This window comes from Thalassobacillus hwangdonensis (assembly GCF_042675915.1).
GTDB lineage: Bacteria > Bacillota > Bacilli > Bacillales > Halobacillaceae > Thalassobacillus_A > Thalassobacillus_A hwangdonensis.
Genome location: NZ_JBHTKL010000001.1, coordinates 1032044 through 1147386 on the forward strand (window position 1 = coordinate 1032044; position 115343 = coordinate 1147386).

124 protein-coding genes, 7 tRNA genes, 2 pseudogenes and 1 riboswitch (2 of these 134 running past the window's edge) are annotated in these 115343 nt (G+C 43.1%); of the genes and pseudogenes, 29 read left to right on the plus strand and 104 right to left on the minus strand.

The window, feature by feature from the left end; all coding sequences use genetic code 11:
• The 4 genes from buk to ACFQ2J_RS05520 form a co-directional block, all read right to left on the minus strand.
• Positions 1-1001, minus strand: partial view of a butyrate kinase gene (buk, locus tag ACFQ2J_RS05505; RefSeq protein ID WP_386057319.1) — the 5' portion only. It extends 88 nt beyond the left edge of the window; the window shows 1001 of its 1089 coding nt (coding positions 1-1001); it begins with the start codon at positions 999-1001; the stop codon falls past the left edge of the window.
• A gap of 28 nt (positions 1002-1029) precedes the next feature.
• Positions 1030-2124, minus strand: coding sequence for a branched-chain amino acid dehydrogenase (bcd, locus tag ACFQ2J_RS05510; RefSeq protein WP_386057321.1), 1095 nt, complete (start codon positions 2122-2124; stop codon positions 1030-1032).
• 16 nt (positions 2125-2140) lie between these two features.
• Complete coding sequence (yqiS, locus tag ACFQ2J_RS05515) at positions 2141-3043, minus strand: phosphate butyryltransferase (RefSeq protein ID WP_386057322.1); 903 nt, start codon at positions 3041-3043, stop codon at positions 2141-2143.
• Between the two features lie 76 nt (positions 3044-3119).
• Positions 3120-5201, minus strand: a complete 2082-nt coding sequence (locus ACFQ2J_RS05520) for a sigma 54-interacting transcriptional regulator (RefSeq protein WP_386057324.1) — start codon at positions 5199-5201, stop codon at positions 3120-3122.
• 134 nt (positions 5202-5335) lie between these two features.
• On the opposite strand from ACFQ2J_RS05520, the gene ACFQ2J_RS05525 reads away from it, so the two are divergent.
• The 3 genes from ACFQ2J_RS05525 (at position 5336) to ACFQ2J_RS05535 (ending at position 8389) form a co-directional block, all read left to right on the plus strand.
• Positions 5336-5554, plus strand: coding sequence for a DUF2627 family protein (locus tag ACFQ2J_RS05525; RefSeq protein WP_386057326.1), 219 nt, complete (start codon positions 5336-5338; stop codon positions 5552-5554).
• Positions 5555-5708: 154 nt separating this feature from the next.
• A complete protein-coding gene (locus ACFQ2J_RS05530; RefSeq protein ID WP_386057328.1) occupies positions 5709-7619 on the plus strand; it encodes a DUF294 nucleotidyltransferase-like domain-containing protein in 1911 nt (636 codons plus the stop codon).
• The gene (locus tag ACFQ2J_RS05535) at positions 7619-8389 is read left to right on the plus strand and encodes a 3'-5' exonuclease (RefSeq protein WP_386057330.1); all 771 of its coding nucleotides are present in this window, start codon (positions 7619-7621) and stop codon (positions 8387-8389) included. Before ACFQ2J_RS05530 ends, ACFQ2J_RS05535 begins: the two co-directional genes overlap by 1 nt.
• Positions 8390-8552: 163 nt before the next feature.
• Here ACFQ2J_RS05535 and ACFQ2J_RS05540 read toward each other — a convergent pair whose 3' ends face one another.
• The 4 genes from ACFQ2J_RS05540 to ACFQ2J_RS05555 all read right to left on the minus strand — a co-directional run bounded on the left by ACFQ2J_RS05540 (position 8553) and on the right by ACFQ2J_RS05555 (position 12389).
• Positions 8553-9902 (minus strand): aspartate kinase, encoded by a 1350-nt coding sequence (locus tag ACFQ2J_RS05540; protein WP_386057332.1) that lies wholly within the window; start codon positions 9900-9902, stop codon positions 8553-8555.
• A 141-nt stretch (positions 9903-10043) separates the two neighbouring features.
• The gene (locus ACFQ2J_RS05545; RefSeq protein ID WP_386057334.1) at positions 10044-10319 is read right to left on the minus strand and encodes a hypothetical protein; all 276 of its coding nucleotides are present in this window, start codon (positions 10317-10319) and stop codon (positions 10044-10046) included.
• Positions 10320-10663: 344 nt separating this feature from the next.
• Positions 10664-11284 carry a replication-relaxation family protein gene (locus tag ACFQ2J_RS05550; RefSeq protein WP_386057336.1) on the minus strand — a complete coding sequence of 207 codons (621 nt, stop codon included), beginning with the start codon at positions 11282-11284 and terminating at the stop codon, positions 10664-10666.
• Positions 11214-12389 carry an FtsK/SpoIIIE domain-containing protein gene (locus tag ACFQ2J_RS05555; RefSeq protein WP_386057338.1) on the minus strand — a complete coding sequence of 392 codons (1176 nt, stop codon included), beginning with the start codon at positions 12387-12389 and terminating at the stop codon, positions 11214-11216. The genes ACFQ2J_RS05550 and ACFQ2J_RS05555 overlap by 71 nt, the downstream gene beginning before the upstream one ends.
• 254 nt (positions 12390-12643) lie before the next feature.
• Here ACFQ2J_RS05555 and ACFQ2J_RS05560 point away from each other — a divergent pair, with 254 nt between their 5' ends.
• The gene (locus tag ACFQ2J_RS05560; RefSeq protein ID WP_386057340.1) at positions 12644-12832 is read left to right on the plus strand and encodes a helix-turn-helix domain-containing protein; all 189 of its coding nucleotides are present in this window, start codon (positions 12644-12646) and stop codon (positions 12830-12832) included.
• Between the two features lie 8 nt (positions 12833-12840).
• Here ACFQ2J_RS05560 and ACFQ2J_RS05565 read toward each other — a convergent pair whose 3' ends face one another.
• The 14 genes from ACFQ2J_RS05565 to ACFQ2J_RS05630 form a co-directional block, all read right to left on the minus strand.
• A complete protein-coding gene (locus ACFQ2J_RS05565) occupies positions 12841-13137 on the minus strand; it encodes a hypothetical protein (RefSeq protein ID WP_386057342.1) in 297 nt (98 codons plus the stop codon).
• Positions 13138-13255: 118 nt separating this feature from the next.
• Positions 13256-13720 (minus strand): hypothetical protein, encoded by a 465-nt coding sequence (locus ACFQ2J_RS05570; protein ID WP_386057344.1) that lies wholly within the window; start codon positions 13718-13720, stop codon positions 13256-13258.
• Positions 13721-13944: 224 nt separating this feature from the next.
• Positions 13945-15090, minus strand: a complete 1146-nt coding sequence (locus ACFQ2J_RS05575) for a hypothetical protein (protein WP_386057346.1) — start codon at positions 15088-15090, stop codon at positions 13945-13947.
• Positions 15091-15110: 20 nt separating this feature from the next.
• A complete protein-coding gene (locus ACFQ2J_RS05580) occupies positions 15111-17108 on the minus strand; it encodes a phage tail protein (protein WP_386057348.1) in 1998 nt (665 codons plus the stop codon).
• A 247-nt stretch (positions 17109-17355) separates the two neighbouring features.
• Positions 17356-17688, minus strand: a complete 333-nt coding sequence (locus tag ACFQ2J_RS05585) for a hypothetical protein (protein ID WP_386057350.1) — start codon at positions 17686-17688, stop codon at positions 17356-17358.
• Between the two features lie 102 nt (positions 17689-17790).
• Positions 17791-18156, minus strand: coding sequence for a hypothetical protein (locus ACFQ2J_RS05590; protein WP_386057352.1), 366 nt, complete (start codon positions 18154-18156; stop codon positions 17791-17793).
• 11 nt (positions 18157-18167) lie between these two features.
• The gene (locus tag ACFQ2J_RS05595) at positions 18168-18848 is read right to left on the minus strand and encodes a hypothetical protein (RefSeq protein WP_386057354.1); all 681 of its coding nucleotides are present in this window, start codon (positions 18846-18848) and stop codon (positions 18168-18170) included.
• Between the two features lie 137 nt (positions 18849-18985).
• Entirely contained in the window at positions 18986-19207 is a 222-nt protein-coding gene (locus ACFQ2J_RS05600; protein ID WP_386057356.1) for a hypothetical protein, read from the minus strand.
• Positions 19200-19625: an HNH endonuclease gene (locus ACFQ2J_RS05605; protein ID WP_386057358.1), complete on the minus strand. Its 426-nt coding sequence runs from the start codon at positions 19623-19625 to the stop codon at positions 19200-19202. The genes ACFQ2J_RS05600 and ACFQ2J_RS05605 overlap by 8 nt, the downstream gene beginning before the upstream one ends.
• Before the next feature lie 401 nt (positions 19626-20026).
• Positions 20027-20191, minus strand: coding sequence for a helix-turn-helix domain-containing protein (locus ACFQ2J_RS05610; RefSeq protein WP_386057360.1), 165 nt, complete (start codon positions 20189-20191; stop codon positions 20027-20029).
• 132 nt (positions 20192-20323) lie between these two features.
• Entirely contained in the window at positions 20324-20995 is a 672-nt protein-coding gene (locus ACFQ2J_RS05615; RefSeq protein WP_386057362.1) for a hypothetical protein, read from the minus strand.
• Between the two features lie 112 nt (positions 20996-21107).
• Positions 21108-22532: a TOTE conflict system archaeo-eukaryotic primase domain-containing protein gene (locus ACFQ2J_RS05620; RefSeq protein ID WP_386057364.1), complete on the minus strand. Its 1425-nt coding sequence runs from the start codon at positions 22530-22532 to the stop codon at positions 21108-21110.
• A 658-nt stretch (positions 22533-23190) separates the two neighbouring features.
• Complete coding sequence (locus ACFQ2J_RS05625) at positions 23191-23604, minus strand: hypothetical protein (protein WP_386057366.1); 414 nt, start codon at positions 23602-23604, stop codon at positions 23191-23193.
• A gap of 168 nt (positions 23605-23772) precedes the next feature.
• Positions 23773-24090, minus strand: coding sequence for a hypothetical protein (locus tag ACFQ2J_RS05630; protein WP_386057368.1), 318 nt, complete (start codon positions 24088-24090; stop codon positions 23773-23775).
• A 403-nt stretch (positions 24091-24493) separates the two neighbouring features.
• On the opposite strand from ACFQ2J_RS05630, the gene ACFQ2J_RS05635 reads away from it, so the two are divergent.
• Positions 24494-24712: a helix-turn-helix domain-containing protein gene (locus tag ACFQ2J_RS05635; protein WP_386057369.1), complete on the plus strand. Its 219-nt coding sequence runs from the start codon at positions 24494-24496 to the stop codon at positions 24710-24712.
• Positions 24713-24752: 40 nt separating this feature from the next.
• Here ACFQ2J_RS05635 and ACFQ2J_RS05640 read toward each other — a convergent pair whose 3' ends face one another.
• The 6 genes from ACFQ2J_RS05640 to ACFQ2J_RS05665 form a co-directional block, all read right to left on the minus strand.
• Positions 24753-26021 (minus strand): hypothetical protein, encoded by a 1269-nt coding sequence (locus ACFQ2J_RS05640; RefSeq protein ID WP_386057371.1) that lies wholly within the window; start codon positions 26019-26021, stop codon positions 24753-24755.
• 250 nt (positions 26022-26271) lie between these two features.
• Positions 26272-26847, minus strand: coding sequence for a tyrosine-type recombinase/integrase (locus ACFQ2J_RS05645; protein WP_386057373.1), 576 nt, complete (start codon positions 26845-26847; stop codon positions 26272-26274).
• 512 nt (positions 26848-27359) lie between these two features.
• Positions 27360-27668, minus strand: coding sequence for a helix-turn-helix domain-containing protein (locus tag ACFQ2J_RS05650; RefSeq protein WP_386057375.1), 309 nt, complete (start codon positions 27666-27668; stop codon positions 27360-27362).
• Positions 27669-27704: 36 nt separating this feature from the next.
• Entirely contained in the window at positions 27705-28709 is a 1005-nt protein-coding gene (locus tag ACFQ2J_RS05655; protein ID WP_386057376.1) for a tyrosine-type recombinase/integrase, read from the minus strand.
• The gene (locus ACFQ2J_RS05660) at positions 28709-29779 is read right to left on the minus strand and encodes a tyrosine-type recombinase/integrase (RefSeq protein ID WP_386057378.1); all 1071 of its coding nucleotides are present in this window, start codon (positions 29777-29779) and stop codon (positions 28709-28711) included. The genes ACFQ2J_RS05655 and ACFQ2J_RS05660 overlap by 1 nt, the downstream gene beginning before the upstream one ends.
• Positions 29780-29881: 102 nt before the next feature.
• Complete coding sequence (locus tag ACFQ2J_RS05665) at positions 29882-30292, minus strand: endonuclease domain-containing protein (RefSeq protein ID WP_386057380.1); 411 nt, start codon at positions 30290-30292, stop codon at positions 29882-29884.
• 299 nt (positions 30293-30591) lie between these two features.
• Here ACFQ2J_RS05665 and ACFQ2J_RS05670 point away from each other — a divergent pair, with 299 nt between their 5' ends.
• Positions 30592-31431: a hypothetical protein gene (locus ACFQ2J_RS05670; protein ID WP_386057381.1), complete on the plus strand. Its 840-nt coding sequence runs from the start codon at positions 30592-30594 to the stop codon at positions 31429-31431.
• A gap of 46 nt (positions 31432-31477) precedes the next feature.
• Here the strand turns inward: ACFQ2J_RS05670 and ACFQ2J_RS05675 are convergent, their stop codons facing one another.
• The 28 genes from ACFQ2J_RS05675 to ACFQ2J_RS05810 form a co-directional block, all read right to left on the minus strand.
• Complete coding sequence (locus tag ACFQ2J_RS05675; protein ID WP_386058357.1) at positions 31478-32416, minus strand: tyrosine-type recombinase/integrase; 939 nt, start codon at positions 32414-32416, stop codon at positions 31478-31480.
• Positions 32417-32578: 162 nt separating this feature from the next.
• A complete protein-coding gene (gene spo0A / locus ACFQ2J_RS05680; RefSeq protein WP_386057383.1) occupies positions 32579-33358 on the minus strand; it encodes a sporulation transcription factor Spo0A in 780 nt (259 codons plus the stop codon).
• Positions 33359-33649: 291 nt separating this feature from the next.
• Positions 33650-34936: a SpoIVB peptidase gene (spoIVB, locus tag ACFQ2J_RS05685; RefSeq protein WP_449343030.1), complete on the minus strand. Its 1287-nt coding sequence runs from the start codon at positions 34934-34936 to the stop codon at positions 33650-33652.
• A gap of 142 nt (positions 34937-35078) precedes the next feature.
• Positions 35079-36824, minus strand: a complete 1746-nt coding sequence (gene recN / locus ACFQ2J_RS05690) for a DNA repair protein RecN (protein ID WP_386057387.1) — start codon at positions 36822-36824, stop codon at positions 35079-35081.
• Between the two features lie 19 nt (positions 36825-36843).
• Positions 36844-37293, minus strand: coding sequence for a transcriptional regulator AhrC/ArgR (ahrC, locus tag ACFQ2J_RS05695; protein ID WP_386057389.1), 450 nt, complete (start codon positions 37291-37293; stop codon positions 36844-36846).
• A 68-nt stretch (positions 37294-37361) separates the two neighbouring features.
• Entirely contained in the window at positions 37362-38186 is an 825-nt protein-coding gene (locus tag ACFQ2J_RS05700) for a TlyA family RNA methyltransferase (protein ID WP_386057391.1), read from the minus strand.
• An 8-nt stretch (positions 38187-38194) separates the two neighbouring features.
• A complete protein-coding gene (dxs, locus tag ACFQ2J_RS05705) occupies positions 38195-40087 on the minus strand; it encodes a 1-deoxy-D-xylulose-5-phosphate synthase (protein WP_386057393.1) in 1893 nt (630 codons plus the stop codon).
• Between the two features lie 19 nt (positions 40088-40106).
• Positions 40107-40706, minus strand: coding sequence for a hypothetical protein (locus tag ACFQ2J_RS05710; protein ID WP_386057395.1), 600 nt, complete (start codon positions 40704-40706; stop codon positions 40107-40109).
• Positions 40707-41406: 700 nt separating this feature from the next.
• Positions 41407-42291, minus strand: a complete 885-nt coding sequence (locus ACFQ2J_RS05715) for a polyprenyl synthetase family protein (protein ID WP_386057396.1) — start codon at positions 42289-42291, stop codon at positions 41407-41409.
• Positions 42291-42533: an exodeoxyribonuclease VII small subunit gene (locus ACFQ2J_RS05720; RefSeq protein ID WP_386057398.1), complete on the minus strand. Its 243-nt coding sequence runs from the start codon at positions 42531-42533 to the stop codon at positions 42291-42293. The genes ACFQ2J_RS05715 and ACFQ2J_RS05720 overlap by 1 nt, the downstream gene beginning before the upstream one ends.
• On the minus strand, positions 42514-43869 hold the full coding sequence (gene xseA, locus ACFQ2J_RS05725; protein WP_386057400.1) for an exodeoxyribonuclease VII large subunit: 1356 nt from the start codon (positions 43867-43869) through the stop codon (positions 42514-42516). Before xseA ends, ACFQ2J_RS05720 begins: the two co-directional genes overlap by 20 nt.
• Positions 43870-43888: 19 nt before the next feature.
• A complete protein-coding gene (gene folD / locus ACFQ2J_RS05730; protein ID WP_386057401.1) occupies positions 43889-44740 on the minus strand; it encodes a bifunctional methylenetetrahydrofolate dehydrogenase/methenyltetrahydrofolate cyclohydrolase FolD in 852 nt (283 codons plus the stop codon).
• A gap of 18 nt (positions 44741-44758) precedes the next feature.
• Positions 44759-45139 (minus strand): transcription antitermination factor NusB, encoded by a 381-nt coding sequence (gene nusB, locus ACFQ2J_RS05735; RefSeq protein ID WP_386057403.1) that lies wholly within the window; start codon positions 45137-45139, stop codon positions 44759-44761.
• A gap of 253 nt (positions 45140-45392) precedes the next feature.
• Positions 45393-45803, minus strand: a complete 411-nt coding sequence (locus ACFQ2J_RS05740; protein WP_386057405.1) for an Asp23/Gls24 family envelope stress response protein — start codon at positions 45801-45803, stop codon at positions 45393-45395.
• A gap of 17 nt (positions 45804-45820) precedes the next feature.
• A complete protein-coding gene (accC, locus tag ACFQ2J_RS05745; protein WP_386057407.1) occupies positions 45821-47179 on the minus strand; it encodes an acetyl-CoA carboxylase biotin carboxylase subunit in 1359 nt (452 codons plus the stop codon).
• Between the two features lie 13 nt (positions 47180-47192).
• Positions 47193-47708, minus strand: coding sequence for an acetyl-CoA carboxylase biotin carboxyl carrier protein (gene accB, locus ACFQ2J_RS05750; RefSeq protein ID WP_386057409.1), 516 nt, complete (start codon positions 47706-47708; stop codon positions 47193-47195).
• A gap of 477 nt (positions 47709-48185) precedes the next feature.
• Complete coding sequence (locus ACFQ2J_RS05755) at positions 48186-48734, minus strand: SpoIIIAH-like family protein (protein ID WP_386057411.1); 549 nt, start codon at positions 48732-48734, stop codon at positions 48186-48188.
• Positions 48735-48748: 14 nt separating this feature from the next.
• Positions 48749-49372 carry a stage III sporulation protein AG gene (spoIIIAG, locus tag ACFQ2J_RS05760; RefSeq protein ID WP_386057413.1) on the minus strand — a complete coding sequence of 208 codons (624 nt, stop codon included), beginning with the start codon at positions 49370-49372 and terminating at the stop codon, positions 48749-48751.
• Positions 49365-49973 carry a stage III sporulation protein AF gene (gene spoIIIAF / locus ACFQ2J_RS05765; protein WP_386057415.1) on the minus strand — a complete coding sequence of 203 codons (609 nt, stop codon included), beginning with the start codon at positions 49971-49973 and terminating at the stop codon, positions 49365-49367. Before spoIIIAF ends, spoIIIAG begins: the two co-directional genes overlap by 8 nt.
• Positions 49974-49984: 11 nt before the next feature.
• Positions 49985-51154: a stage III sporulation protein AE gene (spoIIIAE, locus tag ACFQ2J_RS05770; protein WP_386057416.1), complete on the minus strand. Its 1170-nt coding sequence runs from the start codon at positions 51152-51154 to the stop codon at positions 49985-49987.
• A 23-nt stretch (positions 51155-51177) separates the two neighbouring features.
• Positions 51178-51570 carry a stage III sporulation protein AD gene (gene spoIIIAD, locus ACFQ2J_RS05775; protein ID WP_386057417.1) on the minus strand — a complete coding sequence of 131 codons (393 nt, stop codon included), beginning with the start codon at positions 51568-51570 and terminating at the stop codon, positions 51178-51180.
• Between the two features lie 6 nt (positions 51571-51576).
• Entirely contained in the window at positions 51577-51783 is a 207-nt protein-coding gene (gene spoIIIAC, locus ACFQ2J_RS05780) for a stage III sporulation protein AC (protein WP_386057419.1), read from the minus strand.
• A gap of 17 nt (positions 51784-51800) precedes the next feature.
• Positions 51801-52313 (minus strand): stage III sporulation protein SpoIIIAB, encoded by a 513-nt coding sequence (gene spoIIIAB / locus ACFQ2J_RS05785; RefSeq protein ID WP_386057421.1) that lies wholly within the window; start codon positions 52311-52313, stop codon positions 51801-51803.
• Complete coding sequence (spoIIIAA, locus tag ACFQ2J_RS05790; protein WP_386057422.1) at positions 52258-53232, minus strand: stage III sporulation protein AA; 975 nt, start codon at positions 53230-53232, stop codon at positions 52258-52260. The genes spoIIIAB and spoIIIAA overlap by 56 nt, the downstream gene beginning before the upstream one ends.
• A gap of 172 nt (positions 53233-53404) precedes the next feature.
• Positions 53405-53965 carry an elongation factor P gene (gene efp, locus ACFQ2J_RS05795; protein WP_386057424.1) on the minus strand — a complete coding sequence of 187 codons (561 nt, stop codon included), beginning with the start codon at positions 53963-53965 and terminating at the stop codon, positions 53405-53407.
• Between the two features lie 20 nt (positions 53966-53985).
• Positions 53986-55047 (minus strand): M24 family metallopeptidase, encoded by a 1062-nt coding sequence (locus ACFQ2J_RS05800; protein ID WP_386057426.1) that lies wholly within the window; start codon positions 55045-55047, stop codon positions 53986-53988.
• A complete protein-coding gene (aroQ, locus tag ACFQ2J_RS05805) occupies positions 55040-55498 on the minus strand; it encodes a type II 3-dehydroquinate dehydratase (protein WP_386057428.1) in 459 nt (152 codons plus the stop codon). Before aroQ ends, ACFQ2J_RS05800 begins: the two co-directional genes overlap by 8 nt.
• A gap of 64 nt (positions 55499-55562) precedes the next feature.
• On the minus strand, positions 55563-56072 hold the full coding sequence (locus ACFQ2J_RS05810) for a YqhR family membrane protein (protein WP_386057430.1): 510 nt from the start codon (positions 56070-56072) through the stop codon (positions 55563-55565).
• 140 nt (positions 56073-56212) lie between these two features.
• On the opposite strand from ACFQ2J_RS05810, the gene ACFQ2J_RS05815 reads away from it, so the two are divergent.
• Positions 56213-57166 carry a DUF1385 domain-containing protein gene (locus tag ACFQ2J_RS05815; RefSeq protein ID WP_386057431.1) on the plus strand — a complete coding sequence of 318 codons (954 nt, stop codon included), beginning with the start codon at positions 56213-56215 and terminating at the stop codon, positions 57164-57166.
• A gap of 33 nt (positions 57167-57199) precedes the next feature.
• Entirely contained in the window at positions 57200-57589 is a 390-nt protein-coding gene (locus tag ACFQ2J_RS05820; RefSeq protein ID WP_386057432.1) for an SA1362 family protein, read from the plus strand.
• Positions 57590-57607: 18 nt separating this feature from the next.
• Here ACFQ2J_RS05820 and ACFQ2J_RS05825 read toward each other — a convergent pair whose 3' ends face one another.
• The 5 genes and pseudogenes from ACFQ2J_RS05825 to ACFQ2J_RS05845 form a co-directional block, all read right to left on the minus strand.
• On the minus strand, positions 57608-58498 hold the full coding sequence (locus ACFQ2J_RS05825) for a patatin-like phospholipase family protein (RefSeq protein ID WP_386057433.1): 891 nt from the start codon (positions 58496-58498) through the stop codon (positions 57608-57610).
• A gap of 94 nt (positions 58499-58592) precedes the next feature.
• Positions 58593-59027 carry a transcriptional regulator MntR gene (gene mntR, locus ACFQ2J_RS05830; RefSeq protein WP_386057434.1) on the minus strand — a complete coding sequence of 145 codons (435 nt, stop codon included), beginning with the start codon at positions 59025-59027 and terminating at the stop codon, positions 58593-58595.
• A gap of 82 nt (positions 59028-59109) precedes the next feature.
• A complete protein-coding gene (gene splB, locus ACFQ2J_RS05835) occupies positions 59110-60144 on the minus strand; it encodes a spore photoproduct lyase (protein ID WP_386057436.1) in 1035 nt (344 codons plus the stop codon).
• Positions 60145-60248: 104 nt separating this feature from the next.
• Positions 60249-62021: pseudogene (locus ACFQ2J_RS05840) on the minus strand (vitamin B12-dependent ribonucleotide reductase); the annotation flags it as partial.
• A 346-nt stretch (positions 62022-62367) separates the two neighbouring features.
• A pseudogene (locus ACFQ2J_RS05845) lies at positions 62368-63159 on the minus strand (ribonucleotide reductase N-terminal alpha domain-containing protein); the annotation flags it as partial.
• Positions 63160-63577: 418 nt separating this feature from the next.
• Here ACFQ2J_RS05845 and ACFQ2J_RS05850 point away from each other — a divergent pair.
• Complete coding sequence (locus tag ACFQ2J_RS05850) at positions 63578-63949, plus strand: rhodanese-like domain-containing protein (protein WP_386057438.1); 372 nt, start codon at positions 63578-63580, stop codon at positions 63947-63949.
• A gap of 42 nt (positions 63950-63991) precedes the next feature.
• Here the strand turns inward: ACFQ2J_RS05850 and gcvPB are convergent, their stop codons facing one another.
• Genes gcvPB through gcvT form a run of 3 tightly spaced genes read right to left on the minus strand, consistent with a single transcriptional unit; the run spans position 63992 to position 67908 of the window.
• Complete coding sequence (gene gcvPB, locus ACFQ2J_RS05855) at positions 63992-65449, minus strand: aminomethyl-transferring glycine dehydrogenase subunit GcvPB (RefSeq protein ID WP_386057439.1); 1458 nt, start codon at positions 65447-65449, stop codon at positions 63992-63994.
• Entirely contained in the window at positions 65442-66791 is a 1350-nt protein-coding gene (gcvPA, locus tag ACFQ2J_RS05860) for an aminomethyl-transferring glycine dehydrogenase subunit GcvPA (protein WP_386057441.1), read from the minus strand. The genes gcvPB and gcvPA overlap by 8 nt, the downstream gene beginning before the upstream one ends.
• A gap of 16 nt (positions 66792-66807) precedes the next feature.
• Positions 66808-67908, minus strand: coding sequence for a glycine cleavage system aminomethyltransferase GcvT (gene gcvT / locus ACFQ2J_RS05865; protein ID WP_386057442.1), 1101 nt, complete (start codon positions 67906-67908; stop codon positions 66808-66810).
• Positions 67909-68084: 176 nt separating this feature from the next.
• Positions 68085-68174: riboswitch (glycine riboswitch) on the minus strand.
• 149 nt (positions 68175-68323) lie between these two features.
• On the opposite strand from gcvT, the gene ACFQ2J_RS05870 reads away from it, so the two are divergent.
• A complete protein-coding gene (locus ACFQ2J_RS05870) occupies positions 68324-69964 on the plus strand; it encodes a DEAD/DEAH box helicase (protein WP_386057444.1) in 1641 nt (546 codons plus the stop codon).
• Positions 69961-70773, plus strand: a complete 813-nt coding sequence (locus ACFQ2J_RS05875) for a YqhG family protein (protein WP_386057446.1) — start codon at positions 69961-69963, stop codon at positions 70771-70773. Before ACFQ2J_RS05870 ends, ACFQ2J_RS05875 begins: the two co-directional genes overlap by 4 nt.
• Before the next feature lie 28 nt (positions 70774-70801).
• Here the strand turns inward: ACFQ2J_RS05875 and ACFQ2J_RS05880 are convergent, their stop codons facing one another.
• Entirely contained in the window at positions 70802-70981 is a 180-nt protein-coding gene (locus ACFQ2J_RS05880; protein WP_386057448.1) for a YqzE family protein, read from the minus strand.
• Between the two features lie 51 nt (positions 70982-71032).
• The gene (locus ACFQ2J_RS05885; protein ID WP_386057449.1) at positions 71033-71524 is read right to left on the minus strand and encodes a shikimate kinase; all 492 of its coding nucleotides are present in this window, start codon (positions 71522-71524) and stop codon (positions 71033-71035) included.
• Between the two features lie 99 nt (positions 71525-71623).
• Between ACFQ2J_RS05885 and comGA the strand changes: the two genes are divergently transcribed.
• The 8 genes from comGA to ACFQ2J_RS05925 all read left to right on the plus strand — a co-directional run bounded on the left by comGA (position 71624) and on the right by ACFQ2J_RS05925 (position 75614).
• The gene (gene comGA, locus ACFQ2J_RS05890; RefSeq protein WP_386057451.1) at positions 71624-72628 is read left to right on the plus strand and encodes a competence type IV pilus ATPase ComGA; all 1005 of its coding nucleotides are present in this window, start codon (positions 71624-71626) and stop codon (positions 72626-72628) included.
• Positions 72591-73655, plus strand: a complete 1065-nt coding sequence (gene comGB / locus ACFQ2J_RS05895) for a competence type IV pilus assembly protein ComGB (protein WP_386057453.1) — start codon at positions 72591-72593, stop codon at positions 73653-73655. The genes comGA and comGB overlap by 38 nt, the downstream gene beginning before the upstream one ends.
• Before the next feature lie 14 nt (positions 73656-73669).
• Positions 73670-73978, plus strand: coding sequence for a competence type IV pilus major pilin ComGC (comGC, locus tag ACFQ2J_RS05900; RefSeq protein WP_386057455.1), 309 nt, complete (start codon positions 73670-73672; stop codon positions 73976-73978).
• Positions 73962-74408, plus strand: coding sequence for a competence type IV pilus minor pilin ComGD (gene comGD / locus ACFQ2J_RS05905; protein WP_386057457.1), 447 nt, complete (start codon positions 73962-73964; stop codon positions 74406-74408). The genes comGC and comGD overlap by 17 nt, the downstream gene beginning before the upstream one ends.
• Positions 74398-74727 (plus strand): prepilin-type N-terminal cleavage/methylation domain-containing protein, encoded by a 330-nt coding sequence (locus ACFQ2J_RS05910; RefSeq protein ID WP_386057459.1) that lies wholly within the window; start codon positions 74398-74400, stop codon positions 74725-74727. Before comGD ends, ACFQ2J_RS05910 begins: the two co-directional genes overlap by 11 nt.
• A complete protein-coding gene (gene comGF, locus ACFQ2J_RS05915) occupies positions 74708-75118 on the plus strand; it encodes a competence type IV pilus minor pilin ComGF (RefSeq protein ID WP_386057461.1) in 411 nt (136 codons plus the stop codon). Before ACFQ2J_RS05910 ends, comGF begins: the two co-directional genes overlap by 20 nt.
• Complete coding sequence (locus ACFQ2J_RS05920; protein ID WP_386057462.1) at positions 75093-75473, plus strand: hypothetical protein; 381 nt, start codon at positions 75093-75095, stop codon at positions 75471-75473. The genes comGF and ACFQ2J_RS05920 overlap by 26 nt, the downstream gene beginning before the upstream one ends.
• Positions 75474-75542: 69 nt before the next feature.
• Positions 75543-75614: transfer RNA gene (locus ACFQ2J_RS05925), tRNA-Gln, on the plus strand.
• A 6-nt stretch (positions 75615-75620) separates the two neighbouring features.
• Here ACFQ2J_RS05925 and ACFQ2J_RS05930 read toward each other — a convergent pair.
• The gene (locus ACFQ2J_RS05930; protein WP_386057464.1) at positions 75621-76004 is read right to left on the minus strand and encodes a Spx/MgsR family RNA polymerase-binding regulatory protein; all 384 of its coding nucleotides are present in this window, start codon (positions 76002-76004) and stop codon (positions 75621-75623) included.
• A 198-nt stretch (positions 76005-76202) separates the two neighbouring features.
• Between ACFQ2J_RS05930 and ACFQ2J_RS05935 the strand changes: the two genes are divergently transcribed.
• Entirely contained in the window at positions 76203-76898 is a 696-nt protein-coding gene (locus ACFQ2J_RS05935) for a helix-turn-helix transcriptional regulator (RefSeq protein ID WP_386057466.1), read from the plus strand.
• Positions 76899-76975: 77 nt separating this feature from the next.
• Entirely contained in the window at positions 76976-77218 is a 243-nt protein-coding gene (locus tag ACFQ2J_RS05940; protein WP_386057468.1) for a DUF2626 domain-containing protein, read from the plus strand.
• A gap of 33 nt (positions 77219-77251) precedes the next feature.
• Here ACFQ2J_RS05940 and ACFQ2J_RS05945 read toward each other — a convergent pair whose 3' ends face one another.
• Both ACFQ2J_RS05945 and ACFQ2J_RS05950 read right to left on the minus strand, forming a co-directional pair.
• The gene (locus tag ACFQ2J_RS05945; RefSeq protein WP_386057470.1) at positions 77252-78337 is read right to left on the minus strand and encodes an SAM-dependent methyltransferase; all 1086 of its coding nucleotides are present in this window, start codon (positions 78335-78337) and stop codon (positions 77252-77254) included.
• Between the two features lie 174 nt (positions 78338-78511).
• Positions 78512-79126 (minus strand): MBL fold metallo-hydrolase, encoded by a 615-nt coding sequence (locus ACFQ2J_RS05950; protein WP_386057472.1) that lies wholly within the window; start codon positions 79124-79126, stop codon positions 78512-78514.
• 156 nt (positions 79127-79282) lie between these two features.
• On the opposite strand from ACFQ2J_RS05950, the gene ACFQ2J_RS05955 reads away from it, so the two are divergent.
• Complete coding sequence (locus tag ACFQ2J_RS05955) at positions 79283-79456, plus strand: DUF2759 domain-containing protein (protein WP_386057474.1); 174 nt, start codon at positions 79283-79285, stop codon at positions 79454-79456.
• 37 nt (positions 79457-79493) lie between these two features.
• Here ACFQ2J_RS05955 and ACFQ2J_RS05960 read toward each other — a convergent pair whose 3' ends face one another.
• The 8 genes from ACFQ2J_RS05960 to ACFQ2J_RS05995 all read right to left on the minus strand — a co-directional run bounded on the left by ACFQ2J_RS05960 (position 79494) and on the right by ACFQ2J_RS05995 (position 88205).
• On the minus strand, positions 79494-80285 hold the full coding sequence (locus ACFQ2J_RS05960) for an ABC transporter permease (RefSeq protein ID WP_386057476.1): 792 nt from the start codon (positions 80283-80285) through the stop codon (positions 79494-79496).
• Between the two features lie 12 nt (positions 80286-80297).
• A complete protein-coding gene (locus ACFQ2J_RS05965; RefSeq protein ID WP_386057478.1) occupies positions 80298-80996 on the minus strand; it encodes an ABC transporter ATP-binding protein in 699 nt (232 codons plus the stop codon).
• 109 nt (positions 80997-81105) lie between these two features.
• A complete protein-coding gene (locus ACFQ2J_RS05970) occupies positions 81106-81942 on the minus strand; it encodes a M14 family metallopeptidase (RefSeq protein WP_386057480.1) in 837 nt (278 codons plus the stop codon).
• A gap of 94 nt (positions 81943-82036) precedes the next feature.
• Positions 82037-83938, minus strand: a complete 1902-nt coding sequence (locus ACFQ2J_RS05975) for an LTA synthase family protein (RefSeq protein WP_386057482.1) — start codon at positions 83936-83938, stop codon at positions 82037-82039.
• A gap of 387 nt (positions 83939-84325) precedes the next feature.
• Positions 84326-85288: an ROK family glucokinase gene (locus ACFQ2J_RS05980; RefSeq protein ID WP_386057484.1), complete on the minus strand. Its 963-nt coding sequence runs from the start codon at positions 85286-85288 to the stop codon at positions 84326-84328.
• Complete coding sequence (locus ACFQ2J_RS05985; RefSeq protein ID WP_386057486.1) at positions 85288-85503, minus strand: YqgQ family protein; 216 nt, start codon at positions 85501-85503, stop codon at positions 85288-85290. Before ACFQ2J_RS05985 ends, ACFQ2J_RS05980 begins: the two co-directional genes overlap by 1 nt.
• Before the next feature lie 139 nt (positions 85504-85642).
• Entirely contained in the window at positions 85643-87103 is a 1461-nt protein-coding gene (locus ACFQ2J_RS05990) for a spore germination protein (RefSeq protein ID WP_386057488.1), read from the minus strand.
• A 58-nt stretch (positions 87104-87161) separates the two neighbouring features.
• Positions 87162-88205, minus strand: a complete 1044-nt coding sequence (locus tag ACFQ2J_RS05995; RefSeq protein WP_386057490.1) for a M42 family metallopeptidase — start codon at positions 88203-88205, stop codon at positions 87162-87164.
• A gap of 97 nt (positions 88206-88302) precedes the next feature.
• On the opposite strand from ACFQ2J_RS05995, the gene ACFQ2J_RS06000 reads away from it, so the two are divergent.
• Positions 88303-89163 (plus strand): hypothetical protein, encoded by an 861-nt coding sequence (locus ACFQ2J_RS06000; RefSeq protein ID WP_386057492.1) that lies wholly within the window; start codon positions 88303-88305, stop codon positions 89161-89163.
• Here ACFQ2J_RS06000 and ACFQ2J_RS06005 read toward each other — a convergent pair.
• From ACFQ2J_RS06005 to rpmG, 6 genes are all read right to left on the minus strand, one after another.
• Complete coding sequence (locus ACFQ2J_RS06005; protein WP_386057494.1) at positions 89157-90710, minus strand: rhomboid family intramembrane serine protease; 1554 nt, start codon at positions 90708-90710, stop codon at positions 89157-89159. The genes ACFQ2J_RS06000 and ACFQ2J_RS06005 overlap by 7 nt on opposite strands.
• A 146-nt stretch (positions 90711-90856) precedes the next feature.
• Positions 90857-91033 (minus strand): hypothetical protein, encoded by a 177-nt coding sequence (locus ACFQ2J_RS06010; RefSeq protein ID WP_386057496.1) that lies wholly within the window; start codon positions 91031-91033, stop codon positions 90857-90859.
• 60 nt (positions 91034-91093) lie between these two features.
• A complete protein-coding gene (locus tag ACFQ2J_RS06015) occupies positions 91094-92050 on the minus strand; it encodes an L-lactate dehydrogenase (protein WP_386057498.1) in 957 nt (318 codons plus the stop codon).
• A 103-nt stretch (positions 92051-92153) separates the two neighbouring features.
• Positions 92154-93167, minus strand: coding sequence for a ThiF family adenylyltransferase (locus ACFQ2J_RS06020; RefSeq protein WP_386057500.1), 1014 nt, complete (start codon positions 93165-93167; stop codon positions 92154-92156).
• Positions 93168-93180: 13 nt separating this feature from the next.
• Positions 93181-93738, minus strand: a complete 558-nt coding sequence (locus tag ACFQ2J_RS06025) for a 5-formyltetrahydrofolate cyclo-ligase (RefSeq protein WP_386057502.1) — start codon at positions 93736-93738, stop codon at positions 93181-93183.
• A 142-nt stretch (positions 93739-93880) separates the two neighbouring features.
• Complete coding sequence (rpmG, locus tag ACFQ2J_RS06030) at positions 93881-94030, minus strand: 50S ribosomal protein L33 (RefSeq protein ID WP_386057504.1); 150 nt, start codon at positions 94028-94030, stop codon at positions 93881-93883.
• Between the two features lie 196 nt (positions 94031-94226).
• Between rpmG and ACFQ2J_RS06035 the strand changes: the two genes are divergently transcribed.
• Entirely contained in the window at positions 94227-94583 is a 357-nt protein-coding gene (locus ACFQ2J_RS06035) for a hypothetical protein (RefSeq protein WP_386057506.1), read from the plus strand.
• A gap of 24 nt (positions 94584-94607) precedes the next feature.
• Entirely contained in the window at positions 94608-95123 is a 516-nt protein-coding gene (locus tag ACFQ2J_RS06040) for a hypothetical protein (protein ID WP_386057508.1), read from the plus strand.
• Positions 95124-95183: 60 nt separating this feature from the next.
• Here the strand turns inward: ACFQ2J_RS06040 and phoU are convergent, their stop codons facing one another.
• The 15 genes from phoU to ACFQ2J_RS06115 all read right to left on the minus strand — a co-directional run bounded on the left by phoU (position 95184) and on the right by ACFQ2J_RS06115 (position 107125).
• Positions 95184-95843, minus strand: a complete 660-nt coding sequence (gene phoU / locus ACFQ2J_RS06045) for a phosphate signaling complex protein PhoU (protein ID WP_386057510.1) — start codon at positions 95841-95843, stop codon at positions 95184-95186.
• A gap of 29 nt (positions 95844-95872) precedes the next feature.
• Positions 95873-96706, minus strand: a complete 834-nt coding sequence (gene pstB / locus ACFQ2J_RS06050; protein WP_386057512.1) for a phosphate ABC transporter ATP-binding protein PstB — start codon at positions 96704-96706, stop codon at positions 95873-95875.
• Between the two features lie 23 nt (positions 96707-96729).
• Positions 96730-97608 carry a phosphate ABC transporter permease PstA gene (gene pstA, locus ACFQ2J_RS06055; protein ID WP_386057513.1) on the minus strand — a complete coding sequence of 293 codons (879 nt, stop codon included), beginning with the start codon at positions 97606-97608 and terminating at the stop codon, positions 96730-96732.
• Positions 97608-98552 carry a phosphate ABC transporter permease subunit PstC gene (gene pstC, locus ACFQ2J_RS06060; RefSeq protein WP_386057515.1) on the minus strand — a complete coding sequence of 315 codons (945 nt, stop codon included), beginning with the start codon at positions 98550-98552 and terminating at the stop codon, positions 97608-97610. Before pstC ends, pstA begins: the two co-directional genes overlap by 1 nt.
• A gap of 104 nt (positions 98553-98656) precedes the next feature.
• Positions 98657-99658: a PstS family phosphate ABC transporter substrate-binding protein gene (locus ACFQ2J_RS06065; protein ID WP_386057517.1), complete on the minus strand. Its 1002-nt coding sequence runs from the start codon at positions 99656-99658 to the stop codon at positions 98657-98659.
• A gap of 258 nt (positions 99659-99916) precedes the next feature.
• Positions 99917-102118: a peptidoglycan D,D-transpeptidase FtsI family protein gene (locus ACFQ2J_RS06070; protein WP_386057518.1), complete on the minus strand. Its 2202-nt coding sequence runs from the start codon at positions 102116-102118 to the stop codon at positions 99917-99919.
• Positions 102119-102202: 84 nt separating this feature from the next.
• Positions 102203-103483, minus strand: a complete 1281-nt coding sequence (locus ACFQ2J_RS06075; protein ID WP_386057520.1) for an MFS transporter — start codon at positions 103481-103483, stop codon at positions 102203-102205.
• Positions 103484-103622: 139 nt separating this feature from the next.
• Entirely contained in the window at positions 103623-104234 is a 612-nt protein-coding gene (locus ACFQ2J_RS06080; protein ID WP_386057522.1) for a superoxide dismutase, read from the minus strand.
• 222 nt (positions 104235-104456) lie between these two features.
• Positions 104457-104529 (minus strand) — tRNA-Phe (locus tag ACFQ2J_RS06085).
• Between the two features lie 269 nt (positions 104530-104798).
• Positions 104799-104891: transfer RNA gene (locus tag ACFQ2J_RS06090), tRNA-Ser, on the minus strand.
• A 10-nt stretch (positions 104892-104901) separates the two neighbouring features.
• Positions 104902-104978, minus strand: a tRNA-Ile gene (locus tag ACFQ2J_RS06095).
• Between the two features lie 3 nt (positions 104979-104981).
• Positions 104982-105057 (minus strand) — tRNA-His (locus tag ACFQ2J_RS06100).
• A 39-nt stretch (positions 105058-105096) separates the two neighbouring features.
• A tRNA-Met gene (locus ACFQ2J_RS06105) sits at positions 105097-105173 on the minus strand.
• Between the two features lie 9 nt (positions 105174-105182).
• Positions 105183-105257: transfer RNA gene (locus tag ACFQ2J_RS06110), tRNA-Asn, on the minus strand.
• Positions 105258-105496: 239 nt separating this feature from the next.
• Complete coding sequence (locus tag ACFQ2J_RS06115) at positions 105497-107125, minus strand: Na/Pi cotransporter family protein (protein WP_386057524.1); 1629 nt, start codon at positions 107123-107125, stop codon at positions 105497-105499.
• 229 nt (positions 107126-107354) lie between these two features.
• Here ACFQ2J_RS06115 and ACFQ2J_RS06120 point away from each other — a divergent pair, with 229 nt between their 5' ends.
• Positions 107355-107855 carry a DUF1189 family protein gene (locus ACFQ2J_RS06120; RefSeq protein ID WP_386057526.1) on the plus strand — a complete coding sequence of 167 codons (501 nt, stop codon included), beginning with the start codon at positions 107355-107357 and terminating at the stop codon, positions 107853-107855.
• A 34-nt stretch (positions 107856-107889) separates the two neighbouring features.
• Here ACFQ2J_RS06120 and ACFQ2J_RS06125 read toward each other — a convergent pair whose 3' ends face one another.
• Together ACFQ2J_RS06125 and ACFQ2J_RS06130 are read right to left on the minus strand one after the other, a co-directional pair.
• On the minus strand, positions 107890-109632 hold the full coding sequence (locus ACFQ2J_RS06125; protein ID WP_386057528.1) for a methyl-accepting chemotaxis protein: 1743 nt from the start codon (positions 109630-109632) through the stop codon (positions 107890-107892).
• 93 nt (positions 109633-109725) lie between these two features.
• Positions 109726-110352 (minus strand): NfeD family protein, encoded by a 627-nt coding sequence (locus tag ACFQ2J_RS06130; RefSeq protein ID WP_386058360.1) that lies wholly within the window; start codon positions 110350-110352, stop codon positions 109726-109728.
• A gap of 125 nt (positions 110353-110477) precedes the next feature.
• Here ACFQ2J_RS06130 and ACFQ2J_RS06135 point away from each other — a divergent pair, with 125 nt between their 5' ends.
• Positions 110478-110852 carry a hypothetical protein gene (locus ACFQ2J_RS06135; RefSeq protein WP_386057530.1) on the plus strand — a complete coding sequence of 125 codons (375 nt, stop codon included), beginning with the start codon at positions 110478-110480 and terminating at the stop codon, positions 110850-110852.
• Between the two features lie 104 nt (positions 110853-110956).
• The gene (gene ispG / locus ACFQ2J_RS06140; protein ID WP_386057532.1) at positions 110957-112060 is read left to right on the plus strand and encodes a flavodoxin-dependent (E)-4-hydroxy-3-methylbut-2-enyl-diphosphate synthase; all 1104 of its coding nucleotides are present in this window, start codon (positions 110957-110959) and stop codon (positions 112058-112060) included.
• Between the two features lie 44 nt (positions 112061-112104).
• Here ispG and ACFQ2J_RS06145 read toward each other — a convergent pair whose 3' ends face one another.
• Together ACFQ2J_RS06145 and ACFQ2J_RS06150 are read right to left on the minus strand one after the other, a co-directional pair.
• A complete protein-coding gene (locus ACFQ2J_RS06145; protein WP_386057534.1) occupies positions 112105-112506 on the minus strand; it encodes a hypothetical protein in 402 nt (133 codons plus the stop codon).
• Between the two features lie 128 nt (positions 112507-112634).
• Positions 112635-113363: a lytic transglycosylase domain-containing protein gene (locus tag ACFQ2J_RS06150; protein WP_386057536.1), complete on the minus strand. Its 729-nt coding sequence runs from the start codon at positions 113361-113363 to the stop codon at positions 112635-112637.
• A gap of 116 nt (positions 113364-113479) precedes the next feature.
• Here ACFQ2J_RS06150 and ACFQ2J_RS06155 point away from each other — a divergent pair, with 116 nt between their 5' ends.
• Positions 113480-113764, plus strand: a complete 285-nt coding sequence (locus tag ACFQ2J_RS06155) for a DUF2624 family protein (protein ID WP_386057537.1) — start codon at positions 113480-113482, stop codon at positions 113762-113764.
• A 113-nt stretch (positions 113765-113877) separates the two neighbouring features.
• Here the strand turns inward: ACFQ2J_RS06155 and ACFQ2J_RS06160 are convergent, their stop codons facing one another.
• Together ACFQ2J_RS06160 and ACFQ2J_RS06165 are read right to left on the minus strand one after the other, a co-directional pair.
• Positions 113878-114771, minus strand: coding sequence for a deoxyribonuclease IV (locus tag ACFQ2J_RS06160; RefSeq protein ID WP_386057539.1), 894 nt, complete (start codon positions 114769-114771; stop codon positions 113878-113880).
• A gap of 29 nt (positions 114772-114800) precedes the next feature.
• On the minus strand, positions 114801-115343 hold the final stretch of the coding sequence (locus ACFQ2J_RS06165; RefSeq protein WP_386057541.1) for a DEAD/DEAH box helicase. The gene runs 777 nt beyond the window's last position; the window shows 543 of its 1320 coding nt (coding positions 778-1320); the start codon falls outside the window, past its right edge — the gene reads right to left on this strand; its stop codon occupies positions 114801-114803.

Genomic DNA, 115343 nt, shown 5'->3' on the forward strand with positions numbered 1-115343 from the left:
TCACCAGGATAGACGAGAATATCTGCAATCCATTTGACGCGCTCGGAGATCATTTCTACGAAGCCTTTTCCGTAGGCAAGTCCTCCAGTCAGGACGACTGCATCCACTTCCCCTTGAAGCACCGTACTCATGGAGCCGATTTCTTTTGCTATCTGATAAGCCATCGCATCATATACAAGCTCAGCTTTGCGATCGCCATGTTCAATCATCTGTTCTACTTCCCTGGCATCATTCGTATCAAGGTACGCCATCAGACCACCTTGTCCGACCAGCTTCTTCATGATTTCTTCCCGGTAATATTCACCTGAGTAACACAAGGAAACGAGGTCACCTGCAGGGACAGTACCTGCTCTCTCAGGAGAGAAAGGACCATCACCATGAAGCCCATTATTAACATCGATGACTCGTCCATGCTTATGGGCACCAACAGTGATTCCCCCACCCATATGAGTGATGATCAGTCTGGATTCGCCATAGGCTTTGCCAAGGTCTTTAGCTGCACGCCTGGCAACTGCCTTCTGGTTCAATGCATGAAAAATGCTCTTTCGAGGAATCTCAGGAACACCGGAAACGCGCGACACCTCATCCAATTCATCTACGACAACTGGGTCGACGATGTAAGCGGAGATGTTCAGTCCTTTTGCAATTTCGTTGGCGATGATTCCTCCCAGGTTCGAAGCATGTTCGCCGTTGTAACCGATTTTCAAATCATGCAGCATGGCATCATTGACCTCATAGGTGCCACCTTCTATCGGACGAAGAAGTCCTCCTCGCCCACAGACCGCATCGAGTTTACTAATGTTGATGCCTTCTTTGTCCAATTCATCAAGAATCACTTGTTTCCTGAAATCATATTGGTCGATCACTCGTTTATAGCCGGAAACTTCTTCAACTGAGTGACGGATGCTTTTTTCGAAAATACATTGTTCATCGTCAAAGACGCCAATTTTCGTTGATGTGGATCCAGGGTTGATGACTAATATTCGTTGTGTCTGTAGCACTTCTTTGACCTCCGTTCAGACATTTCATTTATCTTCTGCTAAGCGTATGGTTTCCATTCTGCAGGAATTGACTGCGTGATTTACGCATGATTTCAATGCGTTCTTCAGCCATGCGGTCTGCTGCTAAATAAGTTGGGATATTGTCACGCTTGGAAATATCGAATACTTTAGCAACATTGTCATAAATCGTCTCTACTCGCTTCATTGCACGTTCTTTATTGTACCCGTTCAACTCATCGGCAACGTTGATGACCCCGCCAGCATTGATCACATAATCCGGAGTGTAGACAATTCCTTTCTCATGAAGGATATCTCCGTGTTTTGTCGACTTCAACTGGTTGTTTGCTGCGCCTGCAATCACTTTCGCTTTCAGTTGAGGGATCGTTTCGTCATTGATGGTAGCTCCAAGCGCACATGGTGCGTAAATATCACAATCAACGCTGTAGATTTCTTCTGTATCGACAGCTTTGGCACCGAATTCTTCGACAGCACGGTTTACTGCTTCTTTATTGATATCTGTAACGATCAAGTTCGCACCTTCTTCGTGCAAATGACGGCAAAGATTGTAAGCAACATTCCCTACTCCTTGGACTGCAACCGTTTTCCCTTCTAGAGAATCTGTTCCGAAGCCTTCTTTAGCAGCAGCTTTCATTCCTCGGTACACACCGTAAGCAGTTACTGGAGATGGGTTACCAGATGAACCGAATGCAGGAGAGATTCCTGTTACATAATCCGTTTCAAGGTGGATCGTATCCATATCCTGAACCGTCGTTCCTACATCTTCAGCAGTGATGTAACGACCGTTCAACCCTTGGATATAACGACCGAATGCACGGAACATCGCTTCGTTCTTATCTTTTTTCGGATCACCGATGATGACTGTCTTACCTCCACCTAAGTTCAATCCTGCTGCAGCATTCTTGTAAGTCATACCCTTTGCTAATCGAAGCGCATCCTCGATTGCCGCTTCTTCAGAATCATATGTCCACATACGCGTTCCACCGAGAGCCGGCCCAAGTGTTGTATCATGGATTGCTATGATCGCTTTCAAGCCGGACTGTTCGTCCTGACAGAATACCAACTGTTCGTAATCGTATTTCTCCATATAAGTGAAAATTTGCATATCGAATTCCTCCTAATTATTTTTCAGATGTAAATAATGCTAAAGCTAGTGAATATATTTTACTCTCTGCCGAATCCGACCGAGAGGTTAAAACGATTGGAGAAGCTGCACCACTTATCACTCCTGCTACTTTTGCACCTGCAAAATACATGAATGATTTGTACAGCGCATTGGCAACTTCTATTGCTGGAACGACAAGGATATCCGCTTCACCCGCAACAGGTGAGTCGATTCCTTTATGCTCTGCAGCTTCTTTGCTGACCGCATTGTCGAATGCCAATGGTCCATCGATGATACAGTCACGGATCTGCCCGCGCCGGTTCATCTGGGTCAACAGAGCAGCATCCGTACTTGCGGACATTGCAGGGTTGACTACTTCCACCGCTGCAAGCGGCGCAACTTTCGGAACCTCAATCCCGAGTCCACGTGCAACTTTGACGGCATTTTGGACGATTTGGACTTTTTCTTCGATTCCAGGTGTAATATTCATTGCTGCATCTGTCAGAAATAACAGCTTTTCCTGTGCTGGTATTTCAAATAATGCTACATGCGAAAGTACATTACCTGTACGCAATCCAAACTCTTTGTGCAGTACTGCCTTCAGCAGATCTTTCGTAGCAATGTTCCCTTTCATCACAACATGCGCTACCCCACTCTTTACGGCTTTGACCGCTTCAAGTGCTACTTGTTCTTTTGGCACTGATAAAAGTTCAATCGAAGGATGATCCAGATTCAATTCTGCTTCAAAAGCAACTTCCGTCATTTCCTTTCGATTTCCCACCAATAAAAAATGACAAAGGTTACGCTCAATCGCCTCTTTCACTGCTTTCATCACTTCAAGGTCGGCAGCCTGTGCAATGGCAACCACTTTCGATTCATTCTGTTCCACTTTTGCAACTAATTCTTGTAATGATTTCATTTATTTCACCTCATTTTCCTGATGTTCATATGTGTAAGCCTTTACAAACCAGTTTTGAAAATGCAAGATTCTTCCACTATGAAAAATCTTGCAGGCTGTTCTTATCAAGTCCATACTTCTCCAGCTTGTAATAGAGGTTTCTTACTGAGATCCCCAACGCCTTCGCTGTCTGCGTCTTATTGTAATCATTCGCCTGGAAAGCATCAGCCAGGAGTTTTTTCTCGTAACTGTCCAGTGCAACCTGTAATGGTTCGCCGAGCCACACTTGGGGCGTATGCCCAGTTGCAAGCTGTGAAGGGGTAGTTTCGTTTGAGAGTGGCGGAATGTGTTCCATTAGAATAACACCTTCATTGGTCTCCATATAGATCATCGCTCGACCCATGATGTTTTCGAGCTCCCTGATGTTCCCTGGCCATTCGTATGCAAGAAGCTTTTCCGTCGCTTTCTCATCGATTGTAGTCACATTCCTGCCGTAATCCTCATTCAGCTTCGCAATCAGATGATCGATGAGGACAGGTATATCATCCTTCCGCTCCCGCAGAGAAGGGATGTATATAGGCAATCGGTTCAAGCGGTAATATAAATCTTCACGGAATGCCTTGTTCATGATTGCTTTCTCAAGATTGACATGAGTTGAAGCAATCACTCTTACATCGACTGTAATTGGTTTCGTACCGCCAACGCGCACAATTTCATTTTCCTGCAGCACCCTTAATAATTTCGCTTGCAAGCGCAGACTCAATTCGCTGATTTCATCCAGAAATATACTGCCATTATGCGCTTCTTCGAGAAGACCCTTTCGGCCACCACGCTTCGCACCGGAAAAAGCACCTTCTTCATAACCAAACAAGTCACACTCAAGGGCCTCTTCTGTAGTTGCTGCGCAATTGACTCGGATGAATTTATTGTGCCGCCTTTTACTTTCATTATGGATAGCATGCGCAAAAAGTTCTTTTCCTGTCCCAGACTCTCCTCGTAAAATGACGGTAGCTGGTGTTTTGGCTCCTACCTTCGCCTGTTCGAGCGCGAGCGTCATCTCAGGTGAGTCTCCTATGATATCGTCAAACGTGTATTTAGCTTCCAGGTTTCTGATGATTTGACGAGCTCGCTTCAATTCACTTGTCAGCGATTGAATTTCAGAAACATCATGCAGAACCCCGACACTTCCTTTTAATTTCCCATCAACAATCACAGGTGCTACATTGACAAGTACGTCTTTTTTCGCTGGTCCAACCTTCATCCTTACTCTTCTGACTGGACGGCGTGTCTGAAGCACTTTCATATGCATACTTTCACCTTCATAAATGTCGACAGTTGCAGGCTTTCCTATGACATCCTTTTCAGTGAGTCCGGTAATTCTCGTATAAGCGGGGTTGATCATCAGACCATTTCCCTTTTCATCCACTACGGAAATTGCTTCATCCGAAGACTGGATGATCGCTTCAAGCATTGTTTTTACTTCTTTCAAATCCGTGTTTTCCTCTGCGAGATTGACGACTTCAGTAATATCTTTGAAGACTGCAAATGCGCCCATCAGCTGCCCGCTGGAGTCAATCATGGGAATTCTGGTCGTAATCACCTTTTTCCCATTTTCCAAAACCAGTTCCTGATTCACTTCTTTGCGTCTTGTCTGCAAAGTGTCGGGAAGTTTTGAAGATTTGATGATGTCATTCACATCCTGATCGATCGCACTCGACCATTCTATCCCCAATATGCGTATAGCGCTTTCATTTAAAAAAGTGATTCTTCCTTGTTCATCGATGACGATCATTCCATCATGAATGCTGCTCAGGATCATTTCCTGATTTTCCGCTTGTCCTGTAAGCTCTTTCAAAAGTGCTTCCTTTTCTTCCAACAGCTCAGATGTGATGTTGGCTACTGAACCCGGGATCACTACGGTTGTCCTTTTCCGTTCAGCAATGATCTGCTCCAGTGTCGCTTCATCACCTGTCGCTTCGATGACAATATCGATATCCTGATGTATGTAATCGCGCCAGTGTACACCGACTGGAATTCGGAACGTCTCCGCCCACTTCAAGCCTGGTGCATCTTTGTCAATATCAACAATCGCTACAATTTCCATCCGGTTCGTAGCTTTCAATAATTTAAGTAGTGCTGTGCCGCCTTTTCCGGCACCAACGATCAACACTCGTTTCAAGTGATCACATCCTGCAATAATTTGCGTACTTTTATCATATCCAATCCTGCATGTTTTAGCAACCCTGAATCTATTTCAAGTTATGTTCTGTTTTGCTATACTGTAAAAGACTTCAATTAAAGGAGCTTTAAACAATGCGCTTGATTGCACTACTGATTCTGCTTATCCCTGGTGTGATTGCTGTTTTGGGAATCAAGCTGATCAGGGATACTTTATTCGGCATTTTCCATCCAGTTTTCTTTCATATCGGAATTCAATTTGTAGCTGGAATCCTTTTCATCATTGGAGGATTGGCATTTATTGGTGGATTTATCGTCCATCGTGATCGCAAACGCAACCTTACAAAAAAATGATCCGATCAACGGTCACTTCACTCTTAGAGAAGTGGCTTTTTCTTTTGGAATGATGAAACACACCATTGTTACGACATGAATCACACTGCCTCTGTCTGTTATACTTAGACCACGTATTATGATCGATCGCCGATCCAAAGATTGGAGTCTTTATATGGAAAAATACATGACTATGTTCAAAACACAATACCCTTTCAACTTATTGACTGAAGAAGAACTGGAGGCATTATTCCAAGATGCTGAAGTTCGTCATTATAGCAAGAATGAATTCATCATCCATGAGGATCAGGATGACGATTCGATCGACATCCAGTTCTTGATGAACGGACTTGCAAAGAACATCATGCACCGTTCGAACGGCCAGCAGATTTCGATCCGTTTCTACTATCCAGGAGATCTCGTCGGAGTAATGATGTACTTGACGAGTGGAGAAATGAAATTTTCCGTGCAGGCACTGGAAGCGACAAAAACATTGTGCTTCGATAAAGAAAAATTCTTCAGTATCATGTCAGACAACACGAACTTCTCCAAAGTGGTGGTCGATGGAATCAGCAACCTGATGAAGTCGCTATATAATGAAATAAAATACAAAAGTTCAACGTCAGAAGACGATGACGATAAAGAGCTTTTCAAAAAGCGCGCGGACGCCTATATGGAACCACCTACCTTCATTAATCCGGAGGAGTCGATTGAAAAAGCAGCTCGAATCCTCCAGCAGGAAAAGGTGGAAGCTTTGATAGTAAGTAATGATCAGGAAATCATGCTTGGGATGATCGGTTATTCCGATATTTTGCGTGCGTATTTTGAAAACGATCATAAAAGCCCAGTCAAAGATTATATGGAAGAAGAATCATTCGCTATCGCTGATCAGGATTTCATTTATGATGCATTGAGTTACTTGAAGCACCATCCGACCGAATTGATTCCCGTACTGCACCGCGAGACAATCGCAGGTGTACTGAGACAGTCTTCATTCTTTACGATCAAGAATTCTGTGTACTTCGATTTGACATACAAAATATCGAATGCGACAAGTGTTGAAGAATTGAAGTCCCTTTCACCGATTTACAATAAACGGTTCCAGCAATTCGTCGCTTCGTTAGTTGAAGATAATATGTACGCATTTGACGTGACGGAGCTGATTTCGAATTATAATGACCGTATTCATAAGCAGGTCATTCAAATTGCTGAAGAGGAAATGATCAAGGAGGGACGCGGTGCGCCACCGATTAACTACTGCTTCATTGTAATGGGAAGCCTTGGAAGAAAAGAGCAAGCGTTCAGCACGGATCAGGATAATGGATTGATCCTATCCGATTACGAAGACCTTCCGTCAGCATCGAAAATTGAGGATTATTTCAAACGATTGAGTGAAAAAATCAATACAATGCTTGCTGATTGCGGCTTTCCACTATGCACTGGTGGAATCATGGCTAAAGAAGATAAATGGCGCAAGTCTGCTCAGGCTTGGAGTGAGAGCATCAAGACATGGGTGGCAAAAATGGATGCAGAGGAAATTCGCGACTTTACAATCTTCATTGATTTCAGACCGATTTTCGGAGATTATTCACTCGCCTATGAGCTTCGAGAGTCCGTGGTAAAAAGAATCCAGCGCAGCCTTAACCTTCATCAACTGCTGATGAAAGACACACTGCGTTTCCGGGTCCCGATTCAACCATTCGGACGGATCACAGGAGTAGGGAAAAAGCGTTCATTGAATTTGAAAAAATCCGCCATCATGCAAATCGTCAACGCGATCAGAATCTATTCAATCAAATATGGTGTGGATGATATCAATACGATTAAAAGACTACGTCGCCTTAAAGAACTCGAACGTTTTCACCCAAGAGATGCAGAAAATGCAAAGCTCGCACTACACCGTCTGCTTACTTTCCGTCTGCAGGAAAACCTCAGGCAACTTGATGAAGGCGAACCTTTGTCCAATGATCTGACGTTACCACGCCTTAAAAAAGATGAGAAACGAGTACTTCGCGATGCCTTGATCATCGCCAAGCGACTGCAGCAGGTACTTGAATTAAGTTATAACAGGAATCGGGTGGTTTAATGCTTCCAATCGATTTACAGATATTAAAGTATATCTTTTTTGAGAAACCGATTTACCATTACAAAATCAAACCTTTTCTGAAATGGGACAGTTATCATCAGCTCACTGAGACATTAGAGCAGTATGAGACTAATCCGGACTTGCTGAAAAAGCCCTTGACTGAAACGCCTTTTACGATATTCGATCTGGAAACGACCGGGTTCATCCCAGAAATCGGCCATGAAATCATCTCGATCGGCGCAATCAGAATCAGCGGATTTCAGCATTGCCGTGTCAAACGCTTACATCAGATCATTCGTCCGATTCGTCCAGTCGGCAAAGAGACTTTGAGGCTGACCGGCCTGACAAGATCAGACATTGACAATGCCAGTTCGTTCATTCATGGATTCCAGCAATTTTACGAATTCAGCAAAGATTCCATTCTTGTCGCCCACCCGGCAAAATTTGATATGCGATTCGTAAAAACGATGCTGAAGCGCTGGAAGCTTCCGGTCTATGATCCACCTGTCATCGATTCCCAACTGATGGCCCAGTGGCTGCTGCCCGATAAAAAGCATCAGTTGGATCCCTTGCTAAGGCATTTCAAAATTAAAAAGCTCGAACGTCACCATGCATTGAATGATGCAATCATGACGGCAGAACTGTTTGAAAATCTACTGAGACTTACCCAAGAGACAGGAATCAAGAATTATGAACAATTGAACCGACGACTGAATAGAATTCCAGACCCCGATCCGTCCTTGGATATGACAAATTTATATGGTCAGTGAAGCGCATGAACTGTATGAGCCCCACTAGTAAAAGTAAAAAACCACGCCGCAAAGTAAGTTAATCTGCGGCGTGGTTTATTTAATATGTTAGAAAAACTCGGCTTATCGCCAGGTAATTATGGCGAAAGTCTTAGTATTTTCTAATCCCTTTAATAAAGCTTTCTTAAATTGCAAAAAAGGCCTTGTATAACGATTGGACTGCACGATCCAGCCCACCTGCCTTGATTCCGAACATCATCGATACTTCAGAAGAACCTTGGTTGATCATTTCAATATTGACGTCTACATCATTGAAGGCCTTGGTAGCCTTACCTGATATGCCGATCGTACGGTTCATCCCTTCGCCGACAAGCATGATCATCGCCATATTCCTTTCAATCGACACCATGTCAACTTCCAGCTCATTTTCGATGCGTGCTACCACTTTTCGTTCCTTATGCTCATTCATTTGGCTTTCTCTAATAATGACTGACATATCGTCGATTCCCGATGGCGCATGCTCGAATGATATATGTTCATCTTCTAGTATCTGAAGAAGTCTACGTCCAAATCCAAGCTCTCTGTTCATCAAATATTTACTTACAAACAATGTGAGAAACCCGTCGTCACTTGCAATTCCAACGACTTCTCCCTGCTGGTCAGGTCTTTCCGCAACAATCATCGTTCCAGGAGCATCCGGATTATTGGTGTTTTTTATGCAAACCGGGATGCGTTTTTTAAAGGCAGGTATCAGCGCTTCATCATGGAATACAGAAAATCCGGCATAAGATAATTCACGCATCTCCTTGTAAGTGAGTACATTGATATTTTTCGGTTGATTGACGATTGTCGGATTCACGCAATAAACAGAATCCACATCAGTGAAATTCTCATAAAGCTCTGCTTCTACACCAGCAGCTACAATCGAACCTGTGATGTCCGAACCGCCTCTGGAAAAGGTTACGAGCCTTCCTTCTTCGCTGAATCCAAAGAAGCCGGGGATCACAAGAATTTCATTGCGGTTTCTTAGCTGATACAAACGTTCCATACTCTCCGGAAGTACTTGTGCCTTACCAGGTTCATCACTAACTACAATTCCCGCTTCTTTTGGGTTTACATAGGCAGCTTCTGATCCTGATTGTTTCAAGTATTCGGCAAGAATCAAAGCTGTACCATCTTCTCCACATGCTTTTAATGCATCCATTGTCCATGCATCAATCTGATGGGACTCGATCACATTGATGATATTCTCCTTCAGTTGTTCGAGGACATCATTGTCCATCTCCAGACCTACAACTATATCTTCAAATCGTTGTACTACTCTGCTTAACGCCTGGTTGTAATCGGATCCATCAATTACCTTCTCAGCTAAATCAATCAGCAGATCCGTTGTTTTAATATCATTCGCGTCTCTTTTTCCTGGAGCTGAGACTACGATTACTTTTCTTTCAGCATCCGAATGGATGATGCTCGCTACTTTCTTCATCTGCGATGCACTTGCGACTGAACTGCCTCCGAACTTTACTACTTTCATCTATATACATCTCCCTGTTAGCAGACTAAAGTGTGCAATATTTTTAAATTTTATCACATTTTGTCTACCAACAGAAAGAAATTAATTACTTAGGCTCGGAAAAACTACATAAAAAAATTCCACCTCTCCGGATGGAATTTATCAAAGCGTGTATTGACTTTCACTGGCCTTCTGAGCTTTAAGTACGCCGAGTATCGCCAAAAACTTATCGTACCCATTCTGAGTCAGATCTCGTGCATTTTCCTTCACCTTTTCATAAAGGAAATCATTCTCCCCATATCGATGAAGATAAATGACAGCCTTGGATGTCCAGGTTTCCAGTTCTTCCCCTTTCAGCACTTTACCTACACCCCAATTGTCCATTGCCGCTTGTTCTTTAAGAGCTTCGGCTTCTTCGATTAATGCATCCAGATCCATGAGTTTCCTCCTTTACACCAATGAATAATTTCTTGGTAAAATACAGCCCCAGAGAGTAAAAAAAGGCATCTCTAAAAGGATGCCTTTTTACTCCGTATGAAAGGCATTAGTGGCGTTCTTGTGCTTAGCCTGCCTTATGCTCCAAGCGAAGACGATCCGCTACCATCGCAATGAATTCGGAGTTCGTCGTTGCCCCGGTAAGCCTGTCGGTTGGTTTCCGTAAGTTTAACGTTATGTTTATAGGTTTATACTAGCGTAATTTGTCGGTATGTCCGTAATTATTAGTTGGTATAATTGTATAGCGCTTTGCATAGCAATGCAACCGATTTTATCAAAGTATTTCGTCATATTTTGACGAACACCTCCGACTTAACGCCTTTCCGTTCCAATTCGCGCTCTAACTTCTCTTTCCGAGTAGGACTGACGGTATAAAAAACTACCCGCGGATAATGGCCGTACTGCTGCCAGATAGCCTTCGTCAGTTTCGCATATACTCCGATTTTATCCTTGTTCGTCCGCATTGTCTGCGTGTTATCAATTTCGACGAAGGTGTAGACGCCATTCTGCATATACATCGCGTCAGGCACGAGGTTGTATTGCTTATCGTCATATCCGAAGTTAACCGGCACCTCTGTCCGCCAGTCCGCCGGTTGCCCTAATTCGATATACAAGTCCGTCCTCATTAGCGTATGGTCCATTAGCGTCCGGCTAGGCGTTGCTTTCGTGGACCCTATCCGCTCCTTACCTCGAGTAGATACGTAATACACCTTATACTCTTTCCGGTAACTGAGGAGGAGCCGATCGGATTCCATTTCGGAAAGGATTCGGTGAGCGTTTCTATCTCCGCCCAGGTCTTCGAGTACCTGCAGCTGACGCCTGTTAGCGAATCCTAACTTATCCAATTTCGATATAATCGCCTCTTCTCGGAGTATCCGTTTTTCTTGCTTGGTTAACGTTGTCGCCATTCCGAATTACCTCCCGTTTATTTACCTTATAACGCTTTAGGCGGTTCCACATTTCAGCATCGTCGATTAAAGGCGCCTGCAACTCGACTACTTTATCCGTCCGGTACAACGCTCTTCCTGGCACCGCTAGTTTCTCCGCGCCATTTTGGTCGATCGCCACTTGCGAAGCAGTATCCGTAGGCAACCGAAAAGATATGGCACCGTCGCAGTTCTGCTTAACTTGACGCGGCAAAGTATCAGCGGTCGGATATTGCGTACCAAAGATTAACCGGTACCCTAACGCCCCACCTATCCGAGTTATTTCCGATAGTGCACTATGGCACGACGCAAGCTTCCGTTTTTCTTTCTTATTATGATGAGTTTCCGGAGCCAGTTGCGCCCCCTCGTCTACAAGTACGAACGTCCGCTTCTTAATCGGAGAATTAATTACGTTGTTATAACCTTTTCGTCGGAAGTCGATCATATCTTTCCGGAGTTCAGCCGCTACTTCGTCCAGGCATTCTTTAGCCTCTTCGGTGTTAGACGCCACTCGAACGACTTGCTTTAGCGCTTCATATTCGCCGAACTCCAGACCGCCTTTCATATCGATAATATAAATACGGACGTCCTCCGGATTCTTCTCGATTAGCGACGTCATTATCGTTTTCAGCATGACCGACTTCCCGTACCGCGTCATTCCTGCGATGGACATATGCGGTCGCTTATCGAAGTCGTGATAGACGTAACCCTCGCCGGTAATTCCGATCGGTGCCGCCCAACTTTCCGCAAGCTTCGGAATCGTCGCGTACGGTACCGAAGTCGGAAGGGTACTAGTATAAACGCGCACATGCAGCTTTCCGTCGAAGTAAACATGTACAGGCTTGTCGAGGGTTTTAGTCAGAATCGGCTCGAGCTTTGGATCATCGATTAATCCGTAAGGTACGTTATAGACATACTCCGCGAAAGTCGTTTTCCTAATTGTCCGTAACAGCTTCGGTTGGTAGTCCTTAACTCCGTATCTCACGTTGGCAAAAACCTTCTTTATTTTCCTTTTGTCACTATCCGGATTACCAGCGAACCAAACGGTCGCCATTCCCGCCAACGTCACCGCCCCTATTTCCCACATTTTCGTCGCTCCTTTCTTTATTTATGACGATGAAATAATCAAATAATATACTAGCCTTTTCCTGTGCTATGACTATGTTTGGAATATTCAACTATCAATTCATTAAAAGAAATTTGAAATGCAGGATAAAGCGTAGATAAAATTGAATTATTACTTGATTGGTAAATTCTATGTAGGCTAACAGACTAATTTGCATGTCCTTATGAATTTATTGTGATTTTCTTATAATTAAATTGTGCTTTGGGGTGGACAAAATGGAATGTCACTTAGGTAAGTACATAGACGAAAGTGGATTAAAGAAGAAGATGATCGCGGAGAAGCTAAGCGTAAATAAGAATACTCTTTCGAATTGGATAAAAGGGGAAACATACCCTCCAGTTAATAAGGCGCTGGAGTTAGGAGAGTTGTTAGGCGTTACAGTTGAAGAAATTTGGAAAAAATAAAAGCCCCTTTAAGGGGCGATGTCCTCATCTTCTTCATTAGCCATCATCTCTTCAAACATATGTAATGATTTTATATCGTACATCCCCGAATGAATAAAACGGAGCTGCCGGAACAAAAAAGAACGAAGTGCGTCATCTTCGACTAATGGAATATCGGATTGGAGTACACAATGGATAACTCCGGTTTCTTTATCCTCGACTACACGTCGGTCGAAACCTTCCGGATTGCTTATATCGATTGTAAAACGCCCACTACCAGCAAATTCATTTAATAATTCCCTAATCTCATATGGTTGACTTATCATCTGCCCGCCTTCTTTCTGTAATCCTGCAATTAATTATACTCCTTAAAACATCTGAAGGGATGGTTTCTTAGAATTGTTCATAAAAATGTTAAAAGCACCCACTCAGGGTGCTCTAGCTTTAATTCGACAAATAATGCCGTACAACCTCGTTAATAAATTTTTGAAAATCAGCCTGTAAGCTATCATCATACTCAAAGTCGTAATAAACATCCTCATAGTTCTTAGTGATAGCAGGATCAATTATTACTTCGTCATTATTACTCATTTGTAAAATTATTTTATTGGGTGTGGACTTCTTTAATAAACCACATTCTTCGTGAATTTCTTTAATTGATAAAATGTCGCTGACTTTATAGGTGATTTTTGAAAAGTGCTTCTCCTTATCGGCAGTAAAGACCTTTAAAGCTCTTTCTCCTTCATCCAATAGAAATAAAGTCCCCTCTGCACTTCCTATACTTTCGATAAAGTGGTGTGTAGTGGATGAGAAAATATCTCTATCACCTTCCTCTAGTTGAACATAGGTTCTTAAGTTCCTAACTGAAGTAGCACTCAGCCTATCAAACGTATTTATAGTTGATGTCATTTAACAACCTCCTCACCCTATATTTCTACATCCTTTTCCATTTACCTTCTTTTATTGGGATAATATGTAATAAGCGCCCCTACAAGGGCGCCAGTATTATTTCCAATCAACGCGGATTAAACCGCTCTGATCCATCCTAACGTATTTCGGCCTCTTCCCCTGCTCGTGAAGGTAGCGCAAGAACTGGACATACTCATGCGAATCTACGAATATTAGGGTCTTCATTAGCGCCACCTCCCTGTCGCACGCAGCCACACGCTATATTGATCCGTTGTTTGGTTTGATGACATAGCTCTAACTCCTACCTGCCCTCCGCTTGTACCCCCGGAAATCGCCATCCACCTATTCAGCGAAGAAACATCACCGGTAACGACAATAGGGGCATCATCGGAAAATGTAGACGGATATGACCACGTTTGTGTTTCCGATCGATAGAGGGATCCGGTTGGTACGTCCGTCGCAAGGGAAAACGGTTGTCCCCAACACTCCAAGACGCCATTAGAGTATTTGACGAAGTGGCCGTTAGCGTTACTGCCACTTTCCACTTCAAGTACAGTTTCTTGCCATTTACCCCAAGACCCTTGAGCGGATATTGCATTAGTCGCCCTGCGAAATGTGCCATAAATCTCATAATTGCTCGAGTAATCCCAAGCGAAAAGCGTAAACTCCTGGATCGCTGTATTGGTTTTTTGACCGATTGTCAGAACATATGCTCTTAAATCACCAATGTCCCGTCCGTAATCTGAAGGTGTTACCCCTATTGAATTAAGCCAACCTAGCATAATCGAAGGGTAATCTTCTCCATTAAGGTAAAACTGTGATAAGCCTTCAGCAAATTCCACAGGCATTGCGTCAGCTAGCCTAACATCAACGGAGTCTACCTGTTGAGTGCGGCGAGAAGGGTTATCTACTCGACCGCAAAGAAACGGGTCGCCACGTTCATCCGTGATTTGCTGCTCCTCAACGAATGATTTCCCCGCCGTTATCAATATGTTAGCCAAACTGATCTCATAAATAGAATCATTTCTAATTAATTCCGGCGGTTCAGGACTATCTGATGGTGTGCCTGTTCTTATGAAGACTTGCAGAGGATTCTCTGCATCAGGTGTACTGTCTTTTCTAACTACAACCCTATCGGTGCGATCGTATGTTGCATTTGCTGTGTCCAATATTTTATTCAAATCAGTAGTATTTCTGTATTCGTGACCTTCAAGAAAAGCACTTCCCGGTTGAATAATTACATTCATGGTATCTGTTGCAATTACCTCTAAGCCTGTGAAAAATCCAGTAGATAAGAAGTTCTGAAAGAACTCCGAGAAATCCTGCGAATCATATTCAGGACCATTGAAAAACCTTCCTAACTCTGCCATATTATCACTCTCCCATTAATTTATACGTGCCATTCCATAGCGAGATGTCTAGCTGCCTGGCGGTACTTACGCGCAGTTTCAGCCGGCGACAATGGCTGCGTACTGTTAATCGTAATCTGTTGCGTAATGCCATTCGGTTTAGATTCGTCTCTATTCCGTTCGCTTCGGCTACCTCCGTATCGATACGAATAGTCCGGGCGTACTTTGGACGTTTTATAGCCCGACCTAATACCGGAAGCCTGTGGAACTGCCGGTACTGCAGCAAATGCAAGCGTATTAGAAGCGCGTTTAATCGAACGCAAGCTATTCGTCATACCTTCAGCGAGTCCAGCACCGACCATCTTACCGAGATAAGTCGTCTCACGGGATGGCGAATGGATCCGTAGCGCGCCTTTGATCGTATCTTTAATGGAGCTCGCGATACTTGCCGCCTTGTCCATCAACTTACCGGCCATTCCAGTAATACCGTTTAGTAGACCTTCCATGATATTACGACCGGTGTCTGCAAGGTCGATACCACCGAAGAAGTCCATTACGTCGCCCCAGATATCGGTGATTTTGCTCTGGACACTCTCCATCTTGTCCGTTACCCTGTTCTTTAAATCAAGGAACTTGCCGACTACTTTACCGACCAGTTCACCGGCTTTTTGCGTAGCATAGTCTCGAATGGCATTGAAGGTATTTACTACGTTGCTTTTCAGCTCCAAGAACTTCAGAACTACCTTCGCTACTAATTCGCCCGCTTTATTACGGATATACGACCATGCCGCCCGCATTGTTCCGCTGATATTCTCCCAGGTACGTTTCGTGAACGCTGCAATCTCGTCCCAATTTTTGACGATCAGGATAACCAACGCGACTACGCCCTGGACGAGCAAGCCGACCGGCCCTCCAAGGAATCTAAGCAAAGCACCGCCACCGACTCGCATCGCCGCGATAATCTGCGTCTTAAATGGCGCCATCCAGGAGATAATTTTGCCGACCGCCCCTGCGACTCCACCGCCGAGCCCCTTAAATGCTGCTCGAGTGAGCGCAATACCGGGAATCAACGTCATTAGGACACCGAATAATGACATAGCAACTCCGATAATCGTACCTACCACCGGATAAGTTTCCATCATTTTATTAGTCCATTCTAGAAAAGCGTTGGTAATGTCGAGGATTTTCGTGCCGACTGGCGCTAATCCAATTCCTAAATTAATTATGAACATCGTTAGGTTTCCTATAAGATCAAGCACTTTGGGACCGTTCTCTCGCACGAAGTTAAGGAAGTCCTCGAACTTCTTCGATTCTGAAAGACTAGCCGCCCAATCCCTAAAGCCTTCCGACATTCCCAAAAGACCGTTCTGCATATCGACTGCTAACGGATTGAACGCAGCAAGCATCGAAAGTGTTCCCGTGAGAAAGTTTCCGATTGCCTTGCCGATTGTTTCAAGCGCTGGTCCTGCCGAGGTATTGAGCCAGTAAAAGATCGCTTTAACGTCATCAGCCTTTAAATTTCGTTCGAAGGCGTCGATAAGGTCGTCTACCGCCCGGACAGCTCCGTCGATTACCGGCCAAGTCGTTTCCATCAACTGCTGGAGTATGCCTAGCGACCGGTTGAACTGATCGAGTATAGGAGCTTCAAACCGTTTAGCGAACTTGCTGAAGAATGACCCAAATTTCTTCATCGCCTCGAGCGAAGCTAACTGCGACTTTGTGAGCCCGTCCTGCACCTTCTTCAACTGCGCTAGTGCCTCCGCTTTCTCTTCCGGTCCCTCCGCACTTGCCACCGCCTCTTGAGCAGCCGTCAATTTTTCCTGTGCTTTGAACACGCCAGTAAGCGCAGGTACAGCAACCAAACCGTAGCCACCCGCCGCCGCCCCTGCTGCAGTCAACGAGGAAGCAAGCGCCATGATACCGCCTGCAGTCGATCCGATAATCGGAGAAAGCGCAGGTAAGACGGAGATTAATGATCCGAGGAGGTTAATCTTGATTACTTGGCCGGTGTCTCGGCTTGCGTCGGCAATCCGGTCCATCTGCCGCCGATATTCCTGGTAATTCGTTTTAAGCCTTGTCCTAATCGTACGAGGTACCGCATCTGCCGCCTCTTTTGCCGCCTTCATCTTCGTTTGATAGACGGCAGTGTTAGCGTCCAGGTCAGGCGTGATGTTCATCCGGTCAACTCGCTCGGCCGTTCTGCGGAAGGACTCTAGTTGCGTCTGCATTTTGCGTAATTTTTTTGTGAAGCGGTCAGTAATGCTAACAGTATAGTAAATTGATTTTTTAGCTGCCATTTTCAGTCCGCCTTAAAGCGTCAGAGGCGGCTTTGAGGTGTTCCTGCGTAAGTTGACCGTGAAACTCGCTACCAGAACGGTCGAACTCTTGGATCGATTTAATCGCCTTCTCTAAATGCTGCTTAGATTCGCGTAAGGGTTCGGACAACTTTTTCTCTTTAAGTTCGCCTAACTTCCGCTCAATCTGCTCGTATTTCTTGTTGTGTTCCGCCTTTGCCTTTTCCATTTCTTCCGGAGTGTCAGCGTCGTAACCTCCGATTACGTTTTTTAGCTGTTTATACAGCTTCAGATATTTCCTGGTGTCTGTGTTTGGTTTTTTCATCTTTATCCCTCCTCAAAAAGTAGCTCCTCCGCCGGCAGGGTGCATCATCGGAGCATACAAAAAGCCATCCAAAAGGATGGCTATAGTTATCAGTTATTTGGTTTACTTAACAAAAACTTTGCCTGCGGTGCGGTCGACTCTAACTACTTCGAAATCTTTATTAGACTCAATCCAAGGACCAATTTCTTCATTGCTGTGAAAGACAAAACATGGTTCATATTCGTTGATCGTTACGCTTATCTCACCTCTAGGATTAACGCTTTGAGTAGAAACTGTGATGTTAGGATGAGTAGCGCAGTAGCTTGCCAATGCTTCTTCATCAACAAACACTTTACTGAAACAGCTGATGTGCTCCCTCTTAAATTTAGGTTTAGGTTGTTCTTGTCGAGATACTGTTACTTTTGGTTGAATGCTGCTTTTTTCATCTAATTGAGTGCTTGCAAATGGCGTTTCAGATTTGTTATACATAGTAATTCCTCCTAATTTGGTTTGGTATTGATCAGTTCCTTATTTACTCTTAATGTTGATTCAACTAGTTTTTCTGCCTCAGATAGCTTGGCACTAGATTTCGCTTTTCTATATCGGACCACCCCCTTATACCGAGTCAGATAACCGGTCTTTAATTCAACGCCTTTGATCTCCAATATTCCGTAGTCTTTTGCCTCTAATAGGTCGTACACATAATCCGCCAGATGCTTGAACGCGTTCTGATTCGTAATTGTTTCCGGAATATAAATGGTATGTTTATCTACCGTTTCACCCTGGTTATACTCGACTATGCCGAACGCTGTTTCGTTTTCCGTGATTGTGACTGACGCGACAAACTTTCGTCTATTGGTACGGCCGTCAGCAGCTCCGCCGTAAAGATCATCGTACTGATCGAATAACATCCGTTCCTTTCCGTCATCTACGATAAGTGGTTTAAACGTGAGTGATACGCTACGCACCGCTTCAAATACGTCGGTTTCCAAACCTCTCGCAATGATTTCTTCTGTTTCATTTACGGTAATTAAAAAACCGCTTTCCCCGACGGTTAGGGTTGCGCCAGATTCGGGAACCAGCGGAGAAGTTTCACCGTTTTTATTAGTTCTGATAAGTTCAACTCCAGTTATAGAGTTTTTATAATGGTCAAAAACTTTTGAAATGCAGGTGATTTCCATGCATCAGCCCCCTAACGCGAAATAGTGAGTGCATACAACAGATTTCAAAGGAAATAAGCGTTATTTTTGCACACTAAAAAAGCCGTTGGTGTATTTACACTCAACCGCCCGCAATCGCCTGTATGACGCTATTTTTGTCAAATATCTGCTACGTTAGTATCGAACATTCTTTCCGCCACTCGGCGTTGTACAGCCGGAATCTTGAACTGTACCGCAGTTAATCGCCCTCTGTAGAAGTAGTCGGCCATGATAATCCAGCCTTTCTTTAATTTATAGCGCTTAATGCGTCGGATCAGTTCGCGGTCTTCGGTGTACCCCGCAAGCCATCCAGTTTCTAGTCGCCAGACTTCATTATCCATCTTTCGTCACCTTCCCCCGGTCTTCAATGTCTCGTAGTGCTTTTCCGTCTTCTGAGCTTATAAACTCGCCGGTACTGAGGAAATTAGTAATTGCTTCTTCGTGGTATGGGCTTCTTATAATCATGTCAAAAATTATTTCGTCCATCTTTTCTTTACTGGCAAACTTTGAAGCTGGCTTATTGTGCTTACGGTAATTGCATTTTTCATGGCAAACCACGATATTCCAAAAAGAATTATGCGCTCCCTTTGACATAGGGATTACATGGTCCACGCTGAAGTCATCTCCAATCTTCTCTCCGCAGTACACACACCCTCGTTTTTGAGCGAATCGATAAGCTACCCGTAGCTCGTCCATCGTCAAATCATCCAGAACCTCACAATTTTTCGCCCTAGCCTTCGCCACATGAAAAGCTCGCATTAACCTACCTCCAGAAGTTTTACGATATTCCGAGTTATACTGGCGCTGGCATGGTCGGCAAATCCTCCGATATCCGTCTTTGTTTGCAGTCTGTGCGTTGAATTGGTCGAGGGGCTTTTCTATTTCGCAGCTACGACATATTTTAGTAGTGCTCATCTGCGACACCTCCGACCGGTTGATCGTGCTCGTCAAGACGACCCTCAATACAATCGTTTCTTTCATTGGTTAAGCCTAGGATTTCGACTAAGTGCTGATAAATTTTTGTTTCCTTCATTTCCCTTTCATCTCCTTACTTTCATTGCAGCCCTCTAGAAGTCGGTACCGCTAGAATGATCTCTTGACTAAAATCGCCTGTTGACATATAATTATTATGGATATTTTTGTGATTTTTATTGTTTGGACTAAAAAAATTCCCTTTTAATTCTGTAAAGAATCTTCTCACTAATTCTCCGAGCACCAGTTTCTAGCTGTGATAGGTAAGCGTCGGTAATCAGAAGCTGTTTAGCCATTTCTTTCTGTGTTAGTTCGTGCTTGAACCTCAATTCTCTGAGTTTCTTTCCATCCATAAAACTATCACCCCTTTTAATATTTTTTTGATAAATTAGCTATTCGCTTAAAAAATATACCTAAACATAATCAATATTGCCAAAAGGCGCTCTACGCCTCATAACGATTCCCCTTATACCTTTGTACTGCGGCTAACTCCTTCTATGCTCTATCGCTTTCCTCCGAGCTGATTGCAGATGCTTTTCTCCGTATTTACTTACAAGATAAGAAGTTATTTCATCTGGATCCATGCGATATGTCTTAACCTCACTCGGATTCCGGTCTGACTTCGCAAATTTCACTCGGACCCTATGAGCCTTTTCGCCTCGCTTATCCATTGGTGTGCAGTATTTCGGTTTCCTACGCCCACCTATTCGTTCGGTGCGCTGCTTGGCTGCAGCGATTTGTTCGACCTTACTTAAACCATAAGATGGCTCGTGCTTCCACGTATGCTTTAGCATTTCATACTCATTAATCCAGAACGGATATTCCAACCAATCAAGGTAATACTCTTGTTTCTTTGTTTTCTTCGGGTTGAGAAGTGCTTTATCAGCCTGCTTCATCTTCCGATTTAATGTATCTCTAGCAATCTTGCATTCTTTGGAGCAAGTCTTACTATTATTCGGTCGCGTTTGATCATTGTAATGGTAGCCGCAATAGTCACACCGCTTAATGCGTTTGTTTCCGACGTCATGCAGTTCACCTTTCATCAACGAAGTGATGGTCGGCAGTGATTCTAACATGCTTTTCCCTTCAACGAATTCCCTCGCATACTCCACGGCTCCAGTTCCAGGATTTCGGTAGTTACCTTGCTTAATTTTCATATCTATTTCCCCTTTAGTAGTTTATTTGGATGTTATAGGGTTGTACATTTTTGAACCTAATAACTTATTTATATATGGGAGTTACCTAAAAGCAGGTGGCCGGAGGTTAGGGTTATCCCGTGTGCGCTTGCCATCTCCCTTCAAACTCTCGTCGCTTTACGAATTCACGGATTTCTTTTATATCACAAAGCATCAATGCAACTTCGACCATCCCCTTTTCTGCGGAAACCTCGACCGACTTTTCTTCGTCCTGATTACATTCAAATGCGAGTTTGTATTTATTCGGTTTATATCGGACTTGTCCAGTTTCCAAGCTTCTTGCTCTATCAACCTCTGCTTTCCTGTGGTATTCAATAAAACCACATTCAATCAGCTTCTTTATTGCAGTAACCACGGTTGGCCGAGATTTAGTTCCAATCATTTTCATAGCGGTGTTAATCGTCAGATAAAAGATATTTCCGTATCGTTTACTTGTAATTAACATCGCGTAGGCGAGCTGTTTTTGCCTAAAAGTCCCGCAACCTAAAACCGCCAGAATTTCCGATTTATATATCGTGAGTGATTGGTCTGACTCTTTAACCGTAATATCGTTTTTAAATACATAACCGACTAACCTCTCCGCTTCTTTACGCCAGTATTCCGGCGTACTTCCTTCACTAAAGTAATTCCGTGGAGTCGCGAGCAAGATATCCATTATCACGCCTACCGCTTCTTCTTCCTCCCAACCTTGCGAGTTACCGAAACAAGCAAGTGTAAAAGTCGTTTTATGCCTCGTTCCACTTTGCATTAGTCGTCCTGTTTCGATTATTTTTCGAGCTCTTTGTAAAGCGCCTGATAGATCTACGGCATTTACAGTAATATCCGTGCTAGACGCGACTTTCTCGAACTCTTTTATCTGTTCATCCGTCAAGCCGAAGTCGGTATCGGTAATGAGCGTAGCAGACATCGGTTTAATTCCGAGTATATATTCGTAGCTTTCGATTGGTTCCAACGTGTAGTTATCGACATACCAGCAGCGATTACCGGTTTGTTGGTGAACACCTAACGGTAACTTGACTCCTTGCGTCCAGGACGGTCGGAACTCGATCTCGCCTTCAGGTATGTCCCCGACTTCAATAAGTACCGATTTAAAAAATTCACGTAAATCTTCCACTCTGACTTGTTCATTGAAGAATAAATCTACGTGATAACCCTTATTACCTGAATAACTTACATGGATATCTTTGCGATTGATAGCGTACTCAGTTTCGAGAGTATAGACCAATTTTAGCGTGATCCATTTCGATAAACTTTCTTTCGCACAGTCAACATCGAAAGTAATAAACTTACTGAACGGCCCTCCAGAGAAAATGCCGTATGTCAGATCACCTTTTAGATGCGTGGGCACCATGCTGTCGTTAAACTTAGCCACCCTGTTATCAGGAGCATAGGATAGGGTGACGTACTTCCCTTCCGGAAATTGAACCAGATATTTACTTCTCGTTTGAATGTACAACTCATTAAACTTATTTGTGAGCTGCTTTATTGGCTGTTCCATCAGTTAACCCCTTTTCGATGTGTATTTAGATAACTCCACCTCTAACTCTTCGCTGTTCTGAAAAACAAAAACTAACTTACCAGGTCTCTTGTGCGAAGGTTCTATATGAACTAGCCGATAATCTTTAGCGACCAAATCATTCGCTACCCTCAAACTTAAAACACACTTGTACTTTTCCATTTTCAACTCTCCCCTTTTTTGAAATGGGCCGGCTGCCCGAAAATATCCCCCTACTATACCTAACGCGTGCCAACTCTCTCTCGCACAAAATTATATACACGAGGTTGTCCAATCGTGCCGATTTCCACCGAAACTCTTCCCTCCGCAAAAGATAATACTGTTCCCGACGGATAATCTTGCGCCTCGTGCATATTTCCTTTCACAAAATAATATTCATTCCCACACTTTCGAGTTAATTCCCTCTAAAATAAAATACGCGCCCCAACTAAAAATCGTGCGCTCCCTATAATATGTAATATGCATTAGTTCGCATATAGCGCAATTTTGTGTAAAATTACACCGAAATTTGCGCAAAATAAAAGACCGCACATTGCCGTGTGCCGTCTTCCGTACCTTCCGGGAAATATTTCCCGACTATTTAAGATAGCCAACGTTAGGATTTAGCGAGTATTTGCCGACCGTTGCCGCGGTCCTCAGCTTATACGTTTACTAGCGATAATTCCGTAGACCTCGACTCTTCCTCGATTCTTTGAAACACCTCCTCGATACGCATTGTGCTATTTAAGCTCGAGCGGACCTGATCCCCCTTCTCCGACCGCCTGAGGTACTCGTCGTTAACCCTGCGGAAATTGCGACGTAGCAGGTCGTACATGGGCTGGATGCGTACTAACTGGTCCTTCACCGCCCGACGTTGCTGCAGCACTTCTTTAAGGCGGAGAGTCGTCTGCAACCCGTCAGTCAGGTCGAAGTCAGAACGCTCGATGTCGTGATATATTTCGGAAATCTCCTTATCGAAACGGCTCTGTAGCGCATTTAAACGCTCGTAAGTAACCGTGATTTCCTCATTTAAGTATCGTAATTGGTCGAAATAGTCTTGTGCGGATGTAGTCATCGTAAATTCCTCCCGTATTATTATTTTTATTTACCGCCAGATATTACCGGATCCTTCGCCATCACTTACACCTCCTTAATTTTTATAATGAGGTTCGCAAAGCTACGTACAAGAACGCCAGACTAGTCGTGAACAGGACGCCCATCACCGTGTTAGCTTGCCGATCGGTCATTGCGCGTTGACTCCGGCACGAATCCAATCGACCAGCCCTACGTTATCTCCGATAAGTGCGTTCAGCATATCGCGGGTTTGTTCGCCACCGGAAAGGTAGCCGACGGAGAATAGCGCCGAGTTATCTTGGTAAACGTGGACGATATCGCCTTCCCTCCGATCATATTGATACACGTCGAAACCGTCGTTATCTGACGCTAGGACGAGCCCTGGTGCGATGATGCGACCCTTTCCGTCCGTGTAAATGACCGGTGTGTCGTCTACTTCCGTGCTGTGAAAATGAATATTAACGTTTACTTCTTCCGTTGTTCTCATTATTGAGACACCTCCATTTTATTTACGCTGAATGCTTGCGCTAACTTGCGAGTGTGTTCGTCGCCTTCTCGATCTGCGTGGTAGTTAAGTGCCGCCCAGATAATGGCTGCGTCCTTGTACTCCATAGTAGCGACTACTTTCGACTGGCTGACGTCGTGAACTACGTGACAAGTGGAGTGCAAGGTTTCTACCTGCGGTTGCATCGGTTGAGTGGTTCCGTCTGAGCTGATCCAGAAACAAGTACTCATATTCCAACCTCCAATTACATATTTCTGTAATGAGTAATACTTAATTACACTTTACTGTAATAAGAAATTATTGTCAACAAGTAAATTACACATTTGCGAAATTTTCTGCTAAAATAGAAATAACAAATTACACGGGGAATACGAGGGGATTTATTATGGAAAGAAAGATTGTATTAAAACTGAAGCAACACATTGACAATTTCCCAGGCACCCAAAAGGATTTTGCGCAAAAGGTCGGATTACGAGAAGCTACGGTAAGTCAATTAGTGAACAATAAATATGACCGTATTCAGTTGACGCACATACTTACTTTAATGGACGCGATAGGCACAAAAGACTTTAACGATATTTTTGAAATAAAAAGTGTAGATTAATTGCATCAAAAAACGCAGCAGGGAGTTAGGCCTGCTGCGTTTATCTTTGATTTATTGATAATTCGAATAACCTGTCTAGATCTTCATTAACCCGATTTATATCTGAGTCCAACTTTTCAGTTAAATCTTGAATTTGTGTTTTGAAATACTCATTTTGGTTTGTTAGTGTATTATTTTCATTTTCTAAATTCTTAATTTTTTCATCTAAATTGGAAACCTCATTTTCGCTTTCATCACTATTAAAGAAGTCGGAAAGCAAAAACACACAAAGTCCAAGGACTAAAAAATTCACCGCAAAAATCCATCCCCATTTTTTTCTTCCGTGTTCTCTCTTAAAGTTAAAAACCAATTCATTAAGTATAAAAGCTAAAACACTCAGCGACAGTATGATTGACGCGTTGATTGCAATAAGTCCAACAATCATATTTTCCTCAATTAAGCTTATGGAAGAAATATTAATTCCGATAACCGAAAAAGCTGCTACCATAATCGAGAGTACAGTAACTTGGTCTTTTTGAGAATTTTTTATTTTTCTTTCATAATCAATTAAAGTATTCCCTAGTTCCATTTGTTCTTCTTCAAGTGAAATCTGCTTCTCATTTATATCTTGTTGTGATTTGTCAATCTCCTTTTGATATAAGGCGACCTTTTCACTCTTATGAAAATTATCCTCATGTATTCTCTGCATTCCACGGTTTGTAATGCAAGTCGTTGAATTATGTGAAGCAATCTCCTCCAAAATTGAACCTGACCTTTGAAATTGATTTAATATCCATAATGAATCATCTTTAAGGTTCATACTGTCAATCTCGAAGTCACTGAACTCTAGATTTTTTAAAGTGAAGAGGTGCGGAAAGTGTTCATGAATCCAATTAAGATTGTATTCAACCAAAAAGGGAGCGTACATACTTTTAATATCGTCACTAAAATTGGTTTTTTCAACTTTAATACCACTTAATCCACCTGAGGTGTAAATAATATAACCATTAAGGTAAAGTACCTTAATTAGAGAAAAAAAATCTTCCTCTTCATAATCATCCTGGTGTTTACCATATACAGATGATGTAGGTATTGAGTAAAAAGGTGCATTAGGATTAGTGCTAAACTGTTTAAAATTGCTATCAGCTAAAAAATATGATTTAAGTACACGAATAACTTTCTCAGATGAATATCTTGTTATATTCCACTGCATACCTTTATTGTTCATAAAACAATCTTTTTCAAACATCAATAAATCCTTTATCTCTTCTTCATTCATTCTCGATAAGTCGACAGTACTATACTCTACTAATTTATTCTGACTATTCAAATTATCCCCCCTGTTAATTTTCTCTGAATAACACTATAGTCTTAAATATTTTATCACTAAATTTTAGCATGTACGAGTTGGTCAACTTTTTAAAAAAGGGTTAATTACTTTAAAAAACTTAGCAAAGTTAATTCATACTGCTCTTAACTAGACCTTGTCTGGCGGGGCAAATTGATTTATACCGCCCGCGGGGGGTTGTTATTTCCTTCGCATATAAAAAAGACTGGCACACATGGCGCCAACCCTTCGATCAGAGGCGGAAGTCTTTGAGCGTTGCTTCGATTTCCTGCTCGCGGATCCCAATATATCGTTTTGTCGTAGCCTGGTCGGAATGGTTGAATATCTCCATCAAAGTAGCGACGTCCTTAGTACGTTGGTAATAGTGATAGCCGAAGGTTTTCCGTCCAGTGTGCGTACCTATATCCTTACGGCCAAGTAGGTCGGCAGCCTTCGAATAGATGCGATAAGCCTGCGTAGGTGTGATATGACCGTCACCTTTCCGGCTTGGAAAGAGCCAGCCATTGTTAGGCTTATCGACCAGGTAATCGGCTATGTCCGCCATTATTGCGGTTAGATACACACGTCGAGGCTTCTTCGTCTTACCTTCGTTTATAACCACGTTTGACCGCCCTTTAACGTCCTCAATACGTAACTTCACGATATCTCCGATCCGTAAGCCGGTATTAATCCCGATGTTGAATAAGAGCAGGTTCCGATCGGCTTGCGTCGACATTGCCAACGCTTCCCGAAACTCGTCTATCTCCGCTTTCGTTCGGAGAGGTTGAACGTCAACTACATCGCCTTTACTTCCACCTTGATAAGCCAATAAAATCGCCCCTTTTAAACGTATGGTTTTATCGATAAATTAATAATACCATACATTCATAGCGAAGACAATTAATAAATGCATTAATTACGGCATTTCAAGCGTATGGAAATAGATAATAGCATACATTCATTAAGAGCAAATCATTGCCTTCGGCCACCTGCTTTTAGGTAACTCCCATATATAAATAAGTTATTAGGTTCAAAAATGTACACTCTAGTAGCTGAAAGTTTCGGAAGCGTGTCCGTCGTGAACGCTCTGGCTGGTAAACCGTGCGAAATTCCGCTATATGTCCGCCTACGTCCAGCGTTGCAAAGCGTTATAGAGGCGCGCAGAAGAGGCGTGTGGCTGGTAAATCATGCGTCAAACCGCTTAATTTCGTGCATTCCAAAGTTGTCCAAAGTGTCGCATAAAGGGAGAAAATGTAACTACCCTTCAAAACGCTGTATCCGTTGATACCACTGGGTCCATGCGACTTTTTTGGGTACTGCGAAAAATGGTAGTATTATCGCTTAAGTCAGGTCACACGCTTCCATAATAAATTTGAGCGATTGGACGTCGCCAGCTATAGCCGCATTACATAAATAACTATCTTTCTTACCGTAGTGCTTTCGGACATAGGCTTTTACGTATTTGTCATATTCTTTATCGAAGTCCTTGCGCTGTTCCCATCGCCATACCTGCATTCGGCTTACTTCTAGAGTATCCGCGATCTCCTGACGTGTGTATCCATGGAATATCATCCTGATAGCTAAATGATGACGTTCATCTAGGGGCGGAACCTGTGACGGTTGCTTACTCCTTTTAGATTTTCTAGGCATATCTTCACTCCTTTCAGTAATTGAGCAACGTTATTCTTATCCGTTTTGCTCATTATTAAATATTTTATTGTAGTTGTCTTGCACCATCTGATCCGAGTATTTCAGATAAACTTCGGTGGATTCTAATTCAGAGTGGCCGAGGATTTTCTGCAGCGACTTTAAGTCCCCACCGCTACTCAGAAACTTGATTGCGAAAGTATGCCTCAGACTATGAGGACTTGCACGACATTCTTTTTCTATACCCGCTTGTTTAGCGTACTTCCCTAGCCGTTTTCTAAAGCGATCATACCTGAGCTCTTCTCCAAACTGATTTACAAACATCAGAGTCACATCTTCACCAAAGTTTTCACGAGTCTCTGTTATCCATTGTTCAAACTCGGAAAGCAAATAATCCGGCAATGGGACTATCCTAGACCTTCTATTCTTATTTTTACTTCCATCCAGGACAATTCTTTTCTTACTGAAGTCTATATCTTTAATTTCCAATGCAGTTAACTCATTGGACCGCATTCCAGTAAGAAGAGCTGTATGGAACATTACGTAATCCCTATACCCAGAAAAGGTGGTTAAATCCATCTCATTAATAAGTTTGTTTATCTGCAGATCACTAAGCGCATACATTTTAAATTCATCAACTTTTAATTTTCTTATAGCTTTAAAAGGAGTATCGATCAGTATGTCTTCCATAACAAACCGATTGAAGATACTTCTCAAACTGGCAAGCCTTATATTTACTGTTACAGGTGATAGTCCTCGTTTTTCCAAAAGGGTGTTAATATATTTACGGATATCCTCTTTAGTAATGTCCGCCACTTTGTACTTTCCGACATATTCTATGAACTCTTCATAATAATCACAGTACCCTTTCAAAGTCCTTTCTCGATAACCTTCCGCCCTGTAGGTTTCCATCACTGTTTCTAATGCTTCAGCAGTTGTAATATTCTTGTCCAACTTACCTTCTTTAGGTTCAATTCTGTACTGTCCGACCTCTCGACGTTTGTATATACCAGGGCGAACATGCCTCCGATTTTTTCTTGGCATTACAGATCCTCCCCATCCCAATATTTTCTTTTATTCTTTCTCTTTCTCTTCAATTTAGGTATAACATCATTAATCGCAGAATGCTTTGAATGCTGATTTCTAATCGATTTATCACCTAAATGGGTGTACCTTAAAATCATGCGAAAGTCGGCATGACCAAGTAACAACTGTAAGTGCCTTTGGTCTCCTCCGTTTTCCAAGAATAAAGTAGCGCCTGTATGCCTTAGCAAGTGAGAATGGAGCCTCTTACTAATGCCTGCTTTTTCCGCATACATTTTCAACCTTTTATTAAAAGCATCTTTTTTATAGACATTTCCGTAACCTGTCAAAAACAAATATTCAGAATTAAAATCTTGATTCTCTTTTATTAGTTCCTTAAGTAAATCAACTGTGTTCTTATGCAATGGCAATTTTCGAGCCCTTCCACTTTTAGAAATATTGGCTGGAATATAAACACTTAAGTCATCAAAGTTAAAGTCATCAACTGTAAGGCGTGTCACTTCACCGATCCTAGCCATAGTATCTATAAGCAAATTGAGCAAAACATGGTCTCTAAACTGCGCATACTGAAGTTTATCTTGGGATTTTAACAACCTGTATAATTCATCTTTTGTTAACACTTTGATGTCGGAATCGATTTCCTTATATTGCTTTAAACCTCTAATTGGACTTTTATCTATATACCCTTCAAATTCCATACAATTGAAGAACACTCTCAGAGTTTTTATTCTTGTCCTAATTGTAGCAGCAGCTAAACCTTTGTTTCCGTTCAGGTTATACTTGTGGTTCTGAAACTTGACTACCTCATTTCTCATATAGAATTGGTATTCTCTAAAGAAGTCAAGATCAAGCATCTCTAGTCTGAACATCATAATTTTTTCATCCAAAAAGGCTTCAAACGACTTAAAGTTCTCTTTATATTGTCTGAGCGTTCTGCTAGCTATCCCTTCCGAGTCTTTGATGTTGTAGAACTTTCTAAACATATGCATCAATATCTCCCTGTCAGATAATCCGTTTGTCCTTTTCCTAATCTTTTCACTTAGCTCCACGGAATCCACCTCCCTATTCAACCTTCTACACCCTCCTCGAAATCCCTTCATGACGCGGTTTAAAAGAAATTTTAACGTCAAAAAAGATTTAAATACGAAGGTCAAACGGAAGTAAACGGAGGGTTACGTATTCAATTCTTTCGATATCTCCGTAACTATCCGAGGTAAGCTTCGGTGTATTTGGGATCCGGTGAAACGCATGACTTTCCACCCGTTCTTTTTTAAGTAACGGTTCTTCTTTCGATCATGCGCCTTTTGCTCCGGTGTGGAATGGTAAGCCTTACCATCCGCCTCGATTGCGATTTTCTGGCCGACAAACGCGATATCGATCCGGTACTTGCCAACAGGGTATTGCGTCCGCGGATAGAGGCCGACAGAAACTAAGCCGTTATACAAACGACGTTCGATTGGCGATTCACATTTCGCGAGCTCCGAGTCAAACGGTGCTTCCTGTTGAGGCGGCTTATATATCAGCGCCAAAATTACTACGCCAATCAACAACGAGAAGAATACAACAGCTTCGATAATTAGCACATAGCATCACCGCTAGTATTATCGCCAGTATCCTTAACCGTAATACTCGGCAGATTCCCGCCAGTAGACACTTTCGTTAACGATTTCCCATTTACGATACATAAACGGTAGTGCTCAGGAATCCCTCTAAAAACTCATGTAATACTCACTTTAAAATTTTAGATATGGTAAAATTATCTATATATTGAATAGAGGTGAGTATAATTTACTATGCAAATATAATACCAATTCTAGAATTTCATAGCACATTAAATAAAGTATTTACAAATAGAGAGTTAGCATTAGGGTTTTGGTTACTTGTGCTTTTTACCTTCATATTACTTAGAGTTGATAAAGCTATAATCAAGAAAATCGTTTCTGCATTTTTAAAAATTAAAAGGTTAGTCATTACTTTAGTCATGTACTTTTTACTCTTAATTTACATATTAAATCAAATCGGTTTTTGGGAATCCCGACTTTGGAAGTCCGCCTTAATATGGTTTATATTTGCAGGCTTTGCAGTTACCTTTAGGGCAATACTTAATGCAAAAGATACAAGTTACTTTAAAAAAATGCTGAAAGATAATATAAAAATTATTATTTTGTTTCAATTCATAGTAAACCTATATAGTTTTGGATTTATTTGGGAAGTTATTCTTGTTTTTATAGCTACATTTCTCACAGTACTTAAAGTTTTGTTAGAAAATCATCCAGATTTTAAAAAACGAGATGACGCAGGATATCTTATAATTAACAAACTCGTGAATACTTTATTAAGTGTTATCGGGTTTACAATCCTTTTCTACTCCGCAATAAATTTCCTTAATGATAATTCAGTTGATTATATAGATAAAACTCAAGATTTATTTTTACCAATAATTTTGTCCTTCTTGCTTATGCCTTTCATCTACATTTTTGTTCTCTATGTTAATTACGAACTTCTTTTCGTAAGGTTAAGCTTCAATAAAACGATTGATGAAAAAATCAGAAAATATTTATATATACAAATCCTCATAGCGTGTAATATTAACATCAATAAAATCGCTACCTTCACAACAAAAAGCGGAATTTCAAGAACTAGAATGAACACAAAAGATGATGTCAAAGGTTTTATTTATGATTACAAAAGAGAATGGGACGAAGAAGAAAGAGTTAATTAAGTTCCCCCCCCTTGCTTGTCGTGACTACTTATAGCCACGACTTTTTTTATATCTTTAGTTTACTTAAAGGTGAATGCTGCTGGTACTTACGACTGATTTCATCTTCTGTAAAATCTAAGTAAGCCTGCTGAGTTACTTCGATGCTTGAATGACCGAGTATTTTTGATAACGTCACCATATCTCCTCCGCCTAGCAAGTAATACTTTGCGAAATTGTTTCTTATCTGGTGCGGGTGAACCTTTACTCCGATCATTTCGCCGTGTTTTCTAAATGCAGCCTCCACATTTCGAACGTCCATTTTATTTCCCCTGATCGATGGAAAGACGTAAGGACTATCTGTGTAACGGTCCCTATACTCTAGCCACGATTTCAAATTCCTTCCGAGTTTCGGTGAAAAATAGACAAACCGATCCTTTTTGCTCTTTGTGTGTCGAAGTAAGATTGCGCCTGCGCGTATGTTTATATCTGCAGGAACAACCTCTAAGAGCTCGCCAATTCTTGCTCCTGTATCCAATATCACCCGAGCAATTATCCAATTTCTGTATTCATGAAACTTCGAAACATCGAACGACCTAAAAAATAAATGCAACTCGTTTTCGGTTAGGAGTTCTTTTATCTTCCTTTGCGGACGAATCTTATCTACATCTTTGCAAGGGTTATTTTTAACGACCTTTTCACGATAAAGGTAAGCAAAGAAAGCGTTTATGTTCCGCTGATAATTAGCCAGCGTCGTGTTACTAACCGTCTTACCGTAGTCCTTGCGATTCTGTGGTCGATTAATTTCGACGGATTGGTCGGAAGAAAATGCGCTATACTTCCCTCGATCCCGAATAAATGCGAAGTATGAACGTATGTGTGAGCTCTTTACCTTCGATGGCTCGGTAATTTCGTGTTGCTCCGATAAGTAACGTTGGAAAAGGCGTAGTGATTGTTCGTAACTCCTCAACGTTTTAACCGATAATCCTCGGCTGTTGCAGTCAATCATGTATCGATCAATTTCAATAGTAAATGAATCCACGCAAAAAGCGCCCCCTTCTATCGGACGTACCGATAAATGAGAACGCTTATAAGCCTACGATATAACGTTTATTGGTTTACGGAACAAGTTTATCGCTATGTTTGCGTGAAATAGCGAGTCAAAACCGCATTAGCCTGCCTTATGCTCCAAGCGAAGACGATCCGCTACCATCGCAATGAATTCGGAGTTCGTCGGTTTTGCTTTTGTATTAGAAATAGTATAACCGAATAAAGACGAGATGGAGTCCACATTTCCACGATTCCAGGCAACTTCGATCGCGTGACGGATTGCACGCTCGACACGTGAAGCGGTTGTCTGATATTTCTTTGCGATATCAGGATAAAGGACTTTAGTAATTGAACCGAGTAATTCAATATCATTATACACCATGGAAATCGCTTCACGAAGATACATGTATCCTTTAATATGAGCTGGGACACCGATTTCATGGATGATCTGCGTGATGCTCGTATTCAAATCAGGCTTGCGACCTGATCTTGATCCGGTGCCGATTGCTTTGCTTATCGGATCTTTTGCACCGTGCACCTGCCTGATCTGTTCTGTCAGACTTTCAAGATCGAATGGTTTCAGCATGAAATAAGCCGCACCTAAATCAACCGCCTTCTTCGTCACTTCCTCTTGACCGAACGCTGTCAGCATGATGACGCTAGGCTTCTTCTTCAATTCCAATTCACGAAGCTGTGTGAGTACAGCAATCCCGTCCATATGAGGCATGATGATATCGAGAACCAACACGTCCGCTTCCACTTCCTCAAGCATTTCCAGACAGTCTTTACCGTTATAAGCTGTACCGACAACTTCTATCCCGCTCGCGTCGCCTAAGTATTCTTCCAATAATTTGATCAATTCACGGTTATCATCCGCAAGACAAACTTTAATTTTTTCCATGTTAGTAATTCCTCCTCCAGATATTCCTCCTGAGTTCCACATGAAGTTATTCGACAAGCGACACGATAATCCTTTTAATTCTAGACGAAAAAATTAATTTATTTTAAAAATGCTCGATAATGCTCTCGATTTCTTTTATATTCGATGGTATTCTACAAATACACACACTAAAACCTGCTGTTTTGTCGAATTTTCTTTACATGCCAAATTATAGCATGCAACCGCTCTATTTGTCTAAGTTTTCAGAATTCATCAAAGGAAGTAAAAAAACCGTACAGAAGAACTGTACGGTCAGCTTGCAATTTGATCTTTATAAATGTCGATACCAGCTTCTTGCAGCATCCATTCGATGTGGACGCCATACCCGGAAGTCGGATCATTGACGAACACATGAGTGACTGCTCCAATCAACTTTCCATTCTGAATGATTGGACTACCACTCATCCCTTGCACGATGCCACCAGTAGCTTTCAGTAGCTCAGGATCGGTTATTTTCACAATCATACCTTTTGTAGCTGGATGTTTTTGCGGTACTGTACTGACAACTTCTACATCATACTCCTGTACTTCATCTCCATCGACAACCGTCAGGATTTTTGCAGGACCTTCCTTCACTTGATGTGATAAGGCTATCGGAATCGGCCGATCGTATAACCCATTGGAAACGTCACCCTTCAACTTTCCAAAGATTCCAAATGGGCTGTTCTTAGTAATATCGCCAATCCGATCTCTTGTAGCAGAAAAGTCTGCCCTTTTTTCTCCAGGGACACCCTGACTTCCTTTTTGAATCGACGTAACATGAGAGCGGACAATCGTCCCTTCATTGATTTCAATCGGTTTACGAGTATCCATGTCACTGATGATATGCCCTAGTGCTCCATATTTGTGCGACGAAGGATCATAAAAGGTCATCGTACCGATTCCTGCAGCAGAATCTCTGATATACAGTCCAATACGGTACTTCTGGTCCTTTACATCGTAAGTCGGTTCTAAAATCGTTTCGAAGGTTTCTTTCCCTCGTTTGACGATCAACGTAAGGTCCTGGTTCTTTTCACCGGACTCCTTCACTATCGGAGCCATATCCGCCATCTTTTTCAATTCTTTGCCATTTACTTCGAGAATGATATCTCCAACACGGATGTTGGCTTTTTCACCCGGAGAAACCATGGCATTTTCTGTTTTGACCTGATGATGTCCGACTACAAGCACACCTTTTGTGCTGAGCTTGACTCCGATGGATTGTCCACCAGGCATGACTTTGAAGTCATCAAGGTAATCGGCATTGGTTTTTTTGATGGGAAGACCGGCTAATTGGTAAAAGATATCTTCAGAGCCCAATTTTTCAGATTGGGACTGAAATGCAGGGGAGGTCTTTTCTGATTTATCCTTCATCCCTTTTAAAGCTGGTATTGCAGCTTGGGATTCATAAGTGGTCCATTCGGTTGGAATGGTTATATGATCTTGTACAGGGTTTAGAAACGGTATAGCAATCATCATTAGCAGCAGGATCGAACCAATCGTGTATTTCCATCGCTGTTTAGCTTTCAATAGTTCCCACTCCTCGCTTCTAACCCACACCTTCACTATCGAATGGTTTACTTTTAATGTGTTCTTAAAGGGGCATTTTAAACCCGAACATGGTCAGAAAATAGAGGGAACTTTACCTGTCGAAATCGTGAATAAAAAAAAGAGGGATTATTATAATAAAAGAGGGAAAAGATCACACAGAAGATTCCATGCGATCCTTCTTCTTGAACTTTTCAGCAAGTTCCAGCAGTTCTTTTGCGTGTTCTTTTGTCGTTTCAGTCATTTCCGTACCAGTAATCATCCTGCTGATTTCTTCCGCTTTTTCATCAAAGGTAAGTGGAGTCACTTTTGTGCTTGTCCGCTCATCTTTCACATCTTTTTCAATTCGGAGATGTGTATCAGCCATGGATGCGACCTGAGGCAGGTGGGAAATACATAACACTTGTGATCCTGATGAAATTCCATAAATCTTTTCAGCGATCGCCTGCGCGACTCTTCCGCTTACACCCGTGTCCACTTCGTCAAAAATCACACTTGTGACACCTTGATGATTAGAAAAGATCTTCTTCAGAGCAAGCATGATCCGGGAGAGTTCCCCACCTGATGCCACTTTACTGATTTCCTTCAACGGTTCACCTGGGTTTGTCGTTATTAAGAATTTTACTGCATCAAAACCATTCACCATCAGTTTCAATGGCTTCCCTTCGAATTCGGGGTCTTCATCTTTTCCTTCTCTCAATGCGATATCAACAGCGAAAGAAGCTTTGTCCAAGTATAGATCCTTAAGCTCTTCGTGGATCGAATCTTCAAGGTGATGGGATGCCTGCTTCCGGATATCGTGGATATGCTTGGCTTCAAGGATGGCATCCTCAGCCTTCTCTGCAATTTCCTGCTGCATTTTTTCCAAGTGGGAATCCTTGTGTTCAATCTGGTCAATTTCTTCTTCAATCTTAGCAGAATATTCGATGATGGCATCCACGGACTCTCCATATTTTTTCTTAAGACGGTTGATTTCATTCAATCGCCCCTCGATCAAATTCAGACGATCCGGATCAAATTCCAATTGTTCCATTTGAGAAGATAATTGGAAGGTCATTTCTTCGATCATGTAATAATGATTGGAAAGCTCTTCTGACATCTTGGAAATCGTATCATCATAATCCTGTGCACTTTCAAGTGAGGTTAGTGAATGGGATAACCAGTCCAATCCCTTCTGTTCTCCATATAAGGCATTATAAGCATCATTCAAACCTTGATAGATCTTTTCAAAATTGACGAGGCGGTTTCTTTCTTCCGACAACGATTCATCCTCTTTCGGTTCAAGCTGGGCTTCCTGGAGTTCATTCCACTGGAATTTCAACAAATCAAGTCTTTGAGCCATTTCCTGTTCGTTCTCGCTCAGGTCCTTGAACCGTTTGTTCAACTTCCGGTATTCGTTAAACAGCTTTTGATATTCCATCATCGGTTTTTCCAATTGATCTGAAGCAAACAAATCGAGCAGCTCAATATGTCTGTCCATATCCATTAGCGATTGTGTCTCATGCTGGCTATGGATATCAATCAATGTCTTACCGAATTCCCTAAGAATACCGAGGGTAACCAGTTTCCCATTGACACGACAGATGCTCTTCCCCTGGGAAGTTATTGTACGAGTCAACACGACCATTCCGTCCTCGCCAATTTCAATGCCGAATTCTCTTCCCTTTTTATAAACTGGATGATCATCCTCAAGCAGGAATAATCCTTCGATATTCGCTTTTTCCGTACCATGGCGGACGAATTCGACAGATCCTCTCCCACCGGCCAAAAGCTGGATGGCATCGATGATGATCGATTTACCCGCTCCAGTTTCACCGGTCAATACCGTCAGCCCGTCTTTAAAAGAAATGGAGATCTCATCAATGATTGCGAAATCACGTATTGACAGTTCCGTCAACATATAGTTGCCACCTCAATTCTTATAGCATTTCCAACAGTTGTTCCGATACTTTTTCAGTCTGTTGTTCACTTCTGCATATGATCAAACACGTATCATCACCACAGATCGTTCCCATGATTTCATCCCAATCCAGATTATCAATCAGTGCTCCGACTGCATTCGCATTACCTGGCAGCGTTTTCAAGACGATGAAATGACCGGACCGATCAATCGAAACGAATGCATCCATCATTAAACGATGCAGCTTTTCCAATGGATTGAAGCGCTGGTCAGCAGGAAGACTGTATTTGTACCTGCCATCCATCATGGGTACCTTGACGAGATGAAGTTCCTTTATATCCCTTGAGACGGTAGCCTGGGTGACGTTATACCCCATCCCTTTCAGTCTGTCCACCAGCTCATCCTGTGTTTCGATATCATTGTTCGTGATGAGTTCGCGAATCTTTATATGGCGTTGACCTTTATTCATTGTAATACCTCCTATAACTGACAACAAACATAGAAAAGGGGCTACACTTAGAGCAGCCCCCTTTAATATCATGCATGCTTCCGGTGTGTTTCGTGCGCATCTGCCACGATACTATCTACTTCGACATCGGAAAAGCTTTTCCCTTCCTCATCCGTTTTCCATTGGAAATGGGCGAGAAACTCAATATTCCCATCTCCTCCTGTGATTGGAGAATAAGTCAGTCCACCCATTGTAAACCCGAGCTCCTCGGCAAAGGAAATGATTTTTGCAATCACTTGTTTATGGACTTTTTTGTCACGCACAATCCCCTTTTTTCCTACCTGTTCTCTTCCTGCTTCGAATTGTGGTTTGATAAGAGCGACTACATCACTGTTCGGAAGCAGTAACTCTTTCAAAACGGGTAAAATCAGTTTTAAGGAAATGAAAGAGACATCGATTGAAGCAAACTGTGGTTGACCATGTTGGAGGTTTGCCTCCGTAACATATCGGAAGTTGGTCCGTTCCATCACGATGACGCGTGGATCATTACGCAGCTTCCAATCTAATTGATTGTAACCGACATCGATGGCATAGCTCAGTTTCACACCATTTTGTAATGCACAATCGGTAAATCCGCCAGTGGAGGACCCGATATCGATCATGATTTTGTCATTGAGCTGGATGTCGAACTGATGGATTGCCTTTTCCAGCTTCAATCCGCCCCTGCTGACATAAGGAATCGCTTTCCCCTTCACTGTCAATTCAAGGGTTTCATCCACCTTCATACCTGGCTTGTCGAGCCGCTCACTTTCAGAAAAAACAAGTCCTGCCATAATGGTCCGCTTCGCTTTTTCCCTTGTTTCTAACAGTCCTCGTTCAACGAGGAGGACATCTAAACGAACTTTTTTTGTCATAACTGTATTCAAGCCCTTTTTCTTTTGGATGGTAGTATTTCTCTTATATTTGCTGCAACGGCTTCTTCCGTCAAATCGATTTCTTTCAACAGTTGGGAGACACTTCCGTGTTCAATGAAGCGATCCGGAATTCCCATGCGTTTGATCGTCTGTTCGCGATAAAGGTTCTCTTCCGCAAATTCCAGGACAGCTGAACCAAAACCACCTTGTAACACAGCTTCCTCGATTGTCAGGATCGGCAGCTGGTCCTCCATGATTTCATGAAGCATCTCTTCATCCAGTGGTTTGATGAAGCGGGCATTGACCACTCTTACTGAAATCCCCTGTTTAGTAAGGGTTTCGGCGGCATTCATTGCCATATCAATCGTTGTTCCGAAAGTAAGAATGACCGCATCTGTCCCCTTCTTCAACACTTCCCAGCTTCCAATAGGAATCATGGAAGATTCTTCATCAACTTTGACACCTTTCGCATTCCCTCTTGGATAACGCACAGCTATCGGACCATCATCATAGTTCATCGCAGTATGCATCATGTTACGGCCTTCATTTTCGTCCTTTGGCATCATCAGGACGATGTTCGGCAAGTGGCGGAGGAAGGCAATATCAAATACACCCTGATGGGTTTCTCCATCTGCTCCGACCAGTCCGGCACGATCAATTCCGAAAACGACATTGAGGTTCTGACGGCATACATCATGCACGACCTGATCATATGCCCTTTGCAAAAATGTCGAATAAATGGCTAAGAAAGGCTTCATACCTTGAGTGGCAAGTCCAGCAGCAACAGTCGTCGCATGCTGTTCAGCAATCCCGACATCAAATAGACGATCCGGGAACTCTTCTCCGAACTTCTCAAGTTTCGATCCCAGAATCATAGCAGGGGTGATGGCTACAACACGCTTATCCACCCTGGCTTCCTCTCTGAGTGCTTCAGAAATCACAGAGCTCCAAGCTGGAGGGGCATCGACTGCTTTGATTTTTTCACCGGATTCGATTTTATATGGACCTACACCGTGCCACTTATCCTTCACATCCGACTCTGCAGGGTGATATCCTTTGCCTTTTTGTGTCATGACGTGGATAATGACAGGTCCATCCGTTTTCTTCGCATAATTCAAATGCTCGAACAGGTCTTGATAGTCATGTCCATCGACTGGACCGTAATAAGTAAAGCCGAGCTCTTCAAAAAACATTCCTGGAAGGACAAAGTACTTCATGCTGTCTTTCAACCGTTCTGCGGCTTGTGCCAGCTTGCCACCGACAGCAGGAATCTTTTTCAGAAGCCATTCCATGTCATCTTTGGCACGATTATATTTACCTGCGCTTCGCATGCGTCCAAGCGCACTATGTAGCGCACCTACATTTTTCGCAATCGACATTTCATTATCATTGAGGATGACTGTCACATTCTTTTTCTCATGACCGATATGGTTTAAAGCTTCCAAAGCCATACCGCCAGTCAGCGCACCATCTCCGATGATCGGTACGATTGAATGCTTTTCTTCATTCATATCTCGTGCGATTGCCATGCCCATCGCTGCAGAAAGAGAAGTGGAGCTATGACCCGTTTCCCACCAGTCATGTTCACTTTCACAACGCTTCGGAAAACCACATAGCCCTTTATATTGCCTCAATGTATCGAACTGACCCGCTCGTCCGGTCAGAATCTTATGGATATAGGCTTGATGTCCGACATCCCAAATGAAACGATCCTGAGGACTATTGAATACTTTATGCAATGCGATGGTAAGTTCGACGACTCCAAGGTTGGCCCCTAAGTGACCCCCGGTTTTAGAGAGATTCTGGATTAAAAAATTCCGTACATTCGATGAAAGCTCCACCAATTGTTCATTGTTCAGCCTCTTCAAAAAAGAGGGATCTTTGATTTTTGTTAGATCCATGATTGGACCCCCTTATTCATTAACGTGTTTTTCTAGAAGCTTCTTTCGGCTGGGAGATAATGTTTATCTTTAGTTTATTCTCTACGAAATCAATTACTTTAGCAGCAAAAAAGATAATCTTCGTCGAAGAATGGATGGCGAAATATTTCCCCATCGCTTTTCCCCCAACCGTCAAAGCGGCTACAATGCTTGTTAGTATTACTGATACCACAATTTGAAATGTTGAACCCTCCGAATGATCAAAGACGCGCGTCAATTGAATGACGACCACTGCTGAGGCTGTCCCACTGACAATCCCTGAGATGTCACCGATGACGTCATTACAGAAACTTGCAAACCGATCAGCATTTCTGACAATGAGGATCGCCTGCTTGGCCCCAGGGACTTTCTCGGCTGCCATCGCATGGAATGGCGGTTCATCAGCTGCAGTGGCAGCGATGCCCAGCATATCGAATACGACACCGATGAAAACGATGATGAAAACGATCATCAACCCGATGACCCAGATGACCCCACTTAAAATCGAAGTAGATATGACTGAAAAAATAGCCGCTAACACAAAAGTGATAACGGCGATACTGATACTGAATTTCAATGATTTTTTAGTTTGACTGTCCATTCGTTACCTCTATATGGTCTGACTTTGTTCGTTATGTAGAAAGGAATGGTCATTCAATGAGTAAAAATTACGGCTTAGGTCCAGTAGGTTTTCCCAGTCAGCCACCGAGTGTCACCACTCTGGCGGTTCCCCTTTAAGGCTGACTCGACTCCGTCTCCGGAAATCGGACTGGATTACCACTTAGTCCGCACTATAATTCTCATTGTATGTCCAGACAGAACAGTCTAGGAGATTTCCTCAACAGTCCTATGCCGTTTCCTAGCCTCTTTTGCAGTCATGATTTCATATGGCGAAAGCATTGAAAGATCGGTGGCCATCCAATCTTTCAATTCTCTATTTCCATAATCCCCTCATGACCACTCAAGGCAGGCTACGCTGTTCATATAGAAGTTAATCCATATGAGACAGGTTCATACCCCATTCCATCATGGTTTCCGGCTAGAAACCCATGACAGATATGGGCCTCCGCGGAAGCAGGGTCAACGCCCACATGCCTTTGTGGATCGCCCCACTACCTTAACTCCCAGCACCGACCCAAGGCTGGGCGCCTCAAGCCGACACAAGGAACTTCATCGATGTGCCCTTTGGCGGATTTTTAGGCCCGCCTTCAGAAACGGGAGACCGACTAGAATACTGCACCATTCCTTTTGTATAGTTTAATATACCACACATTGAAACGTTCCTCAATCATTGAATATCATCAGTGATCACGATTGCTGAGATGATCGATCAGAGCCGATAACATCGTATCGTCAACGTCTGCCTCTGAAAGCGATTGCTTGGCTTCTTTTACGTACTCTGTTTTCTCTCGGACAGCACCATCCATTCCAAGCAGTTTAGGATAGGTGCTCTTTTCATTCGTTTCATCACTACCGACGGGTTTGCCTATTTTTTCTTCGTCGCCATCCACATCGAGAATATCATCCTGAATTTGAAAAAGTACTCCTAAAAGGTCAGCAGTCTTTTCGAGTGATGCCAATCGCTCTTCTGATGCACCAGCTACATAAGCACCTGACAGGATTGCGAAGCTTAACAGCCTTCCTGTCTTCAAATGATGGATTCTTTTCAGATCATCAATGGGTATCGACTTCGATTCACTTTCCATATCAAGCATCTGACCAGCTACCATTCCGCTTGCACCGCTCACCTTTGATAATTGTTCGACCAGGTATAAACGCTTCTCTGCTGGTAACTGTTCATCTTCAGCAATCAGCTGGAAGCTCATCGTCAACAACGAATCTCCAGCCAATATAGCAGTAGCTTCATCAAATTCACGATGGTTGGTAGGCAATCCGCGGCGAAGATCATCATCATCCATTGCAGGAAGGTCATCATGGATCAAAGAGTACGTATGAACCATTTCCAACCCTGCAGCAGTGTGAAGTACATCTTCCGGTTTACCTCCGAATGCTTCACAGGATGCCATCATCAGGATCGGACGAAGTCTTTTTCCCCCAGCATTGATGGAATAGAGGATCGATGCTTTCAGTCGCTCAGGAATGTCCTGCTTTTCAAGGTAGTTTTTCATGAATTGGTTGATCAATTGCTGTCGATCAGCTAAATAGGTGTTCAATGATGCTTGCACTATTCGTCCTCCTGCATGTCAAAGGGCTCGAATTCACCATTTTCGTTGACGATCTGCTGCATCTGCGTTTCAACCCGGTTCAACTTCTCGCTGCAAAGCTTGGAAAGCTTCATCCCATCCTGGTAATAGTTGATCGCCTTTTCCAGAGGGACATCGCCGCCTTCGAGTTTTTCCACGAGCGCTTCGAGTTTTTCCATCGCTTCTTCAAAACTGATTTCCTGACTATCTTTCGTCATTTTCATCCTCCTCGATTCCCCATACCTGGCAGTCCAGCCTGCCGTTTTGTACTTTTACGGTAATGGCGTCGCCCGGTTGGACTTCTTCGACCCGTTTGATGACTTCGCCACTTTGACCATAAGGTATCGCAAAACCTCGTTTCATGATTTCAAGTGGATTCAGGATCGATAACTTGGATAACATATGGTTGAATGTGTTGACCTTCTCTTTATATAAGAGCTGGAAGTTCTTTTGTAATTGAGCTGTTGCTTGTTGGAGTCTTTCCGTAGATTGGATTACTTGCTGATCGGGGTGCTGCTGGTTGAATCTCGTTTGAGCATGTAGCAATCGCTCTTTTTTCTGGGTGACCAGCACCTTCATTTGCCTGTCCATTGACTCCAGCAAACGGTCAAGTTCCTGCTCTTTTTGCCTCATCAATTGCTGAGGATATTTGAACGCATAGGATTTTTTCAATCGCTCCAGTTGACTGGAAGCTTCCGCTCTTTTCACTTCCAGCGCTCGAAGCAGCCTTTTCTCCAATCCTTGGACCTGTTTGACCAGCTCGTCCTTTGATGGGACAGCCAATTCAGCAGCGCCTGTAGGAGTGGCAGCGCGCACATCTGCAACAAAATCACTGATGGTGAAATCCGTTTCATGACCTACCGCTGAAATGATGGGAACTGTGGAGTGATAGATTGCTCTGGCTACAATTTCTTCATTGAAACTCCATAAATCCTCGATCGACCCTCCGCCACGTCCGACGATGATCAAGTCGAATTCTCCGGCTTGGTTGGCATATTCGATCGCTTTGACGATGGATGCTTTCGCCAGCTCCCCCTGTACGGATACAGGAATGATCGTCCTCTTCACCATCGGATACCTGCGCTGGATCGTACTTAAAATATCTCTGATCGCAGCTCCCGTAGGAGAAGTGATAATAGCGATATGCTTCGGAAAAGCGGGCAGGTCTTTTTTGGTTGATTCCGAAAACAGCCCTTCAAGTTCCAGCTTCTCCTTCAATTGTTCAAAAGCCAAATATAATGCACCGATCCCATCCGGCTGCATGTCATGTATGTAAAGCTGGTACTGCCCCATTGGCTCATATACACTTACTTCTCCGCGAATGAGCACGTTCATCCCGTTTTCAGGCATGAACTTCAAAGTTCGGTTATAGCCGGCGAACATCACCGCCTGGATTCTCGCCTGATCATCTTTGATGGAACAGTACATGTGTCCACGGCTATGATGTTTGAAGTTCGATATTTCTCCCCTTAACCAGACTTCTCTCAAATGAGAATCGGAAGCGAATTTCCTTTTGATATATTTCGTTAAGGCGGTGACAGTCAAATAACGATCTTCCACGTCGAAGAACCCCTTTGATTTATTTTCCTTCTATTCGTTTAGCAGCTTTGATCGTGTTATGCAATAGCATGGTGATGGTCATGGGACCAACGCCTTTAGGTACCGGTGTGATATAAGAAGCTTTTGCAGCAGCGGAATCGAAATCAACGTCTCCAGTCAATTTATCATTGACACGATTGACACCGACATCAATCACTACCGCACCGTCCTTAATATGGCTTCCATCAATCAGACCGGCTTTGCCAGCCGCTACAATAAGAATATCCGCCTGTCGTGTATGGGCACTGAGATCCTTTGTTCTGGAATGACAATAGGTGACAGTAGCATTCTGATTCAACAAGAGCTGTCCAACAGGCTTTCCGACAAGATTACTTCTACCGACAACCACTACATGCTTTCCTTCAACAGTAATGTTTGCGCGCTCAAGCATCACCATGATTCCATAAGGAGTGCAAGGATAGAAGGTATCCTCCCCTGTCATCATCCGTCCAACGTTGATCGGATGGAAACCGTCGACATCTTTGGACGGGTCGATTGCTTCGATCACAGCCTGCTCATCGATATGATCCGGTAAAGGTAATTGTACTAAGATACCGTGTACTCCAACATCTTTATTAAGATCATTCAGCAGGTCGAGCAGCTCCTCCTGAGAAGTGGAAGCTGGTAATTCAATCAGATTGGACTTCATTCCCACCTTTTCGGAAGCTTTCTTTTTTCCTTTAACATAGGATTGGGAGGCCGGGTCTTCCCCGATTAGAACGACAGTCAGGCCAGGTATGATTCCGTCCTGTTTCATTCTGGCTACTTCCTGTCTCATTTCTTCACGGATTTCAGCAGCAAGGTCTTTTCCATAAATCACTTCAGCAGACACATGAAACAACCCCTTCGGCTATTTAGTCATTTTTGATAGCACGGCATTGACGAAACTTCCGGATTTTTCATCTCCGAAAACTTTTGCCAATTCGACCGCTTCATTGATTGCAACTTCTTCTGGTACATCTTCACTGTATTCCAATTCGTATGCAGCCATCCGAAGCAATGTTTTTTCTACTAATGGCAACCGTTGGATCGTCCAGTTCTCCAGGTTCCCGGAAATCATTTGATCCAATTGGTCTTTATGTTCATATACACCATGGACTAGCTGTTCCAGAAATTCATCGGATGCTTCTTCATCCAGGACGTGTTCGAGGGATTCTCCGATGTTCACCTCGTGTATATCGATTTGGAATAGTGCTTGGAATGCTTTTTCGCGAGCAAGACGTCGTTTCATGTCCGATTCTCCTTTTCGTAATATCCGTTAGAATGATAACATTTTAGACATTGAAAAGCTATCATAATCCTATGTACGGAATAGTTGGACACTTTCAACGTAACTGGTGCAAGAAACACACCCTTCCAGCGAGTCTCCCTCTTCCCAAACGCCCCCAGCCTTATACCTTTCTTGAAATCACCTTTTCAATATACAAGGTTCTGAATATGAAAAAGGCCATAAGAGGACGAGGCCTCTTATGGCCATGGTTGGATTACTCCTGAAAATCAGCTTCGACAAGTTCTTCTTCGCTGTTTTCCATTTGTACGCCAACGACATGGATATTGATTTCCTTGATTTCAAGTGCAGTCATGTTCTTCAATGCCTGACGGACGTTATCCTGGATTTTTTGTGCGGTGTCCGGGATGGAAATGCCATAGTCCATTACACAATAGACATCGATAAGGATGCCTTCTTCTGTAAGGTCGACTTTGACACCTTTCCCATGATTTTTCTTCCCAAGACGTTCTACGACTCCTGAGGCGAAATTTCCGCGCATGGAAGCAACACCAGTCACTTCTGATGCAGCAATACCTGCAATAACTTCGATCACTTCAGGAGCGATTTCCACATTACCAAGTGATGTGTTCTCACTTACATTCAATAAACGCTGTTGTTCACTCATTTTCTGTCACTCCTTCCTCATTCTTCCTCTTTCATTATAGTATATTTTTCTAAGAACTTCGTATTAAAATCTCCTTCGACAAATACAGGGTGCTCCATCATACGCTGGTGGAACGGGATCGTCGTTTTGATTCCCTCGATGACGAACTCATCCAGCGCACGTTTCATTCGTCTGACTGCCTCTTCTCTAGTTTTTCCGTATGTGATGAGCTTGGCAATCATTGAATCATAGTATGGTGGGATCATATAACCTTGATATGCAGCGGAATCGATACGCACACCTAGACCACCTGGAGTAAGATACATATCGATCTTACCTGGAGAAGGCATGAAGTCTTTGAAAGGATCCTCTGCATTGATCCGGCATTCAATGGCCCATCCTTCGAACTTGATGTCTTCCTGTTTGTATTCGAGCTTTTCATCATTGGCAACTTTGATCTGCTCTTTGATAAGATCTACCCCTGTCACCATTTCAGTAACCGGGTGTTCCACTTGGATACGTGTATTCATTTCCATGAAGTAGAAAGTTTCTTCCTGTTTATCGAAAATGAATTCCACTGTCCCAGCACCTGAATAATTAACAGCCAAGGCTGCTTTGACAGCTGCATCACCCATTCGCTCACGGATGTCTGGCGTTACTGCCGGAGACGGAGTTTCTTCAATAAGCTTCTGAAGGCGGCGCTGAATCGTACAATCCCTCTCACCGAGGTGGATGGCATTGCCATGATTATCGGCTAGCACTTGGATTTCTACATGACGGAAATCCTCAATGAACTTTTCCAAGTAGACACCAGGGTTTCCGAAGGCTTTTTCTGCTTCGTTTTGAGTAACCCTGATTCCTTTTACTAGCTGCTCCTCATCACGCGCTACACGGATTCCTTTACCTCCACCACCAGCTGTCGCTTTGATGATGACCGGATAACCTATCTCTTTTGCCACGCGTTTTCCTTCTTCAACGTTTGGGATGATGCCTTCTGAACCAGGGACGATCGGAACACCCGCTTCACGCATCGTTTCACGGGCTACATCTTTTGTACCCATCTTCTGGATGGCATGCGCGGATGGCCCGACAAATGTCACATTGCATTCGCTGCACATTTCTGCAAACTCTGCATTCTCTGACAGAAAACCATATCCAGGATGGATCGCATCGACATTCGTCAGCTTTGCAAGGCTCATGATATTCGTATAATTCAAATAGGAATCTTTACTCAAAGTCGGTCCGACACAATAGGCTTCATCAGCCAATTGTACGTGAAGCGCTTCTTTATCTGCTTCAGAATAGATGGCAACTGTTTCAATATCGAGCTCTTTGCATGCTCGGATGATACGTACTGCTATTTCTCCTCTGTTTGCGATCAGTAGCTTTTTAATCACATCGACACCCCCATTACACGGACTTGACCCGGAATAGTGGTTGGCCGTATTCTACCAGTTCGCCATCTTCAACTAGTATCTCTACGATTTCACCGGACACCTCAGCTTCGATTTCATTGAACAATTTCATAGCTTCCACGATACATACGACACTATCCGGCTTTACTTTATCTCCATTCTGTACGAATGGGTCGCTGTCCGGATCCGGAGAACGATAGAACGTACCTACCATTGGAGATTTGACTTCTTCATCATAATCCGCACCTTTACTTGGCGCTTCAGTTCTTTCTTCCTTCGGCTGTTCAGCAGCAGGCTGCTGTGGCGCCGGGGCTGCTGGCTGCTCGACTTCAGGATTTGCCTGTGGTGCAGGCTGTTGCGGTGCTGCTTGTGGTGCGGCAACGCTTGTTACTACTTGTCCACCTGCTTTTTTCATAGAGACTTTTGTTCCTTCGTTTTCATAAGAGAATTCATCGATTTGCGACTGATCGATCAGTTTGATCAGTTCACGGATTTCCTGTACTTTCATCATGTATTGGCACTCCTTCTATACTGGATTGTAAAATTTGTTAACAGGTACTAATAACTCCTCTTAATATTCTACGACAAATATGTGGGAAACTTCAACTGTATGTAAAAGCGTTTTCCCGATTCATTGCCATTTTACTATACTTTCCCCATTTCTTTTACACTTTGCTGTAAATTTACCACTTTTCTCACTAAAGTAATTCATGGGCATGGTCTGTGAAGAATAGAAAAAGATTTCGAGACGTTTGCAATAATATAGGGGCGGTGAGGAAGTGTTCGCTTTCCTGCAGGGGAACTGGCAAGCCTCCTCAGGCTTTTTGCCTTCAGGGGTCTTGCCTAGCTCCTTCTCCTGCGGGAGTCTCCCACTTCCTCACCGCCCTTACCGAAAGTACTTCTCGAAATCAATAATGTAATGTTGGCCCACGAATCACAAAGACCCGGAAAAATTCAAATGAATTTCCCGGGTCTTTAAAATTATTAGTTAGCTTTGTGGCTGGAATTGGACGATAACTGTTTTCTCACCGAATTCGTCGTAAACCATTTTCATGATTGCATTTGTTTCTTGATTTGAAAGTTCATTTGCTTTGACAGTGACGTGGACTTTTTCATCTTCGGCTCTTACGAGAACGTCTTCGTATTCTGCATTAGCCTGGATATTCGTTTCAAGTACGGATTCTTTATGCTGCATTTCCTGAAGCTGCTGCATTTGTTCCAATGCTTCATTCTTTTCTTTGGAGGAAGAGTTGGTGGAAGCTACGATGCTGGAGTACATCTCATGGAGTTCGTCTCGCTTATTTTCTGCTTCCATACGGAGTGCAACGAACATTTCATCGGTGGACATTTGAGAAATTACAGTATCACCTGTTGCATCACCATCAGTTGAAGCTTCTTCCCCATCTTCGTTCAATTCCCAGCCATCATCATTGATGAATGTCATTTCATCCCCTTCGGGTGCCGTCATGTAGTAGACACTCAATACGATCATCAGGCTCAACATCGTCAACAACCATACCGTTTGCTTTTTCACCATTCCTAATTTCCCCCTTAACCTTTTTTAGGCATGACCGAAACTCGATGGCTCGGTACATCCAGAACCCTTGAAACCGCCTCGACAACCCACTGCTTCACTTGCATATGATCTACTCCTTTTGCGACCACCAACACTCCTTTTACATTAGGTTTTTTTGTTTGTATGAGTAATGGAAGCTCCTGGTCCCCCTGTCTGATCAGGACGATCTGCTGCTCCCGGGAAAAATCCTCAATGCTCCTTTCTCCTCCATTCTGATCCTCTTCATTGGTCGTCTGCTGACCGATGATCAGATTCTTGTCATACACCTTTTCTTTTGTTGCTTCCAGGTTGATCATCAATTCAACATCACTGACACCTTTGATATTTTCAAGGAGAGCAGTGAGCTGTTTCTCATAGTGGCCTTCCAGTTCTCCGATATTCTCTCCGCTTATTGTCTTACTGGCGGGAATATTGGAGCTTTCCTCTTGTCCAGCTCCATGTTCCACTTTTTCACCGGAGGAAGGATCGCCTTGAAAGATGTTGCCTACTAACAGCAAAAGCAGTCCGATCAATCCTACCAGCACCACGTATCCCTTCTTGTTCAACTTGGAACCTTCCTCATTCTTCAATGACGAGAACAAATCACTCCATTTACCCATGTTCTCCCTCCCACTCGACTTTGATCATTTCTTCAGGAACCTGCCAAACTTCAGCAAGGTGCTGGATGATTTCACTGCTTTCCGGTGTATCTTCATCACCTTCCGCTTCCTTCGTGATATCGATCTCCACATCATTCACCGATTCCACTTGATTCTCAGGTGTCAGCGTCACGATGACTTCATTGAGGTTCTCAGGGGTGTGAGGCGTTTCTCCGAATGAAAGCTTCAAGTCTGAAATGGTTGTCTGAAAGGTTTCTACAAGGCTTGTTTCTGCCTGTACTTTCATTTGGACAACCATCTGCTCTAATATATATGCATCTTGAGACGCTTGTATTTCATTTTTCTTCAATTCAATTGATTTTTCCATTTCTTCTGAGGCGAGCGTCTGCTGTGAAAAAGCTGCCGTCTGCCTTTCAATCAGTTGATCCACGTCGGTATTGAACAATTCGAATAATGGATTCAAGAAAATCAGTACGAGTATCAATGAAACGGTCAGGCGTGCGTACTTCTGCATGCTGCCGGATGGAAGAAGAAAGTCGATCACCATCGCCAGCAATAAGAAGATTACGATTTCTGTGACCCATTGGACGATATAACTCATTTCTCCCCTCCTTACCTGACCATCATAGTCAAATTACTTGAAGCTACTAGAATTGCAATCAACAAGAAGAACATGAACGTTACGGTGAGCAGGCAAGCAAAAATGTAGAGGATGTGTTTACTGATGATCGACATACTTTTGACGACAGGACCGTCCCCGATTGGCTGCAGAATAGCCGCTGCTATTTTGTAAATCATTGCGATTGCGAAAATTTTCATAGCAGGAAATAGCGCCAATCCCAGTATGATGACAACCCCTACGACTCCAACAGTATTCTTCAGCAGAAGTGAAGCTCCAAGCACCGTGTCGGTCGCATCAGTAAATAACCTCCCGATCACCGGTACAAAGTTGCCAGTTACAAATCGCGCAGTCTTCATAGCCACACCATCCTGGATGGCAGTCGCAGCCCCTTGTACCGAAATGACCCCAAGAAAGATCGTCAGGAATGCACCCAGGATAGCCAGTCCAGTATTTCGCAAGAGTTGGGCCAGTTGATCCACTTTGTATTTATCTGTCAATGAGCTCGTCATCAGCAATAAGGCAGATAAATAGAATAAAGGCAGTACCACGACCGAAAGAAGTACCCCACTCACCTGAATCAGGAAGATGATGATCGGGTGGAAAAATGAGATCGAAACAAGGTGACCGAATGTTGCCATAAGACCCAAAATCAATGGGAGTAATCCGATCATGAAACTGCTCATCAGATCGATGGCTTCCTTTGTGTATCCAACCGCGAGATGAAAGCTGTTCAACGCCAGGATGATCAATACAAGGTAGACGATCATATACGCGATTTTGCTGACGGCCGTCTGTTCAAAAGCATTCTGCAAGGATTGGAGTACGGTTATGAATAGCGTAAGGAACACGAGGCTTCCAAGCAGCTTTCCATTGGCGATCAGCTCATGAAACAGGAATTTCACGAGCCCTGACACCCAGCTCGAAAAATCAAGTTCATGACTGTTCTTCAGCAGTTCTGTAAAGTTGGATTGCCGAAGTTCAGGCAGGTATCCTCCATAATCTCTGACAATCATACTCCAATAGTTCTGCATTTCCTGGAAAGAGATGTTTTCCATCAATGGGGTTGCAGCCGGTATTGGCTTTTCTGTGGCATGGGCAGTGACTGGTAAAATGAGTATCATGATGAAAAACAAAATGAGAAACAAGGAGGTACCTTTCATGATCGCCTCCCCTCCTTCGCTGGTCATGATCCCGGAAAAAATCCAAGGACAGCCTCTATAATTGCTGTCAAAATAGGGATTGCAAGTAATAAGATGAAAACTTTACCGGCCAGTTCAATTTTTGAAGCGATTGAACTTAACCCCGCGTCTTTAGTCAGATGTGCACCGAATTCAGCAATGTAGGCGATTCCAATGATTTTCAATATTGTCTCGACGTATTGACCATGGATATTTGCCTTATCTGCCATGTAATCAACAAGTAAAAAGATATGAGAGATTTGTCTGATTAGTACCATGAAAATAATGATTCCAATCAGAATCATGAGCATAAATGCTACGGAAGATTTTTGTTCTTTAAGAAGAATGATCAGCACACTCGCCACCAGACTGATCGCAACGATTTGAATGATATCCATCTCGAGCTACCCCTGGAAGAGGAAGACGGACTTGATTTGCTGGAATAAGTCAGCTAACCGGTTAAGGACGATGAACAATACGATGATAAAACCGACTAGGGTGGCAATTTGTGCAATTTCTTCTTTCCCCATTTGCTTCAGTACGCTATGGATCATAGCTACAATGATGCCGATTCCGGCGATTTGAAATAATATCGTTGCTTCTTGTATCACTATGGACGGCCCCTTCCTTAGATGAGTAAAAGAATGACGAGCAGACCGGTCAACACACCTAATCCTTTGACCGTCTTATTGTATTGGTGGTACACATTCAAAGCTTCTTCGTGTTCACGCTCGAGATGACTTAGCGCAAGATCGATCTGCTTCTTCTGGTGAATCAGATCGTGCTGCCCAAGTGTAAGACCGAATTGTCTCAATACTTCTTTTTCGTTGTTTTCAAGCGCTGTATATTGCCAGTGACGCTCAAGAACTGCTGACCATAATTCAGGGAAGTCTGTAATCGCTCTGTCTTTTTGCTTCACGATACTTTCAAAGAACCAGGAGGTAGGTGCAGACAGCTGGCGCGCCAAGTGATCACATGCTTCTATCAGCGGCGTTTGACCATAAACCATCTCTGCTTCCAGCATCTGAAGGGCATGTTTCCATTGACGGATCTGCTTCGGGCGTTGTTGGAACTTCCGAGCAATTTCAAACCCTACCCACGTAGTCGCTGCGAGTAAAAGCATCGCTCCAATCCACTTCATCGCACTTCCTCCTCGTTGCGTCACTTAGGCTTTTACCTTGATGATCAAGGACGAGATTCGATTGCTTCTGCCCGATCGCACGGTTCATAATGATGAATCGTTCAAAGACATGTTCATTTAAAAGCGATTGAATGGATGGCCGCTTTTGGACTTCTTCCCATGAATGGCCATGAACCGTGCAGAGGAGCGTTACCCCCGCATTGATCGCTTCTTTCAATGCATCGACATCGCGCTGATGACCGATTTCATCCACGACCAGTACTTCCGGTGACATAGAGCGGATCATCATCATCATTCCATCTGATTTTGGACATGCATCCATCACATCCGTTCGTTTACCTAAATCCAATTGCGGTACACCATGAACACATGCACCAAGTTCGGAGCGTTCATCGATTACCGCCACTTTTTTAGGGGTGGCACTCTTCCACCCTGAACTGATTGACCTGGTTATATCCCGTAAAAGCGTGGTTTTTCCTGATTGGGGAGGTCCGACAATCAATGTGCTGTAATAGCAACCATTTTTGTATAATGATTTCATGAATGGAGATGCGACGCCTATTTTCTCTCTAGCCACCCTGATATTGAAGGATGAAATGTACCGGATCGTCTGAATACGATCATCCAGCCGGTTGACTCTGCCGGATATACCGATTCGGTGACCGCCTTCGATGGTGATGAAGCCTTCCCTCAGCTCTTCTTCCAGACGGTACAGGGAAAATTGACTGACCTGATTGAGGATGAACGTTTTTTCGTCCATGGTTGGTTGCAAATCTTCCATCCACTCATAGCGATCAGGGTAGATCAACTCAATAGCCTGTCCGATACGGACGCGGATTTCCTGAATGGTTGTCCAATCGATTCTTCTAAGCAAAATTTCTCCTATGACCGGTGGGAACAATTTTATAATGGCTTTCATTACGATCGACCTTTCCTACGGCTCTTTAATGTAAATGTATGCGGGACAACCTGGGATATGACTACTCACGAGGTTCCATACTAGTCAAAACTCCAAGCTAGTGCTCAGCGTTCCATTGCACAAAAAAAACGCGCCACGATAAAATCGTGACGCGCTTGGATCCATTTCATTTTCAGTTGGCACGAGAAACGTACTTACCATCACTCGTATTGACCACAAGGACATCTCCTTCGTTAACGAAGAATGGTACTTGTACAATCAATCCAGTTTCAACAGTTGCAGGCTTTGTACCACCGCTCGCTGTATCTCCTTTGATTCCTGGCTCCGTTTCCGTTACTGCCAATTCAACGTTATTCGGAAGCTCTACTCCAAGAGTTTCTCCACCATATGTCATGATGCTGACTTCCATATTTTCTTTCAGGAATTTCAACTCATATTCGATTTGGCTGGATTGAAGTTCAAGCTGTTCATACGTGTTCGTGTCCATGAACGCATGTGTATCGCCGGATGCATACAAATATTGCATCTTACGGTTCTCGATGTGCGCTTTCTCTACCTTCTCCCCGGCGCGGAATGTTTTCTCCTGAATGCTTCCGTTCCTTAAGTTCCTCAATTTGGAACGTACGAACGCAGCACCCTTACCAGGTTTGACGTGCTGGAATTCAACTACCTGCCAAATCCCACCGTCCACTTCGATTGTCAGGCCTGTACGAAAATCATTTACTGAAATCATTTAATCTTCCTCCTTGCAATTTAAATCGTAATCAGTTCTTTTGGTGATTTAGAGAGACATTCATTTCCACTCTCGGTTAAAATGGCGTCATCCTCAATACGACATCCGCCTACATTAGGGACATAGATCCCAGGTTCTACTGTAACGACCATTCCAGGTTCCAGAACAGTATCTGTACGGAATGACAGACCAGGTCCTTCGTGGACATCAAGTCCGATTCCGTGACCCGTCGAGTGACCGAAATATTCTCCGTACCCTTGCTCAGTGATGTAATCACGTGTCAAAGCGTCGGCTTCCTTACCTGTGATTCCCGCTTTCAATCCACGCATCCCACGTAGTTGTGCTTCAAGTACTGTATCATAGATCTTTCTTAGTTCATCGCTGATTTCTCCGACAGCAATCGTTCTTGTAATATCCGAGCAGTACCCTTTGTAAAGCGCACCAAAGTCCATTGTGACCAGTTCGCCTTTTTCAATGACTTTGTCGGAAGCATGGCCATGAGGCAATGCGGAACGATAACCGGAAGCAACGATGATATCAAAACTGGAAGAAGTAGCTCCATGCTTCCTCATGAAGAATTCCAGCTCATTGGATACGTCCGTTTCTTTCATTCCAGGCTTGATAAAGCCGAGTATATGATCGAAAGCTTTATCTGCAATCGCCACGGCATCCTTTAATATCTTAATCTCATCATCGGACTTAATCAAGCGCAACTTTTCTACGAGTCCAGATGTTGGTACAAGTTCAGCATCGATATGCTTTTGATATTGTTCGAACACGGCATATGTAAGATGATCTTTCTCGAAACCTACCTTCGAGAAGCCGGCTTTCTTTACTTGTTCTGCTACCTCTTCTACTAAAGGAATTTTATGTTCGATCACTTCGAAGCCCTGCGCCTGTTCACCCGCTTGTTCTGTGTATCGGAAATCAGTGATAAGGATCGCTTTGTCTTTGCTGACAAGTACAGCACCTGAAGATCCCGTGAAACCGGAAATGTATCGGCGGTTCTTTTCGCTAGTAATCAGTAAAGCTTCTACGTTTGAATCTGACAATTTCTGTTTCAATTGAGTTAACTTAGACATGATTATTTCTCCCTTCGCTTTTTGCTTTCTCCACCAGAGCCAAAGCTGCCAGTCGATAGCCTTGTATCCCAAGGCCAACAATTTGTCCTTCGCAGACTGGGGCGATCAGCGATTGATGGCGGAACGCTTCCCTTTTATGGACATTTGAGAGGTGCACCTCGATCACCGGCGTCTCAATCGCACTGATTGCATCTCTGATCGCGATGCTGGTATGCGTGTAGGCAGCCGGGTTGAAGATGATCCCTTCCACTTTCCCCTTTGATACATGGAGTCGGTCGATCAGTTCGCCTTCATGATTGGACTGGAAATCCTCCACCTCGTATCCGAAAGGTTGTACGGTTTCTTTCACTTGAGCAACGATTTCATCAAGGCTTGCCGTTCCGTACACGTCCGTCTCCCTCTGCCCAAGCAGATTGAGATTCGGCCCGTTCAATATTAATAACCGCATCAAGATCTCCCCATCACGTAAATTTTCTCACAAATTCATTCTATCATATTCCCTTTTCAATGGATAATCATTGCTTTTGTGCTTGGGACTCGGCAGGCTGATTGAAATCATGGTATTCATAGGAGATCGAATATCCGATGAATGTCCCGTATAGAAGAAAAAGACAGATCGTCGTTACAATCGTGTCACTGTTCAATTCTCCAAGTCCGGGAACCGCTGGAAATATCGGGTTCAGCAAATAGAAGACAATTCCCCAGATTGCAATTCCGAACAGGATGGCAGGGACAAGCCCGTTCATTCTCTTCATCGTCAGATAATAGATCAGTGCTACTAAAATCGAAATCAAGCCTACACCCAGGATTGCAAGGACTTCAGCCAGCAGTCCTCCCGACCAGCTGTTTTGAAAGAACGAACGGATCAGGAAGGAAGCTGCTGAAACTTGAGTAAATGAAAAATAGTAAGCGATCCCTCCGATGACTCCCCATAATACACCAGCAACAAACCCTGTCATCAGGGCTTTATTCAAAATGCTGACTGGTTTCTCCTGCTGATTTTGTTCCAATTGTTCATTACTCATGACGAAACACCTCCAGTCGATAGTTTCTCCATCATCCTTCGAAAAAATCCAAAACATTCTTCGAACGGAGACACTAGTGATTACGTACATTTTGCTGTAAAATAGAATAAAATGATTACAACATGAGGTTGGTGTATTGCATGTCTGATAAAAAAGCTCCTGCCTATGGCGGGCAGGCAGTTGTAGAAGGTGTCATGTTCGCAGGCAAGAAATCTTATGTAACAGCCGTAAGAAGAAAAGATGAAAGCATTGAATATTTTGAAGTGGAAAGGAAAGAATCTAAAATAGCGAATCGCTTGAAGAAGGTCCCTTTCCTACGAGGCTTGGTATCTCTTATCCAGGCTAGCATGAATGGTACGAAACATTTGAACTTTTCCAGTGAAAGGTATGACGTGCACCCGGATGACGATGACCAGATTGAAAAGGAAGAAGAAACTTCTAAGCTGGCAATGATTCTCGGTGTTGGTGCAGTTGGAGTGCTTTCCTTATTTCTCGGGAAGACGATTTTTACCGCCACCCCAGCTTTGATTGCAGAGTTTTTTGCACCTTGGATTTCAAGTCATACCGGTCAAGTCATATTAGAAAGTGTAATCAAACTTATCTTCCTGCTTGCCTATATCTACCTGATCTCGATGACACCGATCATCAAACGGGTGTTCCAGTATCACGGGGCAGAACATAAAGTCATCAATGCCTATGAAAATGGTGCACCGCTGACAGTCGATGGTGTGCAGGAACAATCCAGACTCCATTATCGTTGCGGATCAAGTTTCATCCTGTTCACCGTATTCGTAGGGATGTTCGTTTATATGTTCGTCGCCCTCGACCCATTATGGTGGCGGATCGTGAACCGCATCCTCCTGATTCCGGTAGTCATCGGAATCTCGTTTGAAATCCTGCAGCTGACGAATAAAGTCCGTAACGTTCCAGTATTGAAGGCTTTAGGATACCCTGGACTATGGCTGCAATTGCTCACGACCAAAGAACCGAAGGATGATCAAGTCGAGGTTGCCATTCATTCTTTTAAAAAAGTGCTTGAAAATGATAAAAACAGTTCAAATAGTGGTATACAGGATAGTAAGGTGATTTCTTAAGCGATTCAGTTCAGAAGGGAGGAAACGAAGCATATGTCACGAAGTCTGATGACCCCTGTCATCTATGTCCTTATCGGCCTTGCTATTGTCGGAGTGGCCTTAGGTTTGATCAATGATACGATGGGCTTTTTGATGAATATCCTGATTATGATCGGTATTGCAGCTGTATTCTACTTTATCATTACCCATTTCGTTCTGAAGAACCGAGGAGGTTCATCGAACGAAATGAAGAAATATAAACAGGCAGTAAAACAATCCAAAGCGAAATATAAATCAACATCCACTGAACCTAAACGGATGGCTAAGCCCTCTTTCCAGCCTGCGACGCTGTCGGGAAAAAAGCGTAAAAAAGCAGCACAGGCAACGCACCTGCGAGTCATCGAGGGACATAAGAATAAGAAAAAAAATCGAGCCTCTTTTTAAAAGGATGGCTCGATTTTTTCATTTCTTCCATTTTGTTATGAAGTTCTCCGCATAGTCCCTTCCAAGCTGGATCAATTCATCCTTTTGATCGGTGGAAAGATAAAAATCGGTTGTATCGATGTTCTTGACAGGTATGAACAGCACATCTGCACTGGTCGACTTCGAAATGTAACGGGCATCATGCGCCTGCTTCATCGTCAGAAACAAAGCATGGAACATTTCAATCGAATTACGGATTTTCCTTCTCGGCAGCTGATTTGGAGGATTGCTCAATTTCATCCCTAAAATGGGCCGGATGCGATTGCCCTCCCTCGTTTCGAGCACCCATATTGGAAAATTACTTAGAAGTCCCCCATCTACAATTAACGACTTCACCTGAGACTTCCCCTGCAGCCTCACAGGCATGAAAAAATATGGAAGGCCCGCACTCATCCGAACTGCTTTCGCAACAGAAAATTTCATTGGATCGATTCCGTAAACAGGTTCTAGGTCGTCAGGGATGACCATTATTCTTCCAAGAGTTAAATCGGAACAGATCACTTTCAATGACCCTAGTGGCAAATCACTGAACGTATATACTCCCTTTTCCCCTAACTTTTTGTAAAGCCATTTCTCTAATTGGTCTCCTTTATAAAGCCCCATCCGAAAATATAAAAGCAGCCATTTCGCAAACGGAAGAAAACGTTCAAATAATGGAGGGTCGACAAACACATCAAATTTCATCTCTCTGAGGATGTTTTCCATTTCATCCATCTTATACCCTGCAGCGACAAGACTAGCGGTGATAGCACCAGCGGATGTGCCGGCTACCCGTTCGAATGAATAGCCTTTTTCCGTAACTACCTGCAAGGCTCCTACAAACGCCAGCGCCTTTACGCCTCCACCTGAAAATACACCATCAATCCGCATGTTATCCCCCTCTATTTCCCTATATTCATGTATAGAAGAAATAGTGTCAGATTAGAACATGGAAGCATATAAAAAGCGCACCCATCAGGATGCGCTAGTTGGTTTCTGTCTGCTTTTCATTATTTTCCTGGACTTGTCGAAGTTCTTTCAAACGTTTTTCGTCCTCTTCGAAATATTGGACAAGATCACCTATCCTGTCAATCGAATTCCAGCTCAGGTGATGTTCGATCCCTTCGACATCTTCATATATGTTGTCTGCATCGACCCCGATGATTTCGAGGAATTGTTCAAGCAGCTCATGGCGGTACACCAACCGTTTCCCGATTTTCTTCCCTTTTGCTGTCAAAATCAATCCACGGTACTTTTCATAATTCAAATATTGGTCCCGGTCGAGTTTCTGGACCATTTTTGTAACAGACGAAGGATGGACACTCAGCGCTTCTGCTATATCCGAAACCCTTGCATACCCTTTGTCTTCAATCAACATGTAAATCTGCTCAATATAATCTTCCATACTAGGTGTCGGCATGATCATCCCCCAATACTGCCCTTCTGCTGTAAAGACTCTTTACAAAAAGGATACACTAGTTTCCAATCCGAGACAAGGAAGATCAAGTGAAATAGCTGATCGTACTTGCAGGAAAGAACTCCTTCGCATAGGCGGAAATCGTTTCTTTCAGTCGTTCCTGGACATCGGTTTCGTACACATATTTACCGATTCCATACCTGCCCCATTTGTACTTGCGTTCTTCTTCATTCATTTCCAATTTCGTCTTAGGATAGTTCTTTTCGATGACCCGCTTGGCTGGCTTCGTGAACCGATGCTGAATCAATTCGAACGTCAAATCTTCTTCATCATAATTGACGTCTTTCAACTGATCATATAATTTCTCGAACATATGATAATAACCTTGTTCCCAGCCTTCGTGCACATAGATGGGTGCAACGATGAAGCCTAGAGGATAGCCGGCTTCTGCGACTTTTTTGGCTGCTTCGAGTCTTTTATCCAATGGAGAAGTTCCCGGTTCGAAATACTTGATGACATAATCTGCATTGATGGAAAAACGGAATCGCGTATGTCCATTATGCTCAGCGTCAAGCAGATGGTCGACAAAATGGAATTTCGTCACGAACCTTAATCGACCATTTTCCTGTTCCCCCATGTAATTGATTGCTTGTTTCAATGAATGCGTCAAGTGGTCCATCCCTACGATATCCGATGTACATGCAGCTTCAAAGCGAGTGAGCTCTGTGCCACGTTCCTTTATATACGAATGTGCCTGATCGAATATCTCCTCAAGATTTACATACGTGCGGATATACGGTTTGCTTCCGAGTGTGGTCTGCAGGTAGCAATAATGGCAATGACCCATGCAGCCGGTGGCAAGCGGGATTGCATATTCAGCTGATGGTTTCGAAGTATCGAATTTCAGTGTCTTTCTGACGCCGATGACCAACGTATTTTTTGCAACCCGATATTTTTGAAAGTCGTTTTCTCCAGGAAGTCCGCGTACCTGGTTATGGGAAGTCGTCTCCCTGATTTCGACATCAGTGTCCTTGAACTTATCGTAGAGCATTCGTCCTTGCTCATACTCAAGTGCCCTCGGTTCAATATAAATGAGCTCCGGCGTGAATGGTTTGATCATAAGTCAGCCTCCTTTTCCTGTTAGTATGTGAAAAAGAAAGCGACATCTACATGGTAAAGAATGAAAAAAAGGATCCGGTCGAATCCGGATCCTTCATCAGCCTCTTACAGGCCACACTTCAATTGGGCGTTACAGTTGGTACATGTATTACATCCACCGATATCTTCTACTGTCCCTTTACGGCAGACAGGACATGTATTACCTACTTCCGAACCGATGGTGACAGAAGTTTTGCCAAGTTCATGGACGGTATCCATCAGCACGACACGAGGCTTTTTGTCCTCATCGAATTCAAAGGACTCCTGTTCCCCGTCAAAGCCGTTCTCTTCCGCCTTCAACGTCAGTACCTGAGAGTCACGGCTTCCATCTACATAAACCGTTCCACCTTTGGCACCGCCATTATAAAGGCGCTGATACACACTCTCCACCTGCTCGACTGTGTAGCCTTTCGGTGCATTCACCGTTTTTGAAATAGAGCTGTCCACCCATCGCTGGATGACACACTGCGTATCGGCATGTGCTTCTGGAGAAAGACTCATTGCTGTTACGAACCATTCCGGAAGGTTATCCGGATCCTGTTCAGGATGGTTGTCCAGGTATTCTTTCACGATGTCAGCTTTGACTTCGATGAATTTACCAAGTCTTCCGCTTCTGTAATACGAGAACGAGAAGTAAGGTTCAAGGCCCGTAGACACGCCTACCATCGTACCCGTGCTTCCAGTCGGTGCAACAGTCAGCAAGTGTGAATTACGGATGCCATATTCCATCACATCATTGCGGATGTCTTCCGGGAGTGACTTCATATAACCGGTGTTCACGAAACGTTGGCGGAGTTCGTTCGTTTCTTCATCGCTATTGCCTATAAGGAACGGGAAGCTCCCTTTTTCCTTCGCAAGTTCGATTGAAGCACGATAAGCTGTCGTCGCGATCGTTTCAAAAATATCATCAACAAGACGATTTCCTTCTTCGGAACCATACTCGGTTTCACAGTAGATCAACAGATCGTGAAGCCCCATGACTCCAAGTCCGACACGTCGTTCTCCAAGTGCCTGTTTGCGGTTTTCTTCAAGGAAATATGGTGTTGCATCGATGACGTTATCCTGCATACGCACTCCGATTTCCACTGTGCGTTTCAGCTTGTCATAGTTGACGGATTTCGTTTCTTTATCTGCCATCGCAGCCAGGTTGACCGCTGCCAAGTTACAGACAGAATAAGGTGCAAGAGGTTGCTCGCCACATGGATTTGTTGCAACTACCTTTTGTCCATACGCTGTAGCGTTCGTTTTTTCATTGGCATTATCGATGAAGAAAATGCCTGGCTCAGCAGAGTATGTCGCACAAATATTGATCAGATTCCATAGTTCACTCGCTTTGATCCGTCGATAGGTTCTGACTCCATAGCCTTTCTCCTGCCATTCTCTTACATCACCAGACTTATGCCAGTCCGCATTATACTCTTTCATCTCTTTCTGTGAGTAGTTCTCCACGTCAGGGAAGCGAAGGGAATACTCCTTGTCCTGTTCGACTGCTTCCATGAATTCTTTCGTAATACATACAGAAATGTTGGCGCCTGTCAGGAAGTCAGGATTATGGACGGTGTAGGTACCGCCGGTTGCAAGCTTTTCTTCCGCTTCACGGATCGCCTGTTCAGTGAAACCGCCAAGTCCTGGCATTCCTTTATAGTTGACGACACTCTGATAAAGGTCTCGTTCCGTCTCTGTAAGTGGTGTGAACTTCAATTTCTGTTCTGCCAACCGCTTGATTTGCTCATCTTCTGTGTTTTCAATCAGGAACCTCAGGATTCTAGGATTTTGCATTTTAGAAATGATGAATTCCAGGATATCCGGGTGCCAATCTGCTAACATGATCATTTGTGCCAAATATGTTTCGTTGATTCGCTACATCAACTCTCTAAGTCACCTTAGAGTTCAGACCATATCTTACACTCCGTCGAGTGTCCTCGCGCTTCGGAATCACTGATTCCTACTCTACTCACTTCCGCTTGTATCAGCGTGCTTTCGATGGTCGTTGAACCTTCTCCTTTTAAGGAGCTTGGCTGCTGATTGTCTTTATCCACTTACTGTTTTCAAGCATTCACGGTTACCGTTTCCAGTTACGTTGTAGCCAGTAAGTGTATGGTGATGTTTGTCTTTAATTTAAACATCTCTTAAAGATTTCCCAGCAATTCACGAGGTTTTTTTATAGACGAGGCACTTATTTACCACGTCTTGAGCCGCCTTGCTCTACCAGGTGTGTCAGCTTCGCAATATCATCGAGCCAAGATACCGACCCGGATGATTTACCATTCACACCCCGAGCGAGTGCATTACGTGGACGAAGTGTCGAACCATTCGTCCCAACACCGCCCCCTCGGGACATGATTTCCATCACCTGCTTCCGGTGATCGGAAATACCTTCCCTTGAGTCTTTTACAAACGGCATGACGTAACAGTTGAAGTACGTGACATCAGTGTTTGCACCTGCTCCATACAAGACTCGTCCTGCAGGAATGAAATTCAACTCTGAAAGTTCTTTGTAGAATGCATCGTGCCATTCTTTTTCTTTCTCAGGAACTGTTTCGACTTCAGCAAGCCCGGTCGCATTACGCTTGGCAATCTGTTCATAATAAATTTCAAGCGGTTTGTCGATCGTATCCAACGTCCGTGTAACAATGCCCGTTTCACGTTCTTCTTCCTTTTCAAGGACATTAAGGAATTCATCGTCCACTTTCACTTTGGCCCGCTTTTCCTCCCAATCGATGGACTGGACAATTCCAAGCCCTCTTGCCGGAAAGTTAGGATCCTCCTTGACGGTCAGTACGACAAAATCGCCTTCTCCTAGCGTAATCCGTTCGGTATCCTTGAAAGCATAACGGTCGAGCATGACCAGCCTGGATACACCTTTGTGCGTGATGTTCATGTCCGGTGTGATTGGATGTACTTGCGGGAACAGCTTAATATCCTTATTAAGGCGTTCCACTAGGTCGTTTTTCTGAGATTCGATTGTAGTCGACATCGTATGAATCTCTCCTTCATCTATATTGGTATGATATCACCTGAATTGGAACTTCTTGATGTATTTAGTATGATATATATGTACGATACCATATATACGAATCAGACATCAATATATAGTGTTCAAAAAAATACATTATACAATATATTGTGTTTTGGAACGAACCAAGACAGTTTTGTCAATCAGAAAATCATTCAAAAACAGTAGAATATGGAAGAAATGAAAAGGTATTACGGCAAATCATCGAAAGTTTAACCTTTTTTATGGATTGCATAAATCGACAAAAAAGGGACTGCCCGGTTGAAAGGCTTTTACGATCGTTTTTAAACAATTACGAATAAAAACACTTTGAAAAGTGGCTGGAACATACCTATAATAGAGATTGGAATAGAAAGATAAATGGGGGTATTGAGTTAAGATGGAAGTATTGATTGGATTATTAGTGGTATTGATCCTTTTCGGGTTATATAGATTTATGAAAACACGCAAAATCCTTACCACGCTTACAGAAGATGAATTCCGCCAGAACTACCGCAAAGCGCAATTGATTGACGTGCGCGAGCCGAAAGAATACGAAGGCGGCCATATCCTGGGTGCCCGTAATATTCCTCTTTCTCAGATGCGAAATCGTCTGATTGAAATCAGGAAAGATAAACCCGTTTACCTTTATTGTCAAAGTGGAACGCGCTCGACAAGAGCTGCTGCCCTTCTTAACAAAAAAGGGTACAAGGACTTGAACCATCTAAAAGGCGGGTTCAAGAAGTGGACAGGCAAAATCAAAGCAAAATAACAAAAAACGCTGCCATTTGACTGGCAGCGTTTTTTAATGTCCTCAGTTTTCTTTTGTATATCGAAGAATAGGTTTCCTTGCGGCAGTCGTTTCATCCATCCGTTTGACGATGGTTGTATGCGGTGCCTCTTGTACAATCTCCGGATTTTCTTTTGCTTCATTGGAGATCTGGATCATCGTATCGATGAATCCATCAAGCGTCTCTTTGGATTCGGTTTCCGTAGGTTCGACCATCAATGCCTCTTCCACATTCAATGGGAAGTAGATGGTAGGCGGATGATACCCGAAGTCCAGCAGGCGCTTCGCAATATCCAATGTGCGTACGCCAAGCTTCTTCTGGCGTTTTCCAGAAAGGACGAACTCGTGCTTGCAATGCTGTTCGAAAGGCAGGTCGAATTCTTCCTGCAGGCGGCGCATCATGTAGTTCGCATTAAGGACGGCATATTCACTGACTTTCTTCAGTCCTTCTGCTCCCATTGTGCGAATATACGTGTACGCGCGGACATTGATACCAAAGTTTCCATAGTAAGGTTTCACTCGGCCAATCGACTGCGGACGATCGTATTCGAATTTAAACGTATCTCCATTCTTTACTAGCAATGGTTTTGGCAGATATGCTTCAAGCTCTTCCGTCACTCCGACAGGTCCGGAACCTGGTCCGCCCCCGCCATGAGGTCCGGTGAACGTCTTATGAAGGTTCAAATGGACGACATCGAATCCCATGTCACCTGGACGGGCATAGCCAAGGATCGCATTCAGGTTGGCTCCATCGTAATAAAGCTTACCTCCAGCCTCATGGATGATCTCTGCCATTTCCAGAATATGCTCTTCAAAAAGCCCAAGCGTATTCGGATTCGTCAGCATTAAGGCAGCTGTATCGTTTCCTACAACCCGCTTCAAATCTTCAAGATCTACAAGGCCACGCTCATCGGATTTTACTGTCACTGCATCAAATCCAGCAACTGTAGCAGATGCAGGATTCGTTCCATGTGCTGAATCCGGGACGATGACTTTCGTACGTTCGAAGTCTCCATTAGCTTCATGGAAGGCACGGATCATCATCAACCCCGTCCATTCTCCATGTGCCCCGGCAGCAGGCTGCAACGTCACTGTGTGCATGCCTGTAATTTCAGTGAGTGACTCCTGCAAGTCATACATCAATTCGAGCGCACCCTGCACCGTTTCTTCGGGCTGATATGGGTGGATATGACTGAATCCAGTCAAGCGCGCTATGTCTTCATTCATTTTAGGATTATACTTCATCGTGCATGATCCTAGAGGATAAAAGCCGGAATCGACACCATGGTTGCGCTTGGAAAGCGCAGTATAATGACGCATGATCTGCAATTCACTGATTTCAGGCAGATCTGCTTCTGTTTTTCGGACATACTTGTCTTCCAAAGCTAGATCCGTTTCAGGTACATCCAATTCAGGCAGACTGAAGCCTGTACGGCTCTCTTGACTATGTTCAAAAATCAAAGGAAAGTCCTGGTTACTCATGTAGATCCCCCAATTCTGCAGCGAAATTATCGATCTCTTCTTTCGTACGGATTTCCGTAACAGCGATCAGCATATGACCTTTCAGTTCTTCGTACGCGAACCCAAGATCATATCCACCGATATATCCTTTTTCGAGCAATTGACGGTTCACTTCAACTACATCCTTGCCCAAATCGACGACGATTTCATTGAAAAAGGCACCTTGGAATGTCACTTTCAAACCTTTGGCTTCCAACGCTTTTTTCATATAAGCAGCTTTTTGCATGTTCATCCAGGACATTTTCTTCAGCCCCTGTTTGCCAAGCGATGTCATTGCAATGGAGGACGCTAGCGCATTCAAAGCCTGGTTGGAACAAATATTCGAAGTCGCCTTGTCTCGTCGGATATGTTGTTCACGAGCCTGTAAGGTAAGTACGAACCCTCTTCGTCCCTCTTCGTCTGTCGTCTGACCGACAAGACGTCCCGGAACTTTCCTCATCAATTTGCTTGTCGTAGCGAAATACCCACAATGCGGTCCACCGAACTGGGCTGGGATTCCGAACACTTGTGCATCCCCAACGACGATATCTGCTCCGAATTCACCAGGTGGCGTCATATAGCCCAAAGCAAGCGGATTACTTGAAACGATCATCATCGCTTTCTTCTGTTGATCGACGATCTCCCTTACTTCATCAAGCGGTTCGATTTGACCGAAGAAGTTCGGGTACTGCATGACGACGCTCGCTGTATTTTCATCGAGCTCCGATTTCAATGCCTCCAAATCGGTAAGTCCGTCTTTATGATCGATTTCCACTATTTCAAGATTCGGTCCTTTCACATAAGAATGAATGACAGCACGCGATTCAGGATGGATAGCTTTTGAAACGATCACTTTCTTTTTCTTCGTGCTTCCTGCACTCAAGTTGACCGCTTCCGCCAATGCAGTACCCCCGTCATACATGGAGGAGTTGGCTACATCCATTCCAGTCAATTCACAAATCATCGTCTGGAATTCGAAAATCGCCTGCAGCTCTCCCTGGGAGATTTCCGGCTGATATGGAGTATAGGCCGTGTAGAATTCAGATCTTGAAATCACGTGATCAACAATGGAAGGAATGTAATGATCATATACACCGGCTCCTAAAAAGGATGTGTGGGATTTCAAATTGACATTCTTATCTGCCATTTCCGTCAATTCTTTTGTCAATGCGAATTCGTTCGCAGCAGGCTTGATATTCAACGGTCCGTCGAATCTTACCTTTTCAGGAATATCGGCGAACAACGCTTCGGTGCTTTCTACCCCAATCGTATCAAGCATTTCCTTTTTATCTTTTTCAGTCATTGGTAAATAACGAAATTCCATCTTCTCTCCCCCTATCTTATCGCTTATAAAATGGTGTAGGTACGACTACAGCCTTCAAGCGTCGTTTTCTGACTTGAACAGTTACTTCGGTACCGATTTCAGCAAATGGTGTCTTAAGCAATGCCAACCCTACATTCTTACCTAACGTAGGCGACTGTGTACCAGTTGTTACAAATCCGATTTCATCTTCCCCGTCAAGCACCGTGTAACCTGTGCGTGGGATTCCCTTATCGATCATTTCAATACCGACGAGCTTTCTTTCCAATCCCTCTTCTTTCTGTTTCTTCAATACATCTTTACCAATGAAGTCAGCATCTTTTTTCACTTTGACAGCAAAACCTAGACCCGCTTCCAAAGGAGTGATTTCAGGGCTCAATTCCTGACCGTACAATGCGAGGTTCGCTTCAAAACGCAGTGTATCACGGGCACCGAGACCGATCGGTTTAACCCCGTCTGCCTCGCCAGCTTCAAGGATTGCCTGCCATAACGCCGGACCGGAGGCTTCAGGAATGTAAATTTCAAATCCATCTTCACCTGTGTACCCTGTGCGGGAAACGATCGCTTCATCTTCAATCCCTTTGAAGGATACCGGTGACTCAAAACGGAAAAATTTAATGCCTGACAAATCTATATCCGTTAATTTCTGAAGGATCGTTTCAGCTTTAGGACCCTGCAATGCCAACTGGACATAGGCCTCAGATTCATTACGCAACGTAACACCATCTCCAGCATGATCTTTCAGCCATTGATAGTCTTTGTCTACATTCGCCGCATTGACAACAAGGAGGTATTTCTCCGTGGCCAGCTGATAGACGATCAAATCATCTACCGTACCGCCATTCTCATAGCACATGATCGTGTACTGTGCTTTTTTCGGCTCTAGCTTCGATACATCATTCGTAAGCATTTTTTGAAGAAATGCCTCACTCTCGGGACCTTCGACGAAGATTTCCCCCATATGGGAAACATCGAACAGACCTGCCGCAGTACGTGTAGCTTCATGTTCCTCTTTGATGCTCGAAAATTGCACAGGAAGATCCCATCCACCAAAATCAATCGTCTTCGCACCCAGCTTCTTGTATTCAGAAAATAGTGGTGTTTGTTTCAATTCAGCCATTACGCTCACTCCTTCAGATAGATTGCCTAAAAAAAGGACAGAGATACCCAGTATTCAACATGGGATCTCTGTCCATTAACCAGAAAGTTTCACTCTGTTCGAAAACGCCTTCATGAAGGCGGACAAAGCTTTCTTCTTGGGTGGTCTGCATGAGTTGCAGACACTCTCCAGAGGTGCGTCTTACAAGAGTCTTTTTGCCTGAGAGATTCACATCCTGGATGTTTGCTCCTTCGGCGCTACATAGTAGTCTCTCCCCTTGTAATCATTCGCAGTTGTATATTTGTGCCAAATGGGCATACTATCCGGTAAAGCTGTAAAAAATCTGTCTTTTTTTCAAAGTCATTATACCATAGGAAAGTCCAATAAATACAAGGAATTTTCGTAATATTGAAGATTAGGAAGGGAGGATGTCTCGATGGAGATCCGAATCGACGAGAAATTTGGAAAAGAGCTGTCAGAAAAGCTGGCGAATCAGGAAGAAATCTGCAGTTGGAAGCAATTCCAACTCACTTATCAGGCTGCTCAGGCGACCGCCGTCCCATCTTTTGAAGGTCTGACTGCACTCGGCCATCTGCCTCACATGGATTTCCTCCCCCATCAGACCGAAGCTGCAGAAGAGATTGTACATCGCATGCACGGCAGGGCCATTTTGGCAGATGAAGTGGGACTTGGGAAAACGATTGAAGCTGGTCTCGTATTAAAGGAATATATGATTCGGGGTATGGTGAACAAAGTATTGATCCTTTCACCAGCTTCCCTTGTCAATCAGTGGGTACAGGAGCTCCATGAAAAGTTTCTGATTCAGGCCTACTCTCCGAGAAAGAAGCCTACATGGCAGGATTATAGCGTAACAGTAACATCTATGGACCTGGCAAAACGCGATCCACATTATAGCGAGATCCTTTCCATTCCTTATGACCTTATCATCATTGATGAGGCGCACAAGCTTAAGAATCCCGATACAAAGAACTTTCAATTCGTTAAATCACTCCAGAAAAAATATTGTCTGCTTCTGACTGCTACACCGATTCAGAACAGAATCACCGATATTTTCAACCTTGTTTCAATCTTGAAACCGGGTTACTTAGGTGATCTTACTACATTCAAAAAGAAGTACGGAAAAAAGTTAGGAAAAGAAGAAGGACAGGAGCACTTGAAAGAGCTCGTCGGGAATGTGATGATCCGTAACCGCAGACAGGATACCGGCCTGTCGGATACGAAGCGGAATGTCAAAACGGTCTGGATCGATTTTTCCGAAAAGGAGAAGGAAGCTTATGACGAATTGGAGGGGATTAAAGCTCTCCACCCTTCTTTCACCTACCTGACATTGGCAAAAGAATTGTGTTCCTCAAGAGAAGCCTGTTTCCTATCTGCAAAAGGGATGATCGAAAAGCTCGATCAGGAGCGTGATACATCCCAGCTGGAACGATTGGTTGAAGCCGTGGAGAACCTTCCGCAGCATGCAAAAGCGTTGAAACTGGTCGAAATCATCCAGCAGACGGATGAAAAGTTCATCGTCTTTACCGAGTATCGCGCCAGCCAATATTATTTGCAATGGTTCCTTCAACAGCACGGCATCACATCTGTTCCGTTTCGTGGCGGGTTCAAAAAAGGGAAGAAAGATTGGATGAAACAACTGTTCCGCGACCACGCCCAAGTGTTGATTGCAACGGAAGCAGCAGGAGAAGGGATCAACCTGCAGTTCTGCAGTAACATGATCAACTATGACCTGCCTTGGAACCCGATGCGGCTGGAGCAAAGAATTGGACGAATCCACCGCTTCGGCCAGAGTAAAGATGTCCACATCTATAACTTTGCAATCAGAGGCACGATCGAAGAGCACATCATGACCATGCTTTATGACAAAATCGGATTGTTCCAAAACGCAATTGGAGAATTGGATCATATCCTTGAAGAGCTGGAAATCAATGATCTTGAAAAAGAAGTCAAAGGAATCATGGAAGAATCCTCGAGTCACGGAGAAGCGAAGATCAAATTGGATAACCTGACTTCGGTCATCTCCCATCGTCAAGAGGCAAGGAGGTCCACTTCATGAAAAACGCCGCTGAACACCATCAATTCATCCTGGATTTTTTTGATGAATACCAGTGTCCAATCATCGAAAATAACAATGGCAAGGTGGTCGTCCAGCTGACAGATCGGATGGATGAAGCGATCATGAACCGGCCGTTCTACTGGCATTACATTAAGAAAATGGGTAGAGCAGGCGATCCTTGGAGTCTGACTTTAATCACCAATCCTGATTTAACGGAGGACAAAGGAGAATATATCCATTCGGGAGCGCCAAGATTAAGGCAGCTTTATCAGCACTTGTTCGATACATGCCGATTTACAAAACAATACGAGCTGCTGCATGTAAACAATACCCAGGTCGCACTTGTACCATGGCTCGTGATCAATGTCAGGGTTTCCTATTCTGGAAACAGAAGAAAAAGTGAAGTCCATTCGTATGGGTTGAATCTCGTTCATGGCACCTTGCTGGAACAAATGATGGATTCTCTTCATGGTGTAGAACTGGCGACATCCATATCAGACTTCACTTATCCATTAAGTCCACTCATAAAAACGCCAAGTGGGTATAATCGGATCATCCAATACATCGAGGATCACGTCCAATCAAAGGATCACGGCTGGGCAGAAGAAACGAACAAGAAGCGCGATCATGAAATGAATTTGATCGAGGCGTTCTTCCAAGATACAGAAGATGAGGAACGACACCAGTTGATGAAAAAAGAAAAAGAAGATTTATTAGCTCGGCTAACTCCGACCATTACGATCGAAACCATCAATGGAGGATTAATTTACCTTAGTCCGTCTACATCGCAACAAATGTCCCTAACATAAAAGGAGGCTGTGCAACACAGCCTCCTTCTCAATGTTTCTTCCATAAAAGCTTCAAAGCCATCGGAATGATTCCAAACATCCTTGTACTACGCTTCGAAATCTTGTCATTTTTTCTTGAATGTTTCCTCTGGGTCTTCTCTTCCTTTGTCATATCCATATATCGGACTAATTCCTGGGTTACGAATTTAACATAGTCATTTCCAGACATAGGTTTATCACCTCTATATCTTTGTTTACACCATATTATGTCCAGGATATGTCACAAACATTCAGTGATGATCTGATCGGCGATTTCCTCCGGCGAGTATCCATCCACATCGACTGTAATATCTGCGCACGATGTATAGATATTCAGACGATCCATGAACCGCTTTTTGTTTTCCTCAACATCTGTCTGCCAGAGCGGACGGCTCTTGTCATGCTCCAAGCGTTCTGCTATCGTCTGCCAGGCTGCATTGAGAAAAACGACCACTCCTTTATCCATCAACCGCTGATTTTCCGCTCGAAGCGGTACACCACCACCTGTCGATACGACGTATCCTTTTGGAGGAATATTTTCCAGCACTTCTGTTTCAATTGATCGAAATTTTTCCTCTCCCCACTGAGCGAAGATTTCTGGAATCGACTTCCCACTTTTTTTAATAATTTCTTCATCCATCTCAATTTTTGGGAGGTTAAGTTTTCGACTTAGAATGTTTGCAACGGTCGATTTTCCACTTCCCATATAGCCAATCAGAAATATTGTCTCCATCCTACATGCTCCTTTTTCGATTTTCGCCCCGCTAGCAGGAAACACTCAGCATACGGCGAATGTATGTAATATAAACCCAGTGTGAGGTGATTCAATGACGTGAGTACAACAGCCAATCTCTCCAGACAGTTACTGATCGCAGCAATTCAATCCACCGCAAGTGACATCCACTTCTCTCCCTACAAAGAAAAAGTGGACATCCATTTCAGGATTCACGGGAAAAGAGTCCACCACTCCTCCATCTCAACCATCCTTTACACGAAGCTGTTATCTTATTTCAAGTTTACATCAGGGATGGATATCGGTGAGATCAAAAAGCCACAGAACGGTACGTATGAATTCAGGAATGATGATCATATCTATTCCCTCCGCTTTTCAACCCTGCCGATTGTCAGCACCGAAAGTCTTGCCATCCGCATCCTCCCACAATCCACGAGCATGTCCCTAGATAAACTTTTCTTATTTCCCTTTCAACTTTCTACAATCCGCTCATGGCTGAAGCACAGAAACGGAATGATTCTGTTTACAGGGCCTACCGGAAGTGGAAAAACCACTACCCTTTATGCTCTATTGCAGACGTTCTTGAAGAAGCATTCCTATCAAGCGATTACACTCGAAGACCCGATAGAAAAGAATCTTGATGACATCATTCAGGTCCAGGTGAATGAGCGTGCTGGCATCACTTATGATACAGGTTTGAAAGCAGCACTCAGGCACGACCCGGATCTCATCATGGTCGGAGAGATCCGCGACAGGCAAACCGCCCATTTCGCATTCCACGCAGCACAGACAGGACACCTGGTTCTATCGAGCTTGCATGCCAATAATGCAGTCGGGACCATTTCACGTCTAAGAGAGATGGGCATCAACAGCTTGGATATCGAGCAGACACTAATTTGTGTCGCTGCTCAACAACTCATTCCTTTGAAGGGTGAACAACACCTGCCGGATCGTGCAGCAATTCTGGAACTTTTGGATGGTAATGCGTTGCGATCGGTCATCAAGGATCCTTTTACTCCTCTTCCCTCAAGCTTCCACACCTTCGAACAATTAAGGAGGAAAGCTTATGCTTATGGATTTACAGATCAGACGACTTTGGAATAGGTCCATTCCTCCCAGAAGATTGAGTATCCATATTCAAAAGCATTTTCTCTACAGGCTAAGTCACCTGCTCTCTAAAGGCTATCCACTGCTCGAGGCATTGGAGGTCATAGCGTGGGAACACGATTTTAAAAATACTGCAGCCATCATATCGGAAGGATTGAAATCCGGAAAAACGATTGATCTCGCATTTCAGGATGCTCACTTCTCGATAAATATTGTGGCATATCTTTATTTTGCAAGGATGAACAGTGATTTAGAAACGATTCTTCTGGAATGCCATCATATGCTCGAGCTTGAGTCCGACTATATGACAAAGCTGTCCAAGGTGCTCCGCTATCCTCTGATCCTGACTGTTTTTCTTACAATTATGGTGGTAGTCGTCGACCGGACAATCTTTCCGGCATTTCTGGAAATGTTCCAGACGACGATCGGTTCCAATGCATCAGTTGGTATCGCTGTATTTATTGTAGATATTTTAGTCACTGTTTGTACAGTCTTTCCCGTTTTTCTCGTCAGTCTTTGGGTTTTGTGGAAGGTTTATCATCCACGTCTCTCCACTGAGAAAAAGATCCACCTTTATGAAAAAATGCCTCTGATCAGATCGATCCAATCAATTAAAGTGACCTACACTTTCTCTGTACATTTCCAGTCCATCTTCAATACTGGAGCAAGTTTGAAAGAGTGCGTCCAATTATTACGCGAAAACGATAAATATCCGATCCTCTCCTATTATGCATCATTGATATTAAGTGACTTGGAAAATGGTTACACGATGGCGCAGTCCATCAATAAATGTGCATTACTGAAGGATGAACTCACCACCATTTTCCATCGGAATGCTGATGCCAAAACATTGACCAGAGATTTGTCCGTTTACGCGAATCTGCTGCTGGATACTGTGAAATCAAAACTGGATAGGACAATTGAAATTATCCAGCCACTATTTTTTCTGTTTGTAGCCATTTTCATACTGCTATTGTATGGATCCATCATGATGCCGATGTATCAATGGATGGAACAATTATAGAAAGGGGTTATTCCATGACAAATGAAAAAGGATTCACACTCATTGAAATGCTGATCGTACTTATGATCATTTCAGTGCTGCTGATCATTACCATTCCGAACCTTTCAGACAACAGTAAAACGGTAAAGGATAAAGGATGTGAAGCTCTTATAAAAATGGCGGAAGCACAGGCTCAATCGTATTATTTAGACAAGAATGAAATGCCAGCTACCATTGCCACATTACAGACTGAAGGCTATTTAGAAAGCGACACCTGTCCAGATGGGTCCAAGCTTACAATCGATGCGAACGGGGAAGTAACTGCTAATGCTCCGTCCACCTGAGCGTAATGGATTTACATTACTTGAAACGATGCTAGTGTTATTCATTATGGTAATTTTCCTTTCCATTGCCACACCAATCCACTTCTCAACCAAAGAACAACAGGAAACGAAACTGTTCTTAGATCAATTCAGACAAGACGTTTTATTGCTGCAAAAACTATCGATGATTGGTCCTTCCAGGTATCACATGATTGTCGCTCCCTCCTCGCTTCATTATTTCATCTACAATGAATCAGACAAGAAGCTGGTTCTCCTCAGGAATTTTCCTCCGCGATGGAGCATCGATATGATGAATATGAAATCTGCAATCAAGTTCTCCACAAAAGGTACGATACGTACACCACGCACATTTTTTATCGAAACGACGTCCAGGAAATATAAAGTGGTGTTCCCCTTTGGAAAAAGCAGGTGTTATATCAGTGAAATCTAATGGATTCACTTTACTGGAAGTATTGTTCGCGTTCAGCATACTCACATTTACCATACTCACTACTGTACCTGTCCTGACAAAGGTTCAGCTTGAAAATGAGGCATTGAAAGAAGAGAGGGTCGCTCTTTCTGTTTTGCATGATCAATGGATTGCCTACATTTATGGGGATTATAAAGTGGCAGAGGAAGAAATCCATGCACCGTTCCCTATTAATATAACTTTCGATCATGAAAATGAACTCGTCAAAGCTTGTGCTACATGGGAAAACAGAAAATCGGAACAGGAGAACTATTGTATATATGGCTACGAATACAGCTAACGGCTTTACATTTGTAGAAGTCATCCTGAGTTTACTTGTTTTCTCTACCTTGTTGGCTCTCCTTTCACCTATCTTTCCTATGCTTCATTTAGAAAATGAATATGATGAACTGAATGTAAGGCAATTCTTTACCTTCATCGAAACGGAAGTCAACATCAGTAATGAAGTGATCATCACATCCAACCTACTGGTTTTCTCCAGTCCCGATGGTGAAGCAATTACATTCGAAACCTATGGAAACTCCATTCGCAGACAAGTCAATGGCTCTGGCCACGAGCTGTTGATAAACGGGGTGAACGCAATTCACTACACCGATATGGGGAGATGGTTTACATGTCGGATCGAAACTGAGGAAGGAAAACATTATGAAGCAGCTTTTTCAAAATCGTGAGGATGACAGAGGTTTCATCTTTCCATTTGTCTTGCTGTTATCCTTACTTTTGATCGGGGTCACTACCGTCTCCATTTCGATGTATTCCAACAGCCAATTGTTCAATAACATCCATAAAGAAGAACTTTCATTGCAATCTATATTCCAAACGGCAGTGGAAACATACAAAGAGGATGACGCCGCTTCCATTCATGAAACTGAAGTGACTTATACATTTCCCCATGGAACCGCGGTCATTACGCTAATGAATCATACCGAGAATAGTGACCTCCTGCAATTCCAGTTGACTAACTCGAACGAATTTACGAAAACCGTAATCAAAGAACTTCCCCGGAAAATGCAAAACTCCAACTGATTTTTTCAGTTGGAGTTTATGAATAATTAAGTTAATCTACGAAACAATATAAACGTGAATGTTCCTCACTGGGCTATAGCCAAGCGGTAAGGCAGCGGATTTTGATTCCGTCATGCGTTGGTTCGAATCCATCTAGCCCAGCTTTTTTTATGAAATTTTGGAGAGGATGTTCATCTTTCGATCCGTGATACTTCTCAGACCATCCTCATCATATCCTACTACAAGCTTCTTCCCATCTGTAAGAATCGGTCTTCTCAACAATTTTGGTTTTTCAATCAAAAGATTAATGAATTCTGATAATGTAAGATCTTCAACATCCATATCCAAATCTTTATATTCCTTGCTTCTCTTAGCAAGAATCTGATCGATACCTTCAGTCGTCAACGACAAAATATGTGTCAATTCTTCTTTTGATGGAGTCTCCCTGAACAGATGGCGTTCTTTGAACGCAATTTCCTCACTTTTGAGCCATGACTTCGTACGACGGCATGATGTGCAGCTGGGATAAGTATAAAAGTTCAATCCTTCCATCTGAATCTCTCCCTTTCATTTTTAACTTATACATATTGTATAATTAATGTATAACCTTTGTACAGTATTTTAAACTTATTTTCGTATATTATTTTTATTTTTAAGTTGTGTACGTTTTTTGACAAATAATGTATCCAGCTATTTTCTTCATTTCCTTATACTATAATGAGATTAGATTATGGAGAGAAGGTGACTGGTTTGGATCAAATTTTAAGGATAACCAATGTGTTAAGCGACTCAACAAGATTCAACATTTATCAGTACATCGTTAAAAAGAATGATGCCGTATCCGTCCAGGATGTTGCCTCGGTGTTCGATATACATCCCAATGTGGCAAGGCTCCACCTAAGTAAACTGCAAGATGTTAACCTTGTAGTTGCTTACACGAAAAAGACAGGCAGAGGCGGTCGTCCAAGTAAGGCGTATAGGCTTTCTGATGAAGTCATCGACCTCCACTTCCCTCACCGTGACTACCGTATGCTTGCCACCATCGCGATCGATTCACTCAGTGAGCTTGGAGAAGCAGGTGCACAAGCGTTATACAGGACCGGAGAAAGATATGGTTACGACACCTTGAATCACATCCGCACTTCCAAGAACGGCGAAATGGATATCGAATTGAAATTGCTCCACCTTAGAAAAACGGCAGAAATGATTGGGCTCTATCCTGAGTTCAATATCTCAGATGATTTTAAGCGTGCTACATTTACGATCAACAACTGTCCGTTCAAGGAAATCGTGAAGACAAATAGTGAGTTAATCTGTGGGATGCACGGACATTTCATAAAGGGAATGTTCCATGCACTATTTGAGGATATTGAGTTGAAAGAGGCACATACTATGATGGATGGATGCAAAACGTGCAGTTACAAAGCAGAATTTGTCCAAGTTTAGTATGATTCATTTACATTCAAGCACTGGTCATATATAATATTGATGATAGTTTCATCGAGAGAAGGAGGGGAAGGAACATGGACCGCATGTTTCGTGTGCTTGCCTTTTGGACAGGTATTTTCACTGTCATGTTTTACGTTGGTCATATGATGGAAGCGGCTTTATTATCTTTAGTCCAAACTGCCTTTTTCCTGACAGTAGGCTACTTGAAATTGTCTGAGCGCATGTATATGTACATATTTGGCGCTTACTTGACAGTATTTATGATTGGATTCACGTACTACACCTCTTTTATCCTGGTACCAGGATTCGGAGAATAAAAAAACTGTTGCCTGATAAAGGCAACAGTTTTTTTATTGATCCTTTTCTACTTTCAACCCCTTCACCTGTACACACACATCAAAGAAATTACTGATTCCATCCCCTAGAAGAAACGTTTGGATTGCACGATTCCTTTTACTTTCCTCAGAAAAAGGATTACGGGATTCATGCGGTATCAGATGAGTCATCATCCCTGCCTGAAGCAGAAAGGCGTTTTGTTTCTCATGGAGAATCGTCTGAAAGCCTTTAGCGGAAGTGATTTTATTCCATATCCCCCAGTGCACATGGTGGGTTATGTCCATCTCTCCAGGATGGTCGAGAACACTCTCCTTCAGCTCATGATTCAAATACCCCCGCAAACTCCCTTCCATTCTGGCTGGATGATTCCATTCTTCCTCTTCATATCCATAGTCGATGGTAATCACCATCCCCTTTTGTAAAACCTTATCCAGTAAACGGACACTCTCCTCCATATACACGGGGATTTCCATGCGATACCCTTCTTTCAAAGTCAACCTATAGTCTTCAACTTTTCCCATGAGTTCAGCATCTGCACGAACCGTCATTTCGGTCAACTGATCCTTTTCATTCATACCTACTTTCACTTCCATGATATCTCCATTGAGCTTTTTTATAACTTTTACGGGTTGAGCATCCAGCCACTCATTTGAAAAGACAACTCCGCTGAATGGGCCGTTTTCGTTATAGAACAACTCGAGACTTTCGTATGTATGGAATCGGTCATCACTGATTTTATTTTTTGCTTCTGATGTATGTACGTCACTTTTTTCAATGAAAAAATACTCCCAACTAATTGCTTTGTTATCCAGATAGCTGGTGATCTGTGCTGCAAAATCACCGGTCCCGCCTCCAACTTCACAGAATTTTAACGGCAGTCCATGGGTCATGCAAAAATCCAGCACATAATCCGCGATTGTTTCTGCAAATACAGGGTGGACCATACTCGACGTATAAAAATCTCCTTGTTTTCCAATCTTCTTGGTCATTCGCTGGTAGTACCCATCCAGCTCATCGTAAAGCACATGTTCAATATAGGTATCATATGAGATGCACTTTTCTTTTGTATCAGCAATTAACTTCTTTATCTTCGTTTCCATACAAACTCCTTTTCAGTAAACATTATTGACATAGTGTTTACACGGAATTATAGTATACAATGTAGCTTGATTTTTTATCCCTAACCAATAAAAAGCAGAGCACATCCCCCCAAAGAGGCTATCTCCAGATAGCCTCTTTTTTATGGCTCTGGGAGCTGTGGATCTCAACCTATTCTAAGTCAGGAATGGATTCTCCGATTTTTCTTCACCTATGGTTGTTGCAGGACCATGTCCTGGATAGACTACATACGCATCACCGAGACTGAATAACTCTGTTCGGATACTAGTCAGCAATGTCTGCATATCCCCACCAGGCAGGTCTGTTCGACCGATTCCCCGCTGGAACAATGCATCTCCTGAAACCGCGAATGTGTCAAAGATAAATGATACACTTCCAGGTGAATGTCCAGGTGTATGTCTCACTTCCATTTTAAATGGTCCGACCGTTAATGGACCCGGGGTTAGTAAATGGTCTGGATCCTCAGCAGTAATTTCTCCCATTTGGAAAAAGGATGAGCCATTCTTCGTCGGGTCCATCAACCAGTCTTTTTCTTCCTTGTGCAGATAAACAGGAATTTTGAAATGGTCCCTCACTTTATCGACAGCACCAATGTGATCAAAGTGTGCGTGGGTCAAAAGAGCAGCAACAGGTTTTAGGGCTTCTTCATTAAGATATGTAATCAGTTTCTCGCCTTCACCGCCCGGATCGACAATCAGGCATTCCTTTCCCTCTCTGATGATATATGCATTCGTCCCTAGCGGACCTAAAGGCATTTGTATAACTTTCATAAGTGTGTTGACTCCTTTCACAGAATTTATTAAAATTCCTTATAGAATATCTCGACAAAAGTTGTGTAATACTATAAAATGTATGAGGAATGAGCTACATAGACACATTATAACATCCTGAAATGATCTATGGATACTACAGGAAGGGTATAGGGGGTGCTGATATTGGTAACAGCAATCATCATTTTATTGGTCGCAATTCTATGTGTACTTGCCGTATTCCGTGAAGTTAAAAACAAGAATTTCTTTGCAGTCGCATTTGCAGGTGTTTCAGCATTGATTTTCGGCTGGTTCTCCATTATGACACTTTACAGTAATCTGTTTGGCTAAAAACATCCAAAACCTTGCCCTAAAACGGCAAGGTTTTTTAGTTTGAAGCACTTTTTTTCAATTCATCTTTTCCTTCAATCAACTGTTCGTTCTCGTTAAAGAAATAACGGTACATGGCGAGTGTGACGAACATTGCACTAATAGAAACTGAAGAAAAAATGCTCAGTGATATGACAAGCTGGTATTTGATTGCCATTACCGGCTCTACTCCCCCGAGGATCAGCCCGGTCATCATTCCAGGCAGCTGAACAAGCCCAATCGTCTTCAATCGATCGACATTCGGAATCAGCGATGCATTGATCGTCTTTCTGACGATAAGGTGTGAGGCCTGCTTCGGTTTCGCGCCAAGTGATAGTGCAGCAAGCAGTCTTCCGCTGTTCTCGGTATATTCACTCTTCATACGCTCAAGCGCAAGCCCCATTGCTACCATACTGTTTCCGATAACCATCCCACTCATCGGGATCACCTGTGACGGCTTGAAATCGATCATATCAAATACAAGCCATAACGTAAGTACACTCGCTTCGACTACAATAAGTCCTCCAAGGATGACCCAGAAGACATGCGGAAGTTCTTTCCCCTTTTTTCTAGCATGAAACGTTGCAATGATGATCATGACTGTCAACATCAGTGGGATACCCACAAAGGGGTCAAGATCAAACAGATACGTCAGTATATATCCGATTGCAAATAATTGGACCGTTCCCCTTACCGCAGACCAGACGATATTCTTACTCATTCCAAGCTGATAAAAATAAGAGAGCGTCAAAGGTACAAAAACAAAAATGATTAAAAATAATAAGGACTGATTTGATATTTCCGGTGACATACCATTCACTTCCTACTCCTGTGTAAATTCCTTCAAAGCATCTGTTTCAGGATGATCGAGCATATCTGGTATCCTGCCATCCTCCACGATTCTCCCGTCGTGGATGAATAACCCTCTTTCACCGAGACGCTTCGCCTGATTCATATTGTGAGTGACCATGACCATAGTCAATTTCTGCTCTTCAATCAGACATTCCAACACCTCTTCGATTTCTTCTGCCGTACGATAGTCCAATGCACTCGTCGGCTCGTCCAACAACAGAACTTTCGGTGAGTTCGCCAATGTTCTTGCCAGTGATACCCTCTGCTGCTCCCCACCGGATAATTGATCGACATCTCTATCCAGGTAAGAGCCAGGCAACTGCACATACTCAAGAAGCTTCTTCCCATCTTCCTCTTTCCACTCCCCGAACAATGATGGACCGTACTTGATATTGTCTTTTACTGTTCCAGGAAACAGATTGGGCGATTGCAGGACTAATCCCACCTGCTTTCGTAATTCTGTAATATTGTACGTTTCAATCGGTTTACCCATAAATTCGATCTTGCCTTGATCAGGGTCTTTCAGTCGATTAAATAGGAACAGGGTTGAACTTTTCCCTGCTCCTGATGGACCAAAAAGTATGATTTTTTCGTTATGTCCAATTGTGAAATTCAAATCGTTCAATGGTGCTTTGGCTACACCCTTAAATGAAAACAGTACGTCCGACATGTCGATCATCCCAACCTTTCAACTTCCACCATTCCATATAGCTCTGTTCTATTAGTTAGTCTACCTTAATCAAGTGGGCTTTAAACTTTTCAGAAAATCGGCCTTTCGTCTAATGAAGTGACTGTAGACAGATTTGTTTAACATGTTCAACATTAAGAAGGTACTGGGAAAGGGGTAAAGGATTGATCCCTTTCCCGATTTCAACTGTGTAAGCTTCCTTTTTAAAGGCTTGGATAAACCAATCCTTCATCCCTGCATGACTGTCAATAGTCCGGATCGGTTCGTAGCCGCTCACCTTTTCAAAAGCCTGCACAATCACCTCAGAGTTGGCCGGCTCCTTACCTTCATATCCATAATAGATCACTTCGCCTTGGGAATGAAAACATAACACTCGATCGAAGTCACGGTCCATAGCTAATCGATACATCGCGAATGCTTCAGGCTCTGATAAAGGATAAGGACCCGGGTAGTCCCTGAACGAGGGTTTAGCCGGTTTCCTTTCTTTCTCTACAAACCATCCTGCCGGAAATTGTTTATTCAGATCCACTCCGCGGATGTTTGCTTTCCAGGAACTGAATGTGCGGTTCATTCCGTTCCATTCCTTCACCATTTGTCCATAGGCACTTGCTTTTGAAGGTCCGTGGATCACCAGATCGACACCGTCAGGATTCACCATAGGTACAACTGATAACGTCACGTTCGATAACAATTCTTTTATATCGGTCCCTTTGAAGAAAGCTTCCAGCACATCTAATAAAGCCATCGAAGTCATCCATTCATTTCCATGGAATCCTCCATTCCAATGGACCTTTCGGGGACCATTTCCTATTACAACTTCGTAAATCGGCTTTTGTAAAATCGAACGACCAATTTGGTTTATTTCAACGCCTGTTCTGCCCTGCCATTGATTAAGCTTTTCTTCTACGGTTTGTGACCCCTCGAACATCCATACCCCTCCCTCTACACTTATCTTATTTTCAAAACGTACTCCCCATCCTTCTCCATTAAAAAAAGCACCCGATTGGGTGCTTTTTTTGTAGTTATTCTTCGCTTTCTTCTTTTTCCTGCTGCTGTCCTTCTTCAAAGTTATAGAATCGGAACAGGTCACCATAAATGATACTGTCTGAATAACCTAATTCTTTATCGACTTTTTCTTTGATCGGTTGACAGGCTTCGGCTTGTTCTTCACTTACCTGCTCTCCAGTCTCACGATCGTAACAGATATCATCGCTATAGACATATTTGTCGCTGACGAAGCTTCCGTCACGCATTGCAATATAGCCTTTGCGATCTTCCGTAAACAGATCGGTACCGAAGGAAAGATCATTTTCCTCTTCAATTCCAAGCAAATGCATAAGTGTCGGCTTCACATCGATTTGACCGGCAATTTTGTCATATTGCTTTCCACCTTCATATCCAGGAATATGAATCATGAACGGTACACGTTGAAGCTGCACGTGGTCATAAGGTGTAATCTCTTCTTTGCCTAGGAACTGGGCCATCGCTTTATTGTGATATTCACTGATACCGTAGTGGTCACCCATCAATACGATGATGGAGTCTTCATAAAGACCAGCATCCTTCAGCTGCTGGAAGAATTGCTCAAGCGATTCATCCGTATATCTTGCTGTCGGGAAGTAATGATTCAGTGTACGGGAACCTGAGTCATACTTATCGATATTCGCCTTATCTTCCGGAAGCTCGAACGGGAAGTGGTGCGTCAAGGTAATGAACTTACTGTAAAAAGGTTCTTCCTGAGCTTTCAAGTATTTGATCGACTGCTCGAAGAATGCTTTATCTTCAAGTCCCCATCCGAATGAGTTTTGTGGTGTAGCTTCATAGGACTCTTCACCATGGAACTTATCATAGCTGATGTTGTCATACATGACATCACGGTTCCAGAAACTCTTGTTGTTCGCATGGAATACAGACGTGTAATAATCATTTTCATTCAATATTTCAGGAAGCGCATTGTATTCATTTTGTGCATGAGTGAAATAAACAGATCCACGCGGTAATGGATACATTGAATTTTCGACTATGAACTCAGAATCCGATGTTTTCCCTTGTGCTGTCTGATGATAGAAGTTCGGGAAGAAAATCGTATCTTTGCTTTCTTTCAAATCATTCATGAATGGTGTTACTTCTTCTCCATTGATTTTGGAATCAAGGGTGAAATTCTGCATTGATTCTACAGAAACGAAAATGACGTTCTTGTCTTTTGCAACACCGAACATTTCGGATTTTTCCTTACTTTCTGTGTTGTCACGCATATAAGATTCGATCTCGTTGATTTCGCTGCCATCAGCGAAAACTCGTTGTGCTTTCGTCTTGGTTGTCATTGTTGCATCATAAAGGTGATAGTTGAAGACACCAATATTCTTAACAAGGTATTCACGGTCAAAAGCACGAACGAAAAGCATCGGACGCTCCATCTCAGCCAATACGACGTTCACTGTCAATAATAGGAATGTTACTGCAGTGGCAGCAATCTTTCCAGGCTTATTGAAGTTTACTGCGAATGAAGCGGCTTTAGTACTCAACCACCAGATGATTGCAACGTCTACAAATAACAGGATATCCTGCAGGTGAATCAAACCAAGGATACTACCACCTAAATCGGCAGCATTATTACCTTGGAACAAAACCGGAATCGTGATGAAGTCAGTGAAATTACGGTAGAATACTAGATTCAGGTAAAGGATCAATGTACCAAGAAGTGCGGTCCATCTGAGCCATTTCATCTGACGTTTCGGTTTCATCCATACACTGATTGCGAATACAAGATACGCACTTACAATCGGATTTAAAATCAGGATGAGTTCCTGCATTGGATTTTCAATGGATAGATGGAACATATATTTGTACATCATGTACGTTTTAAAACCGAATAACAAGGATGCAATTATAAATAACGGCATCTTAAACTTTGAAGCTTGCATGTGTTTTCCTCCTTACATCCAGGTGTATCATCTTTTTTTGTATTATTTACACATGATTTACGATATGACTTAACTAACTTTACAATATCCGATTATACTCTATGTTAAACCCATACATTTATACGACGAATAATGTACCAGAAAAGTTTCAAAAAATGTTTACCGAAATTAACAAATGGATTTCCCCTTTTCATATAGAGTTATATTTTAATAGACGCTATCGAAAAAGAAAACCCTACAAAGTAAATTCATATCCGGTCAACGATAAGATTATACCAAAGAAATATTTTATGTCTATGACATTCCGGTGTCAACTTTTTACCATTTCTGCGTTTATTCGTTACAAAATTAAAAATGACTGCCAAAACAGTCATTTTTTTCATGCAATCATTTATTTTCCAGCCTCTTTTTCACCATGTAAGCGCCACCAAGTACTCCTGCATCATTCCCTAATACAGCTACTTCAAAAGTTGCTGCTTCCCTGACACGTTTCAGTGCATATTTGTCGAAAGCTTTTCTTAAAGGAATCAAAAGTGAATCGCCCGCTTTTGATACCCCACCTCCAATCACTATTTTTGAAGGATTGAGGACATTAGCCATGTTTGCAATCGACATGCCAAGAACATTGGTTACGTACGTAATCACTTCTTCAGAAACAGGATCATTCTCAGCGGCAGCGTCGAAGATATCTTTTGCAGTTAGTGGAACACTTGCATTAAGGGAGGAAGCCTGATTATCCACCAATTTCTCTTTGGCAACTCTTACAATCCCTGTAGCGGATGCCACCGTTTCTAAACAACCTGTCTTCCCGCAGTTACAAGGCGCACCACCATCTGGAACTACGGTAATATGACCGATTTCCCCAGCAGTTCCATTAGCTCCATTCAGCAGTTCGCCATTTGCTACGACGCCTCCACCGACACCAGTCCCAAGTGTAACAGCAAGCAAGTCATTCGAATTTTCTCCTGACCCCTTCCAGTTTTCACCTAATGCTGCGAGGTTGGCATCATTTTCGACGAACACTGGCCAGCCAGTCATTTCTTCCAAATCCGAACCCAGTGAATAGTCGATCCAGCCAAGGTTGATTGCCTCGTATACGAAGCCACTGATCGAGTCAAGGAATCCAGGAGCCCCGACTCCTACACCGATTACCGAGGTTTTGGGAATTTCCAATCGATCGATCTTCTCAAAAATGGTTTGTTTAATATCATGCACAATACGTTCGCCTTTGTTCTTCAAGTCGGTCGGGATTTCCCATTTATCTTTGATCGTTCCTTCAGGGGTCACGACTGCAAGCTTAACAGTCGTTCCTCCGATGTCCACCCCTATGTAGAATGAATCTGTATGCATCAATTTTCCTCACCCTTTTCTCTATCTCTGAGCCGGGCAGCTTCACTTCTAAGCAGAAGGAGTGCCATTTGATAATCCTGTGTGGAGATACATTGTGACTGGTAAAGTTCCTTTATTTCGTCTTCCATCAGTTCCAAATCACCTAAACGATCTCCTACATAAATGAATGTACCGTATTTTTTCAATAATTGCTGTATATCATAAATTGTCTGCATTTAATCACCAACCACTATTATATCAGTCCTGGCGAAGGAATAACATATTTGGCTGAAAAAAACAGACGCAAACTTAAGCATCACACATAAACAATAAAAGACCCGTCAAAATTGACGGATCTTTGTGCCAACCATTCTATTACCGGTCAGGGTCTTTCGGGTGCAAAAATGCTGGTCTCCTGTTTTTCAATGGAATCGGCGACCGGAGCATGATATCCCTGAATGCGCGGCTGTTGAAAGGTATGAATGGCCAGAAATAAGGCGTATAAAACGTATTCATCCTTGTAAGGATCAACAGCCAGATCGTAATCCCTATCACATACCCCATTCCACCAAGTGCAGCAGTGATGAGCAATAGACACATCCTGATGATCCGGTTGGCAAGGCTAAGCTCATAGCTCGGGGTAGTGAATGTCCCGATTGCAGCGATAGCCAGATACAAAACGACTTCATTGGAGAACAGACCAACCTCCACCGCAACCTGGCCGATCAATATTGCAGCTACCAGCCCTAAGGCTGTGGCCAATGCGGAAGGGGTATGGATGGCGGCCATCCGCAACATGTCGATTCCGACCTCTGCTATGAGGAACTGGCCAATCAGTGGAATTGTACCCTCTTCAGAAGGACCAAGGAATTGCAAGGTTTCCGGCAGATAATCCGGTTGAACTGAAAATAAATAATATAACGGCAATACAAAAATGGATGCAAAAACAGCAATGAACCTCACGAATCTCAAGTAAGCGCCGATGAAAGGTTTTTGCCTGTACTCCTCTGCATGCTGCAGGTGATGCCAAAAGGTGGAAGGTGTAATCATCACACTTGGTGACCCATCGATCAGGATGAGGATATGCCCTTCATACAGATGTGCAGCTGCAGTATCCGGCCGCTCCGTGTAACGAATGGTAGGGTATGGATTCCAATGCTGACCGCTCAGATATTCTTCGATCGTCTTCTCTGCCATAGGAAGACCGTCTGTATCAATTTGTTCGATTGTCTTTTTCAAGTGCTCGACTCGATGATCGTCAGCAATGTCTTCAATATAACAAATCGCTATATCTGTTTTGGAACGACGACCGATTTGCATGTATTCCATCCGGAGCGAACGATCCCGTACCCTTCTTCGGGTCAGGGCAGTGTTGAATACAATCGTTTCTACGTACCCGTCCCTTGATCCACGGACGACCCGCTCGATATCCGGCTCTTGTGGCCCTCTCACAGGATAGGTCCTGGCATCGATCATGATGACCTTTTCCACACCTTCAACAATCAAAGCTGTCGGTCCACCAAGCACAAGGTCTGCTGCCTGAATCAGATCATCTGCTTTATCGAGTTCTACATAAGGAAGGTTCGTCTTCATCAATTTATTCAATGGATCCGGTTCAAGATCCTCAGGTTCGAGACGAGATAGATTTTCCATCAGATAATGCAGAATATCATCTTTGACAAATCCATCGATCATGAACATCGACATCTTCCTGCCCGCATATTCAAGATCCAGGTGGATGACATCAAAACTCTTATCTACACCCAGGTAGTCTCTCATGAAATCGACATTCTTCTGATAGTCACGGAACACCGGCTGTGTTTTCTTATCAGACATCCATTTCACCCCCTAATCAATACCATTAGTTTGTACGGATGAGGGTGAATCATTCATATTAAACCAAAGGGGACTTCAGATATGCCATAAGCAATTGATACGTATTCCATAAAGAATCGGTATGTGTACGTTCCATTGAATGGGACGCATCGATCCCCGGCCCGACAAGGCCATGTTTGATATCATAGCCTGCCCTGATTGCTGCTGATGCGTCTGATCCGTAATACGGGTAAATATCCACCTTATAATCAACGCCGTTCTCGACAGACAGTTTCACCAGACTGTTTTTCAGACCTAGATGGTATGGACCGGAAGAATCCTTCGCACAAATGGAGACATGATGCTCTGTTGATGCCTGCCCCTTTCCGAGCGCGCCCATATCAATTGCTAAATATTCCACTGTCTGCTCCGGAATACTTGCGTTTGCACCAAACCCGATTTCCTCATTGTTCGAAAAATAAAAATGGGTCGTGTAAGGCAGCTTGATTGATTCTTCAACAATAGTTTCAATCATATGCAACATGATCGCTGCACTTGCTTTATCATCCAAGTGCCTAGATTTCACATAGCCGCTTTCTGTCATTTGATACCTTGGGTCAAATGATACGAAATCTCCTACTTGTATCCCTAGCTTTTCAACATCTTCCCTTGAATGAACGACTTCATCCAGCCGCACAACGATATTCTGGTCGGTCCGCTCACACTTTCTAACTTCTCTATTTACATGGACGGACGGATTCTCAAGCAGGATCGTTCCTGTTAAATCTCCCTCGTTCATCGTATGTATTTTACAGTATTCTCCTTCGATACTGTTCCAGGCGAATCCCCCGACCATCGACATTTTCAGTTTTCCGTCCGGTGTAATTTCCTTCACCATTGCCCCTAAAGCATCAAGGTGCGCAGTCAACATCCGATGGTTCTTATTATCTTCCCCTTCGACGGTGGCAATCAATGCGCCTTTATTGGTGAAGGATGCCTGGACACCCTTTACGTTCAGGATATTTTCGCAATAGTTCATGATAAGGTCGGTGTACCCTGATGGACTCGGGATCGACGTCAATTGTTCAATATAATTTACAATATGATTGATATGCTTTTGCATGGTTTGTCCTCCGTTCTTAACATAATTGATCGTTTCTATCATATAACATGTACAAAGAGACTAAAATGACCAAGCTGCCGAAAAAGGGGATAACGGTATGAAAAAATATGTTTGGATCGGAATTACATTAGCTGGTATATGGATGCTGTTCGTCTATTTCACCGCTGCACCTAATGTAGAAAATGTCATCAAATACTTTCCGCTTGATACGTCGAAAACATTTACTGATGCAAAGACGACGCTCAGTTTCCACGACCAGAAAGACACGGATGAGTACGAAGTGGACTGGGAGACAACCTCGACAAGCAGTGAACCTATGTATTTAAGACAGGACCTGTCCCTCTTGTATGTTAATGGACAACTGCGCGGCATCCTTAATAAATGGAAGGAAGATGGTCAGACCATCGAACAGGTAACATCCATCCACGGAGAAGACAGCAGCTTGTATCAGGCGATCACTTTCCACCATGGGGAAGTGCATTACCCTGAAGACGTCATCAAAAGCATCCAGAAAACCTCTTATGATCAGCTTTACGTCATAGACTCTCCTCACACGCCTTTAGAATCTTTCAAACAACCGGATAATGCCCAGCAAAAAGAATGGGTAGATAAACTGCAGCATTCACTTAATCAGCAATTGGATTACCAATGGGATGACTTGTTACTGCATTTCAACATCGACGTCGACAACTATGTCGCTGTTCCACTGACAGACATCCAAAAATTTGAAAACACAGCGATTCCCGGTGTCTCCCAGCAAGAAACTTCACGGATCCTCGGCCAGCTATGGGAAGGGCTGTATAAAAATTATGTGCTTGGGATCGCAGACGCCAAAAATTCAGGACATCCAATCCAAAGTTACATCCCACTTGTTCTATTCGACAAGAATGGTACGCATTTGATGGTACTGTTCGAAGATGATAAAGGAAACAAAGAACAGTTGATTCAGCGTTACTGATTCAACGTTTCATTCAGTTCACGGAATGTATCATCAGAAGGTCGTTGTTCGGCAGCTTGCTTGGCATGGTAAGCTGCTTTTTCCTTTTCTCCCTGCTCATTGTAAAGTAATGCCAGGTTATAGTGCGCTTCAGGAAATTCTTCGTTCCTTTCATTTGCGATCTCGATTGCACGTTCCAGGTCTTTTTGAAAATCTTCTTCCTTATCCAGCTGATAATATGCAAAGGAGCGGTTGAAATACAACTCCTTCTCAAATTGTCCGCCTTTTTGAATTGCCTCTGTCGCCAATTCCACAGCTTCTTCGTATTTCCCCTCTTCATTCCACTGACTCGTTATTTCAACATCCAAGGCAGTGTGCTGTGTATTCTCATCGTTGTTGTAACCGTAAGTGCCAAGTACCGTGAAAGCAATCAGATAGCCAAGCAATGCTGTGCCCTGCCATATCGGTTGTCTATTCTTAGGCAAATGGACGATTGCACTGGCAAGGAAACCTCCCGCCAATCCCCCAAGGTGTGCGCCATTATCAATCTGGGGTACGGAAAGGCCCAATACAATGTTCAAACCAATGATGAATAATAAATTGCTTCCCATCGTCCGAAAAAATATTTTCTTATGCTTTACTCCAAAAAACAACAAGGCACCAAACAATCCAAAAATCGCTCCTGAAGCACCGGCCGCAACATGTGGATTGAATGCAAAGCTCGCAAGTCCCCCGAAAATTCCCGCAAGAAGGTAGATAATTGTAAATCGAGCGGTACCATAGATCCGTTCTACTGCAACTCCCAAATAATACAATGCAAGCATATTCATGATCAGATGAAGATATCCAATATGCAGGAACATGGAACTGATGATCCTCCACCATTCTCCATCGACAATGGCGGGATTATATTTAGCACCATATTGTACAAGATTTGTTACAGAGGTGCTTGACCCATTCCATTCGATATATGCGAATATAATAATGTTCAACACAAGCAGAAGGTAGGTGATCAGCGGCTTTCCATAATTGAAAAGATTTTCCTTCTCCTTCTGCTTCTTTTTTGCATGAAGAAGGATATTTTGTTTGATATAAGGGAGCATCTGTTCTTTTTCGGTGACTTCCTTTTCGGTTCCTGTTTGTTCATTAGGAAGGGAGAGCATTTCGAATAAAGTCGCCTCGTTGGTTTGTCTTTGCTCTGCATCGAGAAAGTGCACAGTCAAACGGACTTCTTTATTTCCCTTGATTTTGATCGGTTCTTCCCTGTTATTCCAATCATCAACAGGAGGGTATTCGGATACATAGACGGAATGTACGGCGATTTCTTTCCCAACAAACATCCTATGATTGCGTTTCATGTGATGGAGGATGCGATCGATATCCCGATTCAGCTGATTGGACCAGTCGAATTGTTCCATCAGTAATCGGACAACATGATTTTTCTTATCGATTTCTTTTTCCAGCCATACTTCATTTTTCTGGTCGTTCACATGCAGGATTTCGAAGCCCTGTTTGACGACAAGCTCCTGTGTCAGCGTCCAAAAGTAATACATATTCTCGATATACATGGTTCGGCTCCTCCCTTCTTTCATCATATCATGTGAACAACCCTTCTCAGCAAAAAAGTTAAGCTTCTATTTCATGTACCCTTAAATAAATGGACAGAAAACAGCCCAGAGATAAATCTTGGATCTCTGAGCTGATCTTGCTGATTCTATAGGAACGTCTGGCGGAGAAGACGTTCTCTTATTGTCGGCATGTTCACCAGAAAGACTGCGATGCACTTCCTTAGCAACTGCAAAGCCAGCAATTTCTGCAGCAATCGGAAACGATAGTGAAAAATCACGTAAAGCAATATCACTCCAATGATCGTAGGCAGTGCGGTTTTCATATCTGACATCCTCTCAACTACAATGATGTCCTTATTTTCCACATCAGCCGATCATTTATTCTACTGAATCATTCCGCCATCTAATGCGTTCATCGTTTTCTTCAGCAGTTCAGATGAATGGTGGAGTTTTTCTTGTTCATCGGGATCAAGTCCAAGTTCCACCACTTCCCTTACTCCTGCACGGTTGATAATCGCAGGCACTCCGATATAGAGGTCTTCCTGCCCGTATTGTCCGGAAAGGAAGGTGGAGACTGTCAGTACAGCATTCTCGTTATGCAGGATCGCTTTTGTCAGTCTTACCAAACCCATAGCTATTCCATAATAGGTGGCACCTTTCCGATCAATGATATGATAGGCAGCATCCCTTACATTGATGAAAAGTTTTTCCAAATCCTCCATCTGGTAAGTGTTTGAACCCCTGATGAGTTCTTTGACCGATTTACCCGCCACATTCGCATGACTCCATACAGGAAGCTCGGAGTCTCCATGTTCACCGATGATATAAGCATGGATGTTTCTTGTGTCCACGTCGAAATAGTCACCAATCAGATAACGGAAACGGGCTGTATCCAAAATCGTACCCGAACCGATGACCCGGTGTGCAGGCAGTCCTGAAAACTTCCATGTCATATAAGTGAGCACATCGACAGGGTTTGTAGCTACAAGCAGGATTCCATCAAATCCATTGGCCATGATGTCATGGACGATCGATTTGAAAATAGCAGCATTCTTTTCGATCAGATCCAAACGCGTTTCTCCAGGTTTCTGATTTGCACCTGCGGTGATTACTACAAGGTCCGCCTGTTTGCAATCGCTATAATCTCCATGCCATATCTTTGTATGAGAAGGTGCAAATGGTAGGCCATGATTGAGGTCCATGACATCTCCTTCTGTCTTATCCTTATTCAAATCGATCAACACCAGTTCATCTGCAACCCCTTGATTCAACATTGCAAATGCATAACTGGATCCGACAAACCCGGTACCGATCACTACGACACGATTCACTCTTTCCATTACTTTCCCTCCCTAATGATGACTTCTACTCTTTCATTGTACCCGTTCTTAGTAAAGGAATGTTTCGTGTAAGCGCTGCAAAAATGACGATTCGTTAAACTTTTCAAGAACCGATGAAACGGTCATAGTAGGATCTGGCTTTTGCTACTTCTGTGGTCCCCTGTACAAGCACTCTTCCATCGCTGAACAGTACGAGGTGAATACCATCATCAATTTCCGCTTTAATAAGGAATGGCGTATGCTTTACTTCGGCGACTTTTCCCAGTGTATTTGCCCATTCCTCCAAATCGAAAGCATGTCGATGATGAAATTGGATTGTATCTCTCCCACAAAGCACCTGCTGTACCTTACCTGCTTCTCCGGAAAGGTATGGGTATTCTTTTGTCTGACAGGTGGTGCACTGCTTTCGAGGGTTGCTAAGCTTCATTGAAAATTGCGTGTTCTTCCAGAGATCGAAGCTGTACAGATCGTTGCGTAAGGCCCCTTTGTTGTCAGTCAGCCATTTGATAGCTTCGGTTACCTGCAAGGAAGCAACCATGTCGACAACAGGAGCAATCACTCCAGCAGTATCACACGTCTGACCATTACCTGCACCATCAGGGATGATACATCGCAGGCATGGAGTCTTACCAGGCACAAAAAATGCCGTCATCCCCCTGGAACTTACAGCGCCCCCATAAGAAAATGGGATATTGTATTTAAAGGAAGCATCATTGATTATGTATCTTGTAGAGAAGTTATCTGTGCCATCAATGATGATATCCACTCCAGTAGTCAGCTTCTCCATTTGTTCAGCCGTCACATCCATGACATGCGCTTCCACTTCTACCGAAGAATTGATTACTGACAGACGCTGTTTAGCAGCAACCGCTTTCGGTAGCATGCGGCTTGCATCCTCTTCAGTATATAACATCTGCCGCTGAAGGTTGCTTGGCTCCACATAATCCCGATCAACGATTCGTATTTTTCCAACCCCTGCTCTTACAAGATGATTGGCGACTACTGTTCCCAGTGCGCCAGCACCAATGATCAATACACTGCTCTCATTGAGCTTCTCCTGACCATCGCGTCCAATCGGAGAAAATAATACTTGTCGTGAATAACGCTCATCATTCACACCTCTCACCCTTTCAATAAAGAAAACCTTCTTCGGTAATTAGATGATTTACAGGTATGTCGAATTCATCTTTTGGAATCGTTTCGACGATTTGATTTGAAGCAGCTAATGATACGGTCTCACCTTCATAATTCTCCAGGAAACGATCGTAATAACCTCCGCCGAATCCTACTCTGAAACCATGCCTGTCATAAATCAACCCAGGAACGATAAGGAGATCGATTTGACTTTTCTTTAACGGTTCTGTTTTTGTGGGATCAGGTTCCTTCAAGCCGAAATAAACCGTTTCAAGCTGATCGAAATCATCCAACTTATAAAAGTCCAACCGCTTCGATTTTGGTTCACATTTCGGTACTACGGTAAATTTATTTTCATCCCATGCTTGACGGATGATCGGCTCTGTATTCCATTCACTTTCCTGAGAGACAGTGACGCCTATGCTGATTGCTTTCTTCCATATGTCAGACTTGAAAAGGTGGAGGTAGAAAGAATGTTCTATCCTTTTCTTATCTTCTGGATTAAGTTCAGAAAGAATCTTTTTCCCCCGTGCTCTCAACTGTGTCTTGTCCATTTCGTTTCCTCCCATGCAAATCAAAGGTGATGTTCCTATTATAATTTGAGGGTACCATAAGAAATAACCAAATGTCCGTCACTATGTTTCGTTCGGTATGAATTTAAAAATAAAAAAAACAGTAGGATTAAATCCTACTGTTTTACTTAGTTTCACGGTGCAAAGTGTATTTGCGCAAGCGTGGGCTATATTTTTTCAGTTCCAAGCGCTCTGGGTTCGTACGCTTGTTTTTAGTAGAAATGTAATTGCGGTCACCAGTTTCAGTGCAAGCAAGTGTAATGTTTACACGCATGAGTATCCCTCCATATCTAATCTCTTTTCAATTATCATCTATTCATCTAAATATCAGACTTATTCATAGTACCAAATATCCCCCTTGCTTTCAAGAGGATTTACACAGTTAATCAATATCATTTTATGTCGAAATATAGAAAAAGTAAGGATCATATGATATAAATGTAAATGTATACTACATAGGAGTGAATGCAATGCTGACCATAATCATAACGACAGGAACCATTGGAGCGGTTCTATTCATCCTCTCTTTTTTCATGAACGACCGTTTCAAAGAGCTGGAGGAGCAACTGGAGCAGCAGACGATCTCCAGCATGCAGGATTCCTACCAGATCAAACAGAAGATCAAGGTATTGGAAGAAGAACTGCTTGCTCCCGATATTACGGAGGAGCTTCTCCCCGCTGGGAACTCGCCCCGCATGACAGGAGGTACTCCACTCGTTTCCAAAGTAAAGCGTCTACATAACGATGGATACAATGCTAAAGAAATCGCACATCGTACAGAATTGAAAGAACATGACGTACACTCGATCATCAAACACTTCAATTGATTTTCACACATAAGGAGTTTGCTAATGAAACATACAATCCGTGCATTTGCACTTGGTTTGCTGACTGTAAGTGCAATATTAGGCATCAGCTATCTGACTCAGGATACAACCGATACAAGCGCAGAAACAACACCCCCGACAAATCAGGAGATGATCGATCATCTCAGTTCAGAAGGATATGAAGTCAGTTCAACTACAGCACCTGAAGAACATTCTTCTATGGATAAGCAGCCTGAAAAAGAATCGGGTTCTGAGAACATACCTGAAAATCAGGAAAATACTTCAGATGAATCTCAAAACGAGGAAGAGTCTAGTGAGAATCAGGACAACTCAGAAGGTTATCAGCTTACGGTTGAAACAGGTATGAGTTCCATGGATATCAGCCGTGAATTGAACGAAGCAGGGCTTCTCGAAGATGTCGATTCCTTTGACGATTATATGCAGGCAAAGGATTACAGCAGGTTCATCCAAATTGGAACATTCAAGGTGACTGAAGATATGAGTTACAGAGAAATAGCTGATACGATTACATCTAAATAGCACCATCACAAAAACGCTTGGAAGCATCCAAGCGTTTTTATGTTAGTGCAGATCTGGACCTTAATCGTTCAAATCGTATGGTTTCCCTTTGACAAGATAGAAGATATTTTCACCGATGTTCGTGATGTGATCAGCAAAACGTTCAATATAGCGGGCACTGAAGGCCATTTGCATGATGTGCTGGATTTGTTCAGGGTTCACTGCTGTCTGCTCCAGCATTTCCCTGATGACTTCACCGTACTTTTCATCAATGATATCGTCCATTTCACCAAGCTTCCTGGCTAGTGTGATATCTTCATTTTCAAACGCTTTGATGGAAAGGTCTAGCATATCCGCCGCTACACTTGCCATCTCTTTAAGCTCTGGTGAAACTGTAAGCGAATGGTCTTTACCCAAATGGATGGTGGCTTTAGCGATATTCGTTGCATGATCCGCCATCCGTTCCAAATCAGAAGAAATCTTCAATGCAATGATCAATCGACGCAGATCTGTAGCTACCGGCTGCTGTTTTGCAATCATAAGGATCGTTTCTTCATTTATTTGAACTTCTTTGTCGTCTATTTTGTTGTCATCCTCCATGATTTGCTTTGCTGTTACTACGTCCTGGTTGTATAAAGCATCAATCGCTCGATTCAACGCCTCTTTTGTATCTAAGGCAAGTTCTTTGATGTGGGTTCTAAGCTGGCTGAGTCCTTCCTCGAATTGCACGCGAAAAGTCATGTGTTATCCCCTTTCTATCCTCAAACGGATTATCCGAATCGACCAGTGATATAATCTTCTGTACGTTTATCTTTAGGGTTGGAAAACAGGTCATCAGTTTCTGCAAATTCAACCATTTCCCCATTAAGGAAAAATGCTGTCTTATCCGATATACGAGCTGCCTGCTGCATATTATGCGTGACGATGATGATGCTGTAGTTCTTTTTCAGTTCCTGTACGAGGTCTTCAACTTTAGCAGTGGAAATCGGATCCAAAGCAGAAGTCGGTTCATCCATCAGGATTACATCCGGTTCGATTGCAAGGGCACGCGCGATACATATACGCTGCTGCTGTCCTCCGGAAAGCCCGAATGCGTTCTCGTTAAGTCGGTCTTTTACTTCGTCCCAGATCGCCGCTCCTCGAAGGCTTTTTTCAACGATCTTATCCAACTCCGCTTTTTTCTTGATGCCGTGGATTCTTGGACCATAAGCGATGTTGTCATAGATGGATTTAGGAAATGGATTCGGCTTTTGGAACACCATACCTACTTTTGTGCGGAGATCTTCAACGCGGTATTTCCCGTTGAAAATCTCTTGCCCTTTATATTTAATGGAACCTGATGTTTTGACGATCGGTACCATTTCTACCATACGATTCAACGTCTTCAGATATGTGGACTTTCCACAACCGGAAGGTCCAATGATTGCAGTCACCTTATTTTCAGGTACGTCCATTGAAACTTCATAAAGTGCCTGGTCATTGCCATACCAGAGATTCAGATCCTTTACTTCAAATACATTATTCATAGTTTCATCCAACCCTCTTTTTTGAAGATTTCTGTTTTCCTGCTTTTGTCTGTTCCTCTCTTTTACGATGGTAGTCATTCAAAACCCTCCTGCATCCAAGGTTAGTAACGTTTTTGGAATTTGTTTCGAATCCAGACTGCAATTGCATTCATCAGCAGCAATACCGCCAATAGGACAATGATCCCAGCTGCTGCAACGAACTGCCATTCTTCCTGAGGTCTGCCTGTCCAGTTGAAAATCTGAATCGGCATGACCGTGTACTTTGCAAATAGAGAATCAGGTGTCGTGTAAATGGCTGTAGCAGCTCCAACAATGATCAACGGTGCAGTTTCACCAATTGCCCGGGATAAGGAAAGGATCGTACCAGTCAAAATCCCAGGTACCGCAGCAGGTAAAATGACACGTTGTACAGTTTGCCATTTAGAAGCCCCCATTCCATACGAAGCCTCTTTCAGTTCATTTGGAATCGAACGGACCGCTTCCTGAGCCGCAACTACGATTACAGGAAGTACAAGCAATGCCATCGTCAATCCACCAGCAATCAATGTGTACCCCATCTGCAGCATGTAAACAAAAAAGGTAAGTCCTAATAATCCATAAACAATTGACGGAACCCCGGCCAGATTTTGGATATTGACGCGAATGAACGTCGTCCAGCGATTCTTAGGTGCATATTCTTCCAAGTAAATGGCTGTACCTACTCCGATGATGATTGCAACCGGGGCTACGATCCCCATCATCATCATCGAACCGATAAGTCCAGCGAAAATCCCAGCTTCTTCAGGGAATGGGGCAGGGAAGTTCATGATGAAATCTGTGCTCAAGTATCCAATTCCTTGAGTCAATACGCGATATAACAGAAGTGCAAGAAAGATCAGTCCTACGGTAGTTGATAAAAAGAACAACCCTTTGAACACTTTATTAAGGAGTACTCTGCCGCCGCTTCTTTTTTGTATTGAATCATGATTGATCATCTGCATCAGTAATCCTCCTTAAACTTTCGGGATACCCATTGAGATAGCAGGTTCATTCCAAGTGTGAATACGAATAAGGTCACACCTACGGCATAAATGCTGTAGTAGATGGTGGATCCGAATGTCGTATCTCCTGTCGCGCCTTGAACGATGAATGCGGTCAACGTCTCGATGGAGCGCGTAGGATCGAACGTCAAAGCAGGAGATGCACCTGCTGCGATGGTTACGATCATCGTTTCACCGATTGCACGTGAAATCGCAAGGACGATTGATGCTACAATCCCTGAAAATGCAGCTGGAAGGACGACTTTGACAGCAACTTCAAACCTGGTTGCTCCCATTGCAAGAGCCCCTTCTCTTAAGCTATTTGGAACTGCATTCATCGCATCCTCAGATAGGGAAGCAATCATCGGAATGATCATGATACCAACCACGATACCAGCACTTAATGCATTGAAAATGACAAGATCAAAAAAGTTCTGCAGGACAGGTGTCACAAAAGTCAAAGCGAAATACCCGTACACTACTGTAGGAATACCGGCTAAAACTTCAAGTGTAGGTTTAACTATTCTTCTTACACGATCGCTTGCATACTCACTCAAAAAAATGGCTGACATCAAGCCCAGTGGAACAGCGACCAAAATAGCTATGACTGTAATCAGTAAAGTACCTGTAATTAATGGAAGGACACCAAAGTGATTACTCCATGGCGACCATTTTGTTCCTGTATAGAAGTCGAAAATGTTCACATCTGTAAAGAATGTTATTGATTCTCTTAACAGGGTGAACAAAATCCCCACAGTGGTCAATACACTGACAGCTGCACACGCCAACAATAAGAACGGAATGATTTTTTCTATCGTTTGTGACATGTTCCGTTTCTGTTTCTTTTGCTGGATAAGCTGTTGGACATTAATGTTTTTCTCCTCAGTTTGCAAGGCTTTGCCCATCATAAAGCTCCTTTCATCCAATACCCTTGTTGTTTCCCCTCTTTAATTCAAAACGCAAGGCAAGGTGAGGCGTCGCCTCACCCTCCCCGCACATACATCACAGATTATTTAGTAGCGTCTTCGATCATACTGATCTGTTCTTTATACTTGTCTTCTGGAAGCGCAACATATCCAACCTGCTCCGCTGCATCTCCAGCGTTTTCAAGTGCGTACTTCGTGAAGTCAGCGACTTGTGGTTTCTCTGTTAGAGAATCCATGTTCACATAAGTGAATAGTGGACGAGATAGTGGGCTGTACTCACCACTTTGGATCGTATCAGGGTTAGGTTTTACTGCACCTTCACCAGCATCGATTCCAAGCACTTTCAATTTATCTTCGTTTTCCGCATAGTACGCGTATCCAAAGAATCCGATTGCGTTAGGGTCACTTTCGATTCCACGAACTAGTACGTTGTCATCTTCAGATAGTGTTGTATTTTCGCCTTCTTTCATCGGCTTCTCTTCAAGAATCACTTCATTGAAGTAATCAAATGTACCAGAGTCATGTCCTGGGCTGTAGATTTTGATTGTTTCTTCCGGCCATTCAGGATTGAGATCTGACCACTTTGTAGCATCTGATTCATCAAGGAAGATTTGACGAAGTTGTTCGATTGTTAATTCATCGACAAAGTCATTTTGTTTACTAACTACTACAGAAAGTCCATCTTTCGCGAGTTCCAATTCTTTCAATTCAATTCCATTTTCTTCAGCTGTTGCTTTCTCTTCTTCTTTGATAGGTCGGGAAGCGTTACTTAGGTCGATTTCACCTTTTGTTGACTTTTTGAAGCCACCACCGGAACCTGAAGTATTTACTGTTACATTCACATCAGGATTTTCTTTGTTGTATTCATACGTCAATGCTTCCATGATAGGGAATACGGTAGAAGATCCATCAATTGCAATTGCTCCTGATACTGCTTCTCCGCCTTCAGCAGATTCTCCATTACTATCTGATGAATTTGAATCATCAGTACCTTCTGCATCTTCTGGTGCGTTGCCACAAGCAGCCAATGCACCGAGCATTAGGATAAGTGTGAATAATAGTGCGAAGTGCTTAAAGTTCTTCATTTCTTTTCCCCCTACGTATCTGTAGTATTTTTGATTGGCTTGACCAACCTACAATTCATATCTTAAGTCCCAAGTATTAAAGCTATATAAATCAGATGTTAAGGTTTTGTAAATTGGGTGATTTTCTTGTATATTGTCGAAATTCATACTTAGACCCTTGATATGGTGCGGCAGGTGCCATGCCTTTAGATAGTGTCCCAATAATTTCAATAAATGATGTAATTTTCTGGACAAAAAAAAGAGTGACACCCTAAGGTATCACTCTTGTTCAGATTCTTCGTCTTCCTCTGTATCTTCTTTATCTTCGTCGGTGAGATCCATATCGACGCCTTGTTCCTGACGTTCTTTTTTCAGTTCAAAATATGCATCAAGAATGTCTCTGCCGATCAGTTTGTTGACGTTGTAGCTGTATCCTTTTTTAAGGTTCGGTACGATGACAGAATATGCTACTTCAGGGTTATCATGGGGGGCATATCCTACAAGTGTATGATTTTCCGTATCAACTCCATCTATAATATTCCCTTCGTCATCCCTAATATAAGCAGTGTTTTCAGCAGTTCCAGTTTTTGCAGCTGGACTGTATTCCGCAGGTTTGTCATATTCAGGGACAAGTCCTTGAAATACAGTATATGCAGTACCTCCAGAACTTTGCGCGACTTGTCTGAACCCTTCCTGGACCCGTTTAATCAGGGATTCATCCATTTCGATCCGATTGAGCACATCGGTGTCATTCTTTTCAAGTAATGGTCCAAGTTCACCTTTTTCATTGATCGGTTTTCTGACTTCGCTGACGATATGTGGACGGATACGATAGCCCCCATTTGCAATTGTCGATACATATTGAGCTAACTGCATTGCTGTATAAGTATCGTACTGGCCAATCATGAAGTCCAGCATATTACCCTGATCTTCCGGATTGGTACCTACAAGTCCTCGAGATTCAGACGGCATATCAATACCAGTTTTCACTCCTAATCCAAACTGATTGAAATAATAATGCAGTCTTTCATAAGTATCGGCTTTGAAATCTAATTTACCCATCGGTTCATACCTATCTCCTCCGAGCCGGTATGCAGCCAGGAACATGTAGACGTTTGAAGAATACTTTAATGCTGAAATATCATTCACTAGTCCCAATTGGCGATAGGAACCTTTTTTCAACGGCTGCCCATTTTCACCAGGCACAATCAACGGTCTATCATAGATAGTATGTCCCGGCTGAAAGACACCTTCATGCAAGGCTGTCAACACACTCGCACCTTTAACCGTTGAACCAGGAAGATGCTGCTCCTGAATTACTTTGTACGAGCGATCGTAGAATTCAGGTTCATCTTTATCGCGATCACGATTATACGTCCATCCACTAAGCGCCAGCACTTCCCCTGTGTTAGGGTCCATCATCGCAACCATTGCATCTTCTGCAAAGCGATTGTTATAAGGCGACTTCTGGATGACTTCCTTCAGCCTTTTCTTTACGATTTCATCGACCTTTGCCTGTAATTCCATATCAATGGAAAGCAGAAGGTCGTTACCTCTCGAACCTTCTCTTACTACTTCGGTCTCTACCACATTTTGATCTTTATCAGTAAGGTAGCGGACTTTTTCTTTTATTCCGCGCAAGTAGCTTTCATATTCTTTCTCCAATCCACTTTCACCGACACGATCATTACGGCTGTAATCCAGTGACAGATAATAGTCGAGATTAGATCGAGGAATACCTTGTTTACTGCTGGTAATGCTACCAATATAATTTCGGAAAGTACCACCTAGAGGATACTGTCTAACCCAGTCAGATGTTACATTGATCCCTGCCAGTTTGTTTAGATTCTCAGCCACCGTAGCAAACTCCTCTACGGATATATCCTCATTCTTGATAACGTGTGGAGCAAGTTCGGAAGCCTGGTCCAATTCTTTCTTGATCGCTATGACCTCAAGTTCTTCTATTGAATAACCATCGACTTCTTCTTCCTCGATACGATCAAGCATCAACTGATATTCTTCACCGCCATCAAGCTTTTCAGATTCTTCATCACTGATCCGTGAACGTACTTCATCTTCGTTCAATAAATAGAAATATTCTTTTCGATCGCGAAGCCTTACTTTCGCTTCAATCTCTTTTTGATCCCCCATATCGATATACTGGGTAAGCTTTTGTGCAAGCTCCAGTCGATCATGAGGCTGTACCCCTTTTGGAGGTGTGTAAGTGATCGAATAAAGCGGCTTATTATCGACGATCACTCTTCCGAATCGGTCATACATTTTTCCTCTTGGTACCGGTGTATGTACAGTGGTATTCACTGTACGATCGATTTTCTCCTGGAAGTCTTCCCCGTTCAGTATCTGAACGACCCCAAGTTGCAAAATCAATGTGGAAAACAGTAAAAAGATGACAAAAAATAATATATTCAACCGAAAAGGAAGGTGCGACTTTTTCTTCTTTTTATCCTTTTTGTTCCCCATCGTCCTCCCCCTTTAATTCTTCAAAATCACTTTCCCCATTATATCATTTTCATTACAGATTGAAACATGATACGAATCGACTATTTACCTGTTCTTACTGCCAGTTACAGTCGGCTCCGCTCCGAGCAGTTCATCTGTACCATGTTGTTTTTTCAAATTGATGTCTTTAATGAAAAAGTAGATCCAAAAATGACCAGAGCCTACAAGCAACAGGATATAAGGAATGGCTGTTTCCGCCCCAAAGAGTGTAATACCAGTCAGGAAAATGACAATGGAAATGATCCTCCCTGTATTAAGGAAGAGTTCTCTTACGACAATATATTCGATCCGCATCTCCGCAGCTTTCCACGCCTTCCCAATCACATCGTACGTCAAAGAAATATACGGCACATAAAGAATTGGATAAGAGACTCCGATGATTGCTGCGTAAATCAACAGCGTCGTGAAGTTCAATTCCATCAGCAGAATAGTCAAGGAAAGGTAAAGGGACGTCCCTCCGATAAAGATTGCCCATTTCCTCATTCTCGGTTTGATCCACTTGGAAGCCAGGAAGTAGAGTACGAAAGCTGATCCAGAATAGACCAGATTGAACATTCCAAGTGAAAGCTCACTTTGTGTCGTAATGTACACCCAAATCGTGATGACGAAAAGGAATGTACCTTCTCTTAAGCCCTGGAATACATGAGCATAAAGGATTCTCCTCCAATGGATATTCGTTTTTCTTTCCTGGATGATCCGTTTGAATGAAAAATTCCCCTTTGCTTTTCGCCGCTTCAGGAAAAAGCTTGCAATGACAGCACATATAAAAAGTAAAAAGGATACAGTAAAAATAACGGTGTATCCTGTAAAAGCTTCCATTTTCGCAATAATAAATCCAGCAAGAATCGGTCCGGTCATTCCTCCAAAAGATTGTAGCAATCCTAAGAATCCATTGAAGAAATCCCTCGTTTCAGGTTCGGTTATTTCAAACGTAAGCACATTGAATGCCAGCCAGTAGAATCCATAGCCGATACCGAGTAACGCACCTAGCATAATATTGAATTGTGCCGCTCGTTCTCCGACAATTAATACCGCCATGAAAAACAGGGATAAAAACACAACCCCCGACCTGAGTACAATGACGCGGTCGACTCGTTTCGCCCACCTGCCTGCAAAAATGAACGTCACCGGCTGCAAAATATATATACTTAAATTATATAAAGCAATGGCTGTGTACTCACCACTCGTCTGCTTCCAAAGATAAACGTTGACGAATGTATTGGAAAGGAAAATCCCTAATGAGTAAAGGCCACCGATCAACAATAGCAACAATAAATCACGATTGACTTCTGTTGGTCCTAAAATCGTACGAAATAACTTATTCATATCTCCAATCTCCTTTACATACCGTTAGTTTTCACAAATGAAAAGGAGATATACGAAACGATTAGGATGGAGGCTACAAGTATCTACAGGCATAAGAAAAAGCGCAGGCTTATTCGCCTACGCTTTCATGTGTCATTTATTATTTAGCTGCGTCAAAACGCTTGGAAACTTCGTCCCAATTTACAACGTTCCAGAATGCAGAAACGTAGTCAGGGCGTTTGTTCTGATATTTCAGGTAATACGCGTGCTCCCAAACATCAAGTCCAAGGATAGGAGTTTTACCTTCCATCAAAGGAGTGTCCTGGTTTGGCGTATCTGTAACTTCAAGGTTGCCATTATTGACAACAAGCCATGCCCAACCGGAGCCGAAGCGTCCTTTTGCAGCATTTTCGAATTTCTCTTTGAAGCTTTCTAAGCTTCCGAACGTATCATTGATTTTATCAGCAAGTTCACCAGATGGTGCACCGCCGCCATTCGGAGACATTACTGTCCAGAATAGGTTGTGGTTCGCAGCTCCGCCACCGTTGTTGCGTACTGCAGTACGGATATTTTCAGGTACAGCGTCAAGATTACCTAAAAGATCTTCAAGGGACTTGCTTTCTAGATCCGCATGTCCTTCCACCGCATTGTTAAGCTTAGTTACATAAGCGTTGTGGTGCTTCGTATGGTGGATGTTCATCGTTTCCTTATCGATGTGTGGTTCAAGTGCGTCGTAAGCATAAGGTAGTTCTGGTAGTTCAAATTTAGCCATAATGAAAATTCCTCCTTTATATTTATGTACATTAGAAGCTTCATGAAAAATGTTGCCTCTAATGCAACATTACCAAAGTGGTATGACCCATGCAAATCTTTTGCACATGAAAAGAAGGCCAAAAAATCGGCTCCGTAAATATTAATACCCATTGGGAATCATTTCAAACATGAAAAAACAGATAATAAAAAAACAAGCATCTCTGCTTGTTCTGGTTGAAAGTGGCTTGGGACGGAATCGAACCGCCGACACACGGATTTTCAGTCCGTTGCTCTACCGACTGAGCTACCAAGCCATAATAGTGAAAATTTGATTAATAGTATTTCCGCGACGTTCACGTGAATGTGCTCGTCGTTCGACTCGTTCTAGTTAGCCTCTGGCTTAATGTGTGGTGTTGAACTCCTCGCAAAGCCTACGCTGAAGATAATTCAAGAGGTTTACGGCTTCGCTACCAAGCCGGTGCTCTGATTTGTGTGAGACTGGTATTTGGTCACTCAAGTCTCTTGGTTCATTTTGGCTGTTCTCTTATTTTGGATGAGTTATTTTCTTCCTAAAAATAAAAAATGGCGGAGGAGGAGGGATTCGAACCCCCGCGGGCCGTGAAGCCCCTGTCGGTTTTCAAGACCGATCCCTTCAGCCGGACTTGGGTACTCCTCCGTCATATATATGGTGGACCCTGCAGGACTCGAACCTGCGACCGATCGGTTATGAGCCGATAGCTCTAACCAGCTGAGCTAAGGGTCCACATGGGGCGACCGGTGGGGATCGAACCCACGGATGCCGGAACCACAATCCGGTGCGTTAACCACTTCGCCACGACCGCCATGTGAATGATAAGTATTTAATTAATGAAACATATGTATGGTAGCGGCGGAGGGGATCGAACCCCCGACCTCACGGGTATGAACCGTACGCTCTCGCCAGCTGAGCTACACCGCCATGATCTCTTGGCTCCACCGGCAAGATTCGAACTTGCGACCGATCGGTTAACAGCCGATTGCTCTACCACTGAGCTACGGTGGATCAATATAAATAAGGATGTCATTGAGCTTGTCAGTTTTTAAAAAAATCTCTTGTGCATATGTAACTTCATTGAAGCGACAAGATTTAATATATCATGTCTCAGCACTTCTGTCAAAGGTATTTTTCAGAAGCTTTGTTAAGCGACAAAAATAATATAGCATGTTCTATCCGTTCATTCAACAATTTTTTCACTAAAAAAGAAGCGTACTCCTCGTTTGAGGAATACGCTTCTTACTGAGTTACTGTTCAGCTAGAACTTCTTCTGCAATATTGACGGCATGGTCCCCGATACGCTCAAGGTTGCTGATGATATCAACGAACACGATACCAGCCTGTCCAGAGCATAGTCCTTCATTCAGACGGATGATGTGCTTCTTGCGGTAAGCACGTTCCATTTGGTCAATTTGATCTTCCTTCTGCACAACGGCAAGTGCTTCTTCTCTATCCATATTTTCAAGCGCTCGCATCGCCTGCTTCACAGTCATCAAGGTTAGACTGATCATATCGTTTAAATCTTCATTTGCTTGTTCAGTAAGGTCCACTTTATTGGAGATCTTATAATCGATCAATTCGACAATATTTTCAAAGTGGTCACCAATTCGCTCGATGTCTCTGACAGAGTCCATCAATGCAGAGTGTTTATGACTTTCTTCATCAGAAAGCGGTGCTGATGATAGCTCGACTAGATAATCCGTAATCTTACGGTCGAGGTTATTCAAAGCATCCTCGATCTGCAGCGCCACTTCCGCATGCTTTTGTTTATGGTTATTCAGGTAATAACTTGTTTCTTCAAGTCCTTTATACGCATACTCACCCATGCGAATTACTTCTTCTTTCGCCTGATCCAGGGCAAGTGATGGAGATTGCTCAATGAAAATCGGATCAAGATGACGTGGTTTGAATTCTACAATAGAATCTTTACCTGGGATGACTTTCACAACAATCCAAGCCAATACTGCAATAAACGGGAATTGCAGAATCGTATTTGCAATATTGAAAGATCCGTGGGCAAATGCAATCGTCATCTCTGGTTCAAGGTCAAATTGGTTTCTTAAGAATTCGACATAAATCGTAAATGGCTTCAATAACAATAGGAACAGAACTGCACCTAGAACGTTGAATATTACGTGAACGGCTGCGGCACGTCTTGCTCCTACACTTGCACCGATAGCTGCAAGTACTGCTGTGATGGTTGTACCGATGTTATCACCGAATAGTACCGGCAAGGCTGCATCAATATCCATCAGCCCTTGTCCATAGAATTCTTGTAAAATACCGATGGTTGCACTGGAACTTTGTACGATTACAGTGAAAACTGTTCCAATTACAACACCAAGGATCGGGTTGTCACTCATGCTAACCGTCAGGTCATGGAATGTCTGAAGATCACGTAGCGGCTTAACCCCACCACTCATCACTTCCAGACCAAAGAAGAGCGCACCGAAACCAAATAGCGTCTGACCAATATAGGTGACTTTCTTACTCTTAAAGAAGAAGAGCAGTAATGCACCGACAGCTAAAATCGGAAGGCCGTATTCTTTAATATCAATACCAATAATGAATGCAGTCATCGTCGTTCCGATATTGGCACCCATGATGACACCAATTGCTTGTCTGAATGTCATAAATCCAGCGTTGACTAGTCCTACAGTCAGTACTGTGGTAGTCGAACTACTTTGCAGCAATGCCGTAACAATAGCACCTGCAAGGACACCCATGAATGGATTGCTTGTAAACCTGTCCAGCAAGTCTCTCAAACGCTCACCAGCAATTTTCTGCAATCCTTCCCCCATATACTTCAAACCGAATAGGAAAATACCGAGTCCACCAATAAACTCAAATATCATCTTCTGTACATCGATTTCCAAAAGATCTCCGTCCCTTCTCATCCAAGAATTATTATTTTTATTTATATATGATGGCGTTGAAACACCTCTACCATTATTGTCGATATATCTGCTTTTTGTAAAGGACCTCTCGACAAAATTAACACTAAATTTACAATCGTTTAAAACGGGGGTAATATTCGTTTGTTTTGCTTGTCCTTTTCTGCGTCCTTCTTTACTATTAAGAAAGAAACCGGAAGGGGAGAAATACATGAACAAAACAACGCAGTTGATAAAAAGCTTTTACAACTTCAAAATGATCGGAGCTTTCCGCATCCTCCCAATCGGAAAATCAATCGGATACATATTTTTTCTTAGTCTGATCGTTCTTATCCCTGTAATGGCAAGTATGTTACTTTCATTATTACTCTCAACAAGTGAATCCGTCGGTGGTGGAATGATGAAAGGAATTTCCGGAGGGGTGTTTTCAATCATCTTCCTTCCATTCATCTATCTGTTCATTTCTTTCTTCCTAATGGTGATGATCAGCTTTCTTTCATGGCTTGCTTATATCTATAGTGTCATTACCCATAAACGTATCAATTACAAACAATTATGGGTTGTCACATCTTTTGCTGTCACCGCACCGACATTAATACTGGTCATCGTGGAATCGTTCATCGTTTCCGTTACTTCATTAGTATGGGTCTACTTGTTAGGATGCATGCTTTATATTCTGTTAAGCCTCAGATATGTTCCAAGTAAAAAATGAAGCGTCGCCCCACACTGGGACGACGCTTCATTTTTTATGATGCCTTGATTAGATCGTGTTGTTCCTTCCTTTCCTTGTTCGCTCCCGGTACATCCGTTTCAAGCCCAACATTCTCATTCACCACACTTCCTAATTCCTGCGCCAGACCAACAAGCTGTTGTCTGATGCCTTCAGCATGCGTCATCTGGATCTGTTGGTTTTGGGCTGTTTCCAACAACCGATCACTTGAGTTAATGTGCTGCTTTGCGATCATTGAAAATTGTTCAAATGCGTTTTTCATTTCAGGTAAAATTCGCTCACCTTCTGTCACATAAGATTTGGCATCTTCAATCATTCGGTTGTACGACTCCATATGCGTCAACAGTTTTTCATAGGACTCTTCTGAAACATATGCTTGATTCAACTGATCCTTCAACTCATCTGTCAATAAACCAAACTGTTCTGTTAAATATAACCCAATCTGATTTGTTTCCTTCAGTTTTCCATCTATATCGATGGCGGTATCCTTCGAGCTTTCTGCCAATTTCCTCACTTCAGCCGCTACGACGGCAAACCCTTTTCCATCCTCACCAGCTCTTGATGCCTCAATCGTCGCATTCAGTGCAAGCAATTTCGTTCGTTCCGCAATCGATTGGATTCTTTCGCCGGAATCACGGATAGATGCCATATGAGTCTGGAAATATCGAACCCTGTCTTCCATTTGTTCAAGGCTTTTATGAAAGTGTTCAAAGGAACGGATGACATGCTGGACACTTTCATTACCTTTATCAACCGCTTTGTTCATTTCAGTCTGCTTATTGAACATTTTGTGCAGACGCCCCATCATTTCGTTGAAAACTTCCTCAAGAGTTCCAAAGGTCCTCTGCTGGTCATCGGTCCTATCTACTGCGGTTCGGCTGCTTTCTAATACCTCCTGCAGTTCACTGTTCAGTCCCCTTTGATACATCTCCAACCGATCAGATGCTTTAGCAAGATCTCCGCTGGAATGATCCAATTGAGTGACTGCTTCCTGAAGATTAGCCAACATGGAAGAAATTTTCCCGATCAACAATTGGTAACTTTTCGTCAATGATCGAATTTCAGGAATATCTGTCTTCAGCATCGCAGCATCTTCAAACTCCCCATTCCTTGCTTTTCGCATCATTTGCTGTAATTGAGTAAGTGGCTTCATCGTTTTCCTGATGAACAGATACACTGCCATTATGACTAGTACAAGCCCCACGATGCCAACGAGCAAAGAAAAATAAGCAAGCTGATTGATTTCATTCATGAAGTCAGCAGCAGGGAAACTGATCAGATAAATCCCCTGCAGCTCCTGGATTGGTATATAGGAAAAAACATAGCGCTCCCCTTTCCAGTCGTGCATAACCGTACCATTTTCACTTTGGTTGATGTCCTTGATCAATCCCTCATCGAACTCTACCTTCTTGTCTTCATGTACCACATCGATCATCTCTTCACCTTTAATCAAATGAACCTTTGCTGAAAAACCATCCTGCATCAATTGCGCCTGCTGAGCTTTTATATATGTATTCATGCGACCTTGGAAAACTTCTTTATCACCGACGAAAGCATACATCAGATTTTCCGCCATGCTTTGGGTGGCGGATAATTCTCTCTCCAACCGCTCCTCGACTAATTCAATCTGACTGTCCTTCGCTTTTGAATAGGATAAATACCCAACGGATGTCAGGGAGATCAGAAATAACACACTGACAATGATGGAAATCCTCGCTTGAAGCGAAAGAGACAAGTTCCTGGCTACTATTTTTTTCATAATAAATACTCCACCCCTTTTATAGGTACCTGTGTCCTATTATGGGGATGGAGTATGAACCAAGTGTAAATCTATTGTTAATTTTGGTAAATATCACTTCTTTTTTACCAGTATTTTTGTACCATCTATGTCAACGACTTGAACTTCCGTATCTTTAGGAATCCATTGACCATTAGTGACAGCACTGTATTCCCTTCCTTCGATAAGAATCGTACCTACCGGCCGCATATCTGTCATCGTCGTACCCTGTTTGTTTCTCAAGCTGCGATAATCTTCAGTGACTGTATTATATCCCGCTTCAGATGACAATTGATCGACTAAGGCGATTTTCGACCACATATCCCTCCGTTTGAATGCCTTTAAAAAGAACAATGATGCAGCTGCACCTAGGATGACTCCGATGATGCTGTATAATGCCGCAACCCAGTTCGGTGCTGTAAACCCTACAGCGATGAGCATACAGACCATTCCAATAACAGCCAATGTGCCATCATTCAATAGCTTTCCATCAATAATGATCAACAGTAATCCGATAACATAGACGAACATCATGATGAGGAACATGCTCGGCGCAAGATAGGAATAAAAGAAGATAGTAATGAATCCAATCCCTAATATCCCGAAAATCCCCCTCATATTGACCAGTAACTCACCGATCAGAAACATCGTACCTAAAAATGTAATCACCAATGTAATAGCATCATATTCCAATAAATCCATGATCTTCACGTCCTCTCTTCCTCTATAGATATGTTTACGTATGAAAACAATTAAAGTTTCAAAACAGGAAAGTAAAAAAATACATCGAATATATTTACTATACTATGTATAGGGATGTGCTCGCATTGATAAAGAAGCTTTTCCTCACTGTGCTGGTCCTGTTGCTTTTCATGAGTGTCTACAAAGACCTTACTACGGGTACTACCATCCAATCGAATACAGAAGTAACCCCGTCAGAATCAGCCCCTTCTGAACCGGCTGAACCACCAACACCCCCTCCTCAACCGGATACACGTTTCAGTAAGTATGCTACAATTACTGTTGAACCTGGGGACACAGTCCTTTCCATCCTTGAAGAAATCCACGATGGATCGTATCATCATGGGATAGGGGAAATGCTGGAAGATTTCGAGAAGCTGAATCCGGGTACAGACCCTTCAGCTATAAAGATTGATGAAGCATACCGCTTTCCTGTATATGAGCTTCCAGATTCCCAATAGGCTAAAATAGAAGCAAGGTCCTTCTCATTTAAGCTTATACCCATTATAATAAGGGATGGTACAAAAGAAACATGCATTTTATCGCGGAAAAGGAGCGATTAATTATGGCACTTACGCATAGAAAAGACACACGACCGGTAAGGGTCGGTAATATTACAATCGGAGGGAGCGACCAGGTCGTCGTTCAATCCATGACAACTACGAAAACGCACGATGTGGAAGCAACAGTCAATGAAATCCATCGTCTTGAGGAAGCAGGCTGTCAGATTGTCCGAGTTGCATGCCCGGATGAGCGAGCAGCAGATGCCATTCCGGAAATAAAGAAACGGATCAACATCCCACTTGTCGTCGATATCCATTTCGATTACAAAATGGCACTGAAAGCGATTGAAGGCGGAGCAGATAAGATTCGTATCAACCCAGGAAACATCGGTCGACGTGAAAAAGTCGAAGCGGTTGTCAACGCTGCAAAGGCAAAGGGCATCCCAATTCGAATCGGTGTCAACGCTGGTTCTCTCGAGAAGCACATTCTGAAGAAATATGGCTATCCTACAGCTGAAGGTATGGTAGAGAGTGCACTTCACCATATTAAGATTCTTGAGGATTTGGATTTCCATGACATCATCGTCTCACTGAAAGCTTCTGATGTGAACCTTGCAATCCAGGCATATGAAAAAGCTGCTGAAGTCATCAAGTACCCACTCCACTTAGGAATCACGGAATCAGGTACATTGTTCGCCGGTACAGTAAAAAGTGCCGCTGGATTAGGAGCAATCCTAAGTAAAGGGATCGGAAGCACAGTAAGGATTTCCTTAAGTGCAGACCCTGTCGAGGAAATCAAAGTTGCACGAGAACTTCTGAAGTCATTCGGATTGGCAGCAAATGCAGCTACCCTTATTTCCTGTCCGACATGTGGACGGATCGAAATCGACCTGATTTCAATTGCAAATGAAGTGGAAGAATATATCCAGACCATAAAAGCACCAATCAAAGTAGCTGTTCTGGGCTGTGCAGTAAACGGGCCTGGTGAGGCACGTGAAGCAGATATCGGCATTGCCGGTGCCCGCGGTGAAGGACTTCTATTCCGACATGGTGAAATCATCCGTAAAGTACCGGAGGATATCATGGTGGATGAACTGAAGAAAGAAGTCGACAAGCTTGCAGAAGAACACTACCGGAAACAGGAAGAAGAGAAACAGAAAGCATAATGAAGAAAAGTGAGCCCATCAACGGGCTCACTTTTTTTAATTCGCTAAAACAATGGTGCCAGGAACAGTGAAAGAAGAATGGAAATCGCCCCGATGACAATAGCTGTATTCCCTAACGTTTCAGCACCGCGACGTTTGGCGAAGAATCCGAGTATGATCCCTGCACCACCTAGCAGTACTGGAGCGACGAAGAAAGAGATCCCGACAAGTACGATCGCAAGCCAGCCCATACCGGTTTGGACTTCCGTCTGCATGTCAGTACCCTGCTCTTCATTTCTGATGGGCTCATTCAATGCCATCTCCTGCGCGAATTCCTCATCGTGCTTTTCATGGTACAACTCATCATGATGCACGAGACCTTCTTTATTGTCCATTGTTGCTTCATCTCCATAATGAGGAGCTTTTTCCACCTCATCATAGGTCGAACGTTTATTGGAATCGTCCATGGTAAACACCCTCACTTTCTAAATGGAGATTCCTTTCTAGTGTCTGCAGATTACCGCTTTTAAGTAAGGTAATTATTGTATCGGATACAAAAAAGCTCACAGTCGTTAAGACCATGAGCTTTATCGCTTCACTCTTTATATGCCACTGTCTGATAATTGTCCGCACCTTCCTGAATCGCTTCCGCGTACCAGCTGTTAGCATGTCCATTTTTCTTTTTATATTCTTCAAGTCCTCCCATACCGCGATGGTAGGCAGTAAGGGCTTCATCCCAATTCCCATATTCATTATGAAGATAATCCAAGTAGACCAGTGATAATTGCATTGAATAGTATGGGTCGAATAGAAGCTCTTCCTTATAAGGAAGCCCAGCCATTTCGGCTATCCATGGAGCAGTATTCTTCATGAATTGAGCCATGCCGTATGCATGTCCATATTTTGTCTTGGGGCCGACCAGCTCAGGATCGAACGTCCTCCCAGTTTCCACCTTGAGCAATTCATATGCAAGAAATGGATCGACCTCATACTTGGTTGCTTCCCTAACGAGATATAGTGCCCAGGATTTTTTGAATCTGCCTTCGCTATCCTCTACAAGCATCTCTGCAAGTCCTTCCATCTCATTCCAGCTGAAATACCCATTTTGTTCGGCGGATTTTTTACGCTCCGTGGACATATATTCTTTCTGTGATAGCAGTTGTTCATTCTGTTCAAGTAGATCTTCGTTCGTTTTCGCCAACGTCTTCTTCTCAGCAAGAATCGTTTTCTTCTCCTGCTGGTGATGATCATTGACCACGATTACGATCATCGCAACAATTACAGTTGTCAATCCGACATGAAACAATGTCTTTAAAACCGTCATTGTCCTCACCCTCCTATTGAAACGTTCCTTGTGCACACGAGGATGGAATAAGCTCCGTAACATTAACGTACATGATGAATAACCTGTAACAAGTATGTATGAAAAGGAGAATTCCAATGAAAAGTATGGCACAACATATCATTACCCAAAAATTGAAGCAGTTAACCATCCAGGACATAAAAACATACAGCACGAAATATGGAATTACTGTTTCTGATAAAGAAGCTGCCCAAATAGTAGGTGAACTAAAGTCCACCTCCTATAATCCCTTGAAGACAGAGGATCGGATGAAGATGCTTAAACGCCTAGGCAAAATCACCAGTCCTCAAACCGCCCAGAAAGTTAACCGTATTCTCCATCAATTAGCTAAAGAGCACGGAGTAGAGAATTGGTTGAAATAATTCATTTGCTTTCTATACCAGATTAAAGCCGAGTTTTCACACAAGGAGATAGGGTTTCACAGCGGATGAGAAAATGACAAAGCGCCGCCTATATAAGGCAGCGCTTCCTCCTATTACTGATTCATGATTTTTTCTTTCAGTTGCGGGTCAAATTCTTTTGATTTCAACATTTCGATTTCAAATCGATATGGCGGCTTTTTATTTTTCTTATCTTCTCCAACATACGGGGTTTCAAGAATTTTAGGAAGATCTGACAATTGCGGGTGATGAACGATGTAGCTCAACGCATCAAATCCGATATGCCCGAAACCGATATTCTCGTGACGGTCCTTTTGTGCGCCTCGTTCATTTTTACTGTCGTTGACGTGAACGACTTTCAACCGGTCAAGCCCGATGATATTATCGAACTCCTTGAGAACTCCATCAAAATCGTTGACGATATCGTAACCAGCATCATGGATGTGGCATGTGTCCATACATATTGAAAGATTTTCATTGTAAGTCACACCATCAATGATCTTCGCCAATTCATCAAATGAACGGCCGCACTCCGAACCTTTACCTGCCATTGTTTCCAAAGCAATCTGGACAGGCTGTTCTTTGTGCAACACTTCATTCAAGCCTTCGATGATCCGGTCGATCCCCTGATCTGCACCTGCTCCGACATGCGAACCTGGGTGCAGAACAATCTGCCTCGCTCCTAGTGCTTCTGTACGGTCGATTTCATTGCGAAGGAAATCCACACCGAGCTGGAATGTCTCAGGCTTCGTCGTGTTTCCTACGTTGATGATATATGGGGCATGTACGATAATATCGCTGATTCCATTCGCCTCCATATGCTCCGTACCATCCTCGATATTCAGTTCTTCAATCGGACGCCTCCGCGTGTTCTGAGGGGCACCAGTATAGATCATGAAAGTATTTGAACCGTAGGAGGCTGCCTCTTCGCTTGCACCCAGCAGCATTTTTTTCCCTTTCATCGATACATGTGATCCGATTTTTACCATAGCATTAAACACCTCTACCTTTGATTGTATTACTTTTTCTTACGGAAGCTTTCACGTTTCAGCTTCTTCTTGTTCCTGTCAGCCTGATTTTTCATCTTTTTCTTATAGCCAGGCTTGACTTTCTTCGGTTTCTTCACCATGTTCCACGCCTGTTTTTCTACATCTGACTCAGTCTTTTTACGTGTGGAACGCTCTTTGTAGGATTTGACTTCTTGCCACTCTTTATTTTTGATGTCATAAAAAGTGAACGTCAATCCTTTTTTCTCCAGCTTTTCAATCAACGGCAGGTCATTCTCCGTATAAAGGTTGATTGCTGTACCTTCCATTCCTGCGCGGGCAGTCCTGCCGACACGATGAATATAGAATTCCTCTTCTTTCGGAAGCTGTGCATTGATGACATGACTTACCCCTTGGATATCAATTCCTCTAGAAGCAAGGTCCGTCGCAACAATGTACTGGTAACGCAGGTTCTGCAGTTCTTTCAACATCCGTTTTCTTTCTCTTGGGGAAAGTCCACCATGAAGAATACCGGCATTGATCCCTTTCGCCTGCAGGTCCCTTGCCAGTTTATT

Bases quoted from the DNA above. Each gene is read 5' to 3' on its own strand.
- ACFQ2J_RS05940 (WP_386057468.1), top strand. From the start codon at position 76,976: ATGGACCGCATGTTTCGTGTGCTTGCCTTTTGGACAGGTATTTTCACT.
- ACFQ2J_RS05980 (WP_386057484.1), bottom strand. From the start codon at position 85,288: ATGCATACAGATTCATTCTACATAGGGGTGGACATCGGAGGAACGACT.
- ACFQ2J_RS05650 (WP_386057375.1), bottom strand. From the start codon at position 27,668: ATGCCTAGAAAATCTAAAAGGAGTAAGCAACCGTCACAGGTTCCGCCC.
- ACFQ2J_RS05710 (WP_386057395.1), bottom strand. From the start codon at position 40,706: ATGGACAGTCAAACTAAAAAATCATTGAAATTCAGTATCAGTATCGCC.
- ACFQ2J_RS05960 (WP_386057476.1), bottom strand. From the start codon at position 80,285: ATGTCACCGGAAATATCAAATCAGTCCTTATTATTTTTAATCATTTTT.
- ACFQ2J_RS05590 (WP_386057352.1), bottom strand. From the start codon at position 18,156: ATGTATAACAAATCTGAAACGCCATTTGCAAGCACTCAATTAGATGAA.
- ACFQ2J_RS05875 (WP_386057446.1), top strand. From the start codon at position 69,961: ATGAAAAACGCCGCTGAACACCATCAATTCATCCTGGATTTTTTTGAT.
- gcvPA (WP_386057441.1), bottom strand. From the start codon at position 66,791: ATGGAATTTCGTTATTTACCAATGACTGAAAAAGATAAAAAGGAAATG.
- accB (WP_386057409.1), bottom strand. From the start codon at position 47,708: ATGATGAAAGTACAGGAAATCCGTGAACTGATCAAACTGATCGATCAG.
- ACFQ2J_RS06080 (WP_386057522.1), bottom strand. From the start codon at position 104,234: ATGGCTAAATTTGAACTACCAGAACTACCTTATGCTTACGACGCACTT.
- ACFQ2J_RS05810 (WP_386057430.1), bottom strand. From the start codon at position 56,072: ATGAGTAATGAACAATTGGAACAAAATCAGCAGGAGAAACCAGTCAGC.
- spoIIIAA (WP_386057422.1), bottom strand. From the start codon at position 53,232: ATGAAAGCCATTATAAAATTGTTCCCACCGGTCATAGGAGAAATTTTG.
- mntR (WP_386057434.1), bottom strand. From the start codon at position 59,027: ATGCCGACACCTAGTATGGAAGATTATATTGAGCAGATTTACATGTTG.
- ACFQ2J_RS06000 (WP_386057492.1), top strand. From the start codon at position 88,303: ATGAAAAAATATGTTTGGATCGGAATTACATTAGCTGGTATATGGATG.
- spoIIIAG (WP_386057413.1), bottom strand. From the start codon at position 49,372: ATGGGTAAATGGAGTGATTTGTTCTCGTCATTGAAGAATGAGGAAGGT.
- ACFQ2J_RS05610 (WP_386057360.1), bottom strand. From the start codon at position 20,191: ATGGATGGAAAGAAACTCAGAGAATTGAGGTTCAAGCACGAACTAACA.
- ACFQ2J_RS05870 (WP_386057444.1), top strand. From the start codon at position 68,324: ATGGAGATCCGAATCGACGAGAAATTTGGAAAAGAGCTGTCAGAAAAG.
- ACFQ2J_RS05570 (WP_386057344.1), bottom strand. From the start codon at position 13,720: ATGACATCAACTATAAATACGTTTGATAGGCTGAGTGCTACTTCAGTT.
- bcd (WP_386057321.1), bottom strand. From the start codon at position 2,124: ATGCAAATTTTCACTTATATGGAGAAATACGATTACGAACAGTTGGTA.
- ispG (WP_386057532.1), top strand. From the start codon at position 110,957: ATGGCACTTACGCATAGAAAAGACACACGACCGGTAAGGGTCGGTAAT.
- ACFQ2J_RS06150 (WP_386057536.1), bottom strand. From the start codon at position 113,363: ATGACGGTTTTAAAGACATTGTTTCATGTCGGATTGACAACTGTAATT.
- splB (WP_386057436.1), bottom strand. From the start codon at position 60,144: ATGATCAAACCATTCACGCCGGAGCTCATTTATATTGAACCGAGGGCA.
- comGC (WP_386057455.1), top strand. From the start codon at position 73,670: ATGACAAATGAAAAAGGATTCACACTCATTGAAATGCTGATCGTACTT.
- ACFQ2J_RS06130 (WP_386058360.1), bottom strand. From the start codon at position 110,352: ATGGATTTATTGGAATATGATGCTATTACATTGGTGATTACATTTTTA.
- ACFQ2J_RS05950 (WP_386057472.1), bottom strand. From the start codon at position 79,126: ATGAAAGTTATACAAATGCCTTTAGGTCCGCTAGGGACGAATGCATAT.
- ACFQ2J_RS05655 (WP_386057376.1), bottom strand. From the start codon at position 28,709: ATGCCAAGAAAAAATCGGAGGCATGTTCGCCCTGGTATATACAAACGT.
- dxs (WP_386057393.1), bottom strand. From the start codon at position 40,087: ATGGATCTAACAAAAATCAAAGATCCCTCTTTTTTGAAGAGGCTGAAC.
- ACFQ2J_RS05540 (WP_386057332.1), bottom strand. From the start codon at position 9,902: ATGAAAGTAGTAAAGTTCGGAGGCAGTTCAGTCGCAAGTGCATCGCAG.
- spoIIIAE (WP_386057416.1), bottom strand. From the start codon at position 51,154: ATGAAAGGTACCTCCTTGTTTCTCATTTTGTTTTTCATCATGATACTC.
- ACFQ2J_RS05525 (WP_386057326.1), top strand. From the start codon at position 5,336: ATGCGCTTGATTGCACTACTGATTCTGCTTATCCCTGGTGTGATTGCT.
- comGF (WP_386057461.1), top strand. From the start codon at position 74,708: ATGGCTACGAATACAGCTAACGGCTTTACATTTGTAGAAGTCATCCTG.
- ACFQ2J_RS06010 (WP_386057496.1), bottom strand. From the start codon at position 91,033: ATGAAAACCGCACTGCCTACGATCATTGGAGTGATATTGCTTTACGTG.
- ACFQ2J_RS05850 (WP_386057438.1), top strand. From the start codon at position 63,578: ATGGAAGTATTGATTGGATTATTAGTGGTATTGATCCTTTTCGGGTTA.
- ACFQ2J_RS05600 (WP_386057356.1), bottom strand. From the start codon at position 19,207: ATGGATAATGAAGTCTGGCGACTAGAAACTGGATGGCTTGCGGGGTAC.
- ACFQ2J_RS05800 (WP_386057426.1), bottom strand. From the start codon at position 55,047: ATGTCTAAGTTAACTCAATTGAAACAGAAATTGTCAGATTCAAACGTA.
- ACFQ2J_RS05630 (WP_386057368.1), bottom strand. From the start codon at position 24,090: ATGAGAACAACGGAAGAAGTAAACGTTAATATTCATTTTCACAGCACG.
- ACFQ2J_RS05945 (WP_386057470.1), bottom strand. From the start codon at position 78,337: ATGGAAACGAAGATAAAGAAGTTAATTGCTGATACAAAAGAAAAGTGC.
- ACFQ2J_RS05985 (WP_386057486.1), bottom strand. From the start codon at position 85,503: ATGCAGACAATTTATGATATACAGCAATTATTGAAAAAATACGGTACA.
- ACFQ2J_RS06125 (WP_386057528.1), bottom strand. From the start codon at position 109,632: ATGAAAAAAATAGTAGCCAGGAACTTGTCTCTTTCGCTTCAAGCGAGG.
- ACFQ2J_RS06070 (WP_386057518.1), bottom strand. From the start codon at position 102,118: ATGGGGAACAAAAAGGATAAAAAGAAGAAAAAGTCGCACCTTCCTTTT.
- rpmG (WP_386057504.1), bottom strand. From the start codon at position 94,030: ATGCGTGTAAACATTACACTTGCTTGCACTGAAACTGGTGACCGCAAT.
- ACFQ2J_RS05825 (WP_386057433.1), bottom strand. From the start codon at position 58,498: ATGCGGATTGATGGTGTATTTTCAGGTGGAGGCGTAAAGGCGCTGGCG.
- ACFQ2J_RS05560 (WP_386057340.1), top strand. From the start codon at position 12,644: ATGGAATGTCACTTAGGTAAGTACATAGACGAAAGTGGATTAAAGAAG.
- ACFQ2J_RS05620 (WP_386057364.1), bottom strand. From the start codon at position 22,532: ATGGAACAGCCAATAAAGCAGCTCACAAATAAGTTTAATGAGTTGTAC.
- ACFQ2J_RS05530 (WP_386057328.1), top strand. From the start codon at position 5,709: ATGGAAAAATACATGACTATGTTCAAAACACAATACCCTTTCAACTTA.
- pstC (WP_386057515.1), bottom strand. From the start codon at position 98,552: ATGGGCAAAGCCTTGCAAACTGAGGAGAAAAACATTAATGTCCAACAG.
- ACFQ2J_RS06065 (WP_386057517.1), bottom strand. From the start codon at position 99,658: ATGAAGAACTTTAAGCACTTCGCACTATTATTCACACTTATCCTAATG.
- ACFQ2J_RS05965 (WP_386057478.1), bottom strand. From the start codon at position 80,996: ATGTCGGACGTACTGTTTTCATTTAAGGGTGTAGCCAAAGCACCATTG.
- spoIIIAF (WP_386057415.1), bottom strand. From the start codon at position 49,973: ATGAGTTATATCGTCCAATGGGTCACAGAAATCGTAATCTTCTTATTG.
- spoIIIAD (WP_386057417.1), bottom strand. From the start codon at position 51,570: ATGGATATCATTCAAATCGTTGCGATCAGTCTGGTGGCGAGTGTGCTG.
- ACFQ2J_RS05700 (WP_386057391.1), bottom strand. From the start codon at position 38,186: ATGACAAAAAAAGTTCGTTTAGATGTCCTCCTCGTTGAACGAGGACTG.
- ACFQ2J_RS05675 (WP_386058357.1), bottom strand. From the start codon at position 32,416: ATGATTGACTGCAACAGCCGAGGATTATCGGTTAAAACGTTGAGGAGT.
- recN (WP_386057387.1), bottom strand. From the start codon at position 36,824: ATGTTGACGGAACTGTCAATACGTGATTTCGCAATCATTGATGAGATC.
- ACFQ2J_RS05995 (WP_386057490.1), bottom strand. From the start codon at position 88,205: ATGCAAAAGCATATCAATCATATTGTAAATTATATTGAACAATTGACG.
- ACFQ2J_RS05990 (WP_386057488.1), bottom strand. From the start codon at position 87,103: ATGTCTGATAAGAAAACACAGCCGGTGTTCCGTGACTATCAGAAGAAT.
- spo0A (WP_386057383.1), bottom strand. From the start codon at position 33,358: ATGGAAAAAATTAAAGTTTGTCTTGCGGATGATAACCGTGAATTGATC.
- ACFQ2J_RS05720 (WP_386057398.1), bottom strand. From the start codon at position 42,533: ATGAAAATGACGAAAGATAGTCAGGAAATCAGTTTTGAAGAAGCGATG.
- comGD (WP_386057457.1), top strand. From the start codon at position 73,962: ATGCTCCGTCCACCTGAGCGTAATGGATTTACATTACTTGAAACGATG.
- gcvPB (WP_386057439.1), bottom strand. From the start codon at position 65,449: ATGAGTAACCAGGACTTTCCTTTGATTTTTGAACATAGTCAAGAGAGC.
- ACFQ2J_RS05635 (WP_386057369.1), top strand. From the start codon at position 24,494: ATGGAAAGAAAGATTGTATTAAAACTGAAGCAACACATTGACAATTTC.
- ahrC (WP_386057389.1), bottom strand. From the start codon at position 37,293: ATGAATAAAGGTCAACGCCATATAAAGATTCGCGAACTCATCACGAAC.
- yqiS (WP_386057322.1), bottom strand. From the start codon at position 3,043: ATGAAATCATTACAAGAATTAGTTGCAAAAGTGGAACAGAATGAATCG.
- ACFQ2J_RS05580 (WP_386057348.1), bottom strand. From the start codon at position 17,108: ATGGACCGGATTGCCGACGCAAGCCGAGACACCGGCCAAGTAATCAAG.
- ACFQ2J_RS05605 (WP_386057358.1), bottom strand. From the start codon at position 19,625: ATGCGAGCTTTTCATGTGGCGAAGGCTAGGGCGAAAAATTGTGAGGTT.
- ACFQ2J_RS06035 (WP_386057506.1), top strand. From the start codon at position 94,227: ATGCTGACCATAATCATAACGACAGGAACCATTGGAGCGGTTCTATTC.
- comGB (WP_386057453.1), top strand. From the start codon at position 72,591: ATGCTTATGGATTTACAGATCAGACGACTTTGGAATAGGTCCATTCCT.
- pstA (WP_386057513.1), bottom strand. From the start codon at position 97,608: ATGCAGATGATCAATCATGATTCAATACAAAAAAGAAGCGGCGGCAGA.
- ACFQ2J_RS05880 (WP_386057448.1), bottom strand. From the start codon at position 70,981: ATGTCTGGAAATGACTATGTTAAATTCGTAACCCAGGAATTAGTCCGA.
- ACFQ2J_RS05970 (WP_386057480.1), bottom strand. From the start codon at position 81,942: ATGTTCGAGGGGTCACAAACCGTAGAAGAAAAGCTTAATCAATGGCAG.
- ACFQ2J_RS05930 (WP_386057464.1), bottom strand. From the start codon at position 76,004: ATGGAAGGATTGAACTTTTATACTTATCCCAGCTGCACATCATGCCGT.
- pstB (WP_386057512.1), bottom strand. From the start codon at position 96,706: ATGACTACCATCGTAAAAGAGAGGAACAGACAAAAGCAGGAAAACAGA.
- ACFQ2J_RS05555 (WP_386057338.1), bottom strand. From the start codon at position 12,389: ATGTGGGAAATAGGGGCGGTGACGTTGGCGGGAATGGCGACCGTTTGG.
- ACFQ2J_RS06155 (WP_386057537.1), top strand. From the start codon at position 113,480: ATGAAAAGTATGGCACAACATATCATTACCCAAAAATTGAAGCAGTTA.
- ACFQ2J_RS06075 (WP_386057520.1), bottom strand. From the start codon at position 103,483: ATGAATAAGTTATTTCGTACGATTTTAGGACCAACAGAAGTCAATCGT.
- ACFQ2J_RS05755 (WP_386057411.1), bottom strand. From the start codon at position 48,734: ATGGTGAAAAAGCAAACGGTATGGTTGTTGACGATGTTGAGCCTGATG.
- ACFQ2J_RS06025 (WP_386057502.1), bottom strand. From the start codon at position 93,738: ATGGACAAGACACAGTTGAGAGCACGGGGGAAAAAGATTCTTTCTGAA.
- ACFQ2J_RS05920 (WP_386057462.1), top strand. From the start codon at position 75,093: ATGAAGCAGCTTTTTCAAAATCGTGAGGATGACAGAGGTTTCATCTTT.
- ACFQ2J_RS05625 (WP_386057366.1), bottom strand. From the start codon at position 23,604: ATGACTACATCCGCACAAGACTATTTCGACCAATTACGATACTTAAAT.
- ACFQ2J_RS05595 (WP_386057354.1), bottom strand. From the start codon at position 18,848: ATGGAAATCACCTGCATTTCAAAAGTTTTTGACCATTATAAAAACTCT.
- ACFQ2J_RS06120 (WP_386057526.1), top strand. From the start codon at position 107,355: ATGAACAAAACAACGCAGTTGATAAAAAGCTTTTACAACTTCAAAATG.
- ACFQ2J_RS05535 (WP_386057330.1), top strand. From the start codon at position 7,619: ATGCTTCCAATCGATTTACAGATATTAAAGTATATCTTTTTTGAGAAA.
- spoIIIAB (WP_386057421.1), bottom strand. From the start codon at position 52,313: ATGAAGTGGATTGGAGCGATGCTTTTACTCGCAGCGACTACGTGGGTA.
- ACFQ2J_RS06040 (WP_386057508.1), top strand. From the start codon at position 94,608: ATGAAACATACAATCCGTGCATTTGCACTTGGTTTGCTGACTGTAAGT.
- ACFQ2J_RS06005 (WP_386057494.1), bottom strand. From the start codon at position 90,710: ATGTATATCGAGAATATGTATTACTTTTGGACGCTGACACAGGAGCTT.
- nusB (WP_386057403.1), bottom strand. From the start codon at position 45,139: ATGAAACGACGTCTTGCTCGCGAAAAAGCATTCCAAGCACTATTCCAA.
- efp (WP_386057424.1), bottom strand. From the start codon at position 53,965: ATGATTTCAGTAAATGATTTTCGTACAGGCCTGACAATCGAAGTGGAC.
- ACFQ2J_RS05740 (WP_386057405.1), bottom strand. From the start codon at position 45,803: ATGAGTGAACAACAGCGTTTATTGAATGTAAGTGAGAACACATCACTT.
- phoU (WP_386057510.1), bottom strand. From the start codon at position 95,843: ATGACTTTTCGCGTGCAATTCGAGGAAGGACTCAGCCAGCTTAGAACC.
- ACFQ2J_RS06015 (WP_386057498.1), bottom strand. From the start codon at position 92,050: ATGGAAAGAGTGAATCGTGTCGTAGTGATCGGTACCGGGTTTGTCGGA.
- ACFQ2J_RS05565 (WP_386057342.1), bottom strand. From the start codon at position 13,137: ATGATAAGTCAACCATATGAGATTAGGGAATTATTAAATGAATTTGCT.
- ACFQ2J_RS05615 (WP_386057362.1), bottom strand. From the start codon at position 20,995: ATGAAAATTAAGCAAGGTAACTACCGAAATCCTGGAACTGGAGCCGTG.
- ACFQ2J_RS05575 (WP_386057346.1), bottom strand. From the start codon at position 15,090: ATGGCAGAGTTAGGAAGGTTTTTCAATGGTCCTGAATATGATTCGCAG.
- ACFQ2J_RS05815 (WP_386057431.1), top strand. From the start codon at position 56,213: ATGTCTGATAAAAAAGCTCCTGCCTATGGCGGGCAGGCAGTTGTAGAA.
- ACFQ2J_RS05975 (WP_386057482.1), bottom strand. From the start codon at position 83,938: ATGCAAGCTTCAAAGTTTAAGATGCCGTTATTTATAATTGCATCCTTG.
- ACFQ2J_RS05885 (WP_386057449.1), bottom strand. From the start codon at position 71,524: ATGGAGACAATATTTCTGATTGGCTATATGGGAAGTGGAAAATCGACC.
- ACFQ2J_RS05820 (WP_386057432.1), top strand. From the start codon at position 57,200: ATGTCACGAAGTCTGATGACCCCTGTCATCTATGTCCTTATCGGCCTT.
- ACFQ2J_RS06145 (WP_386057534.1), bottom strand. From the start codon at position 112,506: ATGGACGATTCCAATAAACGTTCGACCTATGATGAGGTGGAAAAAGCT.
- ACFQ2J_RS05545 (WP_386057334.1), bottom strand. From the start codon at position 10,319: ATGGATCTGGATGCATTAATCGAAGAAGCCGAAGCTCTTAAAGAACAA.
- ACFQ2J_RS05550 (WP_386057336.1), bottom strand. From the start codon at position 11,284: ATGGCGACAACGTTAACCAAGCAAGAAAAACGGATACTCCGAGAAGAG.
- gcvT (WP_386057442.1), bottom strand. From the start codon at position 67,908: ATGGCTGAATTGAAACAAACACCACTATTTTCTGAATACAAGAAGCTG.
- ACFQ2J_RS06160 (WP_386057539.1), bottom strand. From the start codon at position 114,771: ATGGTAAAAATCGGATCACATGTATCGATGAAAGGGAAAAAAATGCTG.
- ACFQ2J_RS05585 (WP_386057350.1), bottom strand. From the start codon at position 17,688: ATGAAAAAACCAAACACAGACACCAGGAAATATCTGAAGCTGTATAAA.